This is a genomic window from Micromonospora sp. NPDC048887 (assembly GCF_040649715.1).
Classification (GTDB): Bacteria; Actinomycetota; Actinomycetes; order Mycobacteriales; family Micromonosporaceae; genus Micromonospora.
The window spans coordinates 113,723-223,862 of sequence record NZ_JBEZGA010000011.1; the positions used below are offsets into that span (position 1 = coordinate 113,723).

Consider the following 110,140-nt stretch of genomic DNA (forward strand, 5'->3'; position numbering starts at 1 on the left):
TGTTGGCGACGTCGTGCTCGTGCGGCTCGACCCGCGGCGTCACCCCGGTCACGGAGTCCTTCAGCACGTAGGTGTGCTGGAGGTAGGTGAGGAACACCCACGGCACGTCGGCGGCGAGCTGCTTCTGGAACGTGGCGTACGCGGCCTTGCGGGCGGCCGGGTCGGCGTTGTCCCGGCCGGCCTGCAACGCGGCGTCGGTGACCGCCGAGCGGTACGAGCCGGGGTTGAAGAAGCCCTGCCCGGCGAAGGCCGAGCTGAACAGCTTGTAGGAGACGAAGTCCGGGTCGTACGGCGTGCCGTAGCCCATGATCAGCGCGTCCGTCTTCATCCGCGGGGTGATCGCGTCCCAGGTCAGGCCCTCCGGCGTGACAGTGATGCCGACCTTCTTCGCGTCGGCGACGACGGCCAGGGCCAGTTCCTTGCGCAGGCTGTCGGTGGCCGGGTACAGGATCGTGAACGCGGCCTGCCGCCCGTCCTTGACCCGGATGCCGTCCGGGCCGGGCTTCCACCCGGCGGCGTCCAGCGCGGCGGTCGCCGCGGCGGTGTCGGCGGCCGGCTTGCCGACGATCGACGGCTCGGCGTATTCCGACGTGGGCGGCACCGGCCCGAACGCGGGCTCCCCGGCGCCGCCGAGCACACCGGTCACCATGGCCTGCCGGTCCACCGCGACGTTCAGCGCCCGCCGGATCGCCAGGTCGGCGGTGACCGGGTTGCCCATCGGCAGCATGACGCCCCGGTAGTCGGCGGTCGGCACCTTGTGCACCCGGTAGCCGTCGCGGCTCTCGAAGCCGGAGGCGAGCTTCGGCGCCAGCTCCGCCGCGTCGAACTCACCGGCCCGCATCCGCTGGGCACGGACGTTGTCGTCGGCGACGAACGCCACCACCACGCCGGAGTTCGCCGGCTTGCCGTCCCAGTACGCCTCGTTCGCCGCGAGCACGAGCCGGTCACCCGGGGTCCAGGACGTGAACCGGTACGGGCCGGTGCCGACCGGCTTACGGTTGAACGCGGCCTTGTTGACGTCCTGCCCGGCGAACGCCTTCGCCGGGACGATCCCCAGCGCCAGCCGTTGCAGGAACGGCGCGTACGCGTACTTCAGCGTGAACACGACTGTCGCCGGGTCGGGCGCGGCGACGGAGGCGAGCATGTCGAGGTCGGAGCGCAGCGTCGAGTCGACAGCGGGGTCCAGCACCGCCTGGTAGGTGAAGACCACGTCCTGCGCGGTGAGCGGGCTGCCGTCGTGGAACCGCACGCCCTCGCGCAGCTTCGCGGTGACCGTCTTCCCGTCCGCCGAGACGGTGGGCAGCTCGCGGGCCAGCGCCGGCACCAGTTGGTTGCGGGCGTCCCGGGCGACCAGCCCGTCGAAGATCAACGACGCGCCGTCGACCCCGTAGTTGAGCACCGGATTGAGCGTGTCCGGCTCACCGGCGGTGGCGACCACCACCGTGCCGGCCCCGCTCGTGCCGGTCGACGCCGTCGGCGACGAGCAGGCGGCGGCGAGCAGGGCGGCGGCGAGCACCGCCGCCACGCGTACGGGCATGGGCCTGATCCCCACCGGCAGCTCCTTCGGACCGTCGTCCCGGCAGCAACCGGGCGGGTGCCCCGGCGAAGATCAGATCATCGCGTGCCCGGGCACCCACCCGCTGCTGCCAGCATCCTGTAGTTGCAAACTTTATGCAATAGAGCCGCGTCGACGGCCACGGCCTCCGGCGTCCCGCTCGCCAGGCGACCCGCGAGCAGGCTGAATATGCTCGACTGGTGGAGAACAGCGAACGGGCGGTAGTGGCCGGCATACTGCAGTCGGCCGAGGACGGCGCACCGGTGGAGGCGGTCGAGGCCGTCACCGCCACCATCGCCGCAGCCCTGAACGCACTGAGCGTCTCGCTGCTCATCGCCGACCTCAGCGGTCGCGCGCTGGTCCGGCTGACCCATCAGCCGGCTGACGACGGTCCCGGCCGTCGACAGGACGAGGAGGCCGCCGAGGTCCTCCCCTTCGACGGCGGGCCCTACGAGCAGGCACTACGCCAGCAGACCGCCCGGGTGATCCCCGGTCACGGCCGGTGGACGGTGGTCGCGCCGGTCACCGAGCGAGGAGAGGCGATCGGCCTTCTGGAGATCGACCTGCCCGGCGAGCCGGACGACGCGGCGGTCGCCCGGATCGCCCGTACGGCGCACGCGCTGGCGTTCGTCGTCATCGCCAACCGCCGGCACACCGACCTGTTCGAGTGGGGGCAGCGCACCACGCCGTTCAGCCTCTCCGCCGAGATCCAACGCCGGCTCCTGCCCGCCTCGTTCACCTGCGAGGCCGGCGCCTTCACGCTCTCCGGCTGGCTGGAGCCGGCCGCCAGCGTCGGTGGGGACACTTTCGACTACAGCCTGGCGCGAGACGTCCTGCACCTCAGCGTCACCGACGCCATGGGGCACGGCGTGGCGAGCGCGCTCACCGCCACCCTCGGCGTCGGCAGCCTGCGCAACACGCGGCGGCGCGGCGGCAGCCTCGTCGCCCAGGCCGAGGAGGCCAACCGGGCCATCGCCCAGCACGCCAACGTGCGCGGCGCGTACGTCACAGCCGTGCTGGGCCGCGTCGACCTGCCCACCGGCCGGTGCGAACTGCTCAACGCCGGTCACATCCCACCGATGCTGGTCCGCGGCGGCCGGGTCCTGCCGGTGGACCTGCCGGCCAACTTCCCGCTCGGCATGTTCCCCGAGGAGGGCTTCCGCAGCGGGGAGCTGTCCCTGCTGCCCGGCGACCGGCTGGTGCTGGTCACCGACGGCATGCGGGACCGCAACGCCGCCGACGTCGACCTGCCCGCCACCCTGCTCCGCCTCGCCCACCTGCACCCCCGCGAGGCGGTGCGAGCGCTGTCCGACGCGGTGCTGGCAGCCGCCGGGCCGGTCCTGGACGACGACGCCACGATGCTCGTCATCGACTGGTACGACGGTCACGGGCCACGGAACACCACCGCCGGCGCCGACCCCGCCCGCGTCAGCCCCGACGAGTGACGCTCAGCGCACCGCCGCCGGTGAGGCCTCCTCCGCCTCTCGCACCGTCTCGAAAAGTGGGATGACGCGGTCCACCGAGGTGATCGAGAAAACCTTGCGTACCGGCTGGCGCACGCCGGCCAGACCCATCCAGCCCTCGCGTTCCCGCAGGCTCTTGTAGGCGAGCACGAGTGCGCCCAGGCCGCTGGAGTCCACGAACCCGACCTGGGTCAGGTCGACGACCACCGCCCCCGCACCGGCCTCCACCACCTCGAGCAACCGGTCACGCAACTGCGGCGCGCTGGCCATGTCCAGATCACCGGCGACCTCGATCACCGGGCCGACAGGCCCCTGCCTGGTCGTCAGCGAGAACTCCACCAATCCCCCTCGACGCTAGCCGGTATGGCTGGTCCCATCCACGGTGCCAGAAGTCGGCTCCGATCGCCTCCCGTGGGTCCGGGTAAGTCACGGCGGCCGCCCGCCGGGTGGCGCAGGACACGCCGGTGCCGGTCACGTATCGAATTGTTCCGCCTTCCGAGCAACCTCGGGCGCCACAACCGACGTGACTATCCCGAATCTGATCGGAGGTCCGAATGAGTGATCGCGACACGGCGTTCGCCGAGTACTTCTCGGCGAGGCACCACGCCATGCGCGCCACCGCGTACTTGCTCTGCGGTGACTGGCACCGCGCGCGGAGGATCTGGTCCAGACCGGGTTCACCAAGCTGTACCTGGCCTGGGACCGGATCGCCCGGCACGAGGTGCTCGACTCCTACCTGCGCCAGATCATCGTCCGGTCCTTCCTCGACGAACGGCGGCGGGGCTGGTGGCGGCGGGAACGGGTGGGCACGCCCGACGCCGATTCGCCGATGCCGGCGAGTCCGCACGAGGACCGGCTCGTGATGCTCCAGGCGCTCGCCGCCGTACCGCCCCGGCAGCGGGCCGTCCTGGTCCTCCGCTACTGGGAGGACCTGCCGATCGACGAGGTGGCGGCGCTGCTGGACTGCTCGCCGGGAACGGTGAAGAGCCAGTCCGCCCGCGGCCTCGACACGTTGCGCGGTCTCCTGTCACCCGTGCACTCACCGAGCGAGAAGGGGCAACGATGAACGGAGAACAGCTGCGCGAGGCTCTTCGCGACGAGATGCTCAGCGTCGCCACGGCACCGCGACTCAGCGTCGACGGCATGCTGCGTACCGCCCGGCGGGCTCGCAACAGGCGGCGAGCCGTCCGGGCGTGCGCCGGGTCGGCGACGGCGGTTCTCGCGGTCGCGGGCGTCGTGGCCATCTCCACCCCGGACGGCGGCGATCGTCGCCCACCGGCCGCGCTGCCGCAGGCCGCCCCGCCGCCGTCGGCGGACAAAAGCGCCGAACCGATGCCGACCGGGCCCGACGGCCTGCCGCAGGAGGACCGCACCGCACGGGCGGGCACCCGGTACGACCAGGGCGCCCTGCTGCTCGACCGGCTCCTCGCCGGGGTGCCCGCCGGCTACACCGCCGAGAAGACCACGCCCGGCGGGACCGGCGAGAAGACGCCGGGGACGCATCAGGCGGACTTCACCGGCCGGGTCGACGGCGTCGAGGTGTGGAGCTACATGGCCTCTGTCGACGTGGCAAAGGGGACGTGGAAGGGACGCCTGCTCACCGAGGTGCACACGCCTGGGAACCGGCTGCCGGCCGAACCGTGCGCCCTGGCCCGTGAGTTCTGGCGCATGGGTGGCGAGTGCCAGCCGGTGACCGTCGGCGACGCGACGGTGGGCGTGGTGGTCCGGCCCGGCGCGGACGACCGGTTCGACCAGTGGGCCGCCTACCGGCACCCGGACGGCGTGGTGGTCTTCGTCGCGCAGGGCTCGTACGACAGGCAGACGCCCGCCGCGCCGCTGCCGTTCACCGCGCGCGAACTGGCGGCTCTCGCGGTCGACGAACGGCTGCACCTGCGGTAGCCGCCGCACGGGCGCGCCTGAACTACCCTCGCCGCGGTGGACACTGTGGAGATCGATGCGCCTGTCGTCGGCGTGACCGTCTACCCGGACCGCGCCCGGGTCACCCGCCGCGGCGGCGTCCGCCTGGCCGCCGGCGACCACCGGGTACGCGTCGCCCCGCTCCCGCCGGGCCTGCGCCGGGACTCGATCCGGGTGGGTGGCCGGGGCGCGGTGACGGTGCTCGGGGTGGACGTGACCGCGTGGCGGCGGGCGCGCAGCACCGACGCCCAGGTCGTCGAGCTGGAACGGCGGCGCCGGGAACTCGCCGACGAGCTGGCCGAGGTCGGTGACACCGACGCGATCGAGGACCAGCGCGGTGAGTTCCTCACCCGGCTGGCCGAGCGCGCGGGTGGCACGTACGCCCGGGCGCTGGCCGCCGGCGACGCGGCCCCGGCCGACGTCGCGGCCTTCACCGACTCGGTGTCCGGTCAGCTCGCCGAGTCACGCGCCCGGCGGCGCGGGCTGGCCCGTCGGCGCACCGAGCTGGCCGAGGAACTGGCCGCTGTCGACCGGGAACTGGACGCGACGCGTGGCAAGCGGGAGCCGGACCGGCTGGCGGCCGACGTCTCCGTCTCGGTGGACGCGGACGACACCGAGGTGGAGCTGGAGCTGACGTACCTGGTGGACGGCGCCCGCTGGACGCCCTCCTACGACCTGCGGCTGGTCGGGGACACCATGACCGTCACCTGGTTCGGGCTGGTCAGCCAGGGCACCGGGGAGGACTGGCCGGAGTGCGAGCTCCAGCTCTCCACCGCCCGCCCGGCGGCGGCCAGCGGCGTACCCGAATTGTCGCCCTGGTATCTCGACCGGCTCCGGCCGCAGCCGCCGATGGCCATGTCGGCCGCGTCGTTCGGCGGCATGGTGCCGCCGCCGGCGCCCGGCGCGGCGCCGGCGGGCCGTCCGGAGACGGCGCGGGCCGCGGCGCCCCGGCCCGCGGTGCGGGAGAGCGTCGCCGAGGCCGAGCAGGGAGTGACGGCGGCTACCTACCGGCCCGCCCGGCCGGTGGCGGTGCCCGCCGACGGCGGCACGCACCGGGTCACCATCGCGGTGCTGGAGCTGCCGGCCCGGCTGGACCACGTGACCGTGCCGGTGCGCGCCGCCGAGGCGCACCTGCGGGCGACGGTACGCAACACGTCGGAGCACACGCTGCTGCCCGGCCGGGCGTCGGTGTTCCACGGCGCGGACTTCGTGGCGGCGACGCGGCTGACGACGTGGGCGCCGGGCGAGGAGACCGAGCTGGCGCTCGGGGTGGACGACCGGCTGCGGGTGGAGCGGAAGCTGTCCCGGCGCACCGAGAGCAGGGCCACGCTCGGGTCGACGCGGCGGCGGGAGGTGGAGTACCGGATCACGGTGGCGAACCACACGCCCCGGGCGGCCACGGTCGAGGTGCGCGATCAGCTACCCGTGTCCCGGGACGAGGCGGTGGTGGTACGCGAGACCACGCTGACGCCGCCGCCGGCCGAGCGTACGGAGCTGGGCGAGCTGACCTGGCGGCTGTCGCTGGCGCCCGGCGAGAGCGGCGAGATCGTCCTGGGCTTCCGGGTGGAACTGGCGAAGGGCGTCGAGCTGACCGGCTGGCGGGAGTAGCCGCGCACGCGTTAAGAAGGGCCCCTTCTTATGCGGAATGCGTTAAGAAGGGGCCCTTCCTTCGGTCTCAGAGGCGACGGCGGCCGTAGGCGCCGGCGAAGATGGCGACGCCGATGGCGGCGAAGCCGACCTGGAGCGCCAGCTCGATCCAGTCGATGCCGGCGGTGTCGTCGACACCGAACGCGCCGGCCACCAGGGTGCCGACGATCGCGGCGACCACACCGATGAGCAGGGTCAGCCAGATCGGGATGTTCTGCTTGCCCGGTACCACCAGGCGCCCGAGCGCACCGATGATGAGACCGATGATGAGCGCGGTGAAGAAACCCGTGACCTCCACGAGAGCCGTCCTTCCCTCGGATGTGTTGGCGACTGGCTGGTTGCCCAGATCAACCACTCGACCAAACCCGGAAGCCGCTTTCGTCACGGAACTGTCATGACCGCCACTGATCAGTGGTCCGAGTGTTGGCGGCGGCGGGCAGCGCCCGGCGGCTCCTCCCGGTCGATGCGCAGTTCCCGTTCCAGCTCGGCGATCACCATGCGGAGGTCGTCCAGGCGCTGGCTGATCGCGATCCGGTCCACCTCGTCCGGGATCCCGTCGCCGTCTTCGTCGTAGTCCGGGGCCAGCCCTTCGGTCATCTCCAGCCGGCGCGCCTCCTCCATCGAGTTGACGATGACGGCGATGAGGATGTTCAGCAGGAGGTTCACCGCGATCATGACGAAGCTGACGTAGTAGAGCAGCGTCCACGGCGACACCTCCAGACCCTGTTCCAGCAGGTCCGGCAGCGTCTCCAGGGACAGCAGCACGAACAGCGTGACGAGCGAGCGGCCGATGTCGCCGTACTGCTCGGGGTAACGGTCACCGAAGATCAGCCAGCCCGCCATGCCGTACACGTAGAGCGTGACGGCGGCGAGCGCGAGGAAGGCCGCGACGCCGGGCAGGCTGCGCCACAGCGCGTTGACGATGGTCCGCAGACCGGGTGAGAAGCGGACCAGACGCAGGACGCGGGCGACCCGGATGAACCGCAGCACCGCCGAGTCGCCGCGCAGGCCCGGGATGAAGATGGCCGCGGTGACCAGCAGGTCGAAGACGTTCCAGCCGTGCCGGAAGAAGTCCTGCGGGCGGCGGCCGTACGCGAGCACCCGGATGGTGATCTCCACGACGAAGATCGCCCGGAACGTCCACTCCGTCCACCGCAGCACCGGCTCGGCGGCGCCGAGGTTCGGGTACGTCTCGATGCCCAGCACGATCCCGTTGGCCATGATGAGCACCACGATGGCCACCTCGAACGGCCGGGACGCGACGAGCCGGGCACAGTGGCCGGCCAGCCCTCGTCTTCCGTCGCTGGTCCGGCGTCCGCCGCGCGGCGCCGGAACCGTGTCCCCGATCAGCGTTCCGCTCCGGAGCACCGAGGCCGGAGGACACGCGAACGACAGGGGGTAGCCACCCGGACACTTTAGTGGATCACCGATGACCGGTGCTCCGGCCCGGCCCGGCTCACAGCCAGCCGCGGCGCTTGAACAGCAGATAGAGCGCGCCGCAGACGGCGAGCATCAGGACGATCGCGAACAGGTAGCCGTACCGCCAGCCCAGCTCCGGCATGTGGGTGAAGTTCATCCCGTAGACGGTGCCGATCAGGGTCGGCGCGAACAGGATCGCCGCCCACGCGGAGACCCGTTTGATCTCCTCGTTCTGCTCGAAGCTCGCCGCGGTCAGGCTGCGCATCTCCTCGTTCTGCGCCTGCGACACCAGCGTGGCGTTGACGGTGAGGATGTTCTGGAGCAGATGCCGGAACCCGTCCACCCGCTCCACCACCTGGGTCAGGTGGTCGGCCACGTCACGCAGCCGGCGGCGCAGTTCCTCGTCCGTGCCGTACCTGTCGAAGCCGTGTGTGAGCTCGTCCACGACCTTCAGCAGCGGCCGGGCGGCCCGCTGGAACTGGATCACCTCGCGGCTCAGCTCGTAGATGCGGCGGCTGGCGTTCGGGTCGCCGCCGAACACCTCGGTCTCGATCTCGTCGATGTCGTTCTCCAGCCCGGCCACCACCGGCGCGTAGCCGTCCACCACCCGGTCCAGCACGGCGTAGAGCACGGCTTCCGGGCCGAGCGCGAGCACCTCCGGCTCGGCCTCCAGCCGCCGCCGTACGCCGGCCAGGTCGGGCGTGCCGCCGTGCCGCACGGTGATCACGAAACCGGGGCCGAGGAACAGGTGCAGCTCGGCGAACTCGACCGCGTCCCGCGCGTCCAGGTAGCGGGCGGCGCGCAGCACCACGAACAGGGTGTCGCCGTAGCGTTCCAGCTTGGGACGCTGGTGGGCGTTGATCGCGTCCTCGACGGCCAGGTCGGGGAGCTGGAACTCGGCGGCCAGCGTGGCCACCTCCTCCCGGCCCGGCCGGCGCAGCCCGATCCAGGCCATCGCGTCGTCGAGCTGTTGCAGGCAGCGGAACGTGTCGGCGAGGCTGACCGGCGACGCCCGGCGTACGCCGCCGACGTAGACGCCGCTGTCGACCAGCCCGTCGGGGCGCTCCGGTTCGGCCACGCCGGCGTCGATGGCGTGCTCGTCCAGTTGCCGGCCGAACCCCTCCGAGGACCGGTTGTCCGCCATGCCCCTCCCCCGCCGCCCGACCGGCTCGCCGAATCCCCCGCCGGCGCCCGCGCAAACGTCAGGGGCGGTAGCGGTAGCCCATGCCCGGCTCGGTGATCAGGTGCCGGGGCCGGGCCGGGTCGTCCTCCAGCTTGCGCCGCAGCTGGGCCATGTACTGCCGCAGGTAGTTCGTCTCGTGGTGGTACTCCGGTCCCCACACGTCGTGCAGCAACTGGCGCTGGCTGACCAGCTTGCCCGGGTTGCGCAGCAGCTTCTCCAGCATCGCCCACTGGGTGGGGGTGAGCTTGACCTCGACGCCGTCGTCCCGGGTGACGGTCCGGTCGGCCAGGTCGACGGTGTGGCGGCCGATCCGCAGCGCGGGCACGGCGGGCGAGGCGGGGGCGAGCCGCCGGGTCACCGCGCGGATGCGGGCCAGCAGTTCGTCCACCCCGAACGGCTTCGTCACGTAGTCGTCGGCGCCCGCGTCGAGCGCGGCCACCTTGTCCTCGCTGCCGGCCCGGCCGGAGAGCACGATGATCGGCACACCGGTCCAGCCGCGCAGGCCCCGGATGACCTCGGTGCCGTCCAGGTCGGGCAGGCCGAGGTCGAGCACCACCAGGTCCGGCGGGTGCCCGGCGGCGGCCTTGAGCGCGGCGGCGCCGCTGTCGGCCACCTGCACGTCGTAGCCCCGGGCGCGCAGGTTGATCCGCAGGGCGCGCAGGATCTGCGGCTCGTCGTCGACGACCAGGATCCGGGTCATTCCCGCTGCCCCTCCGGCTGGCTGGCGGCCGGCAGCCGCAGCACCATGGTGAGACCGCCACCGGGCGTGGTCTCCGGGGTGATGCTGCCACCCATCGCCTCGGCCAGTCCCCGGGACAGCGCCAGCCCCAGACCCACCCCGGTCTGGTTGTCCCGGTCGCCGAGGCGCTGGAACGGCAGGAAGACGTGCTCCCACTGGTCCGCCGGGATGCCCGGCCCGGTGTCGATCACCCGCAGCTCGACCTGTCCGGCGTGCGCGCTGCCGGTGATCGCCGGCGGCCGCCCGGGCGGGCTGTGCCGCAGCGCGTTCGCCACGATGTTGACGAGCACCCGCTCCAGCAGGCCCGGGTCGGCCAGCGCCGCCGGCAGGTCGGCCGGGATGTCCGTGGTCACCTCGGCCGCCGCCGCACCCAGTTCGTCGAGCGCCAGGGGTACGGCGTCCTCCAGCCCGATCGCTGTGGCGCGCACGCCCAGCGCGCCGGCCTGCAACCGGCTCATGTCGAGCAGGTTCGCCACCAGCCGGCCCAGCCGGTCCAGCGACTCGTCGGCGGTGGCGAGCAGTTCCTCCCGGTCGTCCGCGTCGAACTCGACGTCGTGACTGCGCAGGCTGCTCACCGCCGCCTTGGCGGATGCCAGTGGCGTACGCAGGTCGTGACTGACCGCCGCGAGCAGCGCGGTCCGCATCCGGTCGGCGGCGGCCAGCGGGCGGGCGGTGGCGGCCTCCTCGGCCAGCCGTTCCTGGCGCAGCGCGACGGCGGCCTGCGCGGCGAACGCCTCGACCACCCGCCGGTCGGCCGCCTCCAGCCGCCGCCCGGCGAGCACCACGCTGAGCCGGTCGTCCACAGGCACCACCGTCTCCCCCGCGCTCGGGCTGCCAGGCGGCCGGTCGCCGACGCTCGCCACCACCCGCCAGGCGTCCGCCTCCCGGGCACGCGCCGGGCGGCCCCCGCCCTCGTCGGTCAGCTCCAGCACGCTCACCGCGCGCAGCCCGAACGTCTCCCGCAGCCGGTCCAGCAGCGCGGGCAACGGCCGCTCGCCGCGCAGCACGCTGCCCGCGACGGTGGCCAGCGTCTGCGCGTCGGCGGAGGCCCGGGCCGCCTCCCGGGTACGCCGGGCCGCCACGTCAACCACCCAGCTCACCGCGATGGCGACGCCGACGAACACACCCAGGGCGAGCAGGTTGTCCGCCTCGGCGATGGTGAGCGTCCGGTACGGCGGGGTGAAGAACCAGTTGAGCAGCAGCGAGCCGCCGAGCGCGGCGACCAGCGCCGGCCACAGCCCGCCGACCAGCGCCACGCCCACCACACCGGCGAGGAACAGCAGGATGTCGTTGGTCAGGGTGAGATCGGGCAGCGTCCGCAGCAGCAGCGTGAGCGCCGGCATGCCGAGCAGCGCGAGCGCGTACCCGATCAGCCGTCGCCGCCGGGACAGCGCGGCGGGCACCGCCGTGCCCCGGCGCCCGCGCCCCGCCTGCGGGTGGGTGACCAGGTGCACGTCGATCGGGCCGGACAGCGCGGTGGTGGTCACCCCCACGCCCCGCGCGAACACCTGCGCGAACCGGCCCCGGCGGCTCGCGCCGAGCACGAGCTGGGTGGCGTTGACACCCCGGGCGAAGTCGAGCAGCGCCGCCGGGATGTCGGTGCCGAGCACCTGGTGGTACGTGCCGCCCAAACTCTCCACCAGCACCCGCTGCCGGGCCAGCTGGGCCGGGTCGGCGCCGGCCAGCCCGTCGCTGCGCGCGACGTGCACGGCGAGCAGGTCGGCGCCCTTGCTGCGGGCGGCGATCCGGGCGGCCCGGCGGATCAGCGTCTCGCCCTCCGGGCCGCCGGTCAGCGCGACGACCACCCGTTCCCGCGCCTCCCAGGTGTCGGAGATGCCCTGCTGGGCGCGGTACGCGTCGAGCTGTTCGTCGACCTTGTCGGCCAGCCACAGCAGCGCCAGTTCGCGCAGCGCGGTGAGGTTGCCGACCCGGAAGTAGTTGCCCAGCGCGGCGTCGATCCTGTCGGGCCGGTAGATGTTGCCGTGCGCCATCCGGCGGCGCAGCGCCTCCGGCGTCATGTCCACCAGCTCGACCTGCTCGGCGGCCCGGACCACCTGGTCCGGCACGGTCTCCCGCTGGGTGGTGCCGGTGATCTGCGCGACCACGTCGTTCAGCGACTCCAGGTGCTGCACGTTGACGGTGGAGAGCACGCTGATCCCGGCGTCGAGCAACGCCCGCACGTCCTGCCAGCGCTTGTCGTGACGGGAGCCGGGCACGTTCGTGTGGGCCAGTTCGTCCACCACCACGACCTCGGGCCGCCGGGCCAGCACCGCGTCCAGGTCCATCTCGGTGAACTCGACGCCCCGGTAGGTCGTCGACCGGCGCGGCACCGTCTCCAGGTCGCCGATCATCTCGGCGGTGTGCCGGCGGCCGTGCGTCTCGACCAGGCCGATCACCACGTCGGTGCCGCGCTCGGCCCGGCGCTGGGCCTCCTCCAGCATCGCGTACGTCTTGCCGACGCCCGGGGCGGCCCCGAGATAGATCCGCAGTTCACCCCTGCCCACTCCCCCATCCTCCCCGAGTGCAAGGAAGGGCCCCCTGTTAACGCCTCGCGAGGTGAAGGGGGCCCTTCTTAACGCCTCCGTCAGCGCGCCGGGAACGCCTCGTCCAGCGCGAGGTTGAGTTCCAGCACGTTCACACCGGGCTCGCCCATGAAGCCCAGCGCCCGGCCGGTGGTGTGCTCGGCGACCAGCCGCCGTACCGCAGCCGGGTCCGCGCCGCGCTCCCGCGCCACCCGGGCCACCTGGATCTCCGCGTACGCCGGGGAGATGTGCGGGTCGAGGCCGCTGCCGCTGGCGGTGACCGCGTCGGCCGGCACGGAGGGCCGGGCCGGACCGTCCCCGCGTACCGGTGTGACGATGCCGCCCTCGGCCACGTAGTCGTGGCCGGGCCGGGCCGCCTCCACCGGCACGCCCTGCCACGTGGCGACGAACGGTGTGGCGGATGCGGCCTGGTTGACGCTCACCACGCGGGTGATCCGGCCGGTGAGACCGTCGGCGCGGAACACGGCGAGCACCGCGCCCACCCCGTCCGGCGTGCAGTACGGGCGCCGCCCGTCCACGCCGTCCAGTTCCCCGACCGCCTTGCTGCGGGCGCAGACCTGGGTGAGCAGGCTCTGCGCCGAGGTCTCCGGGTCGCCGGTGAGCGTGTCCACCACGCTCACCGGGCCGAGGTTGCCCGCCGCCGTCGAGGTCGGGTCGTAGCCGTCCCCGGCGGCCGACGGGCGGGACTGGAAGTAGCGCGGTACGGGGTTGCCGTCCGCGTCGGTGAACGACTGGCCGATCAGCGAGCTGCCGACGGTCCGTCCGCCGACGGTGCGCAGCGAGCCGTCGGCCCTGCCGTCGAGGCCGGGGAGCCGGCCCACGGCGACCAGGGAGAGCGGGTAGACCAGGCCGAGCAGCACGGTGAAGACGAGCACCGCGCGCAGGGCGGCCAGGTGCTGGGAGAGCCAACTGGGAAGGCGCATCACGAGATCCCCGGGACGAACTGGACGAGCAGGTCGATGAGCTTGATGCCGGCGAACGGCACCACGATGCCGCCGAGGCCGTAGAGCAGGAGGTTGCGGCGCAGCAACGTGGAGGCGCCGGCCGGGCGGTAGCGCACGCCGCGCAACGCCAGCGGGATCAACGCCACGATGACCACCGCGTTGAAGACGACTGCGGAGAGGATCGCCGACTCGGGGCTTTCCAGGCGCATGATGTTGAGCCGGTCCAGCGACGGGTAGATGCCGGCGAACATGGCCGGGATGATCGCGAAGTACTTCGCGATGTCGTTGGCGATGCTGAACGTCGTCAGCGCGCCCCGGGTGATCAGCAGTTGCTTGCCGATCTCCACGATCTCGATCAGCTTGGTCGGGTCGGAGTCGAGGTCGACCATGTTGCCGGCCTCCTTCGCGGCCGACGTGCCGGTGTTCATGGCGACGCCGACGTCCGCCTGGGCCAGCGCGGGCGCGTCGTTCGTGCCGTCGCCGGTCATCGCCACGAGCCGGCCCCCCTCCTGTTCCTTCTTGATCAGGGCGAGCTTGTCCTCCGGCGTGGCCTCGGCGAGGAAGTCGTCCACGCCCGCCTCGTCGGCGATCGCCTTCGCGGTACGCGGGTTGTCGCCGGTGATCATCACGGTCCGGATGCCCATCCGGCGCATCTCGTCGAAGCGCTCCCGCATCCCGGCCTTCACCACGTCCTTGAGGTGGATGACGCCGAGCGTCCGGGCCGGTTCCCCGGCGGTGTGCTCGGCCACCACGAGCGGCGTGCCGCCGCTGCCGCTGATCGCGTCGACCAGTTCGCCCACCTGCTCGGTCGGGTGGCCGCCGTTCTCGCGTACCCACTTCGTCACCGCGGCGGCGGCGCCCTTGCGGACGTGCCGGACGCCGCCGTCGGCGTCCAGGTCGACGCCGCTCATCCGGGTCTGCGCGGTGAACGGCACGAACGTGGCGTGCGGGATGAGGCCGGGCTCGCGCTCGCGCAGCCCGTACCCGTTCTTCGCCAGCACCACCACCGAGCGGCCCTCGGGGGTCTCGTCGGCCAGGCTGGACAGTTGCGCCGCGTCGGCGAGCGTGGCCGCGTCCACGCCGGTCACCGGCAGGAACTCGGCGGCCTGCCGGTTGCCGAGCGTGATCGTGCCGGTCTTGTCCAGCAGCAGCGTGCTGACGTCGCCGGCCGCCTCGACCGCCCGGCCGCTCATCGCCAGCACGTTGCGCTGCACGAGCCGGTCCATGCCGGCGATGCCGATCGCGGACAGCAACGCGCCGATGGTGGTCGGGATGAGACAGACAAGCAGCGACACGAGTACGACGCCGGTGACGCCGGAGTCGGTGATCGCGGCGGTGTCAGGCGCCGCGGCCTGGTAGCCCTTCGCGAAGATCGCCATGGGCTGGAGCGTGACGACGGCGAGCAGGAAGATGATCGTCAGCGCGGCCAGCAGGATGTTCAACGCGATCTCGTTCGGCGTCTTCTGCCGGTTGGCGCCCTCGACCAGCGCGATCATCCGGTCGATGAAGCTCTCGCCCGGCTTCTGGGTGATCCGGACGACGATCCGGTCGGAGAGCACCCGGGTGCCCCCGGTGACCGCGCTGCGGTCGCCGCCGGACTCCCGGATCACCGGGGCGGACTCGCCGGTGATCGCCGACTCGTCGACGCTGGCGATGCCCTCGACCACGTCGCCGTCGCCCGGGATGACCTGCCCGGCCTCGACCAGGACGACGTCGCCCTGCCGCAGTTGCGGCGCGGGCACCGCCTCGTCCCGGTACGCGTTCGCGGCGGCGCCCGGCGTCCAGCCGACGAGTCGCGTGGCGACGGTGTCCTGCTTGGCCCGGCGCAGCGTGTCGGCCTGCGCCTTGCCGCGTCCCTCGGCGACCGCCTCGGCCAGGTTCGCGAAGATCACGGTGAGCCAGAGCCAGACGGTGATCGAGACCGCGAAGACCGACGGGTCGGCCACCGCGAGCACAGTGGTGAACAGCGCGCCGATCTCCACGATCAGCATCACCGGGTTGCGCCACAGCGTGCGCGGGTCGAGTTTGCGCAGCGCGTCCGGCAGCGACGCGATCAACTGGCGAGGGTCGAGCAGCCCGCCGCCGACCCGGCGGCCCGGCGTGCCGGGGGCCGGTGTCTCGCCGAGGGCCGGCGCGTCGGCGGTCTGCACAGGTGCGGTCATGTCCTTGTCTCTCATGGTGGTCACAGCCCTTCGGCCAGCGGGCCGAGCGCGAGTGCGGGAAGGAAGGTGAGCGCGACGAGGACCACAGTGACGCCGACGACCATGCCGACGAACAACGGCCGGTGGGTCGGCAGGGTGCCCTCGGAGGCGGGTGTGGGCTGCTGGCGGGCCAGCGAGCCGGCGAGCGCGAGCACGAAGATGATCGGCAGGAACCGGCCGAGCAGCATGCACAGCCCGAGCGCGGTGTTCCACCACTGCGTGTTCACTGTGATGCCGGCGAACGCGGAGCCGTTGTTGTTGCTCGCCGAGGTGAACGCGTAGAGCACTTCGGACAGCCCGTGCGGCCCGACGTTGAGCGCTGTCGAGGCGTTGCCGGTGGCGAACGCGGCGGCGGTGCCGCAGAGCACCAGCGCCGGGGTGATCAGGAAGTACACCGAGGCGAACTTGATCTCGCGTGAGCCGATCTTCTTGCCCAGGTATTCCGGCGTGCGCCCGACCATCAGGCCGGCCACGAACACCGTGATCACCGCGAGGATCAGGAGCCCGTACAGGCCCGCGCCGACACCGCCGGGGGCGACCTCGCCGAGCATCATGTTCCCGAGCGTCATCATGCCGCCCAACGCGGTGTACGAGTCGTGGAACGAGTTGACGGCGCCGGTCGAGGTGAGCGTGGTGGCCGCCGCGAACGTGGCCGAGTTCGACACGTCGAAGCGCACCTCCTTGCCCTCCAGCGCCGCGCCGACCGCCTGCGGCACCGTGCCGTGGCCGGCCAGCTCGAACACGTTGGTGAGGGCGATGCTGGCGAGCGCGAGGATCGCCATCACGGCCGCAATGGCATAGCCCTGCCGCTTCTGCCCGACCATCCGGCCGAAGACCCGGGGCAGGCTGAACGGGATCACCAGGATCAGGAAGATCTCCAGCCAGTTCGTCCACGCGGTCGGGTTCTCGAACGGATGGGCGCTGTTGGCGTTGTAGAAGCCGCCGCCGTTGGTGCCCAGCTCCTTGATGACCTCCTGGCTCGCCACCGGCCCGCCGGTGATCGTCTGGGTGCCGCCGGTCAGCGTGGTGACGTCGGTGCCGCCGGAGAGGTTCTGCACCACGCCGCCGAGCATCAGCGCGAGCGCGCCGAGCACCGCGATCGGCAGCAGGATCCGCAGCGTGACCCGGGTCAGGTCGACCCAGAAGTTGCCCAGCTCGCCGGTGCGGCCGCGGGCGAAGCCCCGGACCAGCGCCACCGCGACGGCGATGCCGACGGCGGCCGAGACGAAGTTCTGCACCGCCAGGCCGGCCATCTGCACCAGGTGGCCCATCGTCGACTCACCCGAGTACCACTGCCAGTTCGTGTTCGTCACGAACGACACGGCGGTGTTCCAGGCGCCGTGCGGCACCACCGGGTCGAAGCCCAGCGAGAGCCACAGGTGGTTCTGCAGGCGCTGGAACGCGTACAGGAACAGCAGGGACACGGCCGAGAAGGCCAGCACCGAGCGGGCGTACACGCCCCAGGTCTGCTCGGCGGCCGGGTTGACCCCGACCAGGCGGTAGATCCCCCGCTCCATCCGGGACGACCGGGTTCCGGCGACCACCCGGTGCATGTGGTCGCCGAACGGCCGGTGCACGGCGACGAGCGCCACCACCAGCGACAGGACGAAGAGCACGCCGGCTGTCGTCGTGCTCATCAGAAGCGCTCCGGGAACAGCAGTGCGACGACCAGGAACACGCCCAGCCCGATCGCCAGCACCAGGCCGACGGCGTTGACGGCGCTCACAGCTTCTCCACGCCCCTCACCACGAGGGCGAGAGCCGCGAACAGCCCCACCGTCAGCATCACGAACAGCACGTCAGACACGGCTGATCTCTCCTAGCGGAAGATGTCCTCGCGACCGCCTCCCGGCCGCGCCGGCCAATCACAACGCCAGGTCCTGCGGTACGGACAGGGGCTTTGACGGGACCATCACGCGCGAGCGCGGTTTCTTGACGCGCTTTTCACGCCGCCTCCGGAGCCGGTGATCCCGGCCACCGGGTCGGACGCGGCGGCGATCCCCCGGAGGTGGCGGAACCCGGCGAGCGGTGAGGCGTGAGTCAGCGGGCGGCGGCGCGGGAGACGAGCGCCTCGGCCACCTCGCGCAGCTTGCGGTTGGAGTCCTGGGAGAGCTTCGCCAACAGCGTGAACGCCTCCTCGGCCGTGCAGCGCCGCTGGCCCATGATGATGCCCTTCGCCTGCTCGATCACGGCCCGGCTGCGCATCGCCTCCCGCATCTGCCGCGCCAGCGTCGCGGTGCTGTCGTAGAGGTGGGCGTTGGCGAGCGCGACCGCCGCGTACGCGGCGAACTCCTCCGCCAGCTCGATCGACGCCTTGTCGAAGGCGTGCGGGACGCTGCCGTGGATGTTCAGCGCTCCGGTGACCGCCTCCTGGATCGGCAGCCCGATCGACAGCGAGCTCCACACCCCCGCCGCGCGGGCCCGTGCGGCCCAGCCCGGCCAGCGCGGCTCGTCGGCCAGGTCGGGCAGGCAGAGGCTCACCGCGCTGACCGAGGCGTCCAGGCAGGGGCCGTCGTCGTGCGCGTACTGCCACTCGTCGAGGCTGCGGGCCAGGTCGCTGGTGTAGGCGATGGCCCGGTTCGCGCCGGCCTGCACCAGGGAGACGGAGACCTCGGCGCTGCCCGGGACCGCCCGGTTCGCCAGGTCGGCGACGCGCGCCAGGACGTCGTCGAGTGCCACCTCGTCGAGCCGGATCCGGCTCAGCTCCGCGAGCGCTTCACCGGGGTCGATACGGGGGGCTTCCATGCGGGGATCCTCTCCTGGCGGAGATCGTCGGCATCGGTCCGTTCCGCTGACGGTACCCGGGACGGCCGGATCGGAACGCGTCCCACGCTGCGTGCTCCACCCGGCCGACGTATGTTGGTAACGGGTCAAGACATGTGCCCTCCCGCTCGCCGCGCGTCTCGCCGGGGGCGTCCTCGAAACGCCGAGGTCGGAGGTGACATGTCGGGCGAACGGCCGGTCTTCGGCTGTCATCAGGTTCCCACGGCGTCCGGAGCGTTCCGGCCGGACGAGCCGATCATGTGGCTGAGCTGCGACATAGGGGCGGACGTGACCCGGATCGCGGTGGCCGGCGAGGTGGACCTCAGCAACGCGCACCTGCTCACCGAACTCGTGCGGACCGCCGTCGCGGCGTCCGCCCCGCTCGTGGTGATCGACCTGTCGGAGGTCACCTTCTTCGGCGCGTACGGCATCAGCGCGCTGGTGCTGGCGCGGCGGGTGCTCACCGAAAACGGCCGGCGGCTGGTCCTGTACCGGCCCTCCCCGGTGGCCCGTCGCGTCCTCGCCGTCACCGGCACGCTCGCCGCGTTCGAGGTCGTCGATCGACCGGCGCTACCGGCCGCCGGCGATCGGTCGGCACGTCCCGTCGTACCCACCCGCTCCGGGTCGTAGAGTTGTCCGGGTAGCCGACGTCCCGTCCGGGGCGTCACCAACGTGCGTCAAGAAGCGGCGCCGGTCCCGATCCATGCCGGAATCGGGGCGCTGGCCCGTCACCACGGGCCGATCCCCGCCGCTTCCCACAAGGACGTCACCGCTCATGCCGCAGGCCCACCCCGACCTCGCCGCTGCCTTGATCAGACTCGGTCGGATCAAGTACGACGAAGTCGACCTCGACGTGGTGTTGTCGACCATCGCCCAGGTCGCGAAGGACACCCTGCCCGGTACCGCCGAAGTCTCGGTCACCCTGGTGCAGGGCACGGAGGCGCACACCGCCGCGTACACCGGTGAGCTGGCGCTGACGCTCGACGAGTGGCAGTACGCGCAGGGCCGCGGCCCGTGCCTGGACGCGGCCACCACCGGCGCGGCGATGCTGGTGCCGGACATGGCGGCGGAGAGCCGCTGGCCGGAGTGGGCGGCCCGGGCGCACGAGGCGGGCGCGGCCAGCTCGCTGTCGATCGGCCTGCCCATCCAGGAGGCGATGGTCGGCGCGCTCAACATCTACGGCGCGTCCCCCGGCGTCCTGGACCAGCAGGTCGATCTCGCGCAGACGCTGGCCGGGTACGCCGCCATCGCGCTCGCGAACGTCCACCTCTACGAGAGCACGGCGACGTTGGCGCAGCAGATGCAGGAGGCGATGCAGAGCCGGGCCGTGATCGAGCAGGCGAAGGGCATCATCATGGGGCAGCGGCGCTGCTCGGCCGACGAGGCGTTCGCCATCCTGGCCCGGGTTTCGCAGGACTCCAACCGCAAGCTGCGGGAGGTCGCCGAGTCACTCGTCGACCGCGCCGTGCACGGCCCTCGTGACTGAGCGTGCGGTCAGCGCGGCATCGCCCGCCAGCCGGAACCGCTCGCACGCCACGCGCCGGCGAGGATGCTCGCCGAGCCGCGGCTCGGGCACTGCTGGATCTTGGATCGGCCGGATGCCCCACCGATCTGCGCCTGGACCTGCCACTGGCTTCCGTCAGTGCGGATGTAGACGTCACGCCGTCCGCGAGGGTTGCTGACGCCGTTCCACCAGTGTTCCTCGACCACCATGCCGTGACCGTACCCCAGGAGACCTGCAACGGCCCAGACGCAAGTCGGTTGCCGCTGCCCGCCGTACGGCGGCACGCTGCCCGGATGACCTCACCGGACCTGCCGCGCCAGTTCACCATCCGCGAGGGCGACCTGCGCGTCCTCAACCCGTTCGACGAGGTCAAGCTGGCCACGCTGGGCCGCGCGATCCGGCTGCGGCCCGGCGACGACCTGCTCGACCTGTGCAGCGGCAAGGGTGAACTGCTCTGCACGTGGGCCCGCGACCACGGGATCACCGGCACCGGGGTCGACATCAGCACCGTCTTCACCGCCGCCGCCCGGGAACGCGCCGCCGAACTGGGCGTGGCCGACCGGGTACGTTTCGTGCACGGCGACGCCGGGGCGTACACCCCGGAGCGGCAGGTCGACGTGGCCGCCTGCGTCGGCGCGACCTGGATCGGCGGCGGCGTGCCGGGCACGCTGGAGCTGCTCGGCCGCGCGTTGCGGCCCGGCGGCATGGCGCTCGTCGGCGAGCCCTACTGGCGGCGCGACCCGCCGGACGACGAGACGGTCACCGGCTCGCACGCCCGGTCCCGCGACGAGTTCCGCGACCTGCCCGGCCTGGTCGAGTCGTTCGGCGAGTGCGGCTGGGACCTGGTCGAGATGGTCCTCGCCGACCAGGACAGCTGGGACCGGTACGCCGCCGCGCACTGGCTGAACCTGCGCCGCTGGCTGGACGCCAACCCGGACGACGAACTGGCCCCGGAACTGCGGCGGGAGCTGACCGACGACCCGCTGCGCTACGTCCGCTTCCAGCGTGAACACATGGGGTGGGGCGTCTTCGCGCTTCTGCGGCGCTGACCTGCTTAACGAACGGCTACGCAGGGTAAAGCCAGATCATGGGACAGTTGCGCACCTCGCCGCCGCCGCCACAGGCCACTGAGCTGGAGCAGTGGGTGCTCGACAGTCCCGAGGATCTCCGTGAGCTGCGCGCCTCGCTGCGCGACGCGCTGAACCGGCACGGGCTGGTGCAGGGCGAGCACCTGGACGAGGTGCCGCATCTGGTGGTGCTCGTCGCCACCGAGCTGGCCAGCAACGCGCTGCGGCACGGCCGCCCGCCCACCATCGTCACGTTGCTCGCCACCGACGACCGGTTCCTGCTCGACGTGGCCGACCACGACGTGAGCTCGGTGCCGGAGCTGACCGACATCAGTCCGACGGACTCGGGCGGGCGGGGCCTGTTCCTGGCCCAGTCGGTCTCGCTCGACGTGGGCTGGTACGGCACCGACAAGACCAAGAACATCTGGGCCTCGTTCTCCCGGTGACGGCCCGGCCGGCTCAGTGATCCCCGGCCGGGATCGGGTCGTCGTACTGGCCGGGCGGCCCGGCCAGCGGTTCGCCGCCCACCAGCGGCCACGCGTTCGGGGTGCAGCCGTGCAGGCCGAGCGTCTGCTGCACCATGACCGGCGCCGGTCCGCCGCCCCGGGGGCAGCGCTCGTGGCCGCGGCCCAGCCGGTGACCGACCTCGTGGTTGAGCAGGTAGTGCCGGTAGAGGTCGAGATCGGTCACGTGCGGCACCCCGTACACCCAGCGGGCCACGTTGATCACGACCTGGTCGCCGTTGCGGCAGGACGTGTAGCGGTCGCTCGGGTCGTCGCAGAGCCGCCCCCGGGTCACCGGCGTGGTGAGCAGCACAGTGAAGTCGGCCGCGTCGTCGCGGCCCACCCGTTGCAGCCGCCACCGGCCGTCGCCGGTCCAGCCCCGGCGGTCGGCGAGGGTGGCCGCGACGTCCCGGGCGAAGCGTTCCACGTCCACGTTCCGGATGCCGTCCTCGACAGCGACCCGGTAACGCAGCAGCTCACCGGAGCGCCCGGCGATCGCGCCGGCCGTGCCTGCGGTGCGGAACGTGCCCGCGCCCCGGGCCGGGTAGACGATGGCGGGGGCCACCCGGCCGGCCGCCGGGACCGGCGCGACAGTCGGCGAGCGGCGGGCGTCCGGCGCGGGCGCGCTCGCCGCCGCCGACACGGTCGGCGCCTCGGTGCGGCCCAGCAGGTCCGGGTGCCGCGCGGCGTACCCGCCGGTGGCGAGCACGGCACCGACCAGGGCCACCGCCAGGATCCGCCCTGATCGCGACCTGCGCCGCCGGTGCAGCCCTCGCCCGTGCCCACCCACGTCGATCTCCATCCGTCGCGCCGCCCGCTCCGGGCAAGGGTACGGATGGCGGGCCCGGACGGTTGAACTGGTGGGCCGGGTACCGTCGGTGCCGGGGTGGGCGACCTGCCGCCTGTCGGAGTCCAGGGAGAGCCACCCGTGTCACCAGCCGAGCGACTGCTCGACGCCGCCGTCGCGACCACGCGCGGCACCGACGTACGCGCTGCCGAGCGAGCCCTCGACGGGCTCGTGGTGGCCGACGGCGCGGCGGTGGACGCGGCGCTGCTCGCCCGGCTGACGCGGGACGTCGGCCGGCTCTGGCCGCGTGGCTGGCAGCCCGCCGACCTGGACCGGCTCGCCATCCGGCGGCTCACCCCACGCGGCGCCCGGCTGCTGCGCGACGCGATGGCCGCGCAGCGGCGCACACTGCCCGCCCCGGTACCGGCCTGGTTCGACGAGCAGCTCGCCGAGACCGGCGCCCGCTGGGACGACGACGCGGGCTGGCTGGACCGGCGCGCCGACGGTGACCGGATCACCGCGCTGCGGGACGCGGTCGACGCGGTCGTGCTGGTGGCGGGTCTGCCGCCGATCGCGGCGCTCCGGCCGCCACCCGGCTCGGCCGGCACCGCACTCGCCGCCGCGACACCGAGCGGTTCCCGGATGCTCGACCGGGTACGCGCGCTGCTCGCCAAGGCCGAGTCGACCGGCTACCCGGCCGAGGCGGAGGCGTTCACCGCCAAGGCGCAGGAGCTGATGGCCCGGCACAGCATCGACGCGGCGCTGCTCGACGCCGGGGCCGAGCGGTCCGGCGCCCCGGGCGGGGTGCGGATCGGCGTCGACGCCCCGTACGCGGCCGCGAAGGCGCTGCTCATCCAGGAGGTGGCGGCGGCGAACCGGTGCGAGTCGGTCTGGTCCGACGACCTGGGTTTCGCCACAGTGCTCGGCTTCCCGGCCGACCTGGCGGCGGTCGAGCTGCTGCACACCTCGCTGCTCGTGCAGGCCACCGCCGCGATGCTGCGCGGCCGGGGCGAACGCGGCCGGGCCGGCGGGCGGCGCACCAAGGGTTACGACGAGTCGTTCCTCAACGCGTTCGCGCTGCGCATCGGCGACCGGCTGCGGGAGGCGAGCGCGGCGGCGGCGGACGAACTCGACGACGACCGGCTGCTGCCGGTGCTCGCGGCCCGCTCGGACGCCGTCCGGGAGCGGGTCGACCAGCTCTTTCCCGGCACCACCCGGCACCGGCTCCAGGTGCGCGACGAGCAGGGCTGGGTCTCCGGCACCAGCGCGGCGGACCGCGCCTCGCTCGACCCCGACCGCCCGGCACGCCGTCCGCTGCGTGGCGGCCGCTGAACTTCTCCCGGGGGATGATGTCGGATCGGGCGGAGCGGCTCCGACCCGTCTGCGAGGCGCCACCGCCGGTGGCCCCCACCCGAGGAGTGCACAGTGAAGTACATGCTGCTGATCTGGAACCGGCCCGGCTTCGTGGAGGAGCTGACCGAGGCGGAACGCACCGCGATCTTCGGTGAGGTCGACGAGATCATGAAGGAGCTGACCGAGTCCGGCGAGCTGGTCGGCGGCGAGGCGCTGGCCCACCCCTCGCAGACCCGCACGGCCCGCCCGGCCGCCGGTGGCGTCGAGATCACCGACGGGCCGTTCATGGAGAGCAAGGAGCAGTTCGCCGGCTATCTGACCGTCGACTGCGAGACCCCGGAACGAGCCGCCGAGATCGCCGCGCGCTGGCCGGACGTACGGCACGGCTTCGGCGTGCTGGAGGTGCGCGCGGTGATGGATCAGGCAGGGACGGAGATGTGACGGCACCTGCGGTCGAGGACCTGCTGCGTACGCTCGCGCCGCAGGTCCTCGGCGTGCTCGTCCGCCGCCACGGCCAGTTCTACGCCTGTGAGGACGCCGTCCAGGAGGCGCTGCTCGCCGCCGCCGTGCAGTGGCCGGCACAGGGCCTGCCCGACCGTCCCCGCTCCTGGCTGGTCACCGTCGCCACGCGTCGGCTCACCGACGAGTGGCGCAGCGAGCACGCCCGCCGGGAACGCGAGGTGGCGGTGGCGGTGCGGCAGCCGGCGTACGCCACTGTCGCCCCACCCGCCGACGAGGACCCGCCGGGCGCCGACGACACGTTGCGGCTGCTGTTCCTCTGCTGTCATCCGGCGTTGCCGGTGAGCGGGCAGGTGGCGCTCACGCTGCGCGCCGTGGGTGGACTGAGCACCGCCGAGATCGCCCGCGCGTACCTGGTGCCGGAGGCGACGATGAGCCAGCGGATCCGCCGTGCGAAGCAGCGGATCGAGGCGGCCGGCGCCCGCTTCACGCTGCCGTCACCGGCCGACCGCGACGATCGGCTCGCCGCCGTGCTGCGCGTGCTCTACCTGATCTTCAACGAGGGTTACACCGCCTCCAGCGGCGAGGCGCTGCACCGGGCCGAGCTGACCGCCGAGGCGATCCGGCTGACCCGGGAGCTGCGCCGGCTGCTCCCGGACGACGGCGAGGTGGCCGGGTTGCTGGCACTGATGCTGCTCACCGACGCGCACCGGGCCGCCCGTACCGGGCCGGACGGCGAACTGGTGCCGCTGGCCGAGCAGGACCGCACCCGCTGGGACCGGGACGCCGTCGCGGAGGGGGTGGCGCTGGTGACCGAAGCGCTCACCTGGTCGGCGCCCGGCGCGTACCAGGTGCAGGCGGCGATCGCCGCTGTCCACGCGGAGGCGCCCACCGCCGGGGACACCGACTGGCGGCAGATCGTCGCGCTCTACCGGGTGCTGGCCCGGGTCGCGCCGAACCCGATGGTCACGCTCAACCAGGCGGTCGCGGTGGCCATGGTGGACGGGCCGCGTGCCGGGCTGGCGCTGCTGGCAACGCTCGACGCCGACGGCCGGACCTCGAGCCACCACCGGCTCACCGCCGTCCGCGCGCACCTGCTCGACATGGCCGGCGACCGCGCGGAGGCGCGGGCCGCCTACCTGGCCGCCGCGCGGGCCACCACGAGCCTGCCGGAGCGGCGTCATCTTGAGGTACGCGCGGCGCGCCTGGCCGACGACAGCGCAGTCCGGCCGGGCTGACCGGTGTCGATCAGAACAACCGCCCACGGTACGGATGCGGCCGGCCCCACTTCTCCTCCCACTGGAGCAGTTCCGCCTGCCACCAGGGAAGATCCGGGCGATATTCGCGGATCAGGTCGGCGCGCTCCGGCCTGTCGACCAGGAAGCCCCAGTACCGCTCGACCGCATCGCGAACCTCCGGAACGGAATACTCGCCGTGCTGGGACTTGAGCACCTGGTTCTGGAACCTGATGCGACAGCCGTCCACCTGGACGTCGAAACCTTCGCTGTCCCACTCCTCGCCGGGAACCCCGCCGTTCGACGCGTCGTCGACCAGGGCCAACGCGGCAAGGCAGGCGTTGAAGGAGACCGATATCTCGGTGATCAACCACGCTCCCAACGCCTCGTACCGTGCGTCGTCCGCGTGATAGAGCGGTAACCGGAACTCGTCGTCGGAGAACGCGAGCGGACTCACGGCAGCGGCCGAGCCGTCCCGACCTGCCTGCTCAGAACAACCGTCCCCGGTCCGGGTGCGGCCGGCCCCACTTCTCCTCCCAGCGCAGCAACGCCGCTTCCCAATGCGGCAGGTCGGGGTGGAACTCCCGCACCACGTGCGGATTGTCGGGGCTGTTGCGCAGGAACGCCCAGTACTGTTCCAGCGCCTCTCGGAACTCCGGGAGCGGGTACCGGCCGTGCTCGCTGTCGACCCACTGGTTGCTGATGGAGACGCCCCCCGGCTCGAAGGTCACCTCGTAGTTATCGCTGCTCCACTCCTCGAACGGCGGCCGGCCCTGAGCCACGTCCGCCAGCATGGCCAACGCGTCCAGGGCGACCAGGGCATGGGTGGAGATGTCGGTGGTGAGCCATGAGCCCAGCGCGTCGAAGCGCTTGTCGCCGGCCTGAAAGACCGGGAGTCCGAACTGATCGTATGCGAACCGCATGAAGCTCACGGGTGACCACCTCCTGCCGTCGGGAAGACAGGCCATCCGTGGGTGAACCCGCCGGACGAATTGTAGAAGCCTTCGATCGTTACCCCCTTGTACGTCCCGCGCCACTTGTTCGGGCCGGCCGGAACGGCATTCTGGAAGGCTGCGGGGATGGCGTTGTCGACCTGTGCCGGAGTCCAGTGGTCGGGGAAGAACGTGCTGACGCCGCCGTTGCCCGCCTTGGCCTTCCACCTTCCGTTCGGCGGGTCCAGTGTGGGGTCGAAGAACTCGGGTTCAGCGGTGTAGACGCCGGTGCGGGTGTCACGCTGGGTCGTGCCCGGCTTGATCCGCCGGTCGGGGAAGTCCTCACCGCCGGGCCGGTAGTGGTAGCCCGACCCCTTGGGCATGCCCGGCTTCACGTGGCCGCCCATCACGTGCTCGGTGAAGTGCGGGTTCATCCGGTCGGGCCGGTTACGCGTCTTCGTGCGCTTGAGAAAGCGCAACGCGGCCCGCATCAACCGGCCGCCTGCTTTGCCCCCGCCCATGTCACCTCACCCGTCGACGAGTTTCCAGAGGGCTTCCTGGACGAGGTTGCCGACGATGGTCCTGGCCAGCGCATGGAAGATCGGGATCTCCAGCAGCGAGGCGCCGAAGGTGACCGCCGCGGTGGCGATGGCCTGCGCGATCTGGATGGCGAGGACGACCAGTTGCACGATGACGGCGACCTTGAGGGCGAGCACGATCGCGCCGCAGATGATCAGGCCGGTGCCGGTCAGCACGGCGGCGGTGACACCGTCGCGCAGGCTGTCGGCGGGGCTGTCCTCCTTGTTCCACCAGGTCTGGAACGCGGTGATGTCCTGGCCGATGTGCTGGGTCCAGACCGTGGCCGCCCCGGTGTTCGCCTCGCTCACCACCCCGGAGAGGGTGTCGGAGAACCGGATCCAGGCGTTGCCCATCTCGAAGAGCTTGGTCTCGTCCGCCTCGGGCCAGGTGTAGCCGAGAACGCCGAGCAGCGACCGCAACTCGCCGGGTAGCTCCATGCCCATGCTCAGCCTCCCAGCATCCGCCGCAGGCCGTCGAGGTTGCGGGTGATGGCCGCCTCGGTCTCGGCGTAGCTGACGGCCATCCGGCCGAGGTCGGCGCCGGCTGCGGCGATCTCGTTGAGCGCGCCGTCGAAGCACTCGAACGCGAACGCGGAGACCTCGTCGTGGGCGGCGCCGATGAGTGAGCCGATGTCGTCGGAACCCCAGGGGCGGCCGAAGCCGGCCAGCTCGGCCTGGAAGGCGGTGAGCGCCGCACCGAACCGGGTCGCGACCGAGTCCAGCGCCGACCCGGAGGCGCCCAGCCGCTCCGGATCGATCTCGACCGGCATCAGCGCCCGTCCTGGCGGGCGAGCCGGTCCTGTGCCTGCATCAGGGCATCGGTGAACATGCTGAACTGGCGCCCCGCGTCGGCCTGGATGCGGCGCAGTTGCTCACCGAGCGAACCCAGGTCGACCTCGCCCGGGGCAGTGGTGGCCTGCTCCCGCAGGTCGGCGAGAGCGGCGTTGACGGCCGCCTCGATCTCCTCGGCGAGTGCCTCGCTGGCCATCCGCATCACGCGGGGGTCGAGCGTCAGCCCGGTGACCTGCCCGGGTGGGCCGGCGGTGACCCGGATCAGGCCGTCGGCTGCCTCGCCCACGCCTTCCGGCGGCGCCACCTGCTCGCCCGCGGCGGTCTGCCGCTGGAGCGCGGCCATGGTTTCGGACAGCACCCGGCCGAAGCCGGACGGGTCGGCGGGATCGGCCATCCGCGACGCTCCTCCCATTCGAGGTCGCTTCGCATCCTATGCACCGGAGCCGACACCGGTGGTCCCGCCGGATCGATGTGGACGGTGGCCTCCGCCACTCTGGAACGTCACCGTCCGTACACAGCACTCCGGGCCGGCCCGTGGGCCGACCCGGTGGTGTGTGTGCGTCGCGTACTCAGCTCTTGAAGGCGTCCTTGACCTTCTCGACGGCCTGCTTGAGCTTGGCACCGGCCTGGTCGTTGCGGCCCTCGGCCTCGAGGCGCTCGTTGTCGGTCGCCCGGCCGATGCCCTCCTTGACCTTGCCCGTGGCGTCCTGCGAGGTGTTGTCGATCTTGTCGTCGAGACCCATGATGACCTCCACTGGTGCGGTTGCCTGACGACAACTGGTTACCCCGGGGGCCGTCCGCTCAATCCCCTCACCCGATCGGGCGAAAGCGTCGTAGCCGCAGGCTGTTGCCCACCACGAAGACCGACGAGAACGCCATCGCCGCCCCGGCGAGCATCGGGTTGAGCAGCCCGGCCGCCGCCAGCGGCAGCGCCGCGACGTTGTAGGCGAACGCCCAGAACAGGTTGCCCTTGATGATCGCCAGGGTCCGCCGGGAGAGCCGGATGGCGTCCGCCGCGGCCATCAGGTCGCCCCGGACCAGCGTCAGGTCGGCGGCCTCGATGGCCGCGTCGGTGCCGGTGCCCATGGCCAGCCCGAGGTCGGCCCGGGCCAGCGCGGCGGCGTCGTTCACCCCGTCGCCGACCATGGCGACCACCCGGCCCTCGCGCTGGAGCCGCTCGACCACCGCGACCTTGTCGGCGGGCAGCACCTCCGCGATCACCTCGTCGATGCCGACCTCGGCCGCCACCGCCTTCGCCACCGTGGTGTTGTCGCCGGTGAGCAGCACCGGCTTCAGGCCCAGCTCACGCAGCCGGGCGACGGCCGCCCGGCTGGTCGGCTTCACCGCGTCGGCCACCGCGAGCACGCCCCGGGCCCGCCCGTCCCAGCCGGCCAGGATCGCCGTCCGCCCGGCGGCCTCCGCGCCGGTCGCGGCCCGCTCGACCTCCTCGGGTACGTCGAGACCCCGCTCCCGCAGCAGCCGGGCCCGGCCGACCACCACGGTCCGGCCGTCGACGGTGCCGGTCACGCCCAGCCCCTCGGCGTTGGCGAACTCGCCGACCGGCGGCAGCGGCCCGGCGTCGGCGGCAGCCTCGGCGACGGCACGCGCGATCGGGTGCTCGGAGGCGGCCTCCAGCGCGCCGGCCCCCCGGAGCAGCTCGGCGGCGTCCTCGCCGTCGGCGGGCAGTACCTCGGCCAGCGCCATCCGGCCGGTGGTGACGGTGCCGGTCTTGTCCAGCACCACGGTGTCGACCCGGCGGGTGGACTCCAGCACCTCCGGCCCCTTGATCAGCACACCGAGCTGCGCGCCGCGCCCGGTGCCGACGAGCAGCGCGGTCGGCGTGGCCAGGCCGAGCGCACACGGGCAGGCGATGATCAGTACGGCCACCGCGGCGGTGAACGCGGCGGTCGCACCGGAGCCGGTGCCGAGCCACCAGCCGAGCGTGCCCGCGGCCAGCGCGATCACGATCGGCACGAACACGCCGGAGATCCGGTCGGCGAGCCGCTGCACCGCCGCCTTGCCGGTCTGCGCCTGCTCCACCAGCCGCGCCATCTGGGCGAGCTGGGTGTCGCCGCCGACCCGGGTGGCCCGGACCACCAGCCGGCCGCCGGCGTTCACCGTCGCGCCGACCACGGCGTCGCCCGGCCCCACCTCGACCGGCACCGACTCGCCGGTGAGCATGCTGGCGTCGACAGCCGAGGTGCCCTCCTCGACCACGCCGTCGGTGGCGACCTTCTCGCCGGGCCGGACCACGAAGCGGTCACCGACCGCCAGCCGGCCGACCGGGATCCGGGTCTCCTGCCCGTCGCGCAGCACCGCCACGTCCTTGGCCCCGAGTTCGAGCAGCGCGCGCAGCGCCGACCCGGCGGTGCGCTTGGAGCGGGCCTCGAAGTACCGCCCGGCCAGGATGAACACCGTCACCCCGGCGGCGGCCTCCAGGTAGATGTTGCCGGCGCCGTCGCCGCGGGTGATGTCGAAGCTGAACGGGTGTTTCATCCCGGGCATGCCGGCGGTGCCGAAGAACAGCGCCCAGAGCGACCAGCCGAACGCGGCCAGCGTGCCGAGCGAGACGAGCGTGTCCATGGTCGCCGCGCCGTGCCGCAGGTTGACCAGTGCGGCGCGGTGGAACGGCAGCCCGCCCCAGACCACCACCGGGGCGGCCAGCGTGAGCGAGGCCCACTGCCAGTAGTCGAACTGCCAGGCCGGAACCATGGCGAGCACGATCACCGGCACGGTGAGCACGGCGGAGACCCAGAGCCGGGTACGCGCCGCGTGCATCTCGTCCACCGGCTCCCCGGCCGCTGCCGCCTCCGCCTGCTCGGGCGGCGGCGGCACCACTGCGGTGTAGCCGGTCTTCTCGACGGTGGCGATCAGGTCGGCCGGCGCGATGTCGTCGGCGTACCGGACGGTGGCCTTCTCGGTGGCGTAGTTCACAGTCGCCTCGACGCCGTCCATCCGGTTGAGCTTCTTCTCGATCCGGGCGGCGCAGGACGCGCAGGTCATCCCGCCGATCGCCAGTTCGATCAGGTTCGGCGCGGTGGGCAGCGCCTTTCCCGTGGCAGTCATCGCGGCACCTCCGGCGCTCAACTGTGCCCGTGCCCGGGGGTGCCGTGTCCGGCGTCCGGGGTCGGTGCGGGGGTGGATGTCGGCGCGGCGGGCGCCGGCGCGGTCTGGTCGCCGGCCAGGACGGTGAACTCGGCGGTGTGCACCGCGTCGCCGTGCCGGAAGTCCAGGTAGAGACGGTACGCCCCGGCCGACGGCACCTCGGCGGCGAACGTGACCGCCGGGCCTGCGGGTGTCTGCCCGTCGCCGGGCGTGCCCTCCGGGTGCACGTGCAGGTACGCCAGGTCGCCCTGCCGCAGTGCCACCAGGTGCCCGTACGCGCCGAGGTAGGGCTGAAGATCGGTGACCGGCCGCCCGTCGCGGCTGACGGAGAGCGTGAGCCGGCTGGTCCGGCCCGGCTCCGGCGTGCCGGTCAGGGTGACCGTGTAGCCGTCGACAGTCGTGCTGGTCGCCGGTGCCGGCAGCGGCCGGGCGGCCAGCTCGCCGGGGACGGTGACGTCCAGGCCGAGGGTGAGCGGCTCCCCGCCGCCCGGGGTGAAGTCGGCGAACGCCCGCCAGACGCCGGGGCCGTCCAACGGCGAGGCGACGCGCCAGGTGCCGTCGCCGTCCATCTCCGGGTGGACGTGCCGGAAGCCGGAGAGGTCCCGCCGGGCGACGATCAGGTGCATGCGCTTGTCGTGGGCCACCTCGTAGCGGGTGACGGGTGCGCCGTCCGGGCCGGTGATCCGGAAGGCGAACTGCCCCGCCGGGGCGGCGGCGGGCTGGAAGGTGTAGCCGCGTTCGGAGACGAGCAGGCCGCCGGGCAGGTGCGCGGAAGCGCCGCCCGCCTGGCTCTCGTCGCCGTGACCGGCGTCGCCGGCCCCGTGGTCGCTGTCGCTGTCGTCGTGGCGGGTCTCGGCGGCCGGGGTGACGGGATCGGCCAGGTTGCCGATCCCGTACGCCGCGCCGAACACCGCCACGAGGCCGAGGGCGAAGCCACTGAGCTTCGTCGCCGTGTTCATTGGTGTCTCCTCGGTTTCCGCGGGTCCGTCGGACCCGTCACGCACCGACGAGGTCGTAGCCGGCCTCGTCGACCGCCGCGCGGACCGCGTCCACGTCCAGCGGGTCCTGACTGGTGACGGTGACCCGGCCGCCGGCCAGGTCGACCTGGACGTCGGTGACGCCCGGAAGCGCGCTCAGCTCGGTGCTCACCGAGTTGACGCAGTGCCCGCAGGTCATGCCGCTCACCTGGTAGGTGCTCTCCATCTCGCCCTCCGATCTTATACCCCCCAGGGGTACGTTCGAGACGTTAGCATACCCCCGAGGGGTACGCTATCCTCGGTTCCATGACCGCGCCGTCCAGCCCGACCCGGGGCTACACCGCCAGCAAGGACCAACTCCTCGCCCGGCTCCGCCGCATCGAGGGTCAGGTCCGTGGCATCGAGAAGATGGTCGAGGACGACCGCTACTGCATCGACGTGCTCACCCAGATCTCGGCCATCCAGGCGGCGCTGGACAAGGTCGGCCTCGGCCTGCTCGACGGCCACGCCCGGCACTGCATGCACGAGGGCGCCGCCGAGGGCCGGGCCGACGAGATGGCGACCGAGATGATGGCCGCCGTCGGCCGCCTGATGAAGCGCGGCTGAGCGGGGACCTCCGGCCCCCGGAACCGGGCACATCGACCCGCGCCGACGCGTCGGGCCGGTCGTACCGTCGAAGTGGCGGGCAGGCCGACCCCGGCGGACCCGCGGCGACGGACGGAGGGCGGCCCGATGATGTGGCAGAGCCCGATGATGGGCTGGATGTGGATCTGGTCCCTGCTGGTGCTCGCGGTGCTGGCGGGGCTCGTCTGGGCGGCCGTGCGGTGGACCGGCCCCCAGTACCTGGGCCCGACGACGGCCCGGCGCATCCTGGACGAGCGGTACGCGCGCGGCGAGATCGACGAGGACGAGTACCGGCGACGCCGGGCCGGTCTGGCCTGATCACGCGAGGCGAGCGTCACCGGTCCCGGTGAGGTCAGGCTGCCTACCATGGCCGGGCGACGACCCGGACGTGGTCGACACGTCCGCGCCGCCCGGGTGACCAGACCGGTCCGGCGGACCAGGCGTCGCCCCGACCGTTGGGAGAGACGCCGTGGGTGCCGACCACACCCGCCCCGCACCCGCCGCGCCGCCGGGCGTACGCCGGCTGCTCGTCGCAGTGGTGGTGCCGCTGTTCGCACTCACCGTGATCGCGGCGCTGGTCCTCTGGCCCCGGCAGGACCGGGAGCCGGTCGGCGGCGCGGACGTCCCCCGCTACCACGGCACGGTGACCCGGGTGGTCACCGAGCCCTGCCCGCCGACCCCGGAGGCCCCGGACGGCGGGGGCGGCCCCTGCGGCACCGTGACGGTGACCGCCGAGCAGGGCCCGGACGCGGGCCGCCAGGTCGAGACGCCGATCCCGGCCGGGCCCGGCGCGCCCCGGGTCGCGGTCGGCGACGAGGTGGTCCTGGTCGAGCTGACCGATCCGGCCGACCCGGCGGTGAAGTCCTACAACATCGCCGAGCACCAGCGCGGCACACCGCTGATCTGGCTGATGGTGCTGTTCGCCGCCGCGATCGTGGCGTTCGGCCGCTGGCGCGGGCTGGCCGCGCTCGCCGGCCTGGCGGCCAGCTTCGCCATCCTGCTCGGCTTCGTGCTGCCAGGCATCGGCGCCGGCCAGCCGCCGCTGCTGGTGGCCATCGTCGGCGCCGCGTTGATCATGTTCGTGGTGCTCTACCTGACCCACGGGATCACCGCGCAGACGTCGGTGGCGGTGCTCGGCACGCTGGGCAGCCTGGTGATCACCGGCGTGCTCGGCCTGCTCGCCACGTCCGCCACCCACCTGACCGGCTTCGGCAGCGAGGACGCCACCACGCTGTCCATGTTCCAGGCCGACGTGGACCTGCACGGCCTGCTGCTGGCCGGCATCATCATCGGCTCGCTGGGCGTGCTGGACGACGTCACAGTCACCCAGGCGGCCACCGTCACCGAACTGGCGCACGCCAACCCCGGGCTGTCCCGGCGGCAGCTCTACCGCGCGGCGACCCGGGTCGGCCGGGCCCACATCGCGTCCACCGTCAACACCATCGTGCTGGCGTACGCGGGCGCCTCGCTGCCGCTGCTGCTCCTGCTGGTCGCCGACTCCCGCCCGGTCAGCGAGATCCTCACCAGCGAGTTCCTCGCCCAGGAGATCGTCCGCAGCGCGGTGGCCACGCTCGGCCTGATCGCCGCCGTACCGCTGACCACCGGCCTGGCCGCGATCGTGACCACCGCCGGACGGCGCCCGCGCGGCGCGGAGCCGGCGCCGCCCGCGCCCCGGCCGCCGGCCGGACGGGACGACGCGCTGGAGGCGCTCGGCGGCGGAAGGAGTACGGAGGCCGCATGGTGAGACTCCGCAGCGTGACCATCGATTTCAAACGCGACGCTGGTCACGGTGCGCCACGGCGAAATCTCGCTATTGGTCGGCTTCCGGACGTAGATCCTCACGAGTGCTGTCGGGTAACCTCGCTGCCGGTCACCGCCGAAGGCGCGCACCGGCGCCAGCGGTGCCGCCGCCCAATCGCCCACGGGCGAGCCGGGGAACCAGGTACATGGGGTGAATCCGCGACAGCGGTAGGGGCCACTTCCGTCCCGAACCCGTCAGCTAACCCGGTCGGCGGCCGACGGAAGGGAACACTGTGACGGCACCCCTGCGCCGCTGGCTGACACCCGTGGTGGCCGTGCTGGCCTCACTGGCCGTGCTGGCCGGGCCGACGCCGGCGACCGCGGCCCCCGCCGCGGCGGCACCCGGCAACCCCTCGGGCCACGAGGAGGACGGCGAACCGCCGCTCATCACCGAGGCGATCGACTCCGCCAACCGGAACTTCCTCCAGGCCAAGGCGAAGCTCGCCAAGTCGCAGGACCGCCAGCGGCGGCTGGCGGCCGAGGTGAAGACGGCACAGGCCGAACTCGACGCGCTCAGCCCGCAGGTCAACCAGCTCGCCGCCCAGTCCTACCGGACCGGCCGGATGGGCGCGATGGCGATGCTGCTGGAGAGCAACTCCCCCGACTCGTTCGTCCGCCGGGTCAACGCCCTGGACGAGCTGAACCTCCTCAACGCGCAGCGCCTGGCCGCCATCAACGCGGTCAAGACCCGCGCCGAGCAGGCCAAGATCGCGATGGACGCCGAGGTCCGCGAGCAGGAGAAGCAGAAGAACGCGATGGAGCGCGAGAAGGTGCAGGCCGAGCGCGCGCTGAAGCTGGTCGGCGGTCTCGGCTTCACCGGCGGACTGGTCTCCGCCACCTCACCGGTCGCCAAGATCGCCCCCGGCCGCACCGCCGACGGCGGGTGGAAGGCCGAGTCGTGCAGCGAGGACGACCCGACCACCTCGGGCTGCGTCACGCCGCGCACGCTGCACGCCTACAAGGAGGTCCGGCGCGCGGGCTTCAAGCGCTTCGTGGGCTGCTACCGGTCCGGCGGGCCGTGGGAGCACCCCAAGGGCAAGGCGTGCGACTGGTCGCTGCAGAACAGCGGCTTCGCACCCTGGCACAACAATGACACCCGCAGGTACGGCAACGAGGTGGCCGCCTTCCTCATCCGCAACGCCGACCGGCTGGGCATCTACTACGTCATCTGGAACCGGCAGATCTGGTTCCCGGCCACCGGCTGGCGCTCCTACAGCGGGCCGTCGAACCACACCGACCACGTCCACATGTCGCTGCTCTGACGCCGGACACCACGAAGAAGGGGCCGCCCTCGGGCGGCCCCTTTCGTCTTCCCGTGGATCAGCTCGCCAGCGCCGGGTCTGCGGGCGCCGCCGGGGCGGGCAGCGGGGCCGGGGCCTGCGCCACGGTCCGCACCTCGCCGCCGGCGAGACGGTACGACATGCCGACCACCGTGCACCGCCCCGCCGCCACCCGCTCGGCCAGCACGGTGGACCGGGCCAGCAGCGTCTCCACGGTCTGCGCGATGTGCACGTCGATGATGCCGTCGAGGTCCTCGACGCCCTGGCGGGCGGCGCGCAGCAGGCTGGGCGAGACCGCGTCCACCACCGCGCCCAGGTGCCCGGCCGGGGCGGCGCCGGTCCGGACCCCCTCGCGGGCGGCCTGGACCGCGCCGCACGAGTCGTGCCCGAGCACCACCACGAGCGGAGTGCCCAGCACGGTGACGGCGTACTCGACGCTGCCGAGCACCTCCGGCCCGGCGGTGTGCCCGGCGGTACGCACCACGAAGAGGTCACCGAGGCCGCGATCGAAGATGATCTCGGCGGCGAGCCGCGAGTCGGAGCAGCCGACGATCACCGCGAACGGGTGCTGGCCGTCGGCGACAGCCGCCCGGTGGCCGGCGTCCTGATTCGGATGCTGGGGGACGCCGGTGACGAACCGGTGATTACCGGCACGCAGTTCGGCAAGTGCCTGCTCCGGGGTCCTCGGCGTCATGTCGCTCACCTCGTCTACCAGGGAACTACCAGGCCGGACGGCCTCGCGACCAACGTTCACACGCCCCTCGGGAGCCGTCAAGATTCGTGATACGCATTTCATACTTTCCCGTCGCCGCCCGCCTCCGGACCGCGCCGATTCGGCAGGTGGCGGCGGTGGCCATAGCATGACCACCATGGCGACCACACCAGTTGAGGACGGGAGCCGCCGTAACTGGACCTTCCTCACCAACCACGGCCACGTGCTGCTGGCTATCGCACGCAACCCCACCGCCCGGCTGCGTGACGTCGCCGACGAGGTGGGCGTGACCGAGCGGGCGGCCCAGGCCATCGTCGCCGACCTGGAGGCCGGGGGTTACCTGCGGCGTACGCGGGTGGGACGGCGCAACGAGTACACGATCAACCCGAAGGGCCGCTTCCGGCACCCGGCCGAGGCCGACCAGCAGGTCGGCGCCCTGCTGGCCCTCTTCGCCGCCGAGCCGGCCGGGGACGCCGCCGCCGACCGGTGACCCGGCCGGGCACCACGTGTGCCCGCGCGAGCGGGCGCGGCGGGTAATCTCAGCGCGTGCGCGACAGCTTGCGGCCGGGCGCGACCACGGGACGCGTCCGGGCCGGACACCGGATCAGGTCCGTCCTCTCCGGAGCGGCGGTGGCCGCCCTGCTCGGCGGCGCGCTCGCGGTGCCCGCGCCCGCGCTGGCCGCCCCGAAGTGCGGCCCGACCGGCGGCCCCGCCCCCACCGAGGTGCCCTGGGCGATCAGCCGCCTCGACCCGGCTGCCGCGTGGCGGGTCGGCAAGGGCGCCGGGATCACCGTCGCGGTGATCGACTCCGGGGTCTCACCGGCCCACCCGCTGCTACGGGGACGGGTGCTGCCGGGGGAGGACTTCAACCAGCTCGTCCGCCTGAAGGGACAGTGCGACCTGGTCGGCCACGGCACCATGGTCGCGGGCATCATCGCCGGCCGGGAGGGCACCGGCTCGCCGTACACCGGCATCGCGCCGGAGGCGAAGATCCTGCCGCTGCGGGTGCTGGCCGAGAACAAGGAGAACTTCGACCCCAACGTGCCGGCCGAGATCGGCAAGGCGATCCGCTGGGCCGTCGACCACGACGCCGACGTGATCAACCTGTCCCTGGTCACGCTCGACGACCCGGCGCTGAAGTCCGCCGTGCAGTACGCGCTCGGCAAGGACGTGGTCGTCGTCGCCTCCGCCGGCAACCGGCAGGAGAACCGGGAGGACCGGCCGGCCTACCCGGCGGCGTACCCGGGTGTCATCGCCGTCGCCGGCATCGACGAGCAGGGCGGGCACGTCGGCAGCTCGGTCAGCGGCGACTATGTGGACATCGCCGGCCCCGGCCTGAACATCGTCGGGCCCGCGCCGCAGGGGTCGGGCTACCGGGCCGAACCGCAGGGCGGGACGAGCTTCGCCAGCGCGTACGTGTCCGGGGCGGCGGCGCTGGTGCGGGCCGCCCACCCGGACATCAGCGCCGAGGAGGTCGCCTACCGGCTGACCCGCACCGCCGACAACCCGCCCGACGGGCACAACGCCGAGGTCGGCTACGGGATGGTCAGCCCGTACCGGGCGGTCACCAGCCTGCTCGGCACCCGGAACGACCCGCCGCTGGGCGCCATGCCGCCACCGGCGCCGCCGGCCGACCCGCTGGCCTGGCAGCGCCCGGTCGCGATCTGGGTCGCCGTCGTGGGCGCGCTGCTGGCCGGCGTCCTGCTGACGCTGCGGCCCATCCTGGTACGCGGACGGCGGCGCGGGTGGCGGCCGGGCCGGCGCGACGTGCCGCAGGACGCCTGACGATGCACGACGGCTCCGCCCGGCACGAGCCGGAGCGGAGCCGCTGTGGACCGGTCGGGGTCAGTTGCCCCAGACCTTGGAGTTGCTCATCTCCGTGGTCATGTAGTTCTCGCGCGCGATGCCCACCGCGCCGCCGATCTCGTTCAGGACCTTGTTGATGTCCCGCACGGCGGCGTCCCACTGGGCCTGGTGCTGCTGGTAGGCGGCCCGGTCCTGGCCCTCCCACTCGAGCTTGGTCAGCATCGCCCGTAGCGTGTCCAGCTTCTCGTCGATGGTCCGCGAGATGGCCTGCATCTGCTGGTTGCTGCTCTCCAGAACAGCGTAATCAACCTTGATGCTCATCGATTCCTCCTCTGCCTGTCTTCGCGGATCACGGGTTGAGAGCAGCGTGGAACTTGTCCAGCATCTGCTGCTGCTCTTCGTCGTTCACCTGGTGCGTGGTGCCCGACTTGTCGAGCAGGTCCGCGATGTTGTCCATCGCGGTCAGCAGCTTCGCCGTGTCCTCGTTCCAGCGGTTCATCAGGCCCTGGAAGCCCGTGGACGCCTGGCCCTTCCAGGCCATCGCCAGGTCGTCGACCACGTTCCACAGCTTCTTGAGCTCGCCGTCGACGTCGCTGCGCGTGGACCGCACGTCACTCGCGGCGGTGTGCAGAGTCGCTGCACTGACCTCGAACGCCATGCTTCACACCCTTCCGTCATCTTGTGGCGGCGGTTCCGCCGCGCCCTCCCCCGCGGCAAGGCGTACACACCCCACCGACGGACACTTCATCCGAACCGTAGCGGACGACGTCCAACCCGCGCAGCCCTGATGACCCATCGACGTATTCCGACAGCCCTCAACGGCAACGCGATCCGGCGTCGTCCGTACGAGGTGGACGGTCGTCGCCGAGGTCAGGGACGTTCCCGTGTGGATCTGACGATCGTCGACACGCCGAAGGCCAGCACCGCGATCAGCAGCACCACCACGACCCACAGCACCGGCTTGGTGAACGCGCGCTGGAACGCCAGCACCAGCAGCGCCGCGCAGGTGCTCAACGCCACCACCTCGGCGGCCCGCCGCAGCTTCGCCGAGCGGGTCAGCCCGGCGAACAGCATCAGGACCACGAAGACCGGGATGGTCAGCAGCACGTACAGCAACAGCGAGAAGAGCAGGGTTTCCACGCGTCGCTCCCGTCACCCGTAGAACTTGGAGTCCCGCACCCAGTCGATCTTGATGTCCTTGATGTCCGGGTCGGAGCCGGTCGGCGCCCAGCCGGGACGGGAGTCCGCGGTGAAGGTGAACCGGTCGTCGGTGTGGAAGGCGGCCAGCAGCGCGTGCAGCAGCGCGCTGATCTCGCCGAAGACCAGGACCAGGATGGCGGCCGTCGCGGCCAGGCCGGCGATGCCGATGGCCTGGGCCAGCGCCGTGGTGGCGGGAAAGAACTGGAGCGCGATCGAGGCGATCACCGCGACCAGGATCGGCATGAGCGCCTGGGCCAGGCCGGAGACCGCGTCGTTGTACGCGTCGCGGGCCGCGGTGAGCGTGTCCCGGTTGGCGGCGAACGCCTCGGCCAGCGAGTTGATCTCCGCGCCGAGCTTGCGGAGGAACAGGTCGAACGCGTCCCGGTCGTCGAAGTCCCACTCCGCCGCGTCCGGCGGAACCGCCGCCATGGCCGCGCCGAACTGGTCCGCGCCGAGCAGGCGGGCCGCCTCGTCCCACTTCTTGATCGACTCGTTCACCTGCTGGTTGTCGAACGACTCCAGATAGAGGATCGTGCCGATCAGCGCCGCCGAGGCGGCGATCCAGACCAGGTTGCCCTTGGCGATGGCCGCCGCCGAGCGGACCGGAGCCGTGGTCTGCGCGACCGACACCGAGCCGGTCACCGTCCCCGAGGCGTTGGCGATGAGGATCTCCGGTGGCATCAGGCGTCCCTTCCGTGGCGGACCCGGCCGGTCACTTGACCACCCAGGGCTGATCCGACTTCTCCCAGTTCTTCGCGCTCTGTTCGAGCTGCTCGGCGACCCTGCGCAGATGCTCCACACCGCCGCGGACGTTGGCCAGGTGCCCGTCCACAGCCGCGTTGTGCCGCTCCACCGCCCCGGTGCCGAACCAGCTCAGCGCAGTGCCGGGCAGCTTGACCTCGGCCAGCAGCGTCTCGACGTTGCGCAGGTATTGGATCGGGCCGTCCGGGGCGTCGAGCCGCTGGCCGGCCTTCCGGATCGCGTCGACGTCGACGGTGTTCGGCATCGTCGGCCTTCCTCTCGTTCAGCGCCGCAGGTTGCGGGTCGGGTCGGACAGGTCCACCCCGAAGCGGCGGAACCAGTCTTCGGGGGTGAGCGTGCCGTTCTGCGCCTGGCGGACCGTCTCGGAGTCGCCGAGCATCTCGCTCAGCATCTCGCGCTGCCGCTCCTCGAAGGCGGCGTACGCCGCGTCGATCGCGGCCTGCATCGACTCGGCCAGGGAGAAGCTGTCCAGCCGCATCGCCCGCGCGTTCAGCTCGACGTCGCCGACCTTCATGTCGCCGTCCACAGTCACCCGCACCAGCCCGTCCGGGCTCTCCCCGGTGACCCGTAGCTCCGCGCGCTGCCGCTGGAGCTCGGCCAGCCGGCGCTGCTGTTCCTGCGCCTGGCGCAGCAGGCCCTCCATTGCCGCACCGAAACCCGACGGGCTGCTCACCTACGCGCCCCTTTCCCACTCGCGACGATCGATCGGGCCGACGCTACCGGACCGGACTCCCGCCGTCCGTCCCGTCAGGCGGGTTCCGTCCACGCGGTCTGGATGAGCTGCTGACCGTCGCGGCGGCGCACGAGCGTGCCCCGGCCCGGCGGCTGCGGGGTCGGCCGCAGGTTGCCGAAGACCGCGCCCTCCTCCCGGCTGCCGGACATCAGCAGGCCCGGCGAGTCCAGCTCGCGCAGGCGTTGCAGCACCGGCTCGTACAGCGCCCGGGCGACACCGCCGACCCGGCGCGTGATGATCAGGTGCAGGCCGATGTCCCGCGCCTGCGGCAGCAGTTCGTGCAGCGCGCTGAGCGGGTTGCTGCCACCGGAGGCGACCAGGTCGTAGTCGTCCACCAGGATGTACAGCTCCGGGCCCTTCCACCAGCTCCGGTCGCGCAGCTGCGCGGTGGTCACGTCCGGGCCGGGCAGCCGGTTCTGCAGGGCGCTGCGTATCGACCCGAGCCCCTGGCTGAACACCTGGTTCGACGGCGCGTAGTCGAGCAGGTGATCCCCCTCGACCGCGCCCAGCAGACCACGCCGGTAGTCGGCGATGACCAGCCGCGCCTGGGCCGGGGTGTACCGCTCGGCGATCCCCCGGGCGATCAGCCGCAGCAGGTTGGTCTTGCCGCACTCGGCGTCGCCGAACACGGTCAGGTGCGGCTCCCCCGCCAGGTCCAGGTAGACCGGGGCGAGCGCCGACTCGTTGACGCCGATCGGGATGCCCGGGGCGGACCTGTCGACCACCTTCGCCAGCTCGGTCACCGTCAGCCTGCGCGGCAGCAGCCGCACCTTCGGCGCCGGCTGTCCCGGCCAGTTCGCCGCGACGTGACCGGCCAGCGCCACCGACGCCTCGGTCAGGTCCTCGATGTCACGCTTGCCGTCGATCCGCGAGATCGCGGTCAGGAAGTGCAGCTTGTCCCGGGTCAGACCGCGACCGGGCGCGCCCACCGGCACGTTCTGCGCCGCCCGCCTGTCGATCTCCGACTCCGACGGGTCACCGAGCCGCAGCTCCAGCTTGGTGCCGAGCAGGTCCCGCATGTTGATCCGGATCTCCGCCCACCGCACCGCCGTGATCACCACGTGCACACCGAAGCCCAGGCCCCGGTTCGCCAGGTTGGTGATCGTCTGCTCCAGCTCCTCGTACTCCTGACGCAGCGTGTTCCAGCCGTCCACCACGAGGAAGACGTCACCGAACGGGTCGTCGGCGAACTCACCCGCCGCCCGGCGACGCCGGTAACTGGCCACCGAGTCGATGCCGTGCTGAGTGAACCGGTTCTCCCGCTCGTCGATCACCGCGACCACCTCGGCCACCGTCCGCCGGACCGCCTCGGTGTCCCGCCGCCCCGCCACACCCGAGGTGTGCGGCAGCCCCTCCAGGCTGCGCAGCGCGCCGCCGCCGAAGTCGAGGCAGAAGAACTGCACCTCGCGCGGCGTGTGGGTGAGCGCCAGCGACGCCAGCATCGACCGCAGCATCGTGCTCTTGCCGCTCAGCGACGCCCCCACGATCACCACGTTGCCGCCCGCCCCGGCCAGGTCCACCATCATCGGATCGCGGCGCTGCTCGTACGGCCGGTCCACGATGCCCACCGGCACCGCCAGCCGGCCCCGCCCCGGCCAGTCGGCGGTGGTCAGGCCGTACGTCGGGTGCACGCTCAACTTCGGCAGCAACTCGGCCAGCCCGGACGGTTCCGCCAGCGGCGGCAGCCACACCTGGTGCGCCGGCTTGCCGCGGCCCTTGAGCTGGCCGATCAGCACGTCCAGCATCGCCACGGCCTTGCCGTCGCCGGCCTGCTCCGGTTCCGGGGTCGCCTCCGCCGGGCTGGGCGTCGCGGGCGCCGGCACGTAGTCGATGCCGTACGGGACGATCCGGCGCTGCACCTGCGCCCGGGTGGAGCGCTGCACCTGCCCCGGCGCCCGGTACGGGCCGGAGACGTAGGCGGCGCGGAACCGCAGCATGGTCGCGGTGTCGGTCTTCAGGTAGCCGTGACCGGGCGCGCTGGGCAGCTCGTACGCGTCCGGCACGCCGAGCACGATCCGGCTCTCCACCGCCGAGAACGTACGCAGACCGATCCGGTACGACAGGTGCGTGTCCAGGCCGCGTAGCTTGCCCTCCTCCAGCCGCTGCGAGGCCAGCAGCAGGTGCACGCCGAGCGACCGGCCGAGCCGGCCGATCATCACGAACAGGTCGATGAAGTCCGGCTTGGCCGCCAGCAGCTCGGAGAACTCGTCACAGATGATCAGCAGGCTGGGCATCGGCTCCAGCTGCTCACCGGCGGCCCGCGCCTTCTCGTAGTCGTACCGGGAGACGTAGTTGCCCGCCGCCCGCAGCACCTCCTGCCGGCGGTTCATCTCACCGGCGAGCGCGTCCCGCATCCGGTCGACCAGCGGCAGCTCGTCGGAGAGGTTCGTGATCACCGCGCTGGTGTGCGGCAACGCGTCCAGCGAGGCGAACGTCGCGCCGCCCTTGAAGTCGACGAGGACGAAGTTCAGCTCCTCCGAGGAGTGCGTCACGGCGAGCGCCCCGACCACCGTACGCAGCAGTTCGCTCTTGCCGGAGCCGGTAGCGCCGATGACCAGGCCGTGCGGGCCCATGCCCTCGTGCGCGGACTCCTTGAAGTCGAGCTCCACCACGTTGCCGTCCGGACCCAGGCCGAGCGGGATGCGCAACCGGTCGCGGTGGCTGCGCGGACGCCACGTCTGCCGGACGTCCACAGTCGCCGCGTCGCCGACACCGAGCAGATCGGGCAGCTCCATGCTGCGGGCCAGCGGCTCCTCGGTGCTCGCGCCCTGCTGCTGGGAGAGCCGGAACGGGGCGATCTGCCGGGCCAGCCCCTCGGCCGCGCTCAGGGAGAGCCGGTCCGGCCGGCCGAGCCGCGACGTGGCGGCGCCACGGACCAGGTCCAGCCCGGTGCCGTCCCCCGCGTCCAGGCAGAGCAGCCAGCGCCCGGCGTCGCGCGGTACCGCGCCGGACAGGTCGAACACCGTCGTGCCGAGCAGGCCCGGCCCGGTCAGCGCGCAGGTCGCCGAGACCTCGCCGCCGTCCAGCACCACCACCACGTGTGGAGCGGTGGTCAGCGGCTTCGCCTCCGGCGCGAACCGGGGCCGCCCGCCCAGATCCTGGGCCAGCGCGGTCTCCGCCTCGTCCAGCGCGGCGTACACCATCCGGCGCGCGCCCGCCGCGTCCGTACGCCCCGGGTGCTGGGCGTGCGGCAGCCACTTCACCCAGTCCCAGGCCGCCTGCCGGTCCGGCGCGGCCACCACCACCACCAGGAGGTCCTCCGGGGCGTGGAACGTGACCAGCTGGCCCAGCGCGGCCCGCGCCAGATCCAGCACCGCCTCCCGGTCGCCGCGCAACGCGATCCGGCTGAACGCGCGCAGCGACAGCGCGGTCGGCAGATCCGGCACGCTGGAGTGGGCCCGGACGAACCGGCGCAGCGCGATCGCGCTCATCGGTTCCAGGTCCTCCACCGGCTTGGTCTCCGGCGGCACGATCTCCACCGCGAGCCGCTGCGGGCCGAGCGCGATCCGCACCTCGCCGAAGTCGTCCTCGGTGATCCGCCGCTCCCAGAGCCGGCGCGAGGCGGCGATCGACCAGAGCGCGTCCGGCTCCGGGTGCCGCCACGTCATCGCGGCGCGCTGCTGCTCGGCCGCCCGCCGGGTGCGCTTGCGCATCTGCGCGAGGTAGCGCATGTAGTCGCGCCGCTGGGCGTTCAGCTCGGCCTTGTCCTTGCCGCCGTTGCCGAGCGTGCCGATCGCCATGCCCAGCATGGACACACCGAACAGGCCACCCGCGACGTACGTCATCATGCCGCCGCCCCGGCCCGCGTAGAGGAACGCCATCGCGCCGACACCGCAGAGCATCGGCAGGATCATCAGCACCTGGCCCATGCCCTTGGCCTGCGGCTCGGGCAACTCGGGCGGGGACTCCAGCAGCACCTCGCCGCGCGGCAGCGCGGGCCCCGGTTGACGCGGAAGTCGGCGGAACACCACCGTACTCACGGCTCTCCCTCCCCAGAAGCGGCCCTGATCGTGGTCTGCCACCGCCGGTGAGCGTCGGGTGGGCAACCTGTGCGACCGCCATCGTAGGTAATCTCCGTCAGGCGTCGTGGACCCGTGGGGGCGGCGCCGACGGCCCAGCGGATCGTATGCGAGCACGAGGAGGCCACTGTGGCGACGAAGACGGCGACCGGCGGACTGAGCCGGATCACCATCGTGGCGCCGCGTACCAGGATGGACCTGGCGCTGCCGTCCGACGTGCCGCTCGCCGACCTGCTCCCCACGCTGCTGCGGTACGCGGGCGAGGACCTGGCCGACGAGGGCGTACGGCACGGCGGCTGGGCCCTGTCCCGGCTCGGCGGCCAACCGCTCGACGGTGGCCGTACCGCGGCGCAGCTCGGGGTACGCGACGGCGAGGTGCTCTACTTCAACCCGCGTGCGGCGACCGCCCCCGAGATCGTCTTCGACGACGTGGTGGACGCGGTCGCCACCTCCACCACCCAGCGGGCGGGCGCCTGGCAGGTGGGCACCACACGGCTGTTCGCGGTCCTGCTCGCCGCCTCGGCGCTGGCCGGGGGCGCGGTGGCGACGCTGCTCACCGGCCCGCCGCAGCTGCCCGGCGCGGCCGCCGCCTTCGTGGTCGCGGTGGCGCTGCTGGTCGGCGCCGCGGTGCTGTCCCGGGCCGCCGGTGACAGCCGCACCGGCGCGGTGCTGGCCCTCGTCGGAATCGGTTACGCGGGCGTCGGCGGCCTGCTGGTGCTCGCCGGGGACCGGACGCTCGGCGAGCTGGCCGGCCCGCACGTCCTGCTCGCCGGCACCGCCGTGGTGGTGTTCGGCGCGATCGCCGCGCTCGCGGTCGGCGACCGCCTGCCGCTGTTCCTCGGCGCGGTGGGCGTGGGCGGCGCGGTCGGCCTCGGCGCGGTGCTCAGCCTGGCCTTCGGCATCGGCGCGGCGGCCTCGGCGGCGATCGTCGCGACCGTCGCGTTCGGCGCGCTGCCCGCGCTGCCGATGCTCGCCTACCGCCTGGCCCGGCTGCCGGTGCCGTCCATCCCCACCGGACCGGACGACCTCAAGACCGACACCGAGTCGGTGGACGGCCCGTCGGTGCTGCGCAACAGCGAGCGCGCCGACGGGTTCCTCACCGGCCTGCTCTGGACCGTCTCGCTGCTGGTGCTCGGCGGCGAGGTGGTGCTCGCCGAGGACGGCCGGCTCCCGGCGGTCCTGCTCTGCCTGGTGCTGGCGCTGCTGTCGCTGCTGCGGGCACGCCCGTTCCTCAGCCGCGCCCAGCGCACGCCGGTGCTGCTGTCCGGCACCGTCGGCCTGGCGCTTGTCGCCGCCGCCACGTTCGCCGCGGGCTCGCTCGCGGTACGGCTCGGGCTGATCCTCGGCGGCCTGGCCGTGGTGGCCGTGATCAGCCTGGTCTACGGCCTGACAGTGGCCGGCAAGCGGATCTCCCCGGTCTGGGGCCGGACCCTGGACATCATCGAGATCCTGCTGATCGTCGCGCTGGTGCCGCTGACCTTCTGGGTCTGCGGCGCGTACGGCTGGATCGTCAACCTTCGACCGTGACCGTCCCCATCGCGGTGCCGACCGGCGCGGTGGCGTAGACGCCCGGACCGTGCTGGCCGTCCAGCGGGCGGGCCGGCACGCCCGCGCGCCGGGCCATCTCCCGGACCGCCTTGACAAGCGCCTCGGCGTGCCCGTCCATGGCCGCCACCCGCAGCAGCGGCGGCACCCGCCGGCCGCCCGGGAGCACCACCGCGGCGACCGTGTGCGAGGGCGCGGAGGTGGCCGTGACCGCGTCCACGAGCGCGCCGAGCGATCCGTTGGGGCGTACCCGCAGGGCCAGGCAGCGCTGCGTCCAGCCGCCCCCGCGCAGGCTGGTCCACGTCTCCACCGGGGACTCCGGCGCGAGGTCGAGCCCGGCCCCGGACACCACCGCCGCGTGCAGTTCGTCGCGGTCGAGCACCCGGTGGGCGAGGCCGGCGGCGTTGAGCGCCTTGCCGAGCCGGCCCACGCCGGCCGCCACCGTGCGGTGCACGCCGCGCAGCCCGCCGCCCCGGCTCACCGTCTCGGCCCGCGCGTCGGACACCGACAGGCGCAGCGCCACCCACACGGTCCGGTACGCGGACGGCGGCGCGCCGGGAGCCGGGTACCAGACGAGGGTGTGCGAGACGACCTGGGTCTGGGTGACCGGGCCGGAGAAGTCGGCGAGCACCGCGAGCGCGCGGTCCACCACCGCCGCCTCGACCGACCCGGCGGGCGCGCCGGGACGGCCGGTCAACGCCAGCGCGGCGAACCAGCCCCGGTCGTCCTGCCCGATGCCGAGCCGGGTGCCGCGCTCGGTCAGCTCCACCACTGTCAGCTCCGGCGCGAGCGCGGCGAGCCGCGGGTCACCGCCGGGCGCCGCACCCCGGGCCCGGTCGCGGCGCCGGCGCAGCCGGCGGCGGAGCATCAGGTCCTCGTACCACCAGCGGCCGCCCCGGCGCGCGAAGGCCGCGCCCACGGCCAGCAGCGCCAGTACGGCGACCACCGCGAGCAGCCACGTCGGGCCGGCGGTGGCGAACCAGACGGCGAGCGCCGCGCACTCCACCGCCACGAGCTGCCCGACCACGATCGGGCCGAGCCGTCCCCGGCGGCGCCTGTCCGCCGGGGTGACCGGCCGGTCCGCCGGTACGGCGGGAGCGGTGGCGGTACGACCGGGTGGCGCCTGGAGCTGCGTCATCGGTGTGCGTCCCTTCTGGACATGCTGGGCCTCCGCCGGGCGGCTGCTGTCGTTCGGGCGGCGGACGGGGTCCGGCGCACCCCCGACGGCCCCTTATCGTAGGGAAGCCCGCGGCGCCGCTCGGACCTGTCGTCGTGGACCCACCCCCGCCGGAGGTTAGTCATGCGGACCCGCCGCGATCAGGTGCAGGCGTACCGCTTCGTCACCCGCCGCATCGTCTCCGCCCTGCTCTCCGGCGACCCGGAGACCAACGAGCTGCCGATGCGCCGCCTCGGCATGGCGGTGTTCGGCAGCGTCATCGCGGCAGCCGTGGTGCTCGGCGGCGTGGGCGCGTACGGGCAGCTCACCAGCAACTCCGCGCCGCTGGAGCCGAACACGCTGGTGATCGAGCGGGAGACCGGCGCGACGTACTACTTCGGCGAGGACAAGGTGTTGCGCCCGACGCTCAACTACGCCTCGGCGCGGTTGATCGTCAACGACGCGGCGGCGCAGCCGCGCACCATGTCCCAGGCGTCGATCAAGGACCGTCCACGCGGGCGGCTGGTCGGCATCGTGGGCGCCCCGGACGACCTGCCGGATCGCAAGTCCCTGGTCGGGCTGCCGTGGTCGGTGTGCGACGTACCGGATCCGAACGACCCGCAGCGCTCCACCACGCATCTGGTGATCGACCGCGCGCTGCCCGGCGGCACGTCGCTGGCCGACCGGGCCGTGGTGGTGCGGACCAGCGACGCCCGCTACCTGCTCACCGGCGGTTCCCGGCTGCGGGTGGCCGGTGACGAGCAGGCGCTGGTGGCGTTGAAGATGGCCGGCGCGACGAACCTGACCGTCGGGCAGCAACTGCTGAACGCGGTCCCGGTCGGTCCGGTGCTGCGCAAGCCTTCGATCGCCGGGGACGGCGGCGCGAGCGGGCTCACCGTGGCCGGCCGGCCGGCCCGGATCGGCCAGGTCTACCAGGCCGCCGGCCAGTACTACGTGCTCACCCGGCAGGGCCTGGCCACCGTCCGGGAGGTCACCGCGCTGCTGCTGCTCGGCGGCGGCGGCGAGGTGACGCAGATCACTCCGGACGAGGCGGGCCGGCTCCTCACCGACCAGCGGCTGGACGCGGACGGCCTGCCGGCCCGCCTGCCGGCGCTGCACGAGGTCCGCGTGGGCCGCACCGTGCTCTGCGCCACCTACCGGCCCGGCCCGGCGGGCCAGCCGCCGACCACCACGCTGGAGGTCTTCGACACCGCGCCGGCCGAGCTGACCTCGGCGACCGCGATGCCGGCGCGGCAGGGCGGCCGGGACGCCGTACGCACCGCCGAGCACGTGCTCCTGCCCGGCGGCAAGGGCGTGCTGGTGCAGGCCACGGCCGGCGAGAGCGGCAAGGCGGCGGCCGGGTCGACGGTCTACCTGATCACCGCGCAGGGCATCCGCTTTCCGCTGGGCACCGCCGGGGGTGACGCCAAGAGCGCGCTCGGATACGGCGACGTGACGCCGCTCGCGGTGCCCGCGTCACTGCTGGCGCTGGTGCCGACCGGCCCGACGCTGTCCCGGCAGGACGCGATGGCGTACTTCGATGCGTCAGCGCCCGCGGCGCCCGCCGCGACACCCTCGGCCGGTGGCGCGGCCGCCCAGGTCCAGGGCGGTTGACCGCCCTCCCCTCATCCGAAGTGGAGGATCCGCGTCACGGGTCGCCCGGGTTGGCACGCTTCGACTAACCTGAGTGCGGCGTACGGTTATCGACGAGGACTACGGGGATGCAGCCATGACGGGGCGCACGACAGTAGACGTACTGTCCTTGGAGGACTTCCACCAGCGGCTCGAGCGGCGCCTGGACCAGGCGGAGTCGGTGTTGCGCAAGCTCAACACCCAGATGCAGTGCCGCCCGCCGGCCCTCGGGACGTTCACCGACGCGACCGACAACGCGCGTCGCTACTCCGAGACGCACCAGAGCTACGTCAACCACGTCGACCGGCTGCGCCGGGCGATCCTGGCCGCCCGCGAGGCGACCCAGAAGATCATGACGAACTACAAGACCGCCGAGGCCCGCAACGCCGCCGCCGCGGCCGACATCGCCGCCGCCCTCTCCGGGCTCGACGAGGCGATGAAGCAGCCGAAGGAGGACCCGCGTGTCTGAGTACACACGGCGCTACGAGCACGTCAGCCACGAGGAGCTCTACCAGGACGTCAAGGCGGGCGACCCGAAGCAGATCGAGGCGCTGAGCGCCCAGTGGACATCCCTGAAGGGCACGCTCGACGACCTCGGCCGCGATCTGACCGCCGACCTGGAGGCGCTGACGAAGACCTGGTCCGGCGACGCCGCGCGGGAGTTCCACCGCCGGCTGGGCATGGTCGTGAGCTACTCGGGCAGCCTCGCCGAGGGCATGACGGGCATCCGGCAGGGCCTCGACATGATGTCCAGCGAGCTGCGGGCCGCGCAGGCCAAGGCCGAGAGCCCGGAGAAGACGGAGGACAACGACAAGCTGCTCTCCGGCGCCGGCAAGGGCTTCCTGCTCGGCGGCGCCGCGGGCGCGGTGATCGGCGGGATCGTCGGCCACCAGCAGGACAAGGCCGAGCAGGAGAAGGCGCACCAGCGGATGGTGCAGGTCGTGGCGAAGCTCGCCGAGGGCTACGACTTCTCGGCGTACAGCCGGATCGTGGTGCCGGAGCCGCCGGCGGCCGAGCTGCCCGGCCACACCGGTAACGGTGACCCCACGCTGCAGAACGGCCCGTCGGTGAAGACGCCGTCGTCCGGCCCGAGCCTGGGCAGCTTCGGCCCGGGCGCGAGCGCCACCGCGACCAGCTCGGGCGTGCACCACGCGGCCCCGACCGGCGGCACGCCCGGTGCGGGCACTCCGGGTTCGGGCGCTCCGGGCGGCCAGCCCGGCGCGGGCACCCCGGGTTCGGTGCCGACCACCGGGACGGTCGACCCGGGCGGCACCTCGCTGGCCGGCGCCACTCCGCTGACCAGCACCCTCGGCGGTCCGACTGTCGGCGGCGGCCCGGGCTTCGGCCCCGGCGGCGGCCCGGCGACGATGACCGCCGGCGGCCCCGGCGGCGGCTCGCTCTACGGTGCCCCCGGCGTGCTGAGCACCGGCGCGCTCGCGGGCACCGGCCCCAACTCGGCGGCCTCGGCCCGCCTCGGCGGCATGCCCGGCGCGGAGACCCGCTCGGCAGCCGGCACGGGTCGGCTCACCTCCGGTCGCGGCCTCGTCGTCGACGCCGGGAGCAAGTCCGCCGAGCGCACCGGCGGCGCAAACGGGCGGCCCGCGATGGCCGGCCGCGGCGGCGTGCTGGGCGGGCGCGGCGGCCACGGCGACGACGAGTCGGACGGCCGGCTGACCTGGCTCACCGAGGACGAGATGGTCTGGGGCGACGGTGACGCCGCTCCGCCGCCGGTACTCGGCGGCAACTGACCCCGGCATCCACGAGACGGCGCGGCACCCCGGCAGGGGCGCCGCGCCGTCTCGCGTCGGGCCTGCGTGAGGGTCCGTCCACACCGACTCGTGTGGTGGCTCACGTAACCCGCAAGATCTTTGAGCTGCAAGATCGTCTGCCGACCGATAGGTTGAATTGGTGCTGCCCGTAGCGTTCGCCCCGTCCACCTGGACGGCGACGCTGCGCCGAATCGCCCGCACGGCGGTGGCCGGCCTGGTGCTGATCGTCGGCCTCCAGGGCATCGCCGCCACACCCGCCCACGCCACCGCGTCCTCGCACGCCACCGCCTCGCACGCCGTCGAGCACGTCGCGACGATCGAGCACGTCGCCGTCATCGAGCACATCGCGACGCCGCGGGCGGTCACGGCCGGCCACGCACGTTCCGCCGCACTCACGGCGGGCGACGCCACGACCACTGCCCTGCGGACCACCGGTCCCGGCACCGGCCCCGCCGTCGCCGAAGCCTCTTCCGCCGGCTCCGCCGGGCGCGTCCCCGGCACCGAGGTCGTCGCCGCCGCCGACCCCGGCCGCGCGCACATCGCCCGTCGCGGTCCGCCGCGCGCCTGACCGGGCGCCCTTCCGGTACGCCCCGGCGCGGCCTCACGGCCGCACGCCTCGCGCCCTGCCGCGCGTGCCGCGTCTCCGTTCACGACGCGCACCCGCCCGGATGCCCGGGCCACAACCGCTTATCGTCCTTCGTTCCACCTTGAGGTGCTGGTGATGCAGACCGTCTTCTCCGCCGTCCTGCCCGACATGCCCACGGCCGCCGTGATCTGGCTGGTCCTGCTCGCCGTGGCCGCGACAGTGGTGGCCGCGCTGATCGTCCGCCCGTCCCGGTTCCGCTCGGAACTCGTCGACCGGATCAGCGACGCCGCCCGGCCGAGCAGCATCGAACAGGCCGAGCGGGCCCGCGTACAGGACCGGGACCGGGACCGGTACGCCGACGAGGTCGCCGTGGCCGCCTCCCGCGCGGCGGCTACCGCGGAGCGCAGCCGGGCGGAGTGGCTGACCGCCCAGGAGGAGGCCGAGTCGGCCTGGCAGGCGTACCAGGCGGCGGAGGACGACGTACGGCGCCTGGCTGCCGCCGCGGCGCTGCCGCTGCCCCGGACCGCCCGGACCCCGGCCGAGTACGCGGACCGGGAGCGCTGGCTGCACCGGGCCGCGATGGACGCCCAGTGGCGCAACGAGATCACGGTGCGGCAGCTCAGCGACATCCTCGGCGGCAACGGCTGGGACCCGACCCGGCACCCGGTCGAGCAGGAACTGCTGCTGCGCCGGCTGGTCCGGGACAACCTGGCGGCACGGCACCGGGCCGCCGCCCAGCGGGAGCAGGCCGCCTGGCAGGCAGCCGAGCTGGCCGCGGCCGCGGCGCAGAGCCTGCGCGACGAGGTGTTCGCCGCACTGCACCCGGTCGCCGAGCCGCAGGCGGAACTGTCCATCGTCGGGTTCGCCGGGCCGGAGACCACCCGGGAACTGCCGGCCGGGGCGGCGGCCGTCGAGGTCACCCGCGAGCTGCCCCCGGTGGCCCGGGGACGGGCGGCAGTCGCGGCCTGAGAGTTCGCTGCCGGCCGGTGCCACGTCAGCGGGCGGCACCGGCCCGGCTCGACTAGCGTGATGGCGTGTCCCGTGAAGCCTGGGTGCTCGTCGTGCTCGCCGCCGTCGTCGCGGTGGCGATGCTGGCCGGGGCGGTGGTCCTCGCCGTCCGGCTGGTCCGCACGCGCCGCATGCTCGGCGCGCTCGGCGCCGGCGGCAAGGTCGCGTTCTACGGCGCGCTGATCTACACGATCCTGCCGGTGGACCTGCTGCCCGACCCGATCTACCTGGACGACATGGGCGTCCTGGCGGGTGCGCTGTTCTACCTGGGCCGGCTGGTCGCCAAGCACCGCGCCGAGCAGCGGGCCGCCGGGGAGTCCCCGGTGAAGACGCTGCCGCCGGCACCCCGCCGCTGAGGTTCCACAGGTACGCCGAACGAGGAGACGACATGGCGGGACGGCACCGGTTGGATCCGGGCGACGAGCGGGTGGCCCGCTTCTTCGCGGACCGGCACCTCGCCACGCTCACCACACCCCGTGCCGACGGCACCCCGCACGTCGTACCCGTGGGGGTGACCTTCGACCCGGCGGCCCGGCTGGCCCGGGTGATCACCTCCGCCGGGTCGGCGAAGGCCCGGCACGTCGCGGTGGCCGGGCCGGACGGCGTCCCGGTCGCGGTGTGCCAGGTCGACGGCCGGTGGTGGCTGACCGTGGAGGGCCGGGCGGTGCTGCGCCGCGACCCGGAGTCGGTGGCCGAGGCCGAGCGCCGGTACGCCGAGCGGTATCGCACCCCGCGCCCGAATCCGGAGCGGGTGGTCATCGAGATCGCGGTGACCGGGCTACTGGGAAGTCTCCCCGGCTGAGCCGTCCGTCCGGTTCCGGTGTGGCCCCGGCCACGCCTGGAAATGGCGTGCCGCAGTAGGGCGGTTGAACTCTCCGTACGCCGAGCGCCACTCCTGGTGCCACGTCTCCCGCACGGAGCCGTCGACCCCCGAATGGAGCCTCGACAATGAATCCGATCATCCGTAAGTGCGTGCTGTCCGTCGCCGGCCTGGCCGCTGCCGGCGGTGCCGTCGCCGGCCCGGCCGCCGCCCATGCCGCCCCGGTCAAGGGCAAGGGTGACCGTGCCGCCGACTACGAGTACCAGGCGCAGCCGAACTACTTCTACTGCGGTCCCGCCTCGACCCGGATCGCGCTGTCGGCCGAGGGCAGGGACGTGAGCCAGGACGAGCTGGCCGCCAAGCTCGGCACCACCGAGAACGGCACCGACTCGGCCATCGACATCACCCGGGTGCTGAACGAGTACACCGGAGGCAAGTACCGGACCACCGAGATCCGCGACGACGTGGCCACCCGTGGGCAGGTCGACCGCCTGCGCGCGGACATCCGTACCGCTGTGGACGACGACCGGCCGGTGGTGGCGAACATCCTGGGCGCCGCCCGGGACGTCGACGGGGTGGAGCACAGCTACCCCGGTCACTACGTGACAGTCGTGCGGTACGAGGACGACGGCGACCGGGTGCTGATCGCCGACCCGGCCCGGCCGGACGCGCCGACGTACTGGATGGACGTGACCGAGCTGGCCAACTGGATCGCCGGCCGCGGCTACAGCTCCTGACCCCGCCTTCTGACGCACGGGCCGGTCTCCCCTGTGGAGGCCGGCCCGACGCCGCGGCGGCCACGCTCCCCATCCGGGGGCGTGGCCGCCGTCGTGTTCCGGCGCCGAAGCGGGCGTACGTCAGCGACCGGTGTCGCCTTCGCCGGTGCGCTGCTGCGCCATGTCGACGCCCTTGTCGATCTGCGCGTCGTACTTGCCGCCGCTGCGCTTGTCGGCGGCGTCGCCCGCCTTCTCGATCCCCTGGTCGACCTGCTTGTCATGCTTGTCCGCGAAGTCCTTGGCCTTGTCCATGAAGTCGCTCATGTCCGATCTCCCTTCGATACGTTGAATGCCTTCCCTGAGGCCGGGGGCACAAACACCGGGTGGGTGGTTACCGCCCTGGTGTCGGATCGATCCCTGTCGGGTACCAACGGCCACGATCGAGGAGGGCGACGTGGACGACGACGCTGGTATACCCGGGCGGGCACCGACCGCCGGACCGCGACAGACGTGGGCCGGACTTCCCTGGCCGGTACGCACGGCTGTCACCTGGAGCGCCTGCCTCCTAGTCGTGACGGCCGGGCTGTGGCTGCTCGGGCAGATCGCCGTGTTGCTCGCGCCGCTCGCCGTGGCGCTGGCCGGCACGCTCTTCCTCGCCGCGCTGCTCGACCCGGTGCTGGTACGCCTGCGCCGGCTGCGGGTGCCGGCCGGGCTCGCCGCGCTGCTGAGCATCCTGCTGCTGCTCGGCATTCTGGGCGGCGCCGGTGTCCTGGTCTGGAACCTCACCGCGAGCCAGTTCAGCGAGTTGAGCCAGCAACTCGACGAGGGGTTGCAGCGCACCCGGGACTTCGTCACGTCGAGCCTGCCCGTCACCGACCAGCAGCTTGACCGGCTCGTCGAGCAGATCCGGCAGGGCCTGAGCAGCGGCGCACCCGACCCGGTCGCCGGGGCGCGCAAGGTCGCCGAGGTCGCGGGCGCGGTGCTGCTCGCCCTGGTGCTGCTGTTCTTCCTGCTCAAGGACGGCCGTTCGATGTGGCGCTGGGTGCTGCGCCGGCTGACCGGCCCGCGCCGGGAGCTGACCGCCGAGGCGGGACGGGCGGGCTGGCGTACGCTCGGCGCGTACAGCCGGGGCACGATGATCATCGCGGCCATCGACGCCGTCGGCATCGGGCTGGCGCTTGTGGTGTTGCGTGTCCCGCTGGCCCTGCCGCTCGCCCTGATCACGTTCCTCGGCGGCTTCGTGCCGATCATCGGCGCCACGGTGGCCGGTGCGGTGGCGGTGCTCGTCGCGCTCGCCGCGAACGGCCCGACCACCGCACTGCTCACGCTTGCCGCCGTGATCGCCGTCCAGCAGATCGAGGGCAACCTGCTCGAACCCCTGGTGATGCGGCGGCAGGTGCAGCTTCATCCGGCGGTCATCCTGGTGGTGGTCACCGCCGGCACGCTGGTCGCCGGGGTCGCCGGGGCGTTCGTATCGGTGCCGATCGCGGCGGTGCTCTGGCGTGTGCTGGACACCGTGCAGCGGCACCGCGCCGCCGAGCAGAGCGGGAACGACGCACCCGGCCCGGCCGCCGATCCCGGCCGAGCCGCCGAAGCCGCGGGCTGACGGCTGACGGCTGACGGCTGGCACGATCGGACAGCCACCCGGCGCCGGCTGACTGCCGACACGTGGTGCGGGCCGCCGGGACCGCGCCACGCGGGCTGGTCAGGCGGGGTGCGGCTGGCGCAGGTGGGTGGTGAACCAGGTGCCGGCCTGGTCGGCCACCTGCTCCAGCGTGCCGGGCTCCTCGAACAGGTGCGTGGCACCGGGCACGATGCGCAGCTCGGCGAGCTCGCCCAGCGCGTCCCGGGCCTGCTCGTTGAGCACGATCACCTGCTCGTCCAGGCCGCCGACGAGCAGCAGCGTCGGTGCGCGTACCGCAGTCAGGGAGCTGCCGGCCAGATCCGGCCGCCCGCCCCGGGAGACCACAGCGCCCACCCGGTCCGGCCGGGCCGCGGCGGCGACCAGGGCGGCGGCGGCACCGGTGCTGGCGCCGAACAGCCCGATCGGGAGCCGTCCCAGCTCCGGGTCGGCGCCCATCCAGTCGACGATCCCGGCCAGGCGCTCGGCCAGCATGCCGATGTCGAAGCGCAGCTCGGCGGTGACCTCGTCCCGGGCCTCCTCGTCGGCGGTCAGCAGGTCGACCAGCATCGTGCCGAGCCCGCGCTCGTTGAGCGCGCGCCCGACTGCCATGTTGCGCGGGCTGTGCCGCGAGCTGCCGCTGCCGTGCGCGAACAACACCACCCCACCGGCCCTCGCCGGCACCACCACGTCCCCCACGAGCCCGCCCGCAACCACAGGAACCGAAACCTCACGCATCCCCTTCACCGCCCCTCCCGCTCTCCCCGCGCATACCCCCCACCCCGACGATCATGAAGTTGACGGCCCAGAAAGCGCTTCCTCACCCCGCCAACCTCATGATCACCCCCGCGTGAAGGGTTGCGTTGACGTCGGCGGCAAGGTTTAGCGTCAATCGGCAGAGAGGGACGGGGGCGGCGGATGCGGATCGGGGAGCTGGCGCGGCGGGCCGGTACGAGCACCCGCACCCTGCGCTACTACGAGGCACACGGACTGGTCCGTCCGCACCGGTCCGCCAACGGATACCGGGTCTACGACGAGGCGGAACTACGCGTCGTCCGCGAGATCCGGTCCCTGCTGGCGATCGGCTTCGGTCTGGACGACATCCGCCCGTTCGTCGCCTGCCTGCGCGCCGGGAATGACTCCGGTGACGTCTGCCCCGATTCGGTGGCGGTGCTGCGGCGCAAGCTCGCCGAGGTGGACGACTACCTCGACCGGCTCGGCGACGTCCGCCGCCGGCTGCACGACCAGCTCGCCCACGCGATCATCCAACGGGAGGAAACATGCCTCAGGACACGGGGACCGGACGGCTGACAGCGGTCACCGACGAGACCTTCGCGGCCACAGTGCTGGCCGCCGACCGGCCGGTCGTGGTGGACTTCTGGGCCGAATGGTGCCCACCGTGCCGGGTGGTGTCGAAGCACCTGGCCGAGCTGGCCGAGGAGTTCGGCGACGCGCTGCGCTTCGTGGCCGTCAACACGGACGAGAACCCCGCCACCACGCGCGACCACCGGATCATGTCCGCGCCGACCATGCTGGTGTTCCGGCGCGGCGAGGTGGTCGGCTCGATCGTCGGCTCCCGCCCCAAGGACCACCTGCGCCGCAGCTTCGCCCAGCACCTGGACGGCTGAGCCCTCGACCGGGACGGTTGAGACGCCGCCGGGCGGGAACGCGCGGGGTGACCACGGACCCCGACCGATCGCGAGGATCGTCATGGCGAAACAGGACAGGTCCCGGGAACAGGAACGCACCGACCAGGAACGCCGTGAGCAGGAGCTGAAGGACTCGCCGGACTGGGCCGACCGCGCCGCGACGGCGCGTACCGCCGACGACCCGCGGGCCACGGCGCCGCGCGACGCCGGCGGGCGTCCGTCGAACGGCCGCCAGTTCTGAGGTACGCCTACCGAGCGGTCCCGCCCCTGGTGGCGGGGCCGCTCAGTCCATGCGTTCGGGCAGGTGCATCAGCGGCGCGCGGCCCTGCGGCTGCTCCGGCTGCGGCCCCTTCGGGTGTGCCGGGGGCACCGGCACGGTGACCGGCTGCGCGGAGGTGACCCGCAGCGGCTCGCCGTGGTGCCGCAACTCCACGACGGTGTCCGGCCCGCCGTTGCGCAGCGAGTACGTCGTCTGGTGCGGCCGGACGTCGACCCGCAGTCGCATCCCCTGCCACTGGAGTGAGAACTCCAGGCGGCTGAGGCGGCTGGAGAGCCGGGGCGCGAAGGAGAGCGTCCCGTCGTGGTCACGCAGCCCGCCGAACCCGGCCACCAGCGCGATCCAGGCGCCGGCCAGGGACGCCATGTGCACGCCGTCGCGGGTGTTCTCGTTGAGGTCGTGCAGATCCATCAGCGCGGCCTCGCGCAGGTAGCGGTGGGCCAGTTCGAGGTAGCCGACCTCGGCCGCGAGCACCGCCTGGGTGCAGGCGCTCAGCGACGAGTCGCGTACGGTGCGCCGCTCGTAGTAGACGAAGTTGCGCAGTTTCTCGGCGGCGCTGAACGCGTCGCCCCGCCAGTGCATGGCCAGCACCAGGTCGGCCTGCTTGACGACCTGCTTGCGGTAGAGGTCGAAGTACGGGTAGTGCAGCAGCAGCGGGTACTTCTCCGGCGGCGTGTGCTCGAAGTCCCACTCCTGGAAGCGGGTGAACCCCTCCACCTGCTCGTGGACGTCGGTCTCCGCGTCGTACGGGATGTGCATGTCGTTCGCGGCGTCCCGCCAGGCGGCGGCCTCCTCCTCGGTGACGCCGAGGTCGAGCGCCTGGTCCCGGTAGCGCATCGCGCAGTCCGCCGCGGTCAGCAGGTTCCGCTGCGCCATCAGGTTGGTGTAGACGTTGTCGTTCTTCACCGCCGTGTACTCGTCCGGGCCGGTCACGCCGTCGATGTGGAACCGTCCGGCGCGGTCGTGGTGGCCGAGTGAGCGCCACAGCCGGGCGGTCTCGACGAGCAGTTCCAGGCCGATGTCCCGTTCCAGCGCCTCGTCGCCGGTCACCAGCACGTAGCGGCGCAGCGCGTCGGCGACGTCGGCGGCGATGTGGAACGCGGCGGTCCCGGCCGGCCAGTACGCCGACGACTCCGGCCCTTCGATGGTTCGCCACGGGAAGGCCGCCCCGGCGAGGTTCAGTGTGCGGGCGCGTTCCTGCGCCTGGGCCAGCGTGTCGTACCGCCACTGCAACGCGTCGCGCACGGCGCCCGGCTGGGTGTACGTGAGCACCGGCAGCACGAACATCTCGGTGTCCCAGAACGCGTGGCCGTCGTACCCCGGGCCGGTGAGGCCCTTGGCCGAGATGGGCCGCCGTTCCGCGCGGGCGCCGGCCTGGAGGACGTGGAAGAGACCGAACCGGACGGCCTGCTGCACCTCGGGGTCGCCCTCGACGCGCACGTCGGCGGCGTCCCAGAACGCGTCCAGGTATTCGCGCTGGGCCCGGCGCAGCCCGTCCCAGCCGTCGAGCCGGGCCGCGGCCAGTGCCGCGCCGACCTGGTCGCGCAGCGCCGGGAGGGACCGGCGGCTGGACCAGCCGTACGTGAGGTACTTGACCACCCGGAGCGTCTGGCCGGGCTTGAGCACGCAGCCGATGGTGGTGCGGACCCAGTCCTCGTACCCCTCGCTCTCGATCGTGGTGCGTTCGGGCCCGTCCACGTCGTGGCCCATCGCGGCGGCGACCCGCAGCCCGCTGACCTTGGTGCGGTGGATGAGCTGGCCGCCGTCGTCGGTGGTCAGCTCCTCCTCGGCCTGCAACGGCGATTCCAGCACGGCGGCCACCCGGGGGTCGCGGCTCTGCGGCGGCAGCGACTCGTTGGCGACCAGCTCGGACTGGAGGATCAGCCGCAGCGGCCCGTCGACCGGCTCGACCTCGTAGTGGATGGCGGCCACCGAGCGCTGGGTGAACGACACCAGCCGGGTGGTGCGGACCTTCACCTCGCGCCCGGCCGGGGAACGCCAGTGCAGGTCCCGCTGGAGCGTGCCGGCGCGCAGGTCGAGGACCCGCTCGTGGGCGAGGAGTTCGCCGTAGCGCACGTCGAGCGGTTCGTCGTCCACGAGCAGCCGGATCAGCTTGCCGTTCGTGACGTTGACGATGGTCTGCCCGGATTCGGGGAACCCGAAGCCGGCTTCCGCGTACGGCAGCGGGCGCAGCTCGTAGAACGAGTTCAGGTAGGTGCCGGGCAGCCCGTGCGGCTCGCCCTCGTCGAGGTTGCCGCGCAGCCCGATGTGGCCGTTGGAGAGCGCGAACACCGACTCGGACTGGGCCAGCACGTCCATGTCGAGCCGCATCTCCCGGACGTGCCAGGGCTCGACCGGGTACGCCCGTTCCCGGATCACGCGGCCGGCTCCGCGGCGAGCAGGTCGGCGAGGTCGGTGACCACCACGTCGGCGCCGTGCGCGAGCAGTTCGCCGGCCTGGCCGACCCGGTCGACGCCGACCACGTACCCGAATCCGCCGGCCCGTCCGGCGGCCACCCCGGCGAGGGCGTCCTCGAAGACGGCGGCCTGGGCCGGTTCGACGCCGAGCAGCCGGGCGCCTTCCAGGAACGTGTCCGGGTCCGGTTTGCCGCGCAGCCCGTTCGCGCGGGCGACCACGCCGTCCACCCGCGCCTCCAGCCAGTGGTCCAGCCCGGCGGCGTGCACCACGGCGGCGCAGTTGGCGCTGGCCGAGACGACAGCGCGGCGCAGCCCGGCCGCGGTGGCCGCCTCCAGGTAGCGCACCGAGCCCTCGTACGCCTCGACGCCGTTGTGCTCGATCCGCTGGAGCAGCACGACGTTCTTACGGTTGCCGAGACCGTTGACGGTGTCCGCCTCGGGCGGGTCGTCCGGCGATCCCTCGGGCAGCGTGATGCCGCGCGAGGCCAGGAATGTGCGCACCCCGTCGGCGCGCGGTCTGCCGTCCACGTACCGGTTGTAGTCCGGTCCGCTGTCGAACGGGTGGAACGGCTCGCCGGTTTCGGCCGACCGTCGCCTCAGGTACGCGTCGAACGTCTCCGCCCAGGCGGCGTTGTGCACCTTGGCGGTCTGCGTCAGCACACCGTCCAGATCGAAGAGACACGCGCTCACGTGCTCGGGGAGGCCCAGCATCGCTTGAATCTAACCAGAGCCCGCGCCGGGTAAACACCGTTCCGGGCTCAGCGGTTCGGACGCAGCGTCCAGATCACTGTGAGCGAGGAGGTGAGCGTGCCGTCCTCGGTGCGGACCTCCACCTCGACCGGGAACTCCGGCCGTCGGCCGGCGTCCAGCTCGGCCAGCACCTCGGCGGGGACGCCGCCGAGCCGCGCGGTCGCCAGCACCGGGCCCATCGCGATCTTGCGGAAGTGGACCGACGCGGTCACCGGCAGGGGTACGGCCCGGTCGAGCACCTGCCCGAAGGCGGCCAGGACTGCCGCGCCGGAGGCGCTCTCCCCCAGCGTGAACATGGCCCCGGCGTGCGGGCCGCCGAGGTGGTTGTGGTGCGCCGGCAGGTCGGGGAGCCGGGCCACGACGCGGACCCCGCCCTCGGCCTCGGGCGCCACCTCGACGAACTCGATCCCGAGCGTGCGGGCGAACGGCACGGCGTCGAGGAGACCGGCCGCCACCTGGCGAGAGTCGATGCTCATGCCCGAACGCTACTCGCCAGTAATAACACCGGCAAGGCCGATCCCCTGGTCAGCCCGCGCTCAGGTCGGTACGGCGGACGATCCACCAGACGACGAGGAGCGCCAGCGCGGTCAGGCCCAGGTAGCCGCCGGCGACGATCAGGTGGAACTCGGGGATCCGGCTGCCCGGCTGGTACTGGAGGTGCTGCTGAAGGTTGTGCTCGACGAAGCAGGCGAGCGTCCGGCCGGTGCCGTTGTCGGGTGGGCAGAGGCGTTGCAGCTCGACCCCGCTGAGCTCACGCCCGGAGGCGTCGAACGCGCCGGACGGCCCGTCGACCCCGTAGTCGATCATGCCGCCCTTGACGACCAGGGCGTTGTCGCGCAGCACACCCACGCCCGGCCCGCCGATGACGCGGTGCGCGGTCAGCGGCTCCATCAGCGTGGGGTAGCGCCACCGGACGAAATAGGTCAGGCCGACGAAGCCCACGATCACGCCGAACACGGCCGGCAGCGTGCGCTTGATCGCGGCGCCGAGCGCTACGCCGACCGCGAACCAGCAGAGGCTGATCACGGCCGGAAGCATCGCCGTGTTGAGGAACGGCCCGTACTCGAAGAGGCTCACCGGGGCGACCCGCGCCTGGAGTCGCTCCAGGTGGTCGCTGACGCCGGCGACGGCCGAGGTCACCGCCGCCACGAACAGGCCGAGCAGGGCCAGCCTCGTCCAGAGCCACCGCTGCGGGGAGACATCCTGACTCCAGGCCAGCAGCAGGGTGCGCTGCTCGTGTTCCCTGGTCAGCACCGGGACGCCGACGAACACGCCGATCAGCAGCGGCATCCACTGCACCACCTGCGACAGGACGGCCAGGGTCAGGACCAGGCTGGAGGAGCCGCCGAGCCGCCGGCCCTGTGGCGAGTCCTCCGCGCAGAACGTCTCGTGGCACTGGTGCCACAGGTTCGTCAGCTCCACGGACAGGTAGGTCATCCAGCCCACCAGGACGGCGGCCAGGACCAGCGTGCCGATCACCGTCCAGCGGTGCTGACGCCAGGTCAGCCAGAGCAGACCGCGTACGCCCCCGGCGTACCCGGGGTCGCTGCGGCGGTTCGTGGGTGCGGACAGCTGGCCGACCGGGCTCATGCGGCTGCCTCCCGCTCGTGCGGCGCGGCGGCCGACGCTCTGAGGTGGGTCAGGATCAGCTCGTCCAGGGTGATCGGCTGGGCGGTCCAGCCGGGCGCCACGACCGCGTGCGCCGCCGGTGCCGTCGGCCGCCGCAGCACGAAGGTGGACTGGCGGCCGGTGTGCTGCGCCTGGACGATCGTGCCCGGCCCGGGTGGCTGGTCGGCGCGGGGCCCGGTCAGCCGGACGTGGCTGTCGAGCAACTCCTCGACGTCGCCGGTGAGGACGGGCCGACCGGCGTCGAGCAGCAGCAGGTGGTCACCGACGCCGCTCAGCTCGGCGACGATGTGGGTCGACAGCACGACTGTCATGTCGTCGTCGGCGACCTCCGCCAGCAACTCGCCTGTCACCTCGACGCGGGCCAGCGGATCCAGGTTGGCGAGGGGTTCGTCCAGCAGCAGCACCGCCGGGCGGGAGCCGAGCGCGACCGCCAGCGCGACCTGCGCCCGCTGCCCGCCGGACAGCTTGCCGCAGCGCCGGTCCAGCGGGACGGCGAAGCGGTCGAGCCACGACAGCGCCCGCCGCTGGTCCCACACGCGGTTCGTCGAGCGGCCGAAGCGGAGCATGTCCGAGACGGTGAAGTCGCGGTAGAGCGGCTTGTCCTGGGCCAGGATCGCCACCCGGCTGCCGCCGTCGGCGGACCCGCCCCGCACCACCTGCCGGCCGCGCACCAGCACGGTGCCGCCGGTGGCCGCGAGGGTGCCGGCGATGATGCTCAGCAGCGTCGACTTGCCCGCGCCGTTCGCGCCTACGAGCGCGACGACCCGGTTGGCGGGCAGCGCGAACGAGCACTCCCGCAGCGCCCACACGGTGCCGTAGCGCCGGCTCAGGTCACGCGCCTCGACGGCGACCGGCTCGCCGTTCACGCCGCGCCCTCCGCGTTCTCTCTCCTCGCGGGTGTCGCGTTCGCCGCGATCACCGAGGCGAGCAGCGCCTGGACGTCCTCGTCCTCCAGACCGGCCTCGCGGGCCTGGCCGAGCCACCGGGCCAGGCTGCCGCGCAGGCGGGCCATGACGTGGGGATCGGCGTGCCCGAGCGTCCCGCTGACGAACGTGCCCGCCCCCTGCCTCGCCTCCACCAGGCCGGACAGCTCCAGCTCCCGGTACGCCTTGAGCACAGTGGTCGGGTTGACGGTGCACGAGATCACCACGCTGCGCACGGTGGGGAGCTGGTCCCCTGGCCGCAGCGTCCCGATCCGCAGCGCCTCACGGACCTGCCGCACCAGCTGGGCGTACGCGGGGACGCTGCTGGACCGGTCGACATGAAAGTTGATCACCCTGGTGACCCTCCGTCAGATTGTTATGGTTGAGTAGAACACCAGTTAAGCGTCATGGCAACATCCGGAGGGCGTTTCGCCGGCCGCCGACTGCGGGTAGCCAGTGGCCCATGAACCGCGATCTCGCGCGTGGGCTGACGGTGGCGTGGGCGCTACCGGAGTTCCGCGACGGGCTGCGTCACCTCGTCGACCTCGACGAGGTGACAGTGCTGCTGGCCGCGCTGTCCCTTCCGGACCGCGACCGCGAGGTCGAGCGGAGCGCGCTGGGCCTGCTGCGGTCCGGGCTCGACAGCACCGAGGTCCGGGAGGCGGTGTTGCTGCTGCTGGAACGGGACACCGTGCGCCGGCCGCTCGTCACCGCGGCGGTGGAGCCGATCGCCGACCGGCCCGGCCTGGTCACCGCCGTCACGTCCGCGGCCGAGGATCCCCGGGTACGCCACGAGGTACGGGCGATGCTGGACAGCGCCGGCGTACGCGAGCTGATCTGGCGGGCGGTCGACGACCAGGTGAGCGACAACCGGTTCGGGCTGGTCCGCCGGGCGGCGGTGCTGCTTGTCAGGCACCCCAGCGCACGGCGCCTGGGGTGGGCGCTCCGCCGCCACGGCGTGCTCCGCGAACTGCGCCGCAGGGCGTGACACCTGATCTTGCTGATGCCCGGTCGTGTCACCGCCGAGACGTTCGGACGCTAGTGTCCGGTCGATGCGATCCGGTGCGGCGAAGGCGGCAGCGACTCTGGTGACCGTGCTGGGCACACTGCTCGTCGTCACGAGCTGTCTCAGTTGCGTCCCGCTCCTGGCGCCCTCCGCGCCGTGCGACGGTGACACCTACGCTTCGGCGCAGGCGGCGAGGGATGCGTACGCCCTGCTGGTCCTGGCGATGACGGCGACGGCGGTTCTCTCCGTCGTCGTGGCCCGGGTAGGCCTCCAGCCCCGAATCCGGAACCCCTGGCCGTGGCTGGCATTCGCCGTACTGGGAATCGCAGTGAGCGCCGGCCTGATGATCCCGATCGATCGCGCCGGCTCCTGCTGAGGTCCGCGCGGCCGTCACCCGTATCCCATCGCGGGGATGATCTCGCCCAGTTCCCGCTCGACGTACGCGCGGGTGTCCGCGTCGAACTGGCCGTCGCGGTGCGCCAGCTTGGCTGACTGGAAGGTCGACGAGGTGGGGTAGTCCTCGACGCCGAGCCGCCCGAACAGGACGCGCCGCTGGTCGGGCCAGTCGGCCGCCAGGTCTTCCGCCTTCACCTCGACGTATCGCCGGCCCGCCAGGTCGGTGGCGTTCTTCCAGGCCAGCCACCTGTCGTAGACCGGCAGCAGGTAGGCGAGCACACCGACGACAGTGGACGGCGCCCACGGCTGGGCCAGGTGGGAGGCCAGCACCGCGACCGGGTGGCGCTTGATGTGCACGATCGTCGCCTCGGGGACCAGCTCCCAGAGGAAGTCCATGGCGAAGAGGTTGAACGGGGTCTTCTCGCACCAGGTCGGCTTGCCCGCGTCGGCCGCCGCCCCGCCGAACAGGGTGTCGACCAGGCCGCGCAGGACGCCGATCAGCTCGCCCCGGTCCCGGAAGTGCCTCGCGACGGCCCGCCGCCGGCTGGCCGGCCCGAACGGCCCGGCCGGCCGGTCGCCGTCGCCGAAGCCCTCCGGGGGTGCGGGTTCGTCGTACGCGTACGCGATGACCTGCGGCCAGAGCCGGTGTACGGCGTCCCGGTACCGGCCCACGCCGACCAGCTCGGGCACGGTCTTGCCACGGTCGTCCCGCCGTCCGGGGACCCGTACGGTGAGGAAGTCGCTCAGCCGGTGCAGGGCGTCCTCACCGACGATGGGGTCGTATCGTTCGGTGAGCGCGTCGGCCAGGTCCCGCAGGCCGCCCGGTTCGACGATGAACTTGGTCTCCATGGGGATCCGGTGGATCAGCGGATGCTGGCCGATGACGTCGGCGATCCGTGACGTGCCCGAACGGCCCGTACCAGCGACGAAGACCGGCGAGAGGGACGGCATGGACGGCAGTCAAACTCCCGGCCCGGCGCGGGGGCAATCCGATTATCACCGCCGCGATCAGCTGATCGACATCCTGGCCGACGCGGTCGGGTCCGTCACCGTGGCGCACCCGACGCGGGTCGCCGTCGACGGGCCGCCCGCCGCCGGCAAGACCACGCTCGCCGACGAGCTGGCCGCCGTCCTGCGGGCCCGTGGCCGGTACGTCATCCGGGCGACAGTCGACGACTTCCTCTTCCCCCGGGAGCGGCGCTATCGACGCGGCGAGTTCTCGGCCGAGGGCTGCTACGTCGACACCCACGACCACCAGTCGCTGAACCGGGTGCTGCTCGACCCGCTCGGCCCCGGCGGCGACCGGCGCTTCCGGCTCTCGGTCTACGACCACGCCACGGACGCGGTGGTGTCCCCGCCGCTCGCGACCGCTCCCGCCGACGCCGTGCTGGTCTTCGACGGCGTCTTCCTCCTGCGCCCGGAACTGCTCGACCGGTGGGAGCTGCGCGTCTTCGTGTCCACCGCGCTCGACAAGACGGTGGATCGTGCCGTGATCCGCGAAAGCAGCGTGTCGACGAGAGCCGACGTCGAACGGCGCTGGCACGAGCGGTACCTGCCCGCCCAGCGGCTCTACTTCGCCACGGCCCGCCCGGCCGAGCACGCCGACGTCGTCGTGCACAACGACGATCCCCGGCAGCCGATCTGGGAGACCCGGACACACGCGGATGGCAGGCTGGCGACCATGGACAGGAATCAGGTGGCCGCCTGGATCGCGGCGTACGAGCAGGCGTGGCGCACACCGGGCACGGCGACGCTCGGCACGATGTTCACCGCCGACGCGAGCTACCAGCAGGGGCCGTACCGGGATCCGGTCGTCGGCCTGCCCGCCATCACCCGCATGTGGGACAGCGAGCGCGACGGCCCCGACGAGGTCTTCGAGATGACATCGGAGATCGTCGCGGTCGACGGCGACACCGCTGTGGCACGGGTGCAGGTCCGGTACGGCGACCCCGTCCACCAGGAGTGGCGCGACCTCTGGATCATGCGGTTCGCCGAGGACGGCCGGTGCCTGTCGTTCGAGGAGTGGCCGTTCGCGCCGGAGAAGCAGGCCGCCGCCGGGTGAGACCGGCCGTCTATTCGGCGGATATCTCCCCGAGGATGCGTCGCGCCTCGGCCGACTCCTCCGCGTCCTCGGGGTCGTCGAAGGTGCGGGAGTAGGTCGCCAGCGTCTTCCAGAGCGCCCAGCCACGTCCACGCGCCCAGGCCGCGTCGTCCACCGACAGCCGCTCGCGGAATGCCGCCCGGCCCTCGACGCTCAGCAGCGTCCAGGCGATCGCCAGGTCGCAGGCCGGGTCTCCGACGCCGCATGTCCCGAAGTCGATGACGGCGGCCAGCGAGCCGCTCGCGAGCAGCAGGTTTCCCGGGGCGATGTCGCCGTGGAACCAGCGGTCCACCCCGTCCCAGCGGGCGCCGAGCGCCCGCGCCCAGATCTCGCGAACCAGCGCGGCGTCGACGTGGCCGTCCAGCGCCGCGAGCGCATGCTCGACCTTCTTGTCGTACGTGCGCAGCGTGCCGCCCCGGAACCAGTTGTGGACGCCGGGCCGCGGACCACCGGCGGTGTCGACGTCCTGCAGGGCCGCGAGGAATCCGGCCAGGTCGAGGGCGAACCGCACCGGGTCGGCGATCCGGTCCACGGCGGCGGTCTCGCCGTCGAGCCAGCGGTAGATCGACCACGGATACGGGTAGCCCGCGCCCGGCTCGCCCTTCGCCAGCGGTACGGGGATGGGTAGCGGCAGCCGAGCGGCGAGGGCCGGAAGCCACAGGTGTTCCTTGTCGACAGCCAGGGCGTACTCGGCGGCGCTGGGCAGGCGCACCAGCAGCTCGGGGCCGAGGTGGAAGGTCCAGTTGTCCCAGCCGCCGTTGGCGACCGGTTCGATCCGGAGGCCGGCCAGGTGCGGGAACTGGTCGGCGACCAGGAGACGCACCTGCTCCACGCCGACGGCGGTGCGCCGTGGCGGGGGACCGAGATCCGGTACGTCACTCACGCCCGTTTGGCGTACGCGACAAACGCCGTCCAGGTCGACGGAGTGAACGCCAAAACCGGCCCCTGCCGGTCCTTGCTGTCCCGCACCCCCACCACACCGGGCAGGTTGTCCGCCACCTCGACGCAGTCGCCGCCGTTACCGCTGCTGCGGGTGCTCTTGCGCCAGGTCGCGCCGGTCAACTCCATCGCTTCGCCGCCTCCGAGATCGCCGCCAGGGTCGCCCCGTGCGGCATCGCCTCCGCGCGAATGGACTCCCACGTCTGCCGCAGTGCGTTCACGTCCACCGCGCGCTCCACGATTGTGCCGTGCAACGGGTTGTCCAGGTAGCCCACATCGTCGCCGTCGGCCGGGGTGGCGAGCACGAACGCGCCGTTGAGCCCCGGATAGGCACCGACCGTCTCCGGCACCAGGTGCAGGTGCACCCGGGGCCGCCGTGCCATCTCGATCAGGTGCTCCAACTGCTCCCGCATCACCTTCGGCCCACCGACCGGGCGAGCCAGCACCGCGTGGTCGAGCACCACCACGAACTGTGGCGGCGCCGGGCCGTCCAGCACCGCCTGCCGAGCCAGCCGAGCGGCGACCTGGCGCTCGACGGCCTCGCCGACGAACTGCGCGGCCCCCTCGTAGAGGGCTCGGGCGTACTCCTCGGTCTGCAACAGACCGGGCACCACCAGCGGTTGGTAACTGCGCAGCGCCGTCGCCTCCTGCTCGATGCTCACCCACTCGCGGAACCACGGCATCAGCGCCTCCTGCATCAGCGCGTCCCGGATCCGCACCAGCAGGCCGCCGCCGTTCAACACCTCGTCGCAGCGCTCGGTGAACTCGGCGCGGGGCGCCCGGCGGCACTGCTCGACGGCCGCCACCAGCGACGCCGAATAGCTCACCCGCTCGCCCAGCGCCTCCTGGGTCAGCCCCGCGTCGGTACGTAACCGGCGCAGCTCACCGGCGAACAGTTCCCACAACGGCACACGGATCATCTGCACACCTCTGCACACGGCTGCACACGGAAGTCGGCCGGTCGGACGGCCAGGAAGGTGGGGGTGGAACGCCTCCCGACAGTAGCCGCGCCGTGACGAGACTGTCACGCAGCGGAGCCGAACTCGTCCGGTTCCCGCTAGCGAGAGGAGTGCAGGTGATCAGTCACCAGCTGGGGCAGCCGCCGGACGGGCCGGCACCGGACCGCCCCCGGCCGTACCCGCCGCACGCCACCCCGCACACGCCGCTGCGTCCGATGTGGTGCTGCCGGTCCTGCGGGCAGCCGTGGCCGTGCCCGACCGCCCGGCTGCTGCTCCACGGCGAGTACGCGGACAACCGGATCGGGCTGTCGATCTACCTGTGCGGGCTGATGTACGAGGCGACGCGCGACCTCTACCGGCTGAACCCGGACGACGCGCCCGCCCCGGCCGACCTGTTCGCCCGCTTCGTCGGCTGGGGCCCGTACCGCCGTCACCGGCCCGTCCCACCGGGCGACGGTTGTTAACAAGGGGCCCTTCCTCTACCGGAGGCGTTAACAGGGGGCCCCTCCTTTCACCGCCAGCCGACGTCGATGCGGTCGCCCCGCTCGTCGAAGAAGTGCAGCGCGTCCATCCGCACCTGCACGGCGAGCGGGTGCCCGGGCGACACCTGCGGGTACGGCGCGAGCCGTACCGCCAGTTCCGCCGGGCGGCGGTGGTGTCGGCCCGGGTCGGGCAGCACGCTCGTACGGTTGCCGCCGCCGGCCTCCGGGGTGGGAGCCGACGTCTCCGGGGCCCGCCCGGTGAGCCGCTGCATCACCTGGTTGAACCGGCGCAGGCCGCGCTGGCCCGGCGGGGCCTGCTCGACGGGGGTGCCCATCTCGTCGACGACGATCGCGGTGGCGCCGATGTCGAGGAACGCGAGCGACTCGTGGCCGTGGTGCTCCAGGTAGCGGATGCGCCCGTGCAGCACGTCGCCGGCGGTGTCCGGGGCGACCGGGGTGAGCGCCTCGGCGCGCATGCCGACCACGATCCGCTCACCGTGGTAGTGCGCCACCGCCCGGCTGCGGATGTCGTCCCAGGGCAGGTAGAGCGACTGCTCACCGAGGCTCAGCGCGACATAACGGTCCAGGTGGACGTAGACCGACGCCTCCAGCAGGTTCATCCGCGGGCTGCCGAGGAACGCGGCGACGTAGAGCGTGGCCGGCCGCCCGTACACCTGGGTGGGGGTGCCCACGTCCTGGAGCACGCCCTTGCGCATGATGGCGACCCGGTCGGCCATGGTCAGCGCCTCGGCCTGGTCGTGGGTGACGTAGATGGTGGTGACGCCCAGCTCGCGGGTGAGGCCGGAGATCTCCGCCCGCAGTTCGGCGCGCAGTCCGCTGTCCAGGTTGGAAAGTGGCTCGTCCATCAGGAACAGGCCGGGCCGGCGCACTATCGCCCGCCCCATGGCGACCCGCTGCCGCTGGCCGCCGGAGAGCTGGCTGGGCTTGCGCCCGAGGACGTCGCCGATACCGAGCGCGCTCGCCACGTCCTGGATCCGCTCACCGCGTGGCGCCGGTTCGACGCCGGAGAGCCGCAGCGGGAAACCGATGTTGTCGCCGACCGTCATGTGCGGATAGAGCGCGAAGTCCTGGAAGACCATGGCGATCTTCCGGTCGCGTGGTGGCAGGTCGTTCGCGAGTTCACCGCCGAGCAGGATCGCTCCGGAGGACGGGTCCTCCAGCCCGGCGACCATGCGCAGCACCGTCGACTTGCCGCAGCCCGAAGGGCCGAGCAGCACCATGAACTCGCCGTCGTTGACGTCCAGATTGATGGTGTCGACCGCGACTGTTCCGTCCGGGAACACCTTGGTGACATCCTTGAGCGCGACGGTGGCCACCGTCACCTCCCCAGTTCCTCGCCCCAAACCCGGGAATGACTGTGGCCAGGATCATCCGATTCGCACATCGGGTAAACGTGCCATGTTCGGCTCGTGACAGTCCTATTAAGCGGCATTCGCCGGGCTCCGAAGTTAAGTGACCTGCCGGTAACCGCTTTTACGGCGTTTCGCCGAGGAACACGCGGCGCACCACGCGCTCGGCGGCGTGCCCGTCGTCGAGCGCGCAGAACCGCGCCCGGAACGCCGACCGGGCCCGCTCGGCCGCCTCGCCGTCGACAGCGCCGGAGCGGAACACGTCGAGCAGGCCGGGAAAGTCCAGCGCCACCGCCCCGGGCGGCTCGGCCAGCAGGTCGAAGTAGACGCCACGGGCGACCCGGTAGGCGTCCCAGTCCGGCGCGTACACCACTACCGGCCGGTCCAGCACCGCGTAGTCGAACATCGCCGAGGAATAGTCGGTGACCAGCGCGTCCGCCGCCAGGTAGAGGTCCTCCACCCGGTCGTACGCGCTCACGTCCAGCACGCCGTCCGCCGCCGGTCCCCGAGGATGCCGCTCCCGGTCGTGGAAGTAGTGGCTGCGCATCAGCAGCCGGCCCCGCGGCCCGAGGACGTCGAGCATCCGGTCCGGGTCGAACGGTGGCCGCCAGCCCGGCAGGTGTTCCCGGTGCGTCGGCGCGTAGAGCACCACGTACTCGTCGGGTGCGATGCCGAGCGCGGCGCGGGCCTGGCCCCTGTCCTCGGCGGTGGCCAGCGCCAGCCGGTCGTTGCGCGGGTAGCCGACCTCCAGCGTGGTGTAGTCCGCCGGGTACGCCCGCTCCCACATCTGCGTGGAGAAGCTGTTCGAGGTGATGCTGTAGTCCCAGCGGTCGACGCGGCGCAGCAGCCCGGCGAAGTTCATCCCCATCGCGCCCACCGGGTAACGCTGCTGGTCGAGCCCCATCACCTTGACCGGCGTGCCGTGGTGGGTCTGCACGTGCACCGAGCCGGGCCGCTTGCGGACGAAGTCCGGGAAGTTGACGTTGTTGACGAGCCAGCGGGCGCGGGCCAGGACGCGGTGGTACTCGGGGGTGCCGGCCACCACGTACTCCACGCCGGGCGGCAACGCTGCCACCCGGTCCCGGCGGACGATCCACACGCCGCGCACCTGCGGCGCGAGCCGGCGGGCCGCCTCGTAGATCGCCGCCGGATTGCACGAGTAGCCCCGGTACCAGTAGGCCGCGTAGACGGCCAGCGTCGGGTCGATCGGCCGGTGCAGCTCGGCCCGGTAGTACTCGCCCAGCGCCAGGTCACGCGCCCGCACCACGGGTGCGACCCGTCGCCGGGCCAGCCGCGCGGTCCGCCGGGCCGTCTCCCCCGCCTGGTGCGCCTCGCGCAACGCGCTGAACGTCCGCCACCGGCCGGCCGCCACCAGCCGGTGCTTGAGCCCTTCCGGGCCGGGCGGGACCGGGTAGCCCTCGGCCGGCAGGAACCGCACGTAGTCGGCGTGCATCTGGGCGAAGAACGGCGCCCGCAGCTCGGGTGCGATCCGGTCGCCGTTGCCGAGCACCGTGAGGTAGTGCCAGATCATCCGCTCGAAGACCGCCGGCCGCAGCCCGGCCACCTCCGGCCCCCAGCGGTCCATCAGCCCGAACACCCGGTGCCACTGCGGGAAGACCTCGAAGTGCCGGTCGCCCCGGGTCCGGGTGATCGCGCCGGTGCGGCGCTGCCGGTAGTTCAGGCAGATCCGGTCGAGTACGCCGATCCGCCCGGCCGCCATCAGCGCCGGATAGCTGAACGAGACGTCCTCGTACCAGCCCGGCTCGAAACGCAGGCCGCGCTCGTTCAGGAACTCCCGGCGCACCACCCGGTTCCAGGCGGTGTGCAGCAGCTTCAGCGTCTCCGGCCGGTCCCGCAGCGTGAACGTCGTCGCGCCGGGCGGGACCGGGAACACGTCACGCATCGCGCTGCGGGTGCCGACGTTGTTCCAGTGCGCCCGGACGTGGTCGACGATCAGCACGTCCGGTGCGGTGTCGCGGAGTCGGCCGGCCACGTGCGGCAGGCAGCCGGGCACCAGCCAGTCGTCGCCGTCGACGAACCACACGTACTCGCCGACAGCCCGGTCCAGCCCGATGTTGCGGGCCGGACCGAGCCCGACGTTCTCGGCCAGGCCGACCGGGCGGACCCGGGGGTCGCGGAGCGCGTACTCGGCCAGGATCTCGCCGCTGCCGTCCGGGGAGGCGTCGTCGACGCCGATCACCTCGATGTCGCCGAACGGCTGGTCGAGGATCGAGTCGAGACATTCCCGCAGGTAACCCTGCACCTTGAAGGCCGGCACGACGAAGCTGATCAAGGTCATCCGGCCCGCCCTCCGTCAGCCCGCCGAGCGCACACCCCCATGGGCGCGGGCCGGCAGGACCACCCAGGCGAGGACCACGCTCGCGACGAAAACCACGAGAAGGTACGCACTCATTGTAGCCAGCGCGAAGCTCACAGTTCCGGCGGTTGACGCGGCTGCCAGCAACACCGAGCGGCCGAGCCAGCCCAGCGTGGCCGCGTGCAGCGGTGGTGCCGACTGCCGCTTCTCCAGCCGCGCGGTCAGGTCGTAGTGCAGCAGCGTGAGCACCAGGACGTACCCGAAGATCAACCAGGTCGGCGCACGGCCGGCCACCCCGACCGCGATGGCGAACAGATACTCGGCGGCCCGCAACGCGGCCGGCACCAGCCAATCGAGCGGCCCGTCGTGCGGTGCCCGCGAGCCCTGCGCCGCGCCGAGCAGCAGCACCAGCGCGAGCACCGGCACGAAGACCGGCAGGTCACCACCGCCGTGCACCGCGAGCAGCGCCCACACCAGCGTCCCCGCCGCGCCGAGCGCGCCGAGCACCGCCAGCAGCAGCGGTCGCCGCGCGGTGGGCAGCGTCCGCACCAGCAGTCCGTCGTCGCGGTGCAGAGCCGCGTCCACGGTGGTCAGCACCGGCACGCGCATCCACCGCGCCCGCAAGGTCCGCAACCCCCCGGTGTACGCGAACGCCAGCGTGCCCCAGACCAGCACCGCGACCAGCGCCACCAGCGGCCCGAACAGCGCGGCGGCGATCGCGATCAGCGCCCACCGCTCCCCGATCGGGAACACCACAGTGCGCTTCAGCCAGTACGACACCGACCCGGTGTCCGCCTGCACCCGGGTCGACGCGGCGTTCAGCTTGCCGCCGATGCCGCCCGCGTCGGCGCTCACCACCTTCGGCCGGCGGGCCGCCTCGTCGTGCAGCGCGCCGTACCAGGTGTCGGTCATGTGCCGCACGGTCTGCAACGTCATCGCCGCCAGCGCCAGCGCCCAGCCGTACCGGAACCCGGCGTGCGTGGCGCCGTAGCCCAGACCGGCGTAGACCACGTACTCCTTGAACCGGTCGGCCATCGTGTCCAGCCAGCCGCCCCAGGCGCTGAAGTGCCGGGTGTAGCGGGCGAGCTGCCCGTCCACGCAGTCGAGCACGAAACCCAGGTAGAGCAGGACCGCGCCGGCCACCAGCGCCGGGCGTCCACCGGCGCCGAACAGCACCGCCGCGGCCACCGCGAACGCCACCGAGACCATGGTGACCCCGGTCGGGCCGATCCCGATGCGGGCGGCGGCCTTCGTGACGTACGGGGACCAGGTGCTGACGAAGAACGTGGTGAAGAAGTCGTCGCGCTCCTTCACCGACAGCTTCAACTCGGCCCGGTCCTCGTCGACGGCGGCCACCGCCGCCTCGGCCGCCGTCCGCTGCGCCTCGTCGCCGACCCGGTGCGCCACGAGCAGACGTACCCTCTGGGCGAAGATCAGCGTGCCCCGGGCGGCGAGGTCGGCCACGAGCCGGTCCACCGCGCGCAGCGGCCCGCCCCCGGCGGCGCGGCGGGCGGCGTCGGCGAGCGCCGGCAGGTCGGCCGCGCCCACCCGCAGCGCGCCGCCGAAGACGCCGCTCGCGTCGGCGGCGCCGACCTCGACCACCTGGCCGCGCTCCTCGCGCACCGTGGCCTGCCCGGGAGCGGGCGGATCGGTGAGCACCAGCGCCACCGTCGGCCCGACCGGGCTGGTCGCGAGATGCTTGAGTACGGCCGTGTGCGCCACCAGGTCCGCGCCGCTCACCAGCACCGGGCCGGTCGCGGCGGCCACCAGGTCGGCCAGCTCGGTCAGGTCGGCCGCGACGCGCACGTCGTCCGCCCCGGCCCGGCGCCACTGCGCGGCCAGGCGTTCGGCGAGCGATTCCCCGTCGGGGCGGCCCGCCGTCGGCTCGTTCGGGCGGCCCGGCTCGGCCGGGCGGCTCGACGGCTCGGTGCGGTGGCCCGCCGCCGGTCCGGCGGCGAGCACGATGGCGAGCGTCACCGCTTCGCCGCGTCGGCGTAGGCGGCCAGCGCCTCGTCGATCGTCCCGTCGACGATCAGCCGTCCGGCGTCGAGGTAGAGCCCCCGACGGCAGAACCGGGTGAGGTCCTTGTCGTTGTGTGACACCAGCACCAGCGTGCGCCCTTCCGCGAGAAGTCGCTCGATGGTCGCATAGCACTTCGCGCGGAACTCCGCGTCCCCGACCGCTGTCACCTCGTCCACAAGCAGCACCGGGTGCGGCAGGTGCGCGATCACCGCGAAACCCAGCCGCACCTTCATCCCCGACGAGTAGTGCCGCACCGACGTGTCGATGGCGCGTTCCACCTGCTCACCGGCGAACGAGACGATCTCGTCGAAGTGCTCCCGCAGGTACGCCGTCGAGAGCCCGTGCAGCCCGCCCACCAGATACAGGTTCTCCCGGCCGGTCAGATCACCGGAGAACCCGGCGGACAGTTCGAGCAGCGGCGCCACCCGGCCCTGCACCCGGATCGACCCCTCGTCCGGGATGAGCACACCGGCGATCAGCCGCAACAGCGTGCTCTTGCCGGTGCCGTTGCGGCCCACCACGCCCAGCGTCTCGCCCGGCTCGACCCGGAACGACAGGTCACGCAGCGGCCAGAACCGGCCCGCGTCCGGGTCACGGGCGCCCCGGTGCACGATCAGCTCCCGCAGCCGCAACTGCCGGCGCCGGTTGCGGACGAACCGGATGCCGAGCCCGTCCGCCTCGATGATCGGGGCCATTCAGAGTTCCTTCAGCACTGCCGGTTCGAGCCGGTGGAACGCCCACCAGCCGAGCGCCAGCACCAGCACGCTGCCGGACACCGTGATGGTGAGCAGCCGGGCGTCCGGGAACTCGTCCGGATACCAGACCGCGTGGTGCAGCTGGAAGATCCCGACCAGCGGGTTCAGCTCGTACCCGAGCTTGACCCAGCCCGGCATGCCGGACTGCCGCACCAGGTCGAACGGATAGATGATCGGAGTCGCGTAGAACAGCAGCCGGATGACCAGCCGCATCGTGCGCTCGATGTCGCGCATCAGCACGTTGCCCGCCGACAGCAGCAACGCCAGGCCCACCAGCAGCACGAACTGCACCGCCACGGCGAGCGGCAGGGCCAGCAGGCTCCAGCCGGGGCGGATCTTCCCCTGGCTCGCGTAGATCGCCGCCACGGCGGCCAGGATCGGCAGCCCGGCCAGGTACTCGGCGAACCGGCCGGCGACCCGGCCGATCGGGAAGATCGGCCGGGGCAGGTTCATCGTGGTGATCAGCCGGGACTGCCCGGTGAGCGCGTTCGCGGCCTCGGTCAGCGCCGAACTCGCCCACATCCAGGCGAAGATGCCGGTGATCAGGAACAGCGGGTACGACCCGGCCGCCTCACCCAGGTGCCGCCGCGTCGCGCCGGAATAGAGCACGCCGAAGACGAACCAGTAGATCAGGCCCATGCCGAGCGGCTCGATCAGCGACCAGAAGTAGCCCAGCACCGACTGCTGGTACTTCACCGCGAGATCCCGCCGGACCAGGATGCGCAGCGAGGTGCGGGCGGACCAGAGCGCCGCGACGCCTGACGTCACCGCATCATGGTCGCGTCTTTTCCGTGCCGGCGCGTCGGCCGTCCGCGCCGGGTCACCCCAACGAGGTCAGCACTCGATCACGTTGACCGCGAGCCCGCCCCGCGCGGTCTCCTTGTACTTGACCTTCATGTCCGCGCCGGTCTCCCGCATGGTCTTGATGACCTTGTCCAGCGAGACGTGGTGCACCCCGTCCCCGCGCAGCGCCAGCCGGGCCGCGGTGATCGCCTTGATGCTGGCCACCGCGTTGCGCTCGATGCACGGGATCTGCACCAGGCCGCCCACCGGGTCGCAGGTCAGCCCCAGGTTGTGCTCCATGCCGATCTCGGCGGCGTTCTCCACCTGCTCCGGCGTACCGCCGAGCGCCTCGGCCAGCCCGGCCGCCGCCATCGAGCACGCCGAACCAACCTCGCCCTGGCAGCCCACCTCGGCCCCGGAGATCGACGCGTTCTCCTTGAACAGCACGCCGATCGCGCCGGCCGCCAGCAGGAACCGGACCACCCCCTCCTCGGAGGCGCCCGGCACGAACCGGGTGTAGTAGTGCAGCACGGCCGGGATGATCCCGGCGGCGCCGTTCGTCGGCGCGGTGACCACCCGCCCGCCGGCCGCGTTCTCCTCGTTGACCGCGAGCGCGAACAACGTCACCCAGTCCATCGCGCGCAGCGGATCCTGGCTGCCGGTCTCCGCCTCCAGGCCGCGCCGCAGCTCGGCCGCGCGCCGCCGGACCTTCAACCCACCCGGGAGTACGCCGTCGCGGGTGCAGCCGCTCTCCACGCACTCGCGCATCACCCGCCAGATCTCCAGCAGCCCCGCCCGGACGTCCGCCTCGCTGCGCCAGGACAGCTCGTTGGCGAGCATCACCTCGCTGATCGACAGGCCGGTCTCCGAGGTGACAGTCAGCAGTTCCGCGCCGGTCAGGAACGGGTGCCGTACCCGGGTCGTGTCCGCCTTGATCCGGTCCGCCCCGGCCGCCTCCTCGTCCACCACGAAGCCGCCGCCGACCGAGTAGTACGTGCGCGCCCGCACCTCGTTCCCGGCCGCGTCGTACGCCGCGAACGTCATCCCGTTCGGGTGGTACGGCAGCGACCGCCGGCGGTGCAGCACCAGATCGGCGTCCGGGTCGAAGTCGATCCCCTGGCTGCCGAACAGGTCGAGCCGCCGCTCGGCACGGATCCGCTCCACGCGCGGGCCGACCGCGTCGGTGTCGACGGTCTCCGGGGCCTCGCCCTCCAGCCCCAGCAGCACCGCCCGGTCGCTGCCGTGCCCGTGTCCGGTCGCGCCGAGCGAGCCGAACAGCTCCGCCCGTACCCGCGTCACGTCGGCGAGCTGCCCGTCGGCCTTCAGGCCCGCCACGAACGTACGGGCAGCCCGCATCGGCCCGACGGTGTGCGAGCTGGACGGCCCGATACCGACGCTGAAGAGATCGAAGACACTGATCATTTTGCTGCTTTCCTCGCCGTCGTCCCCGTTGTGCGGATCCGAGCCGGTGCGTGGGTGCCGCGCCCGCCGGGCGGGTAGACGGCCGGCGCCCGGGGTGGGGGCGCCCGACCGGCGAGCCTACCTCGCCCCCATGAATACCCGCCCCCACTCCGCCACATGCCCAACGCCCCGGCCCGGCCTCGCCCCCTACCCGCTCCTTGTCGGGCCACCTCCCCGGCGGGCGATCCCTCAGGCCCCTCCACTCCTCGTCGATCTAGGAGTTGTGGCACCCGGAATAGCCCATTTCACGGCATACGAGAACCGCCACAACTCCAAGATCGGCGGACCCACCCCGGGCTCACGGCTCACGGCTCGGAGCTCCGAGATCTTGGTACCAAACGGCCCCCATAGGGGCACTTTCCTACCAAGATCTTCACTGATCCCAGTCGACGCGACGCATGTCTCGCAAGGCGGTCAGCACTCGACGCAGCAACCAGCCGGACGGCGTCCCCCGCCCTCACTCACCCCGCCGCTCCCGCGATCTTGCAGTTGCAGCCCTCGCCAAAGGTGCGAATCGGGCACAACGAGGGCCGCAAGTGCATGATCGACGGGCGTGGGGAAGGAGGGGGCGCGGGCTCGGCTCGAGCGTGGCCTGGCTGAGCAGGGCCGGAGCATTGCGGACGGCGTCGCAACGGGGAGTGATCGTTGAGCGGCCGATCAGGCGGCGGCCGGTGGATCTGCTGCGGACGGCAGAGGGCGACGGCGGCAGAGGGCGACGGCGACAGAGGACACAGGGGCGAGTCGGTGGGGGCGGTCCGGGGTAAGTACCTACGGGTGCCCGGGTCGCCGATCCTCCTCGGGGCTGAGGGCGCGGCGCGTACCCCTCTCTACCGTGGAATCAGCGCGGCGGATCGCCGCAGAAGTGGGAGACGACGATGAGTCGCAAACTGGTCCGGCCCCGTGAGGGGCGCATGATCGCCGGTGTCTGCGCCGGCCTGGGGCAGCGGTTCGGCATGTCCGCCGGGATGGTCCGGCTGCTGTTCCTGCTGTCGCTGCTGCTGCCCGGCACCCAGGTCATCATCTACCTGGTCCTGTGGATCCTGATGCCGAACGAGGACCGCTACCTCGCCACCCGCTGACGCGAGACGAGCCGGGACACCGGCACGCGAACGCGCCCGCCCCTGACCATCGGGGCGGGCGCGCGGCGTACTGCGCGGTCAGGGTGCCGCGTAGGTGACAGTCACCTTCTCGTACCCGAGGGAGCGCAGCAGCCCTTCGAGCATCTTGCGGGTGTTCTCCTCGGCCCGGGCGGCGAGCCCGCTGTCCCGGGCGGCGGCGGTGATCCGGTCCTCGGCGAGCTTGTAGACCTGCTGCTGCCGGTTGGGGTCGCCGGCCACCAGGTCGTTGAGCCGGTTGATCAGGCCGCGCTGCTCGGCGAAGACGTAGCTCTTGTCCATGTCCAGATCTGTCTCGCCGAGCTGCGGCGCGGGCAGCTTGATCTCGGCGGACTTGCCGTCCTCGGAGACGACGACGGCACCGTCGGCGATCTTCGCGAAGTCGACGTACGCCTCGACCCGGCCCGCCCCGACGAACAGCGTGCGCTCGTTGAGCAGGAAGTCGGGCACGTTGCGCCGGTCGTTCTGCACGTCGACCACCACCTGGAAGTTGCCCTCGGCGGCGACGTAGCGGCTCAGGTCACGAATCGACTTGAGCAGCGGCGGCTGGCTGCGGTCGGTCTGCTCCTTGGCGAACGGGTTGCGGAAGTCGGGCAGCAGGCCGCTGGCCTGCACGCCGAGCATCACCACCACCGCCAGCGCCGCGGCGCCGAGCACCCAGAGCAGGCCGCGTGCCGCACCGCCGCCCGACGCCGGGGCGCCCGGCGCGGGGTCGTGCTCCGCCTCGGGCGAGCCCTCCGCCCGGTCGCGAAGGGAGTCGCTGGTGGGGTATTCCGGGAACTCCCGGGTGGGCTCGTTGTCACCGTCGCGGGCCATCGCCCTCACCGTCCTCGTCCGACACTGTGCTCGCCCGACACATCGCTGCTCGTCCGACCCATCGCTGCTCGTCCGACCGATCGAAGCTCGCCCGACCCATCGAAGCCCGGCCGACACATCGACTGACAATGACGGTACGGCCACCGTGCGACACTCGCGCGCCGAGCGACCCGATCGGGTGAAACCGCAGGTCAGGCGAACGCGGACAGGCCGGTGAGCCGCTGGCCGATGACGAGCTGGTGGATCTCGGAGGTGCCCTCGTACGTCAGCACGCTCTCCAGGTTGTTGGCGTGCCGCATCACCGGGTACTCCCCCGAGACGCCGTTGGCGCCGAGGATCGTGCGGCACTGCCGGGCGATGGCGAGCGCCTCGCGCACGTTGTTCAGCTTGCCCACGCTCACCTGCTCGGGCCGCAGCGTGCCGGCGTCGGCGAGACGGCCCAGGTGCAGCGCGAGCAGCATGCCCTTGTTCCACTCCACCGCCATGTCGGCGAGCTTGGCCTGGGTGAGCTGGAACCCGGCGAGCGGGCGGCCGAACTGGGTGCGCGTGGTCGCGTACTCCAGGGCGGTCTCCAGGCAGTCGCGGGCCGCGCCGAGCGCGCCCCAGACGATGCCGTGCCGGGCCTCGGTCAGGCACCCCAGCGGCGCCTTGAGCCCGATCGCCTCGGGCAGTCGCGCGTCAGCCGGCAGCCGGACGTCGTCGAGCGCGATCTCGCCGGTGAGGGACGCGCGCAGCGACATCTTGTGCCGGATCTCGCGCGCCGTCACCCCGGGCGTGTCCATGGGTACGGCGAAACCGCGCACCCCCTCGTCGGTACGCGCCCAGATCACGCCCACGTCGGCGATCGGCGCATTGGTGATCCACAGTTTGCTGCCGTTGAGGATCCAGTCGTCGCCGTCGCGGCGGGCCCGGGTGGCCATCGAGCCGGGGTCGGAGCCGTGGTCGGGTTCGGTGAGCCCGAAGCAGCCGATCGCCTCACCGGCCGCCATGGCGGGCAGCCAGCGCTGCTTCTGCTCCTCGCTGCCGTAGCGCCAGATGGCGTACATGGCCAGCGATCCCTGCACCGAGACCAGGGACCGGACGCCGGAGTCGCCGGCTTCCAGCTCCAGGCAGGCCAGCCCGTACGCGACAGCTGACGCGCCGGCGCAGCCGTACCCGGTCAGGTGCATGCCGAGCAGGCCGAGCTTGCCGAACTCGCGGGCCAGTTCACGGGCCGGCACCTGGCCGTCCTCGTACCAGCCGGCGACGTGCGGGCGTACCCGGTCGGTCACGAGCCGGCGCACGACGGTGCGGATCTGCCGCTCCTCCTCGCTGAGCGAGGCATCGATGTCGAGCAGGTCCAGAGGAGTCATGGCGTCACCTTAACCAAGACTCAGGGAGGCGTCACTCGCCCTGGTCACCGAGGACGAGCACGCGCGCGTGGATCTGGTTGCGCTGCTGGAGCGCCGCGCGCAGCGCCCGGTGCAGGCCGTCCTCCAGGTAGAGGCCGCCGTTCCACTGGACCACGTGCGGGAAGAGGTCGCCGTAGAAGGTGGAGTCCTCCGCGAGCAGCTTGTCCAGCGCCAGTTCGCGCTTGGTGGTGATGAGCTGGTCAAGCCGCAGCGGGCGCGGCGGAATCTCGGCCCACTGCTTCAGCGTGAGGTTGTGCTCCGGGTAGGGACGCCCGTCCCGGACCGCCCTGAAGATCACGGCGTGCTCTCCTCCCCAGGCCAGGCTGACAATGTGGATGTCAGCCTAACCGCTCAGGTCCACCGTCCCCGCCGCACCACATCCTGCACCGGACGCCGCCCTCGGCGCAGCGACGGTGACCGGTGGTCGACGGCCCGGTAACCGATAGTCAACGCACCGATCGGGTGCAGTTCCGGCGGTACCCCGAACGCCTCCCGGTACGCCCCGATCCGTTGCGGCGGGATGCCGAAGAAGCAGGCGCCCAGCCCTTCGTCCACGGCGGTGAGCAGCATCAGCAGCGCCGCGAAACCGGTGTCCACGTACCAGTAGGGCACCGGCCAGCGGTCCTCGTCGCGGTCTGCCCAGCCCTTGTCCGGCTCGGCGTAGCGGTCCAGGTAGGCGTCGCGGTTGGCGTGCGGCACCACGATCAGCGGCGCCCGGCGCATCCCGGCCAGCCAGCGTTCCCGGCCGCCTCCGCCCGGCGTGGTGGCGGCCCAGAACCGTTCCCGGTCCGCCGGTTCCTCAAGCACCAGGAAGCCCCAGCCCTGGGAGAACCCGGCCGACGGGGCCCGGACGGCGTGGTCCAGCAGCCGGTCCACCACCTCCGGCGGCACCGGCCGGTCGGGGTCGTAGTTGCGCACCATCCGGCGGCGCCGGACGACGTCGGCGAACTCCACGCTCAGACCTCCGGGCGGACGCCCCAGGCGCCCCGCCAGGTCTGCCCCGGCTCCAACATGATCAGATCCCGGCCGGAGCGGAACGCGTCGGGCGGGCAGGTCATCGGCTCCACCGCCACCGAACGGCGGTGCCGTTCCCCGCCGAGCGTGTCCCCGGTGAACACCTGCCACCAGCCGAACTCGCGGTCCGCCCAGATCCGCAGCCCGGACGAGCCGTCCGGCGCGCTCAGCACCACCGCCGAGCCGCCGTCGGCGTCCCGCTCGACGTCACCGAACGCGGTGTCGAGCACCAGGTCGCCGATCGGGCGCGGGCTGGTGAAGTCGAACTCGGAGCCGGTCACCTCGGCGGCGGCGACCGGCAGCAGGCGGCTGTCCACCAGCACCCGCCGCCGGGCCGGCACGCGCAGCCGCATCTCGTTCACGCCGACCTTCGGCAGTTGGAGGTACGGGTGCACGGAGAAGCCGAACGGCGCCGGCTCGCCGGAGAGGTTCGTCGCCTCGTGCTCGGCCCGCAGGCCGTCCGGGCCGACGCTCCACCGGGCCCGCAGCCGCAGCGCCCACGGGTAGCCGGGGCTGGGCGGCAGGTCGTAGCCGATGGTGACGCTGTCCGCCGACTGCTCGATCGGCTGCCACCGCGCCCAGTTGACCAGGCCGTGCAGGGCGTTGTGCCGCTCCGGCTCGGTGAGGTCGAGCTGCAACGACCGCTCCCCCACCGTGTAGGCGCCGTCGCGGATGCGGTTCGGCCACGGCGCCAGCACCTGCCCGGCCGAGCCGGGGCAGACCTCGTCCTCGGCGTACCCGTCGAGGTGGTCCACGCCGTCGAAGCGGTAGGCCCGCAGCCCGCCGCCGACCTCGACCACGACGGCCTCGTGGCCGTCGGCGGCGATGGTCCACTGTGTACCGGACGGTGGCTGCACGTCGATCCCCATGCCGGCGACCCTACCGTCAGCGCCGGTCCTCGGCGGGGGTGACCGAGCGATAGCGCAGCAACGCCGGGAACGCCGCCACCAGCAACACCGCCAGGACGGCGGCGGCGATACCGCCTCCGACCATGGCGAAACCGGTGCCGAAGGCGGCGGCCGTCGCACCGGCGCGCAGGTCGCCCAGGCGCGGGCCACCGGCCACCACCACCGTGTTCACGCCCTGGAGGCGGCCCCGCATCCGGTCCGGCGCGTAGACCAGCAGCATCGACTGGCGCAGCGTGGCGCTGACCAGGTCGGCGGCGCCGGCGACGCCGAGCAGCACCACGGCGAGCCACAGGTGCCCGGCCAGGCCGGCGAGCGCGATCGCCACGCCCCAGGCGACCACCGCCACGGTGAGCGCCAGCCCCTGCCGGCGTACCCGGCCGATCCACCCCGAGGTCAGGCCGCCGAGCATCGCGCCGATGGCGATGGAGCTGTAGAGCCAACCCACCGCCGACGCGCCGCCGAAGCGTTCCTGCGCCAGTTCCGGGAAGAGCGCCCGCGGCATGGCCAGGATCATCGCGATCAGGTCGATGGCGAAGGAGAGCAGCAGCACCCGCGTGGTGGCCAGGTAGCGGAAGCCGTCGACGATGCTGGCGAATCCGGCCTTGCGGACGCCGCCGCCCGGGTCCGGCGCGGGCGGCATCGCCGGCAGCCGCAGCGTGGCCCAGAGCGCCGCGGTGTACAGCAGCGCGTCCGCCGCGTACGCGATGGGCAGGGCCGTCTCGACCTGCCACCCGGCGAAGATCAGGCCCGCGGCGAGCGGGCCGAAGACGGCGGCGGCGGTGAACGTGGTGAAGTTCAGCGTGGTGGCCGCCGGGACCAGCTCGGCGGGCACGAGCCGGGGCAGGATCGCGCTGCGGGCCGGCGAGGTGATCGCGAATGCCGTCGACTGGAGGCCCACCAGCAGCAGGAGCAGCAGCGGGCTGCGCACCCCGGCCAGCGACTGCACCAGCAGCCCCAACGTCGAGGCCCAGAGCACGCAGCCGCCGACGAGCAGCACCCGGCGGCGGTCCCGGGCGTCGGCGATCGCGCCGCCCCACAGCCCGAACACCAGCAGCGGCACGAACCCGGCGATGCCCAGCAGACCGACCCAGAGCGAGCCGCCGGTCAGGTCGAACATCTCCACCGGCACCGCCACGGCGGTGAACTGGAAACCGAACATGGCGACCGCGTTGCCGGTCCACACCCGCCGGTACGCGGGCACGCGCAGCGGGCGCAGGTCGATCGCCCAGCGGCGCGGTTCCCGCCGCCCGGCCTTTGTGACATCGGTCACGGCGCGAGCCGCTCGACCACGAAGAACCCGCCCTCGGTACGCCGGAAGCGCAGCCGGTCGTGCAGCCGGCTGGCCCGGCCCTGCCAGAACTCGACAGTCTCCGGACGCACCCGGAACCCGCCCCAGTACGGCGGCGCGGGGATCGGCTCCACGTCGGCGAACCGCTCGGCCGCCGCCCGGTACGCCGAGTCCAGCGCGACCCGGTCCGGCACCACAGTCGACTGGGTGCTGGCCCACGCCCCGAGCTGCGAGCCGCGCGGCCGGCTGGCGAAGTACGCCTCGGTCTCGGCGCGGTCCACCCGCTCGACCCGGCCGGTCACAGTCACCTGCCGCTGCATCGGAAACCACGGGAACACCAGGCTGGCCCACGGATTCGCGGTCACCTCGGTGCCCTTGCGCGAGCCGTGATTGGTGTAGAAGACGAAGCCGTCCGGGTCGTACCCCTTGAGCAGCACGGTGCGGCCGCTGGGCCGCCCCCGGTCGTCGGCCGTGCCGAGCACCATCGCGTTCGGCTCGGGCAGCGGATGGGCCACCGCGTCGGCGAACCAGCGGGCGAACTGGGTGTGCCAGTCCGGCGCCAGGTCCGTCTCGGTCAGGCCCAGGTCGGCGGCGTACTCGTTACGCATGCCGGCCGGGGCGGGTGTGTCGCCTGTCACTGTGGTTGTCCCTCTCCCGGGCGTGCCGGCGTCCCCCGACGCTGGCCAGGCCCCGGTACCCAGTCTTCTCCTACTCTCACCGACGGCCAGCGGCGGGGATGTCGCGTGGCGCACAGTGGCTGTGGGTCGCGCAGTCTGTTACCCACCGGGCAAGATGTTCCGAACCACACCCCTGAAGGGTCGCCTGAGCTGCGGGGCTCGATCAGCCCGCCCGGGCGCGCCGAGCCGAAGCCAGGAGACGACATGTCCGATTTCAAACCGGGCCTGGAGGGCGTCGTAGCCTTCGAGACCGAGATCGCCGAACCCGACCGCGCGGGGGGATCACTGCGCTACCGGGGCGTGGATATCGAGGACCTGATCGGCCAGGTCTCGTTCGGCAACGTCTGGGCGCTGCTGGTGGACGGCCGGTTCGGCCCGGGCCTGCCGCCGGCCGAGCCGTTCCCGGTGCCGGTGCACTCCGGTGACATCCGCGTCGACGTGCAGTCCGCGGTCGCCATGCTGGCCCCGTACTGGGGGCTCAACCAGCTTCTCGACATCTCCGACGAGCAGGCCCGCGAGGACCTGGCCCGGGTGTCGGTCACCGCGCTGTCCTTCGTCGCCCAGTCGGCGCGCGGCCTGGGCCTGCCGGCCGTGCCGCAGAAGGAGATCGACAAGGCGGAGACCATCGTCGAGCGGTTCATGAAGCGCTGGCGCGGTGAGCCCGACCCGCGGCACGTCAAGGCCGTCGACGCGTACTTCATCTCGGCCGCCGAGCACGGCCTGAACGCCTCCACCTTCACCGCCCGGATCGTCGCCTCCACCGGTGCGGACGCCGCGGCCTGCATCTCCTCCGGCATCGGCGCGCTCTCCGGCCCGCTGCACGGCGGCGCACCGTCCCGGGTGCTCAGCATGCTGGAGGCGGTCGAGCGCAGCGGCGACGCCGACGGGTACGTCAAGGGCGTGCTGGACCGGGGCGAGCGGCTGATGGGCTTCGGCCACCGGGTCTACCGGGCCGAGGACCCCCGCGCCCGCGTGCTGCGGCGTACCGCCAAGGAGCTGGGCGCGCCCCGCTTCGAGGTCGCCGAGGCGCTGGAGAAGGCCGCGCTGGCCGAGCTCCAGGCCCGCCGCCCGGACCGCGTCCTCGCCACGAACGTCGAGTTCTGGTCGGCAGTGGTGCTGGACTTCGCCGAGGTGCCGGCGCACATGTTCACCTCGATGTTCACCTGCGCCCGGATGGGCGGCTGGTCGGCGCACATCCTGGAGCAGAAGAAGCTCCAGCGGCTGGTCCGGCCGTCGGCCACGTACGTCGGCCACGGCCCGCGCAAGCCGCAGCAGGTCGAGGGCTGGGACGCCATCCCGCACGGCGTCTGACGTGTAAGGAAGGGGCCCCGCTTAACGCCTCCGGTAGAGGCGGGGCCCCTTCTTAACGCCCGCCTCCGTGCACACGAGGCGCTGCGCCGCTGTGGCGCACGACTCAGCACCGACCGTGGGACCAGCCGCCGGTCCGGGCCGCCCGGGTGGGAGGATGAAGGCCGGCAGCGCTGCCGGCCGGGTTCGGACCCCGGCCGCCTCGTGCGCCCGGCGCACGCCCGGCCATCGGTCCGCGCCCGCACCAAGGGCTCGTCCCGCCCACGCGGAAGGATCAAGACAACCGTGGCTGACGTACCGACCATCCGGATTCCCGACGAGATCAGGCCCGCCGACGGACGTTTCGGCTGCGGCCCGTCCAAGGTCCGTCCGGCCGCGGTCTCCGCCCTCGCCGACGTCGCCACCAGCTACCTGGGCACGTCGCACCGGCAGAAGACGGTCCGCGACCAGGTGGCCCGGCTGCGCCGCGGCCTGGCCGAGTTCTTCTCCCTGCCCGAGGGGTACGAGGTGGTGCTCGGCAACGGCGGCACCACCGCGTTCTGGGAGGTCGCCACGTTCGGCCTGATCCGTGACCGGGCCCAGTTCGCCAGCTTCGGCGAGTTCGGCGCCAAGTTCGCCAAGTCGGTCGCCGACGCGCCGTTCCTCGGTGAGCCGACCGTCCGCAAGTCCGACGCGGGCAGCGCCCCCACGCTCGTGGCCGAGGCCGGCGTGGACGTCTACGCCACCCCGCACAACGAGACCTCCACCGGCGTCGCGGTGCCGATCAGCCGGGTGGCGGGCGCCGACGAGGGCTCGCTGCTGCTCGTCGACGCCACCTCCGGCGCGGGCGGGCTGGACGTGGACGTCGCCCAGACCGACGTCTACTACTTCGCGCCGCAGAAGTGCTTCGGCTCCGACGGCGGCCTCTGGCTGGCCCTGATGTCGCCGGCCGCGCTGGCCCGGGCCACCGAGGTCAAGCAGTCGGGCCGCTACATCCCGGCCTTCCTCGACCTGGTCACCGCGATCGACAACTCGCGGCTGGAGCAGACGTACAACACCCCGGCGCTGGCGACCATCTTCCTGGCCGCGGAGCAGACCGACTGGATGAACTCCCAGGGCGGGCTGGCCTGGGCGGCCAAGCGCACCGCCGAGAGCGCCGGCATCGTGTACGGCTGGGCCGAGCGCTCGTCGTTCGCCACGCCGTTCGTGTCGGACCCGGCGCTGCGGTCCAACGTGGTCGCCACCGTGGACTTCGCCGACGGGGTGGACGCGACGGCGATCGCCAAGGCGCTGCGCGCCAACGGCATCGTCGACACCGAGCCGTACCGCAAGCTCGGCCGCAACCAGCTACGGGTGGCGCTGTTCCCGGCCGTCGAGCCGGCCGACGTCGAGGCGCTCACCGCGTCCATCGACTACGTGGTCGAGCGACTCTGATCACGCCGTCACGGTGCGTGGTCGTCGGGGCTCCGGCGACCACCCACCGTGATCATTACCGCAGCTCAGTCACGACATGCCGGGGTGTCGCAGTCCCCATCGTCGGGTAGATGAGCGTACGGTGGTGCGAGACGCCCGGGTGGCCGGCTCCCGTGGCGTGACGGCCAGCGAAGCGGGACGGAGGCAAGCCCATGCGCCCAGTACGCTTCGTCGCCCTCTCCGAGGACGGCCAGGCCCTGGTGCTCGCCGACGAGGTGGGGCGCCTGCTGGCGCTGCCCATCGACGAGCGGATCGCGTCGGCGCTGCACGCCGAGCCGGGCGCCCCGCCGCTCGTGGTGGTGCCGAGCGCCACCGACCTGACCCCGTCGCTGTCCCCACGGGACATCCAGGCCCGGATCCGTTCCGGCGAGTCCGCGGAGGACGTCGCCCGCATCGCCGGCGTGCCCGTCGACCGGGTCCTGCGCTACGCCGGCCCGGTGCTCCAGGAACGGGCCATGCTCGCCCAGCACGCCCGGCGCACCCGGCTCAAGGGCGCGGAGAAGCCGACCCCGCTGGCCGAGGTCGTCAACGGCCGGCTGGCCCAGCACGGCATCGACACCGAGAAGATCTCGTGGGACGCCTACCGCCGCGACGACGGCACCTGGCGGATCATCGCGACCTGGCCGTCCGGCAAGGCCACCGCCCAGGCGGTGTGGGATCTGGACAAGACCCGGCAGCACGTCGCCCCGCACGACGACATGGCGCAGTACCTCTGCGCCGAGCGGCCCACGCCGATCCTCGGCCAGGAGCCCGCGCCGGAGCGGGGCGGTCACGCGCTGCCCGGTCCGTCGCGCGGCGAGCCGAGCCGGGGTGGGCACGGCCTGCCGGCCGCCTCCGAGCACGCCCGTCCGGGGCGTGACCCGATCCGCGCCGGCCGGGACGCGCTGCTCGCCTCGCTGGACCGCCCGCTCGGCGGCACGTCCGGGCGTGGTCTCGACACCCGCTCCCCGGCCGCGCTGGCCGGGCCGGAGGCGCCCCGTCAGCGGGCCGTCGCCGGTGGTGCCGCGGCGCTGCTCGGTGGTGGGCAGGGTTCGGCCTTCGACGACGACTCGGACGCGCCGAAGGAGATCCCTGCCGTACCCTCGCTGGCTGTGCTGCGTCCTCGGCGCACCGGCCCCGCGGCGGCGACCGGCGGTGCGGCCGCCGAGTCCACCGAGGCCGGCGGCAAGCCGCGCAAGCGGCTGCCGAGCTGGGACGACGTGCTGTTCGGCACCGGCCCGGCGGCCCGCGAATCCTCCTGATCCACCGCTCCACCCTGGCCCGTTGAGAGGGCACTCTAAGTGCCGGCGTGCCAGGGTGGAGTCATGGAGTACACGAACCTGGGACGCACCGGTCTGTCCGTGAGCCGACTCTGCCTCGGCACGATGAACTTCGGTCCGCAGACCGACGAGCCGGACAGCTTCGCCATCATGGACCGGGCGCTCGAACACGGGATCAACTTCTTCGACACCGCCAACGTCTACGGCTGGAAGCTCGGTGAGGGCGTCACCGAGCAGATCGTCGGCCGCTGGTTCGCGCAGGGCGGCGGGCGCCGCGACAAGGTCGTCCTCGCCACCAAGGTCTACGGCAAGATGGGCGAGTGGCCCAACGAGCAGGGCCTGAGCGCCCGGCACATCATCCGGGCCTGCGAGGACTCGCTGCGCCGGCTCCAGACCGACACGATCGACCTCTACCAGATGCACCACATCTCGCGGACCACGCCGTGGGAGGAGATCTGGCAGGCGATGGAGACGCTCGTCGCCCAGGGCAAGGTCATCTACGTCGGCTCGTCCAACTTCGCCGGCTGGCACATCGCCCAGGCGCAGGCCGCGGCCGGTAAGCGCAACTTCCTCGGTCTCGTCTCCGAGCAGTGCATCTACAACCTGCTGACCCGGTACGTCGAACTGGAGGTCGTACCGGCCGCGCAGCACTACGGCCTGGGCATCATCCCCTGGTCGCCGCTGCACGGCGGGCTGCTCTCCGGCATCATCCGCAAGATGGCCGAGGGCAGCGCGGCGCGCGGCACCACCGGCCGCTCGGCCGACGCGCTGGCCGAGCACCGCAACACCATCGAGGCGTACGAGAAGCTCTGTGCCGACCTCGGCCACGACCCGGCGGATGTGGCGCTGGCCTGGCTGCTCTCCCGGCCGGGCGTGACCGCCCCGATCGTCGGCCCGCGCACCATGGACCAGCTCGACCGCAACCTCGGCGCCCTCGACGTCCACCTGGACGAGCCCACCCTGACCCGCCTCGACGAACTGTTCCCGCCCGTCGGCAACGGCGGCCCCGGCCCCGAAGCCTGGGCCTGGTAGGTAAGGAAGGGCCCCTTCTTAACGCCTCCGGTAGAGGAGGGGCCCCTTCTTAACGCCCGGCCGGCCGGGTGCAAAGCCCGACCGGGATGCCCAGCCGGCCGACGGCTAGGCGGCGAGCGGCCAGGCCGCCAGGCGGTCGTATCGGACACGCTGACCGAGATGGCTGCGGACCAGCACCAGCTCGGCGGCCGGCCACTGCGGACCGGCGTACCCGTTCAGGGTGTCTCGGTCGGCGCGAATGTCGGCCTCGGGCAGCCGATCGCCCGGGCGAGCGATGGTCAGGTGCGCCCGGAACGGCTTGTCGTCGCAGGGCAGGCCGGCCCGGCGCAGTCCCTGCTGGATCAGCCGGGCCAGTGTGTCCAGCGCATCCGCCTCGCCCCGCACGTCGACCCAGAGCACAGTGGATCCGCCCTGGCCGAAACTGCCCCCGCCGCCGAGGCTCAGCCGGGGCGGCCCGGCGCGGGACTCCCGCAGCGTCCGTGCGGCCATCCTGAGGGCGCTCTGCACGTCGGTCAGCCGGTCGTCCGGCACCTCGCCGAGGAACGCGAGCGTGAGGTGCAGGTTCGCCGGGTCGGCCAGGCGGGCGTGGCGGGCGGTCGCCACCCGCAGGCCCTTGATCCGGGCGGTCAGATCCGCGACCGCAACGGCAGGCGGGTAGATCGCCGCGAAGAGACGCACCCGCTCAGCGGTGTCGCTGGTGGTGCGCGGCGCGGGCGGCCGGCAGGGTCAGCCCGGCGGCGTGCAGCAGCCCTTCGACGCGTACCCGCTCGATCTCCCGGTCGACGCCGTCCAGTTCGCCGAGATGCTCGGCGATGCCGAGCGCGTGGCAGGCGGCGCGCAGCCGTTCGTCGTACGCCTCGATGACCGCGCCGTGCCACACCACACTGCGGTCGGCGGCGGCGAGCCGGTGGCCGCCGAGGCGGCGCAGGTCGGTGGCGAGCTGTTCCAGCGGACGGCGGCCGCCCTTGTCGAACTCGGTGAGGTCGATGTCGCGGGTCAGCGCCTCGGCCTCGATGGCCCGGTCGAGCCGCGCGATGGTACGGCGTTCCCGACGCTGCTCCCGCCACTCGGCCCAACCGCAGGCGACCCGATCGATGATCTCGTCTGCGCAGAACAGCAGCGCGAGCAGGGCGGGCAGGCAGCAGACGGCGAGGATCGCCAGAGCCAGCAGCAGTCCCTGCCCCACTTCCACACATCGAAGCTAAGCCCTGCCGCACCGGCCCGCCACCCGTTTGGGTAATCGGGCCGGTACGACCGGCTATCGGGGCTACTTGGCGCCGGGTGACACCACGTAGAAGCGGGGCATCGGCAGCATCCGCAGCCGAAGCCGGGCACCGGAGCGGCGCAGTTGCCAGGCGAGCGCCAGCAGCGCGGCGGTCAGCGAGATCAGGCCGCCGGCCCAGATGCTCGCGCCCGCACCGTACGTCTCGGCCACCCAGCCGATCACCGGGGCGCCCACCGGGTTGGTGCCCAGGAACACCAGCACCCACAGCGCCATCACCCGTCCCCGGAAGGACGCGTCGACACCGAGCTGCACCCGCTGGTTTGCCGCCTGGGCGAAGTAGACCATGAAGAACCCGGCGGGCAGGAGCAGCGTCACCACCAGCCAGTACGCCGGGGCGAGCCCGACCAGCGTGCCGAAGGCGGCGCAGCCGATCGCGGCGCCGAGCACCAGCCAGACCGAGGGGCGGCTACGCCGGCCGGTGCCGGCCAGCGCGCCGACCAGCGCTCCGACCGCGAGCGCGGTGCTGAACAGGCCGAACGAGGCGGCGCCGGTGTTGAACACGGTCTTCGCGAGCGCGGCGAGGGTGAGCTGGAAGTTGAACAGGCTCATCCCGATCACCGACATGAGGACCATCGGCAGCAGGATGTCCGGCCGCCGCGCCACGTACCGGAGGCCGTCGACCACCCGGGCCTGGTCCCGCTCGCCGGTCGGCGGCAGGTCCTTGCGGTACAGCTCCTCGGTACGCATCCGGACCACGTTCACCAGCGGGGCGATCGAGCTGAGCGCGGTGACCAGGAAGACCGGGCCGACGTCGACGGCGGCGATGGCGAGGCCGGCGACGGCCGGGCCGACGATCCGGGCGGAGTTGAACACCGCCGCGTTGAGCGAGAGCGCGTTCGGCAGCAGCGACATGCCGACCAGCTCGGAGACGAACGCCTGGCGCACCGGCGTCTCGACCGCGTTGGCGACGCCGAGCAGGGCGGCGAACGTGAAGACGTGCCAGAGCTGCACCAGGCCGGTGAGGACCAGGGCGCTCATGGCGAGCGCCAGCACGGTCCAGAACGCGTTGGCGACGAAGAGCAGCATCCGCTTGTCGTAGCGGTCGGCGAGCCGGCCGGACAGCAGCGTGAGCAGCAGTACGGGGGTGAACTGCAACGCGGTGACCACGCCGAGGGCGGTCGCGGAGTTGTCGCTGAGCTCGAGGACGAGCCAGTCCTGGGCGATGAACATCATCCAGACGCCGATCAGTTTGACCAGCTGTCCGGTGGCGAAGAGTCGGTAGTTACGGACTCGTAGGGACTGGAACATCGTGCTCAGCTTGGCCTGCACTCTAGGTGCGCCTCCTCGCGTCGGTACGTTTCATCCACGAGTGACGAAGCGAACCGCGGGCGGCGGTGTCAGGCGCGAGCGATGCCCTGGAGGATCTCCGCGGCACGCCGTAGCGTGTCGCGTTCGTCCTCGGTCAGTGCGGCCAGCCGGTTGGCCAGCCATTCGTTCCGGGCCCGCTCGAACTGGTCGAGCACGGCCCTTCCCCCTTCGGTAGCCGCCAGTATGACCTGCCGTCCGTCGGTCGGATGGGGAGTCCGCTGCACGAGGCCGCGTTCCTCCAACTTCGCGACGATCTTCGTCATCGTGGGTGGCTGCACCCGTTCGACATCGGCCAGTTCCCGTGGCGTGAGGGCGCCCGCCAGCTTGAGGCTGGTGAGCGCCGACAGCTGGGTGACCGTGAGGTCGCCGACCGGCCGGGCTTGTCGGACCCGCCGGTTGAGCCGGGTGATCGCATCTCGCAACTGAGGGGCCAGTTGCGCCGGTGGCACGCGTTTCGCCGTCACCGTCCGCTCCGTCACAACTAGTTAGCTTAACTAATGAGCCTGGCTAACGACATGCGTTATGACCAGGCTCACCAGCGTCAGAGCAACACGGACTCGACGGGCCCGCGCAGGAAGTACACGACGAACAGCACGGCGACCCCGTACAGCAGGGGGTGGACCTCGCGGGCCTTGCCCTTCGCCACCTTCAGCAGCACGAAGCTGATCACGCCGGCCCCGATGCCGTTCGAGATCGAGTAGGTGAACGGCATCAGCGCGATGGTGAGGAACGCCGGGATGGCGATCTCGTAGTCGGTCCAGTCGATCGTGCGGACCGCCGTCATCATCAGGAAGCCGACCACCACCAGCGCCGTCGACGCGGCCTCGAACGGCACGATCAGCGACAGCGGCGCCAGGAACATGGCGAGCAGGAACAACACGCCGGTGACCAGGTTGGCCACGCCGGTCCGGGCGCCCTCCGCGACGCCTGCGGCGCTCTCGATGTACGAGGTGTTGCTGGACACCGAGGCCGCGCCACCAGCGGCGGCGGCGATCGAGTCGACGAGCAGGATCTCCTTGGCCTTCGGCGGGGTGCCCGTCTCGTCGAGCATGTCCCCTTCCTGACCGATCGCGACCATCGTGCCCATGGTGTCGAAGAAGTCCGTGATCAGCAGGGTGAAGATGAACATCAGCGGCACCAGCCAGCCGACCCGGCTCCACGAGTTCAGCACGTTGAACTGACCCAGCAACGACAGGTCGGGCACGTCCACGATCTGCTTCGGCAGCTCGGGAACGTTCAGCGACCAGCCCTTCGGGTTCGGCTTGCCGTCGACGAAGGACGGGCCGACCTTGGCGACCGCCTCGACCACGATGGCCAGCACGGTGGAGGCCAGGATGCCGATCAGGATCGCGCCCCGGACCCGGCGCACCACGAGCACCAGGGTGATCAGCAGGCCGACCACGAAGACGAGCATCGGCCAGCTGACGATCTTGCCGTTGATGCCCAGCCCGACCGGCACCGTCGAGTTCGCCGCGTCCGGCACCCGCCTGACGAAACCGGCGTCGACCAGGCCGATGATGGTCAGGAACAGACCGATGCCGACACCGATCGCGGTCTTGAGCTGCGTCGGCACCGAGCGGAACACCGCGGTACGCAGCCCGGTGAGCACCAGGATGCCGATCAGCACACCCTCGATGACCACCAGGCCCATCGCGTCCGCCCAGGTCATCTGCGGCGCGATCTCGTACGCCACGAGCGCGTTCACGCCCAGGCCGGCGGCGAGCGCGATCGGGAACCGGGCCACCACGCCCATCAGGATCGTCATCAGGCCGGCGACCAGGGCGGTCGCCGCGGCGAGCGCCGGAATGGCGAGCGAACGCCCGTCACCGTCCTTCCCGCTGCCCAGGATCAGCGGGTTCAACACCACGATGTACGCCATCGTGAAGAACGTGGCGAGGCCGCCTCGGATCTCACGGCTCAGCGTCGACCCGCGAGCCGAGATCAGGAAGAAGCGGTCGAAGGCGTTTCGTGGGTGCGCGGGATCGGGCGGCGTGCCGTGATCCGGCGGCGGAGCAATGGACATCGGGTCCTCATCTAGGTCATCGACTGGATTTTGTCGCGCGCATCGTCCCAGATCACCCGCCTGGCAGGGAAGAACGATCACGTACGCTGGGCCAGTGTCACAGGAGCAACAGCCGCGGCCGGAGCCGCTCGACCCGCCGATGGTGCCGTTCGCCGTCGCCGGGCTGATCGCCTGGGCGGTGGCCGGCCTGGTGCTACTGATCTTCTTCCGGGACTGGCTCACCGAATCCGGGCGTCAGAACTGGCTCTGGACCTGCCTCGCCGGTTTCCTGTGGGGCTTTCCCGGCCTGGCGGTGATGATGCGGCACGACGCCAACCGGCGCCGCCGACGCGCTGCCGCCGGGCGGCGGCAGCACTGACCGATCAGGGGTGGCCGTACGGCTCCGCCGGCTCGGCCGCCTCCACCGAGCCCGGGGCCCGGCTGACAGTCATCGACTCGACCGCGCTGTCGTCGTAGACGGTGGGCAGTTCGTCGACTGGCGTCTCCGGCGTTTCCACAAGCGTCTCGGAGTGCGCGCCGCACCCGTGGTCGGCGCTCACCACCCGGCCGTCGTCCGGGGCGTAGAAGTTGCCGCAGGCGCCGAAGGCCAGGCGCAGCGAACCGGCCAGCGGCAGGTAGAAGCCGCAGGTGCCGCAGCGGGCGGCGGCCGGCGCGGCGACCGAGATCGCGGCGTCCGGGCCGTGGTCACCGTCGTACCAGCGCTGGGCGGCCTCGGCACGGCCCTCCCGGGACAGCACCCGGGGCCGGCCCAGGCCCAGCTCCCAGGCGGTCTCCTCCACTGCCGGATCGTCGGAGAGCAGGTAGCCGGGGGCGAGCCGCTCGTCGTCGGCCGGGGTGGGCAGCAGGTCACCCGGGCCCAGGTCGCCCGGCTTGAGCCGCTCCTGCCACGGCAGCCAGCCCGGGGCGAGCAGCGCGTCCGGGCCCGGTAGCAGCACCGTCTCGCAGACGGTGACGTGCCGGCTGCGCGGCACCCGGGTCACCGTGACGGCCCAGCGCCAGCCGCGGTAACCGGCCATCCGGCACTCGAAGTAGTGGGTGACGACCCGATCGCCCTCGGCGACCGCCTGGAGATGGTCGCCGATGTCGGTGGGCTCCACCTCGGTGATCGCGTCGCGGGCCACCTCGACGGCGGCGGCGCAGACCTGGTCGAGCCGGGGAGCGCGGGCGGAGGCGGGCCTGGTCACCGGACCATTGTTCCCCATGCCCGTCCACGGGCGACAGGCACTCCCCGGAGTCATTCTCTCCGGGTGATGCGGCGCACGTGGAGCGGATGGGCGAGGATGGGACGCATGGCGCTGTCCTCCCGCTCCGGCCGCTCCTTTCTCGGGCGGACCGTCGGCACCGGCATCCGCGCCACCCGGCTGCTGCTGCGGGGCTCGCTGCACGGTGGGCGCTGGATGACCCGGCGGGCCGGCACCGCCCGGGCCCGCAGCGCGGGCAACGAGGTGGGCATGGTCCGCCTGTTCGACCTGCACGCGCTCTCCTGCGCCGGTGACACGCTCATCGCGATCGGCCTGGCCGGGACGATCTTCTTCGACGTGCCGCTGGGCGAGGCGCGCAACAAGGTGGCCCTCTACCTGCTGGTGACCATGGTCCCGTTCGCCATGCTCGCCCCGGTGGTCGGCCCGCTGCTCGACCACTTCCGCCACGGCCGGCGGTACGCGCTCGCCACCACCATGCTCGGCCGGGCGTTCCTGGCGTGGCTGATCTCCGACTACATCGGCGGTTTCGGGCTCTACCCGGCGGCGTTCGGCGTGCTCGCGCTCTCCCGGGCATACGGTGTGGCCCGCTCGGCGGCGGTCCCCCGGCTGCTCCCCGAAGGGCTGGGGCTGTCCCAGGTAGGGGCGCGCGCGAGCGTCTACGGCACGGTGGCCGGCGCGCTCGTCGCGCCGATCGGGCTGGCCGCGTTCTGGTTCGGGCCGCAGTGGCCGCTGCGGGTCGCCTCGGTGATCTTCCTGATCGGCATGGTGATCTCGCTCCGGCTGCCGCCGAAGGCCGACTCCGAGCCGCCCGAGCGGATGCCGCACCCGCTGCGCGCGCTGCGCCGCCGCGACGGCGAGCGCCCGCTGGGCCGGGGCCGCCCCAGCGGACGGCTGGTGATCGCCACGCTGATCGGCGCGGCGGCGCTGCGCGGGCTCTACGGCTTCCTGCTGCTGTTCCTGGCCTTCGCGATCAAGGCCGGTGACCTGACCACCGACTTCTTCGGCCGCGACCTCGGCGCCCAGGGCGCGCTGGGCCTGGTCGGCGGCGCGCTGGCGGTAGGCACGTTCCTCGCCACCGCGCTCGGCACCCGGCTGCGCATCCACCGGCCGACAGCGCTCCAGTCGAGCGGCACGATAGTGGTGGCCGGTGTGGCGGTGCTCGCCGCGCTGAAGTTCTCGCTGCCGATGGTGGCGCTGCTCTGCCTGGTGGCCGCCATGATGAGCGGGATCGCCAAGCTCGCGGTGGACGCCTCGATCCAGGAACGCATCCCGGAGCGGCTGCGCGCCAGCTCGTTCGCGCACTCGGAGACCGCGCTGATGCTGGCGTTCGTGGCCGGCGGCGGGCTCGGGCTGGTGCCGTTCACCGGCCTGATCGGCGTGACGGTGGCCGCCGCGGTGGCCGCGCTGGTGGCCGTACGCGGCGTGCTCGTCGCCGGCAAGCTGCGCGGTGAGCACCTGGCCGGCCGGCCGCTCGGCGACGAGGAGCTGGCCGCGGAACAGGCGACCCGCGACGAGAAGACGGCCACCACCTCGCTCGACGACCCGGCGCCCACCTCACCGGCGCCCCAGCGCTCCGGCCCGCCGCCGGACGACGAGGGGCTGGCACCGCCCGGCTTCCACATCTACCGGCCGTCCTCCTCGGTGGGCGGTCCGGGCGGCGTCGAGGACACCGAGCGGCGTGATCCCCGGGGGCCGGTGGCGTGAGCGGTCTGCTCGTGGTCACTGCCGTGCCGGCAGAGGCCGAGGCGATCCGTGCCGGCCTCACCGCACCGGCAGCGCCGGACATGACGATGCCGCCGGACAGGACTGCATCGCCGGACGGGACGATGCCGCCGGACGTGACGGTGCTGCCCGTCGGGGTCGGCCCAGCCGTCGCCGGGGCCGCCACGGCACGGCTGCTGGCGCTGGCCGAGGCGGCCGGGCGACCGTACCGGGCGGTGGTCAGCGCCGGCATCGCCGGAGGGTTCGTCGGCCGGGTCGCGGTGGGCGGCACGGTGCTCGCCGACCGCAGCGTCGCCGCCGACCTCGGCGCCGAGTCGCCCGCCGGTTTCATCCCGGTCGAGGACCTGGGCATGCCCCCCGAGTTGCTGGGCGGCGGCCGGATCGTCGCCGCCGACCCGGGCCTGCTGGCCCGTCTGCGCGCCGCGCTGCCGGGGGCGACCGTCGGCACGGTGCTCACCGTCAGCACGGTGACCGGCACCGCCGCCAGCACGGCGGTGCTCGCCGAACGGCACCCGGACGCGGTGGCCGAGGCCATGGAGGGGTACGGCGTGGCGGTCGCCGCCGCCCAGGCCGCCGTGCCCTTCGCCGAGCTGCGGACCGTCTCCAACCCGATCGGCCCGCGCGACCGGAGCGCGTGGCGGATGCGGGAGGCGTTCGCCGCGCTCACCGCCGCGGCGGCCGCCCTCCACTGATCCCGTCCACCTGTGGATAACCCTGTGGAGAAGTCGTCGGGCTGGGGACGGCGGGCTCAGATCGTGATGACGACCTTGGCTCGTGCGTGCTCGGTTTCGAGGTAGCGGACTGCCTCGGGCACCTCGGGCAGCGAATACGTCCGGTCGACCGCAGGGGTGAGCCGGCCGGCCTCGGCGTGCTCGCGCAGCACGTCGAGGTGCGCCCGGCCGGGTGAGGTGGCGAGGACGACGACGCGCTGGCTGATGACCGGCGCGACCAGCCGTCCCCGCGCCAGCAGCCCGATCGGGCCGAGAAGGCTGCCGCCCCGGTAGACGCCACCACCGGAGAGCACGAGCGTCCCGCCCGGCGTGAGCGCCCGCCGCAACGCGGTCAGGGAGCGGTTGCCGACCAGGTCGAACACCACGTCGTGGCGGCGCCCGTCGCGGGTGAAGTCGTCGTGGGTGTAGTCGACCACGTGGTCGGCGCCCAGGGAGCGGACCAGCGCGACGTTGCGGGTGCGGCACACGCCGGTCACCGTCGCGCCGAGCGCCTTCGCCAACTGCACGGCGAGCGTGCCGACGCCGCCGGAGGCACCGTTGATCAGGACGCGGTGGCCGGGCCGGACCCGCCCGGCGTCGCGCAGGCCCTGGAGCGCGGTGACGCCTGCCAGCGGCAGTGCCGCCGCCTGCGCCGGGGTCAGGTTCGCCGGCCGCGGCGCGACCAGGTGCTCGGGCACGCACACGTACTCGGCGAACGCGCCGTCGGCCTCGCCGAGGTCGCCGAAGACGGCGTCGCCGGGGCGTACCTGCCGCACCTGGGCGCCGACCGCCTCGACCCGGCCGGCGAAGTCGCGGCCCCGGATGCGGGCCCGGGGCCGCGCGAGGCCGAGCGCCAGCCGCGACAGCCGGGGGTCGCCGCGCATGACGTGCCAGTCGTACGCGTTCAGCGCGGCTGCCTCGACCCGGACGAGGACGTCGCCGGGGCCGGGCGCGGGCGTCTCGACGTCGGCGAGCACGAGTGTCTCCGGTGGGCCGTACCGGTCCTGGACGATCGCCTTCATGTCGCCACTCCCTCCCAGGTGTACGGCGTACACCATGATGGCACAAGGCTAGGTGTACGCCGTACACCAGTCAAGGCGGTTACTGTGTCAACGGCCTTCGGAAGGACTGGGGACGACATGGCGGAGCAGGCGGAGACGGCGCGAAGGGCACCCCTGACCAGGGATCGCGTCCTGCGTACCGCCGTCGTGCTCGCCGACCGGACCGGCATCGAGTCGCTGAGCATGCGCAACCTCGCGCAGGACCTCGGCGTCGTGCCGATGGCCCTCTACAAGCACGTCGCCAACAAGGACGAACTGCTCGACGGCATGATCGACATCGTCGTCGCGGAGATCGACCCGCCGGCGCCCGGCGACTGGAAGCAGGCGATCCGCCGGCGCATCCTGTCGGCGCGGCAGATGCTGCTCCGCCACCCCTGGGCGTCGCTGGCGATCGAGTCCCGGACCACGCCCACCCCGGCCGTCCTGGCCTACCTCGACTCGACAGTCGGCGCGCTGCGGGCCGGCGGTTTCTCCACCGACCTGGCCCACCACGTCATGCACGCGCTGGGCAGCCGGGTCCTGGGCTTCAGCCAGGAACTGTTCGACACCTCCCGGCAGGCCGGGCGATCCGGCGCGACCAGCGCCGGCACACCGGCGGACCTGCCGCCGGAGGTGGCCGCCCGGTTCCCGCACCTCGCCGCCATCGCCACCGCCGCGTCCCACGACGACGACTCGGTGGTCGGGCCGGGCTGCGACGACCAGTTCGAGTTCGAGTTCGCCCTGGACCTGCTGCTCGACGGCATCGAGCGGCTGCACCGGACCGGCTGGACGTCACACCGGACGGGGTGACGGGCCGCCCGGCCACCGGGGTTACGGTGGGGACGTGGCGCTCTCCCTGGCGATCTCCCCCTGCCCCAACGACACGTTCGTCTTCGACGCCCTGGTGCACGGCCGGGTGCCGGGCGCCCCGCCGGTCGAGGTGACCTACGCGGACGTGGACGTCACGAACACCGCCGCCGAGCGGGGGGCGTTCGACCTGGTGAAGGTCAGCTACGCGGCACTGCCCTGGCTGCTGGAGGACTACCACCTGCTGCCCTGCGGCGGCGCGCTCGGGCGGGGCTGCGGCCCGCTGGTGCTGACCCGTGGCGACCGGACCGACCTGTCCGGCGCGACGGTGGCGGTGCCCGGCGAGCGGACCACTGCGTACCTGCTGTTCCGGCTCTGGGCGGCCGACCAGGCACCGGCGCGCATCGAGGTGGTGCCGTTCCACGAGATCATGCCGGGTGTGGCCGCCGGCCGGTACGACGCCGGCCTGGTCATCCACGAGGCGCGCTTCACCTACCCGCGGCACGGGCTGACCGCGCTCGTCGACCTGGGCGAGTGGTGGGAGGGCGACACCGGGCTGCCGATCCCGCTCGGCGCGATCCTGGCCCGGCGGGGCGCCGTCGACCCGGTCGAGGCCACCGCCTGGATCCGCGAGTCGGTACGCCAGGCGTGGGCCGACCCGGAGGCCAGCCGGGAGTACGTCCTCGCGCACGCCCAGGAGATGGAGCCCGACGTGGTGGACCGGCACATCGGCCTCTACGTCAACGAGTTCACCGCCGACCTGGGTGAGGCCGGCTTCGCCGCCGTGGAGGCGCTGCTGGGCCGGGCCGCCGACGCCGGGCTCGTCCCTCAGACCTCCAGCTCGCGCGCCACCGCGTGGACCAGCTGAGCGATCTTCTGGGAGGTCTTCCGGTCCGGGAAGCGACCCCGGCGCAGGTCCGGCTGGACCTTCGCCTCCAGCACCTTGATCATGTCTTCCACCAGGCCGTGGAGTTCCTCGGCCGGCCGGCGGCGCAGCTCCGCCACGGACGGCGGCGCCTCCAGCAGCTTGACCCCCATCGCCTGGGCGCCCCGCCGGCTGTCGACCACGCTGAAATCGACCCGCTGGCCACCCTTCAGGTCGGCGACACCCGCCGGTAGCGCGCCCTTCGGCAGGAACACGTCGCCACCCTCGTCACTGGTGACGAACCCGTACCCCTTGGCGGCGTCGTACCACTTCACTCGACCCGTCGGCACCTGTTGAACCCCGCTCCACTCGAACCGTCTACCCCTCCAAGGCTAGCCCGATGATCCGGTCCAGCGCCCTCGGGAATTCGACGAGATCATCAAGCACCAGGTACGCCCCGGCCTCGGCCAGCTCGTCGGCCGAGCAGGGGCCGGTCGCCACTGCCACGCCCGGGATTCCCGCGGCCCGCGCGGCGGCCATGTCGGCCACGTGGTCGCCCACGTAGAGCGTGGCGCCGTGCTCGCGCAACGCGACCGCCTTCTGCTCCGCGAACACGTCCCCGGCCAGCTCGTCCACCGGCAGGCCGAGATGGTCCAGGTGCAGCTTCGCCAGCCGGCCGATCTTCGCGGTCACCACCATCGTCCGGCCGCCGCGCTCGTGCACCGCGCGCAGCGCGGCCTCGGCACCCGGCATCGGCACGGTCGGAGTGATCGCGTACGCCGGATACAGCTCCCGGTAGTGCGTCACCGCCTCCTCGACGCGCTCCGGCGGGAACCAGTGCGCCAGCTCGGTACGCAGCGGCGGGCCCAACCGGGAGACGGCCAGTTCCCCGTCCACATGCACGCCCGTGCGCGCGGTCAGCGCCCGGAACGCGGCGGCGATCCCGGGGCGGGAGTCGACCAGTGTCATGTCGAGGTCGAAGCCGACCATCAGCGGAGGCATGCCGAGAACCTACCCAGCGGGCTAGCGTGGTACGACGATGACCACCTCACTCGCCGACCACCTGCGGGCCCTCCCCGACGAGTCCCTGGCCGCCCTGCTCCAACTGCGGCCGGACCTCGTCGTGCCGGTGCCGGCCGACGTGTCCGCCCTCGCCCTGCGCGCCCAGTCCCGGGTCTCCGTGGCCCGGGCGCTCGACGGGCTGGACCAGTTCACCCTCCAGATCCTCGACGCCGCCCGGCTCACCCGCGATCCCGAGGGCACCACCTCCACCGACCAGATCCTGGCCATGGCCACCGCCGGGCCGCACCCGCCCGCACCCACGGCGGTCCGCGCCGCCGTCGACCGGCTCCGGGCCCGGTTCCTGCTGTACGGCCCCGAGCACGCCCTGTGCGTGGCCGGCGGCATCGACGAGGTGTCCCCGTACCCGGCGGGGCTGGGCCGACCGGCGGCGGAGCTGGACCCGCGCGCGGCGGCGCTCTGCGCGGACCCGGCGAAGCTGCGGCGGACGCTGCTGTCCGCGCCGCCCTCGGCCCGGGCGGTCCTGGACCGGCTCGCCGCCGGGCCGCCGGTCGGGACCGTGGCGCCCGGCGCGCTGGAGGCCCCCGCCACCGGCGCCGAGGACGTGCTCCCGCCCGACCTGGTCAACGGCGGCGCCCCGACCGGCTCGCCGATCCGCTGGCTGGTCGAGCACCGGCTGCTGGTCCGGATGTCCGGCGGCCGCAACGGCACCGTCGAGCTGCCCCGCGAGGTGGGGCTGGTGCTGCGCCGCGACGCCGGTCCGCTCGGGCCGCTGCGCACCAGCCCGCCGGTGGTGTCCGGCCCGGCGCGCGAGGTCAAGTCCGTCGACTCGGCCGGGGCCGGGCAGACCATGGAGGTGGTCCGGCACATCGAGGCGATGCTGGAGGCGCTGACCGCGGAACCCGCCCCGGTGCTGCGCTCCGGCGGCGTCGGCGTACGCGACCTGCGGCGGCTCGCCCGCGGTCTCGGGCTTGACGAGCCGACCACCGCGCTGCTGTTCGAGGTGGCGTACGCGGCGGGGCTGACCGGGGAGATGGAGCTGACCGGCGCGGCCACCACGCGGTACGGCGGTGACCAGCAGATCCTGCCCACCGGCGGGTACGAGGTGTGGCGCGCGGTGTCCCTGGCCCAGCGCTGGGACCAGCTCGCCCGCGCCTGGATGTCGATGCCCCGCCAGGCCGGCCTGATCGGGCAGCGCGACGACCGGGACCGGCCCATCTCGGTGCTCTCCGCCGAGGCGGAACGGGCCGGCGCGCCGGCCGCCCGGCGGGCCTTGCTCGCCGTGCTGGCCGACCTGCCGCCCGGCACCGCGCCGACCCCGGACGAGGTGCTGGAGCTGCTGGACTGGCGCGCGCCCCGGCGGGCCCGGGGGCGGGAGGCGACGCACCGGGAGGTGCTCGCCGAGGCGGCCACGCTGGGCGTGACCGGGCTCGGCGCGCTCACCTCGTACGGGCGGCTGCTGCTCGCCGAGCTGACCGAGGCCGACGAGCGCGGTGACGACCCGCTCGGGCTGCGCTCCGACGCCGAGTCGGGCGACGCGTCGACGACGGTACGGGCGCTGGACGCGCTGCTGCCCGCCCCGGTCGACCACGTCCTGGTGCAGGCCGACCTGACGGTGGTGGTGCCCGGCCCGCCCGACCCGGCGCTCGCCGCCGAACTGGACGTGGTGGCCGAGCACGAGTCGGCGGGCGGCGCCAGCGTGCACCGGGTCACCACGGCGAGCATCAGGCGGGCGCTGGACGCCGGCTACACGGCCGACGACCTGCACGCGCTGTTCCGCCGCCGCTCGCGCACCCCGGTGCCGCAGGGCCTGACCTACCTGGTCGACGACGCGGCCCGCAAGCACGGTGGGCTGCGCGTCGGGTCGGCCGGGGCATACGTGCGCAGCGACGACGAGGCGCTGCTCAGCGAGGTCCAGGCGGACCGGCGACTGGAGCCGCTGGCGTTCCGCCGGCTCGCGCCCACGGTGCTGGTCACCCCGTACCAGGTCAACCGGATGCTCACCGCGTTGCGCGACGCCGGGTACGCCCCGGTGCCCGAGGACGCCAGCGGAGCGATGGTGCTGGCACGCCCGAAGACCCGGCGGGCGCCGGCCCGTACCGCGATCGGTCGTGCGGTCGACCCGCTCGCCACGCCGAAGCTGCCGATGCCCCGTCTGCTCGGCGTGGTGGAGCAGATCCGCCGGGGCGACGCGGCGGCCCGGGCCGCGCGGCGGGCCCCGGCTGTGGTCCGGGGCGGCCCGGCGGCGGCCGGTCCGACGCCGGTGTCCGGGCACGGCGACGCCCTGGCGGTGCTCCAGCAGGCGGTACGGGACAAGGCGCTGGTCTGGGTGGGCTACGTCGACGCGCACGGGGCGACCGCGTCCCGGCTGGTCCGGCCGGTGTCGATCGGTGCCGGCTACCTGCGCGCCGAGGACGACCGGACGGAGATGCTGCACACGTTCGCCCTGCACCGGATCACAGCGGCGGTGCTGGAGGAGTGAGCTACTCCCCGTTGCGGCGCAGCGTGCCGATCACCGACACGGCCAGCAGCAACGCGAACGCGGTGCCGGCCGCCTCACCCACCGAGTCGACGAAGCCCTGCTGCTGCACCAGCAGCCCGAACAGGAACCAGCCGAACACCCCCGCCGCGGCCGCCGCGTAGGCGAGCACCACCGCCGTGGGCACCTCCTGCTGCCGCGCCCGTTCGTCCTCGGGAAGCACGTCCTGGTCAACGGTCATGGCAGTCCCTCCCCGTCCCGGCATGGACCCGGCTTCCAGGGTTACACCAACCGGACCGCGCGGACAGGGGTTAAAACCCTGATCCGGGCGGTCCGGACACGGGTAGGGCGGGCGCGGGCCGGTTCGGGTGCCGGGGCGGCGTGCTCAGGTGCCGGGGCGGCGGCCGATCACGACCACGCGGGTGCCGACCGAACCCAGCTCCCAGAGGCGTACCGCGTCGCGGTGCAGCAGGTTCACGCAGCCGTGCGAGCCGATCGCGCCGTTGTGCAGGTAGGTGGTGGTCTCGTGGAAGCCGATCCCGCCGTTGAACTGCTGCCAGTACGGCAGCCACACCTCGTACGGGTTGGACCACTCGCGCGGGTTCTTCCGCCCCACCGAGTACGTGCCGGCCGGGGTGGCGTAGCCGGACATGCCGGTGCGGGTCACTGTCGGGCCCATCACCACCTCGCCGCCGCGCATCGCCCAGACCGTCTGCCGGGTCAGGTCGACGCAGAACGTCAGCCGGGAACCGGCCTTGCACCGCGCGGTGTCGGTGGCGGCCAGCCGCTTCGCCACGTCGTACGTGGTGGGGCCGGCGCGACCCGAGGACGGGCTGATGCCGTACCGGACCTGGAACTTCTTGATCGCGGCGCAGTCGGCGGCGGACTGCTCGCCGTCCACGGTCAGCGTCCCGAAGCCGCCCAGCCGGGTCAGGTACGTCTCCACGGCCCGCTGGTGCTCGCCCTGCGGGCACCCGGCGGACGCGCTCGGCTTCGGCTTGGGTTTCGTCGTCTTCGTCGCCTCCGGCGATCGGGAGGGTTTCGGCGAGGCCGTCCGGCTCGGCTGCGCCGACGGGGACGTGACCGGCTGCTCCGGCGTGGGCGACGCGCTCGCCCCCGATGCTCCCTCCGTCAGCCCGACCGGGCCGGGGGTGCTCCCCCCGGCGCCGTCCGCCTGCGGATCGAGCGCGCAGGCGCCGACACCGACCAGCACGACCACCGCCAGGGCGGTGACCCGGGCGAGAAACCGGACACGCTGCATGGGCCCTCCCTGGACAGTCGTCCCGCTTGCTAGACGTGTGGGACGAGTATGACGTTGCCTGTCCAGCCGGACTTTTTTACGCAGCCCTCCGGCGTGCAACACTGGTTGGTCGGCCTCCGGCAGGTCAGCCGGGGTGCGGCGGGGTTCCGGGCAGCGGGGTTCCGGGCGATGCGAGAGGACGCTGGCGTGAGCGGTGGACCACTGATCGTGCAGTCGGACAAGACGCTCCTACTGGAGATCGACCACCCCGACGCGCAGGCGTGCCGGATGGCCATCGCGCCCTTCGCCGAGCTGGAACGCTCCCCCGAGCACGTGCACACGTACCGGCTGACGCCGCTGGGTCTGTGGAACGCGCGGGCCGCCGGCCACGACGCCGAGGGCGTGGTCGACTCGCTGATCAAGTACTCCCGCTACCCGGTGCCGCACGCGCTGCTGGTCGACGTGGCCGAGACGATGGACCGGTACGGCCGGCTCCAGCTCGCCAACGACCCGGTGCACGGCCTGGTGCTGCGCGCGCTGGACCGGGTGGTGCTGATCGAGGTCGCCAAGAGCAAGAAGCTCGCCGGCATGCTCGGCGCGAAGCTCGACGACGACACCATCGCGGTGCACCCGTCCGAGCGGGGCCGGCTCAAGCAGGCGCTGCTCAAGCTGGGCTGGCCGGCCGAGGACCTGGCCGGGTACGTGGACGGCGAGGCGCACCCGATCGAGCTGGCCGAGGCCGGCAAGGACGGCGGCAAGCCGTGGACGCTGCGGTCGTACCAGCGGGAAGCCGTCGAGGCGTTCTGGGCCGGCGGCTCCGGCGTGGTGGTGCTGCCCTGTGGCGCCGGCAAGACGCTGGTCGGCGCGGCGGCCATGGCCGAGGCGAAGGCGACCACGCTGATCCTGGTCACCAACACCGTGGCGGGCCGCCAGTGGAAGCGGGAGCTGATCGCCCGCACGTCGCTGACCGAGGAGGAGATCGGCGAGTACTCGGGCGAGCGCAAGGAGATCCGCCCGGTCACCATCGCCACGTACCAGGTGCTCACCTCGCGGCGCGGCGGCGCGTTCACCCACCTGGACCTGTTCGGCGCCCGCGACTGGGGCCTGGTCGTCTACGACGAGGTGCACCTGCTGCCCGCGCCGATCTTCCGCTTCACGGCGGACCTCCAGGCCCGTCGCCGGCTCGGCCTCACCGCGACTCTGGTACGCGAGGACGGCCGCGAGGGCGACGTGTTCAGCCTGATCGGCCCGAAGCGGTACGACGCGCCGTGGAAGGACATCGAGCAGCAGGGCTGGATCGCACCGGCGGAGTGCACCGAGGTACGGGTGACGCTCACCGACGCGGAGAGGCTGGCGTACGCGACGGCGGAGGCCGAGGAGCGCTACCGGATGGCGGCGACCGCTCGCACGAAGCTGCCTGTGGTGCGGGCGCTGGTGGAGCGGCACCCGTCCGAGCAGGTCCTCGTCATCGGCGGGTTCCTCGACCAGCTGCACCAGCTCGGCGAATACCTGGACGCGCCGATCGTGCAGGGCTCCACCACGAACAAGGAACGCGAGCGGCTGTTCGACGCGTTCCGCTCCGGCTCGTTGCGGACCCTGGTGCTCTCGAAGGTCGGCAACTTCTCCATCGACCTGCCGGAGGCGGCTGTCGCGATCCAGGTGTCCGGCACGTTCGGCTCCCGCCAGGAGGAGGCGCAACGGCTCGGCCGGGTGCTGCGGCCGAAGGCCGACGGCCGGCAGGCGCACTTCTACACGGTGGTCTCCCGGGACACCATCGACACCGAGTACGCCGCGCACCGGCAGCGGTTCCTGGCCGAGCAGGGGTACGCGTACACGATCGTGGACGCCGACGACGTGCTCGGACCGTCGCTGCCGAGCGTCGACTGACCGGCGTGCCGGCCGGGCGGGCCGCCGTGCTGCGGCCCGCCCGGTCTCGCGGTCAGCCCTTGCCGCTGGCCCGGAACGCGACCCAGGCGTCGCTCATCCGGTCGGCCTGGCCCGGGGTGAACATGTTCATGCAGGAGTCCTGCGTGTAGTCCATGAAGTTGTGGATCGGGTCCAGCCCCGGCGCGGTGCAGGTGTCCGCCCCGATCGGGCAGTTGAACTGCGGCGCCGCCTCACGCGGCGTGTCGGCCACGAAGTCGCCGGACGCGGAGCAGCCGTGCGCGAACGTGTGCTCCAGCATCAGCCAGTGCCCGACCTCGTGCGTCAGCGTGTCGCCGAGCGCGTACTTGCCGGCCGTGCCGCCCGGCATCGACTCGTCCAGCATCACCACGCCGTCGATGTAGTCACGGCCGTTGTTGTAGCCCTTCGGGAAGTACGCCCAGCCGAGCAGCCCGTCACCGATGTTCGCCGCGTAGACGTTCAGCGTGCGGGAGTCGCCGGTGTAGAGCGCCTTCTTCATGTCCCGCTCGTTCTTGCCCGGCACCACCGTGTACCAGGCACTGTTGACGGTCCAGGTGGTGTCCACGAGCGAGAAGCGGAACGGCGTGTCCGACGCGTCCGCCGCCGTACGACCCGCGAACGAGTCGTTGAGCACCGTCATCTGCGCCGAGATGAGCGTGTTCCAGCGGGCCTTCTCGGCCGCGCTCAGCTCGTGGTCCGAGATCATGTGGAAGATCGTCGGCACGGTGACGCTGCCGTTTGCCAGGCGCGGCGCGTCCTTGATGACGCCGTACGCCTTGGCCTCGTTCGTCGAGTAGAGCGCGGGCTCCTTGGCGGTGGCGCCCTCGCGCACCCGGGCGGCGCTGTGGTTGCCGGCACCCGGCTCGCACTCGGCGACCACCGGGGAGGCGGCCACGGGTGCGGGCGTGGCGGAGGCTCCCCCGGCGGTCAGGAAGGTGGCGGCGGCAGCGACGAGCACCGCCAGGTGGATTGTCGGTTTCCTGTGCATCGTTGCACCTTTCGAGAGACATGAAAGGAGTACGACGCGGGGTTGTCAAAGCTGCGGATCGATGACGTCGTCGTCCCGCCATAAGACCACGTCAATGGGCATCGGCAACAGTCCCCGGCGGGTCCGTCGACGTCACGGCGTCGGTGATCACCCGCGCGACGCACTCGTAGTCGCGTACCAGCGGCCCGACCAGCGCACGGTCCGGCTCGAACGCGGCGACCAGTCCGCGTACCAGATCCCTGAACCGGTCGTCCGGGCCGAGCCGCCGCCCCCGGTGCCGGCGCGCGACGCTGCGCCAGCGGCGCAGGCCGACGTCGGCGAGCCGTTCGCGGAGCTCCGGCGCGGGCACCGGGCAGCCGTTCGCCCACAGGTCGGCGAGGCCCCGCATGATCGCCGTCCGGGTCGGGTCAGTCATGCCGGTAGCGGGCGCGGCGGCCAAAATGTCCGAAGCCGAGCCGCCGGTACAGCCCGGCAGCCGGATTGTCGTCGTTGACGCAGAGCCACACGGCGTCCGCGCCCCCGTCGGCGAGGCCGCGCAGCACACGAGCCACGAGGTAGGCGCCGACCCGACGACCGCGCCACCCGGGCACCACACCGACCTGGTCGATCCAGTCGTCGAGCACTGTGACGAAGCCGGCCGCCTCGCCGTCCGGACCACGCGCGAGCAGCGTCAGCTCCGGCCGGAAGTCCTCGTCGTCGCGCAGGTCGCCCAGCCACTCGCCGGCCTCGGGCTCCACGAAGCCGGGCCGGTCGGCGAACGACGCGCGGTAGGTGGCGAACAACTCCCGCCCCAGCGTCGCCGGCTCCACAGTCACCCCGTCCGGCGCGGCGACCTCGGGCAGCGCGTCGAGGTCGTGCCGCAGCACCCACTCCAGGAACGTCCGCATGTAGCCGCGTCTGGTGAGCAACTCCTCCGCGCCGACGTTCCACGTCTCCGTGGTGACCAGCAGGCCCGCGTCGCCGGCGTGCTTCTCGGCCCAGTCGAGCAACGCGCCGCCCAGCCCGCGTCCGCGCCACGCCGGGTGCACGAGTCCGGTGGCGGTGGCGGGCGTCCGCCCGGTGCCGACCCCGACGGCCGCGACCAGGTCGCCGCCGGACCAGGCGCCGTGGGTACGCGTCTGCAGCAGCCGCGCCCGCACCAACGGGGTACGCCCGAACAGCGGCAACCCGCCGTCAGCGACGAGGCACGCCCGCGCCAGGCCGGTCAGTGCTGGTAGGTCGTCCTCGCCGAACTCCCGCCAGACCAGCGCACCCGTCCCGTCCACGCCCACTCCCGTCGCCCGCCCCACCCGGCCGCCACGCTCCACCGAGGCAGTAGGCCCCACCCCCTCCCCCACGGTCAACCAGATTCCCCACCCGCCCCCGCCCTCGCCGCCCCACCCGCCCCGCCCCACCCGACCCGCCGATCTTGGAGTTATGGCGCCTCCAATGTCGACTTCGCGGCTTTTGCAAGGTGCCACAACTCCAAGATCGCCGCGATTCGTCAACGGCCGCCCGCCGCCGGCCCGGGATCCGCCGAGATCTTGGTACGGCCCCGCCCCCCCCCCCCCCCCCCCCCCCCCCCCGCGGGCGCCCGGGCCGCCGACGAAAGCGCCC

118 protein-coding genes, 1 pseudogene and 1 riboswitch (1 of these 120 only partly in view) are annotated in these 110,140 nt (G+C 72.9%); of the genes and pseudogenes, 47 read left to right on the plus strand and 72 right to left on the minus strand.

Features of this window, described 5'->3' with window-relative positions:
• Window positions 1-1,552, minus strand: partial view of an ABC transporter substrate-binding protein gene (locus AB0C17_RS18505; RefSeq protein WP_357479530.1) — the 5' portion only. 41 nt of this gene lie to the left of the window's left edge; only the first 1,552 of its 1,593 coding nucleotides appear in the window; the start codon lies at window positions 1,550-1,552; the stop codon falls past the left edge of the window.
• Window positions 1,553-1,755: 203 nt separating this feature from the next.
• On the opposite strand from AB0C17_RS18505, the gene AB0C17_RS18510 reads away from it, so the two are divergent.
• Entirely contained in the window at window positions 1,756-3,000 is a 1,245-nt protein-coding gene (locus AB0C17_RS18510) for a PP2C family protein-serine/threonine phosphatase (RefSeq protein ID WP_357383331.1), read from the plus strand.
• A 3-nt stretch (window positions 3,001-3,003) separates the two neighbouring features.
• Here AB0C17_RS18510 and AB0C17_RS18515 read toward each other — a convergent pair whose 3' ends face one another.
• The gene (locus AB0C17_RS18515; protein ID WP_357383329.1) at window positions 3,004-3,360 is read right to left on the minus strand and encodes an STAS domain-containing protein; all 357 of its coding nucleotides are present in this window, start codon (window positions 3,358-3,360) and stop codon (window positions 3,004-3,006) included.
• A 364-nt stretch (window positions 3,361-3,724) separates the two neighbouring features.
• Between AB0C17_RS18515 and AB0C17_RS18520 the strand changes: the two genes are divergently transcribed.
• From AB0C17_RS18520 to AB0C17_RS18530, 3 genes are read left to right on the plus strand one after another with little or no spacing between them, the layout of a single operon-like run.
• On the plus strand, window positions 3,725-4,084 hold the full coding sequence (locus tag AB0C17_RS18520; protein WP_357479626.1) for a sigma-70 family RNA polymerase sigma factor: 360 nt from the start codon (window positions 3,725-3,727) through the stop codon (window positions 4,082-4,084).
• Window positions 4,081-4,917 (plus strand): hypothetical protein, encoded by an 837-nt coding sequence (locus tag AB0C17_RS18525; protein WP_357479532.1) that lies wholly within the window; start codon window positions 4,081-4,083, stop codon window positions 4,915-4,917. Before AB0C17_RS18520 ends, AB0C17_RS18525 begins: the two co-directional genes overlap by 4 nt.
• Before the next feature lie 36 nt (window positions 4,918-4,953).
• A complete protein-coding gene (locus AB0C17_RS18530) occupies window positions 4,954-6,543 on the plus strand; it encodes a DUF4139 domain-containing protein (protein WP_357479535.1) in 1,590 nt (529 codons plus the stop codon).
• 67 nt (window positions 6,544-6,610) lie between these two features.
• On the opposite strand, the gene AB0C17_RS18535 is transcribed toward AB0C17_RS18530, so the two are convergent.
• The 10 genes from AB0C17_RS18535 to AB0C17_RS18580 form a co-directional block, all read right to left on the minus strand.
• Window positions 6,611-6,880 (minus strand): GlsB/YeaQ/YmgE family stress response membrane protein, encoded by a 270-nt coding sequence (locus AB0C17_RS18535; RefSeq protein WP_357383323.1) that lies wholly within the window; start codon window positions 6,878-6,880, stop codon window positions 6,611-6,613.
• Between the two features lie 110 nt (window positions 6,881-6,990).
• Entirely contained in the window at window positions 6,991-7,950 is a 960-nt protein-coding gene (locus AB0C17_RS18540) for an ion transporter (RefSeq protein ID WP_357383321.1), read from the minus strand.
• An 88-nt stretch (window positions 7,951-8,038) separates the two neighbouring features.
• A complete protein-coding gene (locus AB0C17_RS18545; protein WP_357383319.1) occupies window positions 8,039-9,145 on the minus strand; it encodes a magnesium and cobalt transport protein CorA in 1,107 nt (368 codons plus the stop codon).
• Between the two features lie 58 nt (window positions 9,146-9,203).
• Window positions 9,204-9,884, minus strand: a complete 681-nt coding sequence (locus AB0C17_RS18550; RefSeq protein ID WP_357383317.1) for a response regulator — start codon at window positions 9,882-9,884, stop codon at window positions 9,204-9,206.
• Window positions 9,881-12,427 carry a DUF4118 domain-containing protein gene (locus AB0C17_RS18555; RefSeq protein ID WP_357383315.1) on the minus strand — a complete coding sequence of 849 codons (2,547 nt, stop codon included), beginning with the start codon at window positions 12,425-12,427 and terminating at the stop codon, window positions 9,881-9,883. Before AB0C17_RS18555 ends, AB0C17_RS18550 begins: the two co-directional genes overlap by 4 nt.
• A gap of 80 nt (window positions 12,428-12,507) precedes the next feature.
• Window positions 12,508-13,389: a potassium-transporting ATPase subunit C gene (locus tag AB0C17_RS18560; RefSeq protein ID WP_357479538.1), complete on the minus strand. Its 882-nt coding sequence runs from the start codon at window positions 13,387-13,389 to the stop codon at window positions 12,508-12,510.
• Window positions 13,389-15,572 carry a potassium-transporting ATPase subunit KdpB gene (gene kdpB / locus AB0C17_RS18565; RefSeq protein ID WP_357383311.1) on the minus strand — a complete coding sequence of 728 codons (2,184 nt, stop codon included), beginning with the start codon at window positions 15,570-15,572 and terminating at the stop codon, window positions 13,389-13,391. The genes AB0C17_RS18560 and kdpB overlap by 1 nt, the downstream gene beginning before the upstream one ends.
• Before the next feature lie 20 nt (window positions 15,573-15,592).
• Window positions 15,593-17,248, minus strand: a complete 1,656-nt coding sequence (kdpA, locus tag AB0C17_RS18570; protein WP_357383309.1) for a potassium-transporting ATPase subunit KdpA — start codon at window positions 17,246-17,248, stop codon at window positions 15,593-15,595.
• Window positions 17,248-17,337: a K(+)-transporting ATPase subunit F gene (kdpF, locus tag AB0C17_RS18575; protein ID WP_036343797.1), complete on the minus strand. Its 90-nt coding sequence runs from the start codon at window positions 17,335-17,337 to the stop codon at window positions 17,248-17,250. The genes kdpA and kdpF overlap by 1 nt, the downstream gene beginning before the upstream one ends.
• 313 nt (window positions 17,338-17,650) lie before the next feature.
• Window positions 17,651-18,355, minus strand: a complete 705-nt coding sequence (locus AB0C17_RS18580; RefSeq protein WP_357383307.1) for a GAF and ANTAR domain-containing protein — start codon at window positions 18,353-18,355, stop codon at window positions 17,651-17,653.
• Window positions 18,356-18,553: 198 nt separating this feature from the next.
• Here AB0C17_RS18580 and AB0C17_RS18585 point away from each other — a divergent pair, with 198 nt between their 5' ends.
• Together AB0C17_RS18585 and AB0C17_RS18590 are read left to right on the plus strand one after the other, a co-directional pair.
• A complete protein-coding gene (locus tag AB0C17_RS18585; protein ID WP_357383305.1) occupies window positions 18,554-19,003 on the plus strand; it encodes an STAS domain-containing protein in 450 nt (149 codons plus the stop codon).
• Window positions 19,004-19,148: 145 nt separating this feature from the next.
• Window positions 19,149-19,859, plus strand: coding sequence for a GAF and ANTAR domain-containing protein (locus AB0C17_RS18590; RefSeq protein WP_357383303.1), 711 nt, complete (start codon window positions 19,149-19,151; stop codon window positions 19,857-19,859).
• Between the two features lie 8 nt (window positions 19,860-19,867).
• Here the strand turns inward: AB0C17_RS18590 and AB0C17_RS18595 are convergent, their stop codons facing one another.
• Window positions 19,868-20,086: a hypothetical protein gene (locus tag AB0C17_RS18595; protein WP_026267975.1), complete on the minus strand. Its 219-nt coding sequence runs from the start codon at window positions 20,084-20,086 to the stop codon at window positions 19,868-19,870.
• Between the two features lie 84 nt (window positions 20,087-20,170).
• Here AB0C17_RS18595 and AB0C17_RS18600 point away from each other — a divergent pair, with 84 nt between their 5' ends.
• Complete coding sequence (locus AB0C17_RS18600; RefSeq protein ID WP_357383301.1) at window positions 20,171-20,926, plus strand: class I SAM-dependent methyltransferase; 756 nt, start codon at window positions 20,171-20,173, stop codon at window positions 20,924-20,926.
• 38 nt (window positions 20,927-20,964) lie between these two features.
• Window positions 20,965-21,390, plus strand: coding sequence for an ATP-binding protein (locus AB0C17_RS18605; protein ID WP_357383299.1), 426 nt, complete (start codon window positions 20,965-20,967; stop codon window positions 21,388-21,390).
• A 13-nt stretch (window positions 21,391-21,403) separates the two neighbouring features.
• Here the strand turns inward: AB0C17_RS18605 and AB0C17_RS18610 are convergent, their stop codons facing one another.
• Window positions 21,404-22,249, minus strand: a complete 846-nt coding sequence (locus AB0C17_RS18610) for a DUF3152 domain-containing protein (protein ID WP_357383297.1) — start codon at window positions 22,247-22,249, stop codon at window positions 21,404-21,406.
• 126 nt (window positions 22,250-22,375) lie between these two features.
• Between AB0C17_RS18610 and AB0C17_RS18615 the strand changes: the two genes are divergently transcribed.
• From AB0C17_RS18615 to AB0C17_RS18625, 3 genes are all read left to right on the plus strand, one after another.
• Window positions 22,376-23,566 carry a DUF2786 domain-containing protein gene (locus AB0C17_RS18615; protein WP_357383295.1) on the plus strand — a complete coding sequence of 397 codons (1,191 nt, stop codon included), beginning with the start codon at window positions 22,376-22,378 and terminating at the stop codon, window positions 23,564-23,566.
• A 102-nt stretch (window positions 23,567-23,668) separates the two neighbouring features.
• Window positions 23,669-24,028, plus strand: a complete 360-nt coding sequence (locus tag AB0C17_RS18620) for a YciI family protein (RefSeq protein ID WP_357383568.1) — start codon at window positions 23,669-23,671, stop codon at window positions 24,026-24,028.
• The gene (locus tag AB0C17_RS18625; RefSeq protein WP_357479541.1) at window positions 24,025-25,284 is read left to right on the plus strand and encodes a sigma-70 family RNA polymerase sigma factor; all 1,260 of its coding nucleotides are present in this window, start codon (window positions 24,025-24,027) and stop codon (window positions 25,282-25,284) included. The genes AB0C17_RS18620 and AB0C17_RS18625 overlap by 4 nt, the downstream gene beginning before the upstream one ends.
• A 10-nt stretch (window positions 25,285-25,294) precedes the next feature.
• On the opposite strand, the gene AB0C17_RS18630 is transcribed toward AB0C17_RS18625, so the two are convergent.
• From AB0C17_RS18630 to AB0C17_RS18675, 10 genes are all read right to left on the minus strand, one after another.
• On the minus strand, window positions 25,295-25,738 hold the full coding sequence (locus AB0C17_RS18630) for a hypothetical protein (RefSeq protein WP_357479544.1): 444 nt from the start codon (window positions 25,736-25,738) through the stop codon (window positions 25,295-25,297).
• A 31-nt stretch (window positions 25,739-25,769) separates the two neighbouring features.
• The gene (locus AB0C17_RS18635; protein ID WP_357383566.1) at window positions 25,770-26,204 is read right to left on the minus strand and encodes a hypothetical protein; all 435 of its coding nucleotides are present in this window, start codon (window positions 26,202-26,204) and stop codon (window positions 25,770-25,772) included.
• A 5-nt stretch (window positions 26,205-26,209) separates the two neighbouring features.
• Window positions 26,210-26,704 (minus strand): EndoU domain-containing protein, encoded by a 495-nt coding sequence (locus tag AB0C17_RS18640; RefSeq protein ID WP_357479546.1) that lies wholly within the window; start codon window positions 26,702-26,704, stop codon window positions 26,210-26,212.
• Window positions 26,705-26,740: 36 nt separating this feature from the next.
• On the minus strand, window positions 26,741-27,235 hold the full coding sequence (locus AB0C17_RS18645) for a hypothetical protein (RefSeq protein WP_357479548.1): 495 nt from the start codon (window positions 27,233-27,235) through the stop codon (window positions 26,741-26,743).
• 2 nt (window positions 27,236-27,237) lie between these two features.
• Window positions 27,238-27,561, minus strand: a complete 324-nt coding sequence (locus AB0C17_RS18650) for a hypothetical protein (RefSeq protein ID WP_357479550.1) — start codon at window positions 27,559-27,561, stop codon at window positions 27,238-27,240.
• Complete coding sequence (locus AB0C17_RS18655; RefSeq protein ID WP_357383283.1) at window positions 27,561-27,977, minus strand: YbaB/EbfC family nucleoid-associated protein; 417 nt, start codon at window positions 27,975-27,977, stop codon at window positions 27,561-27,563. The genes AB0C17_RS18650 and AB0C17_RS18655 overlap by 1 nt, the downstream gene beginning before the upstream one ends.
• A 175-nt stretch (window positions 27,978-28,152) precedes the next feature.
• Window positions 28,153-28,326 carry a CsbD family protein gene (locus tag AB0C17_RS18660; protein WP_269702589.1) on the minus strand — a complete coding sequence of 58 codons (174 nt, stop codon included), beginning with the start codon at window positions 28,324-28,326 and terminating at the stop codon, window positions 28,153-28,155.
• 67 nt (window positions 28,327-28,393) lie between these two features.
• Entirely contained in the window at window positions 28,394-30,649 is a 2,256-nt protein-coding gene (locus tag AB0C17_RS18665) for a heavy metal translocating P-type ATPase (RefSeq protein WP_357479553.1), read from the minus strand.
• A gap of 17 nt (window positions 30,650-30,666) precedes the next feature.
• A complete protein-coding gene (locus AB0C17_RS18670) occupies window positions 30,667-31,647 on the minus strand; it encodes a hypothetical protein (RefSeq protein WP_357479556.1) in 981 nt (326 codons plus the stop codon).
• Between the two features lie 37 nt (window positions 31,648-31,684).
• Entirely contained in the window at window positions 31,685-31,891 is a 207-nt protein-coding gene (locus AB0C17_RS18675; RefSeq protein ID WP_357383276.1) for a heavy-metal-associated domain-containing protein, read from the minus strand.
• Between the two features lie 80 nt (window positions 31,892-31,971).
• Between AB0C17_RS18675 and AB0C17_RS18680 the strand changes: the two genes are divergently transcribed.
• From AB0C17_RS18680 to AB0C17_RS18695, 4 genes are all read left to right on the plus strand, one after another.
• The gene (locus AB0C17_RS18680; RefSeq protein ID WP_013283780.1) at window positions 31,972-32,271 is read left to right on the plus strand and encodes a metal-sensitive transcriptional regulator; all 300 of its coding nucleotides are present in this window, start codon (window positions 31,972-31,974) and stop codon (window positions 32,269-32,271) included.
• Window positions 32,272-32,427: 156 nt separating this feature from the next.
• Window positions 32,428-32,607: an SHOCT domain-containing protein gene (locus tag AB0C17_RS18685; protein WP_281600365.1), complete on the plus strand. Its 180-nt coding sequence runs from the start codon at window positions 32,428-32,430 to the stop codon at window positions 32,605-32,607.
• A gap of 151 nt (window positions 32,608-32,758) precedes the next feature.
• Window positions 32,759-34,033, plus strand: coding sequence for a YibE/F family protein (locus tag AB0C17_RS18690; protein WP_357383273.1), 1,275 nt, complete (start codon window positions 32,759-32,761; stop codon window positions 34,031-34,033).
• Window positions 34,034-34,187: 154 nt separating this feature from the next.
• Window positions 34,188-34,319: riboswitch (cyclic di-AMP (ydaO/yuaA leader) on the plus strand.
• A 3-nt stretch (window positions 34,320-34,322) separates the two neighbouring features.
• A complete protein-coding gene (locus AB0C17_RS18695) occupies window positions 34,323-35,351 on the plus strand; it encodes a hypothetical protein (RefSeq protein ID WP_357383271.1) in 1,029 nt (342 codons plus the stop codon).
• 58 nt (window positions 35,352-35,409) lie between these two features.
• On the opposite strand, the gene AB0C17_RS18700 is transcribed toward AB0C17_RS18695, so the two are convergent.
• Window positions 35,410-36,063 (minus strand): carbonic anhydrase, encoded by a 654-nt coding sequence (locus AB0C17_RS18700; protein ID WP_357383269.1) that lies wholly within the window; start codon window positions 36,061-36,063, stop codon window positions 35,410-35,412.
• Between the two features lie 166 nt (window positions 36,064-36,229).
• Between AB0C17_RS18700 and AB0C17_RS18705 the strand changes: the two genes are divergently transcribed.
• A complete protein-coding gene (locus AB0C17_RS18705) occupies window positions 36,230-36,571 on the plus strand; it encodes a helix-turn-helix domain-containing protein (protein WP_357383267.1) in 342 nt (113 codons plus the stop codon).
• Window positions 36,572-36,627: 56 nt separating this feature from the next.
• Entirely contained in the window at window positions 36,628-37,866 is a 1,239-nt protein-coding gene (gene mycP / locus AB0C17_RS18710; protein ID WP_357479559.1) for a type VII secretion-associated serine protease mycosin, read from the plus strand.
• A gap of 60 nt (window positions 37,867-37,926) precedes the next feature.
• On the opposite strand, the gene AB0C17_RS18715 is transcribed toward mycP, so the two are convergent.
• The 7 genes from AB0C17_RS18715 to eccCa all read right to left on the minus strand — a co-directional run bounded on the left by AB0C17_RS18715 (window position 37,927) and on the right by eccCa (window position 44,562).
• Window positions 37,927-38,208, minus strand: a complete 282-nt coding sequence (locus AB0C17_RS18715; RefSeq protein WP_013283773.1) for a WXG100 family type VII secretion target — start codon at window positions 38,206-38,208, stop codon at window positions 37,927-37,929.
• A 28-nt stretch (window positions 38,209-38,236) separates the two neighbouring features.
• On the minus strand, window positions 38,237-38,545 hold the full coding sequence (locus tag AB0C17_RS18720; protein ID WP_354868205.1) for a WXG100 family type VII secretion target: 309 nt from the start codon (window positions 38,543-38,545) through the stop codon (window positions 38,237-38,239).
• Window positions 38,546-38,757: 212 nt separating this feature from the next.
• Window positions 38,758-39,027: a hypothetical protein gene (locus tag AB0C17_RS18725; RefSeq protein WP_357383262.1), complete on the minus strand. Its 270-nt coding sequence runs from the start codon at window positions 39,025-39,027 to the stop codon at window positions 38,758-38,760.
• A 12-nt stretch (window positions 39,028-39,039) separates the two neighbouring features.
• The gene (locus AB0C17_RS18730; protein WP_357383260.1) at window positions 39,040-39,768 is read right to left on the minus strand and encodes a hypothetical protein; all 729 of its coding nucleotides are present in this window, start codon (window positions 39,766-39,768) and stop codon (window positions 39,040-39,042) included.
• A 31-nt stretch (window positions 39,769-39,799) separates the two neighbouring features.
• A complete protein-coding gene (locus AB0C17_RS18735; RefSeq protein ID WP_357383258.1) occupies window positions 39,800-40,093 on the minus strand; it encodes a hypothetical protein in 294 nt (97 codons plus the stop codon).
• A gap of 18 nt (window positions 40,094-40,111) precedes the next feature.
• On the minus strand, window positions 40,112-40,522 hold the full coding sequence (locus tag AB0C17_RS18740) for a YbaB/EbfC family nucleoid-associated protein (RefSeq protein WP_357383256.1): 411 nt from the start codon (window positions 40,520-40,522) through the stop codon (window positions 40,112-40,114).
• 74 nt (window positions 40,523-40,596) lie between these two features.
• Window positions 40,597-44,562 (minus strand): type VII secretion protein EccCa, encoded by a 3,966-nt coding sequence (gene eccCa, locus AB0C17_RS18745; RefSeq protein ID WP_357383254.1) that lies wholly within the window; start codon window positions 44,560-44,562, stop codon window positions 40,597-40,599.
• Window positions 44,563-44,730: 168 nt separating this feature from the next.
• Between eccCa and eccD the strand changes: the two genes are divergently transcribed.
• Complete coding sequence (gene eccD / locus AB0C17_RS18750; RefSeq protein ID WP_357383252.1) at window positions 44,731-46,128, plus strand: type VII secretion integral membrane protein EccD; 1,398 nt, start codon at window positions 44,731-44,733, stop codon at window positions 46,126-46,128.
• On the opposite strand, the gene AB0C17_RS18755 is transcribed toward eccD, so the two are convergent.
• Window positions 46,112-47,284: a type VII secretion protein EccE gene (locus tag AB0C17_RS18755; RefSeq protein ID WP_357383250.1), complete on the minus strand. Its 1,173-nt coding sequence runs from the start codon at window positions 47,282-47,284 to the stop codon at window positions 46,112-46,114. The two genes, eccD and AB0C17_RS18755, sit on opposite strands and share 17 nt — an antisense overlap.
• Window positions 47,285-47,446: 162 nt before the next feature.
• On the opposite strand from AB0C17_RS18755, the gene eccB reads away from it, so the two are divergent.
• From eccB to AB0C17_RS18795, 8 genes are all read left to right on the plus strand, one after another.
• Complete coding sequence (gene eccB, locus AB0C17_RS18760) at window positions 47,447-48,916, plus strand: type VII secretion protein EccB (protein ID WP_357383248.1); 1,470 nt, start codon at window positions 47,447-47,449, stop codon at window positions 48,914-48,916.
• 115 nt (window positions 48,917-49,031) lie between these two features.
• Entirely contained in the window at window positions 49,032-49,403 is a 372-nt protein-coding gene (locus AB0C17_RS18765) for a hypothetical protein (protein ID WP_357383246.1), read from the plus strand.
• Window positions 49,396-50,682 (plus strand): WXG100 family type VII secretion target, encoded by a 1,287-nt coding sequence (locus AB0C17_RS18770; protein WP_357383244.1) that lies wholly within the window; start codon window positions 49,396-49,398, stop codon window positions 50,680-50,682. The genes AB0C17_RS18765 and AB0C17_RS18770 overlap by 8 nt, the downstream gene beginning before the upstream one ends.
• 160 nt (window positions 50,683-50,842) lie before the next feature.
• Window positions 50,843-51,271, plus strand: a complete 429-nt coding sequence (locus AB0C17_RS18775; RefSeq protein WP_357469889.1) for a hypothetical protein — start codon at window positions 50,843-50,845, stop codon at window positions 51,269-51,271.
• Between the two features lie 153 nt (window positions 51,272-51,424).
• A complete protein-coding gene (locus AB0C17_RS18780) occupies window positions 51,425-52,258 on the plus strand; it encodes a hypothetical protein (protein WP_357383240.1) in 834 nt (277 codons plus the stop codon).
• Between the two features lie 65 nt (window positions 52,259-52,323).
• Window positions 52,324-52,653: a YkvA family protein gene (locus AB0C17_RS18785; RefSeq protein ID WP_357383238.1), complete on the plus strand. Its 330-nt coding sequence runs from the start codon at window positions 52,324-52,326 to the stop codon at window positions 52,651-52,653.
• A 32-nt stretch (window positions 52,654-52,685) separates the two neighbouring features.
• Complete coding sequence (locus tag AB0C17_RS18790; protein WP_357383236.1) at window positions 52,686-53,099, plus strand: pyridoxamine 5'-phosphate oxidase family protein; 414 nt, start codon at window positions 52,686-52,688, stop codon at window positions 53,097-53,099.
• Between the two features lie 146 nt (window positions 53,100-53,245).
• Window positions 53,246-53,854 carry a C39 family peptidase gene (locus AB0C17_RS18795; protein ID WP_357383234.1) on the plus strand — a complete coding sequence of 203 codons (609 nt, stop codon included), beginning with the start codon at window positions 53,246-53,248 and terminating at the stop codon, window positions 53,852-53,854.
• A 120-nt stretch (window positions 53,855-53,974) separates the two neighbouring features.
• On the opposite strand, the gene AB0C17_RS18800 is transcribed toward AB0C17_RS18795, so the two are convergent.
• Complete coding sequence (locus AB0C17_RS18800) at window positions 53,975-54,157, minus strand: antitoxin (RefSeq protein ID WP_269702636.1); 183 nt, start codon at window positions 54,155-54,157, stop codon at window positions 53,975-53,977.
• A 130-nt stretch (window positions 54,158-54,287) separates the two neighbouring features.
• On the opposite strand from AB0C17_RS18800, the gene AB0C17_RS18805 reads away from it, so the two are divergent.
• Window positions 54,288-55,439 (plus strand): AI-2E family transporter, encoded by a 1,152-nt coding sequence (locus AB0C17_RS18805; RefSeq protein ID WP_357479568.1) that lies wholly within the window; start codon window positions 54,288-54,290, stop codon window positions 55,437-55,439.
• Between the two features lie 99 nt (window positions 55,440-55,538).
• Here AB0C17_RS18805 and AB0C17_RS18810 read toward each other — a convergent pair whose 3' ends face one another.
• A complete protein-coding gene (locus AB0C17_RS18810) occupies window positions 55,539-56,192 on the minus strand; it encodes a dienelactone hydrolase family protein (protein ID WP_357387647.1) in 654 nt (217 codons plus the stop codon).
• A gap of 180 nt (window positions 56,193-56,372) precedes the next feature.
• Between AB0C17_RS18810 and AB0C17_RS18815 the strand changes: the two genes are divergently transcribed.
• From AB0C17_RS18815 to AB0C17_RS18825, 3 genes are all read left to right on the plus strand, one after another.
• Window positions 56,373-56,765 (plus strand): MerR family transcriptional regulator, encoded by a 393-nt coding sequence (locus AB0C17_RS18815; protein WP_357479571.1) that lies wholly within the window; start codon window positions 56,373-56,375, stop codon window positions 56,763-56,765.
• Entirely contained in the window at window positions 56,735-57,082 is a 348-nt protein-coding gene (locus AB0C17_RS18820) for a thioredoxin domain-containing protein (protein ID WP_357479574.1), read from the plus strand. Before AB0C17_RS18815 ends, AB0C17_RS18820 begins: the two co-directional genes overlap by 31 nt.
• An 82-nt stretch (window positions 57,083-57,164) precedes the next feature.
• Entirely contained in the window at window positions 57,165-57,344 is a 180-nt protein-coding gene (locus tag AB0C17_RS18825; protein WP_350816704.1) for a hypothetical protein, read from the plus strand.
• Between the two features lie 42 nt (window positions 57,345-57,386).
• Here the strand turns inward: AB0C17_RS18825 and AB0C17_RS18830 are convergent, their stop codons facing one another.
• Genes AB0C17_RS18830 through AB0C17_RS18855 form a run of 6 tightly spaced genes read right to left on the minus strand, consistent with a single transcriptional unit; the run spans window position 57,387 to window position 63,452 of the window.
• Window positions 57,387-59,759: a glycoside hydrolase family 65 protein gene (locus AB0C17_RS18830; protein WP_357479579.1), complete on the minus strand. Its 2,373-nt coding sequence runs from the start codon at window positions 59,757-59,759 to the stop codon at window positions 57,387-57,389.
• Complete coding sequence (locus tag AB0C17_RS18835) at window positions 59,756-60,508, minus strand: beta-phosphoglucomutase family hydrolase (protein WP_357479581.1); 753 nt, start codon at window positions 60,506-60,508, stop codon at window positions 59,756-59,758. The genes AB0C17_RS18830 and AB0C17_RS18835 overlap by 4 nt, the downstream gene beginning before the upstream one ends.
• A gap of 47 nt (window positions 60,509-60,555) precedes the next feature.
• Entirely contained in the window at window positions 60,556-61,023 is a 468-nt protein-coding gene (locus tag AB0C17_RS18840) for a DUF4442 domain-containing protein (RefSeq protein WP_357479584.1), read from the minus strand.
• Window positions 61,024-61,072: 49 nt separating this feature from the next.
• Window positions 61,073-62,137: an ABC transporter permease gene (locus AB0C17_RS18845; RefSeq protein ID WP_357479587.1), complete on the minus strand. Its 1,065-nt coding sequence runs from the start codon at window positions 62,135-62,137 to the stop codon at window positions 61,073-61,075.
• On the minus strand, window positions 62,134-63,042 hold the full coding sequence (locus tag AB0C17_RS18850) for an ABC transporter ATP-binding protein (protein WP_357479589.1): 909 nt from the start codon (window positions 63,040-63,042) through the stop codon (window positions 62,134-62,136). The genes AB0C17_RS18845 and AB0C17_RS18850 overlap by 4 nt, the downstream gene beginning before the upstream one ends.
• A complete protein-coding gene (locus AB0C17_RS18855; RefSeq protein WP_357479592.1) occupies window positions 63,039-63,452 on the minus strand; it encodes a GntR family transcriptional regulator in 414 nt (137 codons plus the stop codon). Before AB0C17_RS18855 ends, AB0C17_RS18850 begins: the two co-directional genes overlap by 4 nt.
• Before the next feature lie 110 nt (window positions 63,453-63,562).
• Here AB0C17_RS18855 and AB0C17_RS18860 point away from each other — a divergent pair, with 110 nt between their 5' ends.
• Together AB0C17_RS18860 and AB0C17_RS18865 are read left to right on the plus strand one after the other, a co-directional pair.
• The gene (locus tag AB0C17_RS18860) at window positions 63,563-64,087 is read left to right on the plus strand and encodes a hypothetical protein (protein WP_357479595.1); all 525 of its coding nucleotides are present in this window, start codon (window positions 63,563-63,565) and stop codon (window positions 64,085-64,087) included.
• A 64-nt stretch (window positions 64,088-64,151) separates the two neighbouring features.
• Complete coding sequence (locus AB0C17_RS18865) at window positions 64,152-64,481, plus strand: hypothetical protein (RefSeq protein WP_357479598.1); 330 nt, start codon at window positions 64,152-64,154, stop codon at window positions 64,479-64,481.
• A 14-nt stretch (window positions 64,482-64,495) separates the two neighbouring features.
• Here AB0C17_RS18865 and AB0C17_RS18870 read toward each other — a convergent pair whose 3' ends face one another.
• The gene (locus AB0C17_RS18870) at window positions 64,496-65,452 is read right to left on the minus strand and encodes a sulfotransferase (protein ID WP_357479601.1); all 957 of its coding nucleotides are present in this window, start codon (window positions 65,450-65,452) and stop codon (window positions 64,496-64,498) included.
• On the opposite strand from AB0C17_RS18870, the pseudogene AB0C17_RS18875 reads away from it, so the two are divergent.
• Both AB0C17_RS18875 and AB0C17_RS18880 read left to right on the plus strand, forming a co-directional pair.
• Window positions 65,451-66,155 (plus strand): annotated as a pseudogene (locus AB0C17_RS18875) (hypothetical protein); the annotation flags it as partial. The gene AB0C17_RS18870 and the pseudogene AB0C17_RS18875 overlap by 2 nt on opposite strands.
• A 27-nt stretch (window positions 66,156-66,182) precedes the next feature.
• A complete protein-coding gene (locus tag AB0C17_RS18880; protein WP_357470031.1) occupies window positions 66,183-66,563 on the plus strand; it encodes a nuclear transport factor 2 family protein in 381 nt (126 codons plus the stop codon).
• Between the two features lie 10 nt (window positions 66,564-66,573).
• Here the strand turns inward: AB0C17_RS18880 and AB0C17_RS18885 are convergent, their stop codons facing one another.
• Genes AB0C17_RS18885 through AB0C17_RS18895 form a run of 3 tightly spaced genes read right to left on the minus strand, consistent with a single transcriptional unit; the run spans window position 66,574 to window position 68,461 of the window.
• Window positions 66,574-67,485 carry an aminoglycoside phosphotransferase family protein gene (locus AB0C17_RS18885; protein ID WP_357387627.1) on the minus strand — a complete coding sequence of 304 codons (912 nt, stop codon included), beginning with the start codon at window positions 67,483-67,485 and terminating at the stop codon, window positions 66,574-66,576.
• On the minus strand, window positions 67,482-67,670 hold the full coding sequence (locus AB0C17_RS18890; protein WP_357387625.1) for a DUF397 domain-containing protein: 189 nt from the start codon (window positions 67,668-67,670) through the stop codon (window positions 67,482-67,484). The genes AB0C17_RS18885 and AB0C17_RS18890 overlap by 4 nt, the downstream gene beginning before the upstream one ends.
• Entirely contained in the window at window positions 67,661-68,461 is an 801-nt protein-coding gene (locus AB0C17_RS18895) for a helix-turn-helix transcriptional regulator (protein ID WP_357469867.1), read from the minus strand. The genes AB0C17_RS18890 and AB0C17_RS18895 overlap by 10 nt, the downstream gene beginning before the upstream one ends.
• Window positions 68,462-68,616: 155 nt before the next feature.
• Between AB0C17_RS18895 and AB0C17_RS18900 the strand changes: the two genes are divergently transcribed.
• Window positions 68,617-68,964, plus strand: coding sequence for a hypothetical protein (locus AB0C17_RS18900; protein ID WP_357387621.1), 348 nt, complete (start codon window positions 68,617-68,619; stop codon window positions 68,962-68,964).
• A 47-nt stretch (window positions 68,965-69,011) separates the two neighbouring features.
• Here AB0C17_RS18900 and AB0C17_RS18905 read toward each other — a convergent pair whose 3' ends face one another.
• The 6 genes from AB0C17_RS18905 to AB0C17_RS18930 form a co-directional block, all read right to left on the minus strand.
• On the minus strand, window positions 69,012-70,319 hold the full coding sequence (locus tag AB0C17_RS18905) for an ABC transporter ATP-binding protein (protein ID WP_357387662.1): 1,308 nt from the start codon (window positions 70,317-70,319) through the stop codon (window positions 69,012-69,014).
• Between the two features lie 157 nt (window positions 70,320-70,476).
• Window positions 70,477-72,651: a bifunctional glycosyltransferase family 2 protein/CDP-glycerol:glycerophosphate glycerophosphotransferase gene (locus AB0C17_RS18910; RefSeq protein ID WP_357479604.1), complete on the minus strand. Its 2,175-nt coding sequence runs from the start codon at window positions 72,649-72,651 to the stop codon at window positions 70,477-70,479.
• A 15-nt stretch (window positions 72,652-72,666) separates the two neighbouring features.
• Complete coding sequence (locus tag AB0C17_RS18915; RefSeq protein WP_357479629.1) at window positions 72,667-74,511, minus strand: DUF5941 domain-containing protein; 1,845 nt, start codon at window positions 74,509-74,511, stop codon at window positions 72,667-72,669.
• Window positions 74,512-74,642: 131 nt separating this feature from the next.
• Window positions 74,643-75,386, minus strand: a complete 744-nt coding sequence (locus AB0C17_RS18920; protein WP_357387615.1) for an ABC transporter ATP-binding protein — start codon at window positions 75,384-75,386, stop codon at window positions 74,643-74,645.
• Entirely contained in the window at window positions 75,387-76,214 is an 828-nt protein-coding gene (locus AB0C17_RS18925; protein WP_357469855.1) for an ABC transporter permease, read from the minus strand.
• A 66-nt stretch (window positions 76,215-76,280) separates the two neighbouring features.
• Window positions 76,281-77,651, minus strand: a complete 1,371-nt coding sequence (locus tag AB0C17_RS18930; RefSeq protein ID WP_357479607.1) for an L-serine ammonia-lyase — start codon at window positions 77,649-77,651, stop codon at window positions 76,281-76,283.
• 914 nt (window positions 77,652-78,565) lie between these two features.
• Here AB0C17_RS18930 and AB0C17_RS18935 point away from each other — a divergent pair.
• Window positions 78,566-78,769 carry a PspC domain-containing protein gene (locus tag AB0C17_RS18935; protein ID WP_357387609.1) on the plus strand — a complete coding sequence of 68 codons (204 nt, stop codon included), beginning with the start codon at window positions 78,566-78,568 and terminating at the stop codon, window positions 78,767-78,769.
• A 78-nt stretch (window positions 78,770-78,847) separates the two neighbouring features.
• On the opposite strand, the gene AB0C17_RS18940 is transcribed toward AB0C17_RS18935, so the two are convergent.
• From AB0C17_RS18940 to pdxH, 7 genes are all read right to left on the minus strand, one after another.
• A complete protein-coding gene (locus AB0C17_RS18940) occupies window positions 78,848-79,621 on the minus strand; it encodes a DUF4230 domain-containing protein (RefSeq protein WP_357387607.1) in 774 nt (257 codons plus the stop codon).
• Window positions 79,622-79,812: 191 nt separating this feature from the next.
• Window positions 79,813-80,973 (minus strand): acyl-CoA dehydrogenase family protein, encoded by a 1,161-nt coding sequence (locus AB0C17_RS18945; RefSeq protein WP_357479610.1) that lies wholly within the window; start codon window positions 80,971-80,973, stop codon window positions 79,813-79,815.
• A gap of 31 nt (window positions 80,974-81,004) precedes the next feature.
• Window positions 81,005-81,310 (minus strand): type II toxin-antitoxin system VapB family antitoxin, encoded by a 306-nt coding sequence (locus AB0C17_RS18950; protein WP_013283726.1) that lies wholly within the window; start codon window positions 81,308-81,310, stop codon window positions 81,005-81,007.
• 53 nt (window positions 81,311-81,363) lie between these two features.
• Entirely contained in the window at window positions 81,364-81,966 is a 603-nt protein-coding gene (locus AB0C17_RS18955; RefSeq protein ID WP_357387603.1) for a nitroreductase family protein, read from the minus strand.
• Between the two features lie 2 nt (window positions 81,967-81,968).
• Window positions 81,969-82,895, minus strand: coding sequence for an aldose 1-epimerase family protein (locus AB0C17_RS18960; protein ID WP_357387601.1), 927 nt, complete (start codon window positions 82,893-82,895; stop codon window positions 81,969-81,971).
• A gap of 16 nt (window positions 82,896-82,911) precedes the next feature.
• A complete protein-coding gene (locus tag AB0C17_RS18965; RefSeq protein ID WP_357387599.1) occupies window positions 82,912-84,204 on the minus strand; it encodes an MFS transporter in 1,293 nt (430 codons plus the stop codon).
• Entirely contained in the window at window positions 84,201-84,830 is a 630-nt protein-coding gene (gene pdxH / locus AB0C17_RS18970) for a pyridoxamine 5'-phosphate oxidase (protein WP_357470028.1), read from the minus strand. Before pdxH ends, AB0C17_RS18965 begins: the two co-directional genes overlap by 4 nt.
• Window positions 84,831-85,103: 273 nt before the next feature.
• Here pdxH and AB0C17_RS18975 point away from each other — a divergent pair, with 273 nt between their 5' ends.
• The 4 genes from AB0C17_RS18975 to AB0C17_RS18990 all read left to right on the plus strand — a co-directional run bounded on the left by AB0C17_RS18975 (window position 85,104) and on the right by AB0C17_RS18990 (window position 89,950).
• A complete protein-coding gene (locus AB0C17_RS18975; RefSeq protein WP_013283721.1) occupies window positions 85,104-86,210 on the plus strand; it encodes a citrate synthase 2 in 1,107 nt (368 codons plus the stop codon).
• Window positions 86,211-86,492: 282 nt separating this feature from the next.
• A complete protein-coding gene (gene serC / locus AB0C17_RS18980) occupies window positions 86,493-87,620 on the plus strand; it encodes a phosphoserine transaminase (RefSeq protein ID WP_357469846.1) in 1,128 nt (375 codons plus the stop codon).
• 191 nt (window positions 87,621-87,811) lie between these two features.
• Window positions 87,812-88,900 (plus strand): septation protein SepH, encoded by a 1,089-nt coding sequence (gene sepH / locus AB0C17_RS18985; protein ID WP_357387595.1) that lies wholly within the window; start codon window positions 87,812-87,814, stop codon window positions 88,898-88,900.
• A gap of 63 nt (window positions 88,901-88,963) precedes the next feature.
• The gene (locus AB0C17_RS18990) at window positions 88,964-89,950 is read left to right on the plus strand and encodes an aldo/keto reductase (RefSeq protein ID WP_357469840.1); all 987 of its coding nucleotides are present in this window, start codon (window positions 88,964-88,966) and stop codon (window positions 89,948-89,950) included.
• Window positions 89,951-90,055: 105 nt separating this feature from the next.
• Here the strand turns inward: AB0C17_RS18990 and thpR are convergent, their stop codons facing one another.
• The 5 genes from thpR to AB0C17_RS19015 all read right to left on the minus strand — a co-directional run bounded on the left by thpR (window position 90,056) and on the right by AB0C17_RS19015 (window position 94,566).
• Entirely contained in the window at window positions 90,056-90,628 is a 573-nt protein-coding gene (gene thpR, locus AB0C17_RS18995) for an RNA 2',3'-cyclic phosphodiesterase (protein WP_357479614.1), read from the minus strand.
• Window positions 90,629-90,632: 4 nt separating this feature from the next.
• Window positions 90,633-91,142 (minus strand): hypothetical protein, encoded by a 510-nt coding sequence (locus AB0C17_RS19000; protein ID WP_357387589.1) that lies wholly within the window; start codon window positions 91,140-91,142, stop codon window positions 90,633-90,635.
• 75 nt (window positions 91,143-91,217) lie between these two features.
• Window positions 91,218-92,504, minus strand: a complete 1,287-nt coding sequence (locus AB0C17_RS19005; protein WP_357387587.1) for an MFS transporter — start codon at window positions 92,502-92,504, stop codon at window positions 91,218-91,220.
• Between the two features lie 68 nt (window positions 92,505-92,572).
• Window positions 92,573-93,022, minus strand: coding sequence for a MarR family transcriptional regulator (locus tag AB0C17_RS19010; protein WP_357387585.1), 450 nt, complete (start codon window positions 93,020-93,022; stop codon window positions 92,573-92,575).
• A 62-nt stretch (window positions 93,023-93,084) separates the two neighbouring features.
• The gene (locus tag AB0C17_RS19015) at window positions 93,085-94,566 is read right to left on the minus strand and encodes an NCS2 family permease (protein WP_357387583.1); all 1,482 of its coding nucleotides are present in this window, start codon (window positions 94,564-94,566) and stop codon (window positions 93,085-93,087) included.
• A gap of 94 nt (window positions 94,567-94,660) precedes the next feature.
• Between AB0C17_RS19015 and AB0C17_RS19020 the strand changes: the two genes are divergently transcribed.
• On the plus strand, window positions 94,661-94,924 hold the full coding sequence (locus AB0C17_RS19020; protein WP_357387581.1) for a DUF2530 domain-containing protein: 264 nt from the start codon (window positions 94,661-94,663) through the stop codon (window positions 94,922-94,924).
• A gap of 4 nt (window positions 94,925-94,928) precedes the next feature.
• On the opposite strand, the gene AB0C17_RS19025 is transcribed toward AB0C17_RS19020, so the two are convergent.
• The gene (locus AB0C17_RS19025; protein WP_357387579.1) at window positions 94,929-95,768 is read right to left on the minus strand and encodes a DUF3027 domain-containing protein; all 840 of its coding nucleotides are present in this window, start codon (window positions 95,766-95,768) and stop codon (window positions 94,929-94,931) included.
• 87 nt (window positions 95,769-95,855) lie between these two features.
• On the opposite strand from AB0C17_RS19025, the gene AB0C17_RS19030 reads away from it, so the two are divergent.
• A complete protein-coding gene (locus AB0C17_RS19030) occupies window positions 95,856-97,472 on the plus strand; it encodes an MFS transporter (RefSeq protein ID WP_357387577.1) in 1,617 nt (538 codons plus the stop codon).
• Window positions 97,469-98,182, plus strand: coding sequence for a futalosine hydrolase (locus AB0C17_RS19035; RefSeq protein ID WP_357387575.1), 714 nt, complete (start codon window positions 97,469-97,471; stop codon window positions 98,180-98,182). Before AB0C17_RS19030 ends, AB0C17_RS19035 begins: the two co-directional genes overlap by 4 nt.
• A gap of 56 nt (window positions 98,183-98,238) precedes the next feature.
• Here the strand turns inward: AB0C17_RS19035 and AB0C17_RS19040 are convergent, their stop codons facing one another.
• A complete protein-coding gene (locus AB0C17_RS19040; protein ID WP_357479617.1) occupies window positions 98,239-99,222 on the minus strand; it encodes an NAD(P)-dependent alcohol dehydrogenase in 984 nt (327 codons plus the stop codon).
• Between the two features lie 117 nt (window positions 99,223-99,339).
• On the opposite strand from AB0C17_RS19040, the gene AB0C17_RS19045 reads away from it, so the two are divergent.
• Both AB0C17_RS19045 and AB0C17_RS19050 read left to right on the plus strand, forming a co-directional pair.
• Window positions 99,340-100,050: a TetR/AcrR family transcriptional regulator C-terminal domain-containing protein gene (locus AB0C17_RS19045; RefSeq protein WP_357387571.1), complete on the plus strand. Its 711-nt coding sequence runs from the start codon at window positions 99,340-99,342 to the stop codon at window positions 100,048-100,050.
• A gap of 34 nt (window positions 100,051-100,084) precedes the next feature.
• Window positions 100,085-100,915: a 1,4-dihydroxy-6-naphthoate synthase gene (locus AB0C17_RS19050; RefSeq protein ID WP_357479620.1), complete on the plus strand. Its 831-nt coding sequence runs from the start codon at window positions 100,085-100,087 to the stop codon at window positions 100,913-100,915.
• Here the strand turns inward: AB0C17_RS19050 and AB0C17_RS19055 are convergent.
• Window positions 100,876-101,262, minus strand: coding sequence for a cold shock domain-containing protein (locus tag AB0C17_RS19055; protein WP_030503574.1), 387 nt, complete (start codon window positions 101,260-101,262; stop codon window positions 100,876-100,878). The two genes, AB0C17_RS19050 and AB0C17_RS19055, sit on opposite strands and share 40 nt — an antisense overlap.
• Window positions 101,263-101,290: 28 nt before the next feature.
• A complete protein-coding gene (locus tag AB0C17_RS19060) occupies window positions 101,291-101,914 on the minus strand; it encodes an HAD hydrolase-like protein (RefSeq protein WP_357387567.1) in 624 nt (207 codons plus the stop codon).
• A 37-nt stretch (window positions 101,915-101,951) separates the two neighbouring features.
• Here AB0C17_RS19060 and AB0C17_RS19065 point away from each other — a divergent pair, with 37 nt between their 5' ends.
• Window positions 101,952-104,414 (plus strand): helicase-associated domain-containing protein, encoded by a 2,463-nt coding sequence (locus AB0C17_RS19065; protein WP_357479623.1) that lies wholly within the window; start codon window positions 101,952-101,954, stop codon window positions 104,412-104,414.
• Window position 104,415: 1 nt separating this feature from the next.
• On the opposite strand, the gene AB0C17_RS19070 is transcribed toward AB0C17_RS19065, so the two are convergent.
• A complete protein-coding gene (locus AB0C17_RS19070) occupies window positions 104,416-104,652 on the minus strand; it encodes a hypothetical protein (RefSeq protein ID WP_269702695.1) in 237 nt (78 codons plus the stop codon).
• A 144-nt stretch (window positions 104,653-104,796) separates the two neighbouring features.
• Window positions 104,797-105,672 carry a L,D-transpeptidase family protein gene (locus AB0C17_RS19075; RefSeq protein ID WP_069088088.1) on the minus strand — a complete coding sequence of 292 codons (876 nt, stop codon included), beginning with the start codon at window positions 105,670-105,672 and terminating at the stop codon, window positions 104,797-104,799.
• Between the two features lie 186 nt (window positions 105,673-105,858).
• Between AB0C17_RS19075 and AB0C17_RS19080 the strand changes: the two genes are divergently transcribed.
• Window positions 105,859-107,538: a DNA repair helicase XPB gene (locus AB0C17_RS19080; protein ID WP_357387563.1), complete on the plus strand. Its 1,680-nt coding sequence runs from the start codon at window positions 105,859-105,861 to the stop codon at window positions 107,536-107,538.
• 52 nt (window positions 107,539-107,590) lie between these two features.
• Here the strand turns inward: AB0C17_RS19080 and AB0C17_RS19085 are convergent, their stop codons facing one another.
• From AB0C17_RS19085 to AB0C17_RS19095, 3 genes are all read right to left on the minus strand, one after another.
• The gene (locus tag AB0C17_RS19085) at window positions 107,591-108,544 is read right to left on the minus strand and encodes a zinc metalloprotease (RefSeq protein ID WP_357387561.1); all 954 of its coding nucleotides are present in this window, start codon (window positions 108,542-108,544) and stop codon (window positions 107,591-107,593) included.
• A gap of 91 nt (window positions 108,545-108,635) precedes the next feature.
• Window positions 108,636-108,959: a hypothetical protein gene (locus AB0C17_RS19090; protein ID WP_357387559.1), complete on the minus strand. Its 324-nt coding sequence runs from the start codon at window positions 108,957-108,959 to the stop codon at window positions 108,636-108,638.
• Window positions 108,952-109,809 carry a GNAT family N-acetyltransferase gene (locus AB0C17_RS19095; protein ID WP_357469803.1) on the minus strand — a complete coding sequence of 286 codons (858 nt, stop codon included), beginning with the start codon at window positions 109,807-109,809 and terminating at the stop codon, window positions 108,952-108,954. Before AB0C17_RS19095 ends, AB0C17_RS19090 begins: the two co-directional genes overlap by 8 nt.
• Window positions 109,810-110,140: the final 331 nt, after the last annotated feature.

Excerpts from the sequence above, each read along its gene's own strand:
- AB0C17_RS19070 (WP_269702695.1), bottom strand. The coding sequence starts at position 104,652 with ATGACCGTTGACCAGGACGTGCTTCCCGAGGACGAACGGGCGCGGCAG.
- AB0C17_RS18620 (WP_357383568.1), top strand. The coding sequence starts at position 23,669 with ATGCTGCTGATCTGGAACCGGCCCGGCTTCGTGGAGGAGCTGACCGAG.
- sepH (WP_357387595.1), top strand. The coding sequence starts at position 87,812 with ATGCGCCCAGTACGCTTCGTCGCCCTCTCCGAGGACGGCCAGGCCCTG.
- AB0C17_RS19015 (WP_357387583.1), bottom strand. The coding sequence starts at position 94,566 with ATGTCCATTGCTCCGCCGCCGGATCACGGCACGCCGCCCGATCCCGCG.
- AB0C17_RS18935 (WP_357387609.1), top strand. The coding sequence starts at position 78,566 with ATGAGTCGCAAACTGGTCCGGCCCCGTGAGGGGCGCATGATCGCCGGT.
- AB0C17_RS18580 (WP_357383307.1), bottom strand. The coding sequence starts at position 18,355 with ATGGAAGCCCCCCGTATCGACCCCGGTGAAGCGCTCGCGGAGCTGAGC.
- AB0C17_RS18835 (WP_357479581.1), bottom strand. The coding sequence starts at position 60,508 with ATGCTGGGCCTCCCCGAGCACGTGAGCGCGTGTCTCTTCGATCTGGAC.
- AB0C17_RS18675 (WP_357383276.1), bottom strand. The coding sequence starts at position 31,891 with ATGGAGAGCACCTACCAGGTGAGCGGCATGACCTGCGGGCACTGCGTC.
- AB0C17_RS19030 (WP_357387577.1), top strand. The coding sequence starts at position 95,856 with ATGGCGCTGTCCTCCCGCTCCGGCCGCTCCTTTCTCGGGCGGACCGTC.
- AB0C17_RS18705 (WP_357383267.1), top strand. The coding sequence starts at position 36,230 with ATGACCACCATGGCGACCACACCAGTTGAGGACGGGAGCCGCCGTAAC.
- AB0C17_RS18975 (WP_013283721.1), top strand. The coding sequence starts at position 85,104 with ATGTCCGATTTCAAACCGGGCCTGGAGGGCGTCGTAGCCTTCGAGACC.
- AB0C17_RS18645 (WP_357479548.1), bottom strand. The coding sequence starts at position 27,235 with ATGGGCATGGAGCTACCCGGCGAGTTGCGGTCGCTGCTCGGCGTTCTC.
- AB0C17_RS18550 (WP_357383317.1), bottom strand. The coding sequence starts at position 9,884 with ATGACCCGGATCCTGGTCGTCGACGACGAGCCGCAGATCCTGCGCGCC.
- AB0C17_RS19045 (WP_357387571.1), top strand. The coding sequence starts at position 99,340 with ATGGCGGAGCAGGCGGAGACGGCGCGAAGGGCACCCCTGACCAGGGAT.
- kdpA (WP_357383309.1), bottom strand. The coding sequence starts at position 17,248 with ATGAGCACGACGACAGCCGGCGTGCTCTTCGTCCTGTCGCTGGTGGTG.
- AB0C17_RS18755 (WP_357383250.1), bottom strand. The coding sequence starts at position 47,284 with ATGACGCAGCTCCAGGCGCCACCCGGTCGTACCGCCACCGCTCCCGCC.
- AB0C17_RS18655 (WP_357383283.1), bottom strand. The coding sequence starts at position 27,977 with ATGGCCGATCCCGCCGACCCGTCCGGCTTCGGCCGGGTGCTGTCCGAA.
- AB0C17_RS18590 (WP_357383303.1), top strand. The coding sequence starts at position 19,149 with ATGCCGCAGGCCCACCCCGACCTCGCCGCTGCCTTGATCAGACTCGGT.
- AB0C17_RS18940 (WP_357387607.1), bottom strand. The coding sequence starts at position 79,621 with ATGGCCCGCGACGGTGACAACGAGCCCACCCGGGAGTTCCCGGAATAC.
- AB0C17_RS18865 (WP_357479598.1), top strand. The coding sequence starts at position 64,152 with ATGCGATCCGGTGCGGCGAAGGCGGCAGCGACTCTGGTGACCGTGCTG.
- AB0C17_RS18820 (WP_357479574.1), top strand. The coding sequence starts at position 56,735 with ATGCCTCAGGACACGGGGACCGGACGGCTGACAGCGGTCACCGACGAG.
- AB0C17_RS18860 (WP_357479595.1), top strand. The coding sequence starts at position 63,563 with ATGAACCGCGATCTCGCGCGTGGGCTGACGGTGGCGTGGGCGCTACCG.
- AB0C17_RS18790 (WP_357383236.1), top strand. The coding sequence starts at position 52,686 with ATGGCGGGACGGCACCGGTTGGATCCGGGCGACGAGCGGGTGGCCCGC.
- AB0C17_RS18815 (WP_357479571.1), top strand. The coding sequence starts at position 56,373 with ATGCGGATCGGGGAGCTGGCGCGGCGGGCCGGTACGAGCACCCGCACC.
- AB0C17_RS18810 (WP_357387647.1), bottom strand. The coding sequence starts at position 56,192 with ATGCGTGAGGTTTCGGTTCCTGTGGTTGCGGGCGGGCTCGTGGGGGAC.
- AB0C17_RS19090 (WP_357387559.1), bottom strand. The coding sequence starts at position 108,959 with ATGACTGACCCGACCCGGACGGCGATCATGCGGGGCCTCGCCGACCTG.
- AB0C17_RS18595 (WP_026267975.1), bottom strand. The coding sequence starts at position 20,086 with ATGGTGGTCGAGGAACACTGGTGGAACGGCGTCAGCAACCCTCGCGGA.
- AB0C17_RS19075 (WP_069088088.1), bottom strand. The coding sequence starts at position 105,672 with ATGCAGCGTGTCCGGTTTCTCGCCCGGGTCACCGCCCTGGCGGTGGTC.
- AB0C17_RS18890 (WP_357387625.1), bottom strand. The coding sequence starts at position 67,670 with ATGGAGTTGACCGGCGCGACCTGGCGCAAGAGCACCCGCAGCAGCGGT.
- AB0C17_RS18635 (WP_357383566.1), bottom strand. The coding sequence starts at position 26,204 with ATGCGGTTCGCATACGATCAGTTCGGACTCCCGGTCTTTCAGGCCGGC.
- AB0C17_RS18735 (WP_357383258.1), bottom strand. The coding sequence starts at position 40,093 with ATGCCGAACACCGTCGACGTCGACGCGATCCGGAAGGCCGGCCAGCGG.
- AB0C17_RS18880 (WP_357470031.1), top strand. The coding sequence starts at position 66,183 with ATGGACAGGAATCAGGTGGCCGCCTGGATCGCGGCGTACGAGCAGGCG.
- AB0C17_RS18610 (WP_357383297.1), bottom strand. The coding sequence starts at position 22,249 with ATGGAGATCGACGTGGGTGGGCACGGGCGAGGGCTGCACCGGCGGCGC.
- AB0C17_RS18650 (WP_357479550.1), bottom strand. The coding sequence starts at position 27,561 with ATGCCGGTCGAGATCGATCCGGAGCGGCTGGGCGCCTCCGGGTCGGCG.
- AB0C17_RS18640 (WP_357479546.1), bottom strand. The coding sequence starts at position 26,704 with ATGCGGGCCGCGTTGCGCTTTCTCAAGCGCACGAAGACGCGTAACCGG.
- AB0C17_RS18945 (WP_357479610.1), bottom strand. The coding sequence starts at position 80,973 with ATGACTCCTCTGGACCTGCTCGACATCGATGCCTCGCTCAGCGAGGAG.
- AB0C17_RS18525 (WP_357479532.1), top strand. The coding sequence starts at position 4,081 with ATGAACGGAGAACAGCTGCGCGAGGCTCTTCGCGACGAGATGCTCAGC.
- AB0C17_RS18870 (WP_357479601.1), bottom strand. The coding sequence starts at position 65,452 with ATGCCGTCCCTCTCGCCGGTCTTCGTCGCTGGTACGGGCCGTTCGGGC.
- AB0C17_RS18585 (WP_357383305.1), top strand. The coding sequence starts at position 18,554 with ATGTCGGGCGAACGGCCGGTCTTCGGCTGTCATCAGGTTCCCACGGCG.
- pdxH (WP_357470028.1), bottom strand. The coding sequence starts at position 84,830 with ATGCGTAACGAGTACGCCGCCGACCTGGGCCTGACCGAGACGGACCTG.
- AB0C17_RS18780 (WP_357383240.1), top strand. The coding sequence starts at position 51,425 with ATGCAGACCGTCTTCTCCGCCGTCCTGCCCGACATGCCCACGGCCGCC.
- AB0C17_RS18700 (WP_357383269.1), bottom strand. The coding sequence starts at position 36,063 with ATGACGCCGAGGACCCCGGAGCAGGCACTTGCCGAACTGCGTGCCGGT.
- AB0C17_RS18910 (WP_357479604.1), bottom strand. The coding sequence starts at position 72,651 with ATGACCTTGATCAGCTTCGTCGTGCCGGCCTTCAAGGTGCAGGGTTAC.
- AB0C17_RS19085 (WP_357387561.1), bottom strand. The coding sequence starts at position 108,544 with ATGCACAGGAAACCGACAATCCACCTGGCGGTGCTCGTCGCTGCCGCC.
- AB0C17_RS18560 (WP_357479538.1), bottom strand. The coding sequence starts at position 13,389 with ATGCGCCTTCCCAGTTGGCTCTCCCAGCACCTGGCCGCCCTGCGCGCG.
- AB0C17_RS19060 (WP_357387567.1), bottom strand. The coding sequence starts at position 101,914 with ATGCCTCCGCTGATGGTCGGCTTCGACCTCGACATGACACTGGTCGAC.
- AB0C17_RS18720 (WP_354868205.1), bottom strand. The coding sequence starts at position 38,545 with ATGGCGTTCGAGGTCAGTGCAGCGACTCTGCACACCGCCGCGAGTGAC.
- AB0C17_RS18895 (WP_357469867.1), bottom strand. The coding sequence starts at position 68,461 with ATGATCCGTGTGCCGTTGTGGGAACTGTTCGCCGGTGAGCTGCGCCGG.
- AB0C17_RS18800 (WP_269702636.1), bottom strand. The coding sequence starts at position 54,157 with ATGAGCGACTTCATGGACAAGGCCAAGGACTTCGCGGACAAGCATGAC.
- AB0C17_RS18680 (WP_013283780.1), top strand. The coding sequence starts at position 31,972 with ATGACCGCGCCGTCCAGCCCGACCCGGGGCTACACCGCCAGCAAGGAC.
- AB0C17_RS18660 (WP_269702589.1), bottom strand. The coding sequence starts at position 28,326 with ATGGGTCTCGACGACAAGATCGACAACACCTCGCAGGACGCCACGGGC.
- AB0C17_RS18845 (WP_357479587.1), bottom strand. The coding sequence starts at position 62,137 with ATGAGCCCGGTCGGCCAGCTGTCCGCACCCACGAACCGCCGCAGCGAC.
- AB0C17_RS19025 (WP_357387579.1), bottom strand. The coding sequence starts at position 95,768 with ATGGGGAACAATGGTCCGGTGACCAGGCCCGCCTCCGCCCGCGCTCCC.
- AB0C17_RS18600 (WP_357383301.1), top strand. The coding sequence starts at position 20,171 with ATGACCTCACCGGACCTGCCGCGCCAGTTCACCATCCGCGAGGGCGAC.
- AB0C17_RS18685 (WP_281600365.1), top strand. The coding sequence starts at position 32,428 with ATGTGGATCTGGTCCCTGCTGGTGCTCGCGGTGCTGGCGGGGCTCGTC.
- AB0C17_RS18715 (WP_013283773.1), bottom strand. The coding sequence starts at position 38,208 with ATGAGCATCAAGGTTGATTACGCTGTTCTGGAGAGCAGCAACCAGCAG.
- AB0C17_RS18665 (WP_357479553.1), bottom strand. The coding sequence starts at position 30,649 with ATGACTGCCACGGGAAAGGCGCTGCCCACCGCGCCGAACCTGATCGAA.
- AB0C17_RS18730 (WP_357383260.1), bottom strand. The coding sequence starts at position 39,768 with ATGCCACCGGAGATCCTCATCGCCAACGCCTCGGGGACGGTGACCGGC.
- AB0C17_RS18825 (WP_350816704.1), top strand. The coding sequence starts at position 57,165 with ATGGCGAAACAGGACAGGTCCCGGGAACAGGAACGCACCGACCAGGAA.
- AB0C17_RS18545 (WP_357383319.1), bottom strand. The coding sequence starts at position 9,145 with ATGGCGGACAACCGGTCCTCGGAGGGGTTCGGCCGGCAACTGGACGAG.
- AB0C17_RS18765 (WP_357383246.1), top strand. The coding sequence starts at position 49,032 with ATGACGGGGCGCACGACAGTAGACGTACTGTCCTTGGAGGACTTCCAC.
- AB0C17_RS19040 (WP_357479617.1), bottom strand. The coding sequence starts at position 99,222 with ATGAAGGCGATCGTCCAGGACCGGTACGGCCCACCGGAGACACTCGTG.
- AB0C17_RS18670 (WP_357479556.1), bottom strand. The coding sequence starts at position 31,647 with ATGAACACGGCGACGAAGCTCAGTGGCTTCGCCCTCGGCCTCGTGGCG.
- kdpB (WP_357383311.1), bottom strand. The coding sequence starts at position 15,572 with ATGACCGCACCTGTGCAGACCGCCGACGCGCCGGCCCTCGGCGAGACA.
- AB0C17_RS18605 (WP_357383299.1), top strand. The coding sequence starts at position 20,965 with ATGGGACAGTTGCGCACCTCGCCGCCGCCGCCACAGGCCACTGAGCTG.
- AB0C17_RS18930 (WP_357479607.1), bottom strand. The coding sequence starts at position 77,651 with ATGATCAGTGTCTTCGATCTCTTCAGCGTCGGTATCGGGCCGTCCAGC.
- eccB (WP_357383248.1), top strand. The coding sequence starts at position 47,447 with ATGCGGACCCGCCGCGATCAGGTGCAGGCGTACCGCTTCGTCACCCGC.
- AB0C17_RS18990 (WP_357469840.1), top strand. The coding sequence starts at position 88,964 with ATGGAGTACACGAACCTGGGACGCACCGGTCTGTCCGTGAGCCGACTC.
- AB0C17_RS18960 (WP_357387601.1), bottom strand. The coding sequence starts at position 82,895 with ATGGGGATCGACGTGCAGCCACCGTCCGGTACACAGTGGACCATCGCC.
- AB0C17_RS18840 (WP_357479584.1), bottom strand. The coding sequence starts at position 61,023 with ATGAGCATCGACTCTCGCCAGGTGGCGGCCGGTCTCCTCGACGCCGTG.
- AB0C17_RS19065 (WP_357479623.1), top strand. The coding sequence starts at position 101,952 with ATGACCACCTCACTCGCCGACCACCTGCGGGCCCTCCCCGACGAGTCC.
- AB0C17_RS18795 (WP_357383234.1), top strand. The coding sequence starts at position 53,246 with ATGAATCCGATCATCCGTAAGTGCGTGCTGTCCGTCGCCGGCCTGGCC.
- AB0C17_RS18920 (WP_357387615.1), bottom strand. The coding sequence starts at position 75,386 with ATGGCCCCGATCATCGAGGCGGACGGGCTCGGCATCCGGTTCGTCCGC.